At 51.3% G+C, this 114,394-nt stretch carries 118 protein-coding genes and 2 pseudogenes (2 of these 120 only partly in view); 48 read left to right on the top strand and 72 right to left on the bottom strand.

Annotation, left to right across the window (positions count from 1 at the left end):
* The 4 genes from OGY15_RS19610 to OGY15_RS19595 all read right to left on the bottom strand — a co-directional run.
* Positions 1-634 carry the 5' portion of a threo-3-hydroxy-L-aspartate ammonia-lyase gene (locus OGY15_RS19610; protein WP_151225405.1) on the bottom strand. The gene continues 335 nt to the left of window position 1, outside the view, so the window shows 634 of its 969 coding nt (coding positions 1-634); the start codon lies at positions 632-634; its stop codon lies beyond the left edge, outside the window.
* Positions 635-661: 27 nt separating this feature from the next.
* Positions 662-1,057, bottom strand: coding sequence for a RidA family protein (locus OGY15_RS19605; protein ID WP_151219076.1), 396 nt, complete (start codon positions 1,055-1,057; stop codon positions 662-664).
* Positions 1,058-1,300: 243 nt separating this feature from the next.
* Positions 1,301-1,609, bottom strand: a complete 309-nt coding sequence (locus OGY15_RS19600) for a monooxygenase (protein ID WP_151219077.1) — start codon at positions 1,607-1,609, stop codon at positions 1,301-1,303.
* A gap of 36 nt (positions 1,610-1,645) precedes the next feature.
* A complete protein-coding gene (locus OGY15_RS19595; RefSeq protein WP_187252505.1) occupies positions 1,646-2,437 on the bottom strand; it encodes a PhzF family phenazine biosynthesis protein in 792 nt (263 codons plus the stop codon).
* A gap of 119 nt (positions 2,438-2,556) precedes the next feature.
* Between OGY15_RS19595 and OGY15_RS19590 the strand changes: the two genes are divergently transcribed.
* Positions 2,557-3,255: an RluA family pseudouridine synthase gene (locus OGY15_RS19590; RefSeq protein ID WP_252838349.1), complete on the top strand. Its 699-nt coding sequence runs from the start codon at positions 2,557-2,559 to the stop codon at positions 3,253-3,255.
* Positions 3,256-3,291: 36 nt separating this feature from the next.
* Here the strand turns inward: OGY15_RS19590 and mdtK are convergent, their stop codons facing one another.
* A complete protein-coding gene (mdtK, locus tag OGY15_RS19585) occupies positions 3,292-4,665 on the bottom strand; it encodes a multidrug efflux MATE transporter MdtK (protein ID WP_151219079.1) in 1,374 nt (457 codons plus the stop codon).
* Positions 4,666-4,882: 217 nt separating this feature from the next.
* Between mdtK and OGY15_RS19580 the strand changes: the two genes are divergently transcribed.
* Entirely contained in the window at positions 4,883-5,530 is a 648-nt protein-coding gene (locus OGY15_RS19580) for a riboflavin synthase (RefSeq protein WP_016152982.1), read from the top strand.
* Positions 5,531-5,565: 35 nt separating this feature from the next.
* Here the strand turns inward: OGY15_RS19580 and cfa are convergent, their stop codons facing one another.
* Both cfa and punC read right to left on the bottom strand, forming a co-directional pair.
* Entirely contained in the window at positions 5,566-6,714 is a 1,149-nt protein-coding gene (gene cfa, locus OGY15_RS19575; protein ID WP_151219080.1) for a cyclopropane fatty acyl phospholipid synthase, read from the bottom strand.
* Positions 6,715-7,004: 290 nt separating this feature from the next.
* Complete coding sequence (gene punC, locus OGY15_RS19570; protein WP_151219113.1) at positions 7,005-8,210, bottom strand: purine nucleoside transporter PunC; 1,206 nt, start codon at positions 8,208-8,210, stop codon at positions 7,005-7,007.
* A 113-nt stretch (positions 8,211-8,323) separates the two neighbouring features.
* Between punC and punR the strand changes: the two genes are divergently transcribed.
* Entirely contained in the window at positions 8,324-9,256 is a 933-nt protein-coding gene (punR, locus tag OGY15_RS19565) for a DNA-binding transcriptional activator PunR (RefSeq protein WP_151219081.1), read from the top strand.
* On the opposite strand, the gene purR is transcribed toward punR, so the two are convergent.
* On the bottom strand, positions 9,253-10,278 hold the full coding sequence (purR, locus tag OGY15_RS19560; protein WP_151219082.1) for an HTH-type transcriptional repressor PurR: 1,026 nt from the start codon (positions 10,276-10,278) through the stop codon (positions 9,253-9,255). The two genes, punR and purR, sit on opposite strands and share 4 nt — an antisense overlap.
* A gap of 297 nt (positions 10,279-10,575) precedes the next feature.
* Between purR and cydH the strand changes: the two genes are divergently transcribed.
* The gene (gene cydH, locus OGY15_RS19555; RefSeq protein ID WP_003029209.1) at positions 10,576-10,665 is read left to right on the top strand and encodes a cytochrome bd-I accessory subunit CydH; all 90 of its coding nucleotides are present in this window, start codon (positions 10,576-10,578) and stop codon (positions 10,663-10,665) included.
* A gap of 175 nt (positions 10,666-10,840) precedes the next feature.
* Positions 10,841-12,010, top strand: a complete 1,170-nt coding sequence (locus OGY15_RS19550; protein ID WP_210905033.1) for an MFS transporter — start codon at positions 10,841-10,843, stop codon at positions 12,008-12,010.
* A gap of 39 nt (positions 12,011-12,049) precedes the next feature.
* Here the strand turns inward: OGY15_RS19550 and sodB are convergent, their stop codons facing one another.
* Together sodB and OGY15_RS19540 are read right to left on the bottom strand one after the other, a co-directional pair.
* A complete protein-coding gene (gene sodB, locus OGY15_RS19545; protein WP_151219085.1) occupies positions 12,050-12,631 on the bottom strand; it encodes a superoxide dismutase [Fe] in 582 nt (193 codons plus the stop codon).
* Positions 12,632-12,758: 127 nt separating this feature from the next.
* The gene (locus OGY15_RS19540; protein WP_187252502.1) at positions 12,759-13,589 is read right to left on the bottom strand and encodes a C40 family peptidase; all 831 of its coding nucleotides are present in this window, start codon (positions 13,587-13,589) and stop codon (positions 12,759-12,761) included.
* A gap of 334 nt (positions 13,590-13,923) precedes the next feature.
* On the opposite strand from OGY15_RS19540, the gene grxD reads away from it, so the two are divergent.
* Entirely contained in the window at positions 13,924-14,271 is a 348-nt protein-coding gene (grxD, locus tag OGY15_RS19535) for a monothiol glutaredoxin 4 (RefSeq protein ID WP_003832760.1), read from the top strand.
* Positions 14,272-14,324: 53 nt separating this feature from the next.
* On the opposite strand, the gene rnt is transcribed toward grxD, so the two are convergent.
* The 4 genes from rnt to OGY15_RS19515 form a co-directional block, all read right to left on the bottom strand.
* Positions 14,325-14,972 (bottom strand): ribonuclease T, encoded by a 648-nt coding sequence (gene rnt / locus OGY15_RS19530; protein ID WP_003029200.1) that lies wholly within the window; start codon positions 14,970-14,972, stop codon positions 14,325-14,327.
* 95 nt (positions 14,973-15,067) lie between these two features.
* Positions 15,068-15,475, bottom strand: a complete 408-nt coding sequence (gene gloA / locus OGY15_RS19525) for a lactoylglutathione lyase (protein ID WP_286540729.1) — start codon at positions 15,473-15,475, stop codon at positions 15,068-15,070.
* 97 nt (positions 15,476-15,572) lie between these two features.
* Positions 15,573-16,670, bottom strand: a complete 1,098-nt coding sequence (locus OGY15_RS19520) for an alkene reductase (protein WP_151225409.1) — start codon at positions 16,668-16,670, stop codon at positions 15,573-15,575.
* 54 nt (positions 16,671-16,724) lie between these two features.
* A complete protein-coding gene (locus OGY15_RS19515) occupies positions 16,725-17,324 on the bottom strand; it encodes a TetR/AcrR family transcriptional regulator (RefSeq protein ID WP_286540726.1) in 600 nt (199 codons plus the stop codon).
* Between the two features lie 102 nt (positions 17,325-17,426).
* Here OGY15_RS19515 and OGY15_RS19510 point away from each other — a divergent pair, with 102 nt between their 5' ends.
* From OGY15_RS19510 to sodC, 3 genes are all read left to right on the top strand, one after another.
* Positions 17,427-17,666: a DUF1289 domain-containing protein gene (locus tag OGY15_RS19510; RefSeq protein ID WP_151219088.1), complete on the top strand. Its 240-nt coding sequence runs from the start codon at positions 17,427-17,429 to the stop codon at positions 17,664-17,666.
* A 49-nt stretch (positions 17,667-17,715) separates the two neighbouring features.
* On the top strand, positions 17,716-18,612 hold the full coding sequence (locus OGY15_RS19505; protein ID WP_151219089.1) for an aldo/keto reductase: 897 nt from the start codon (positions 17,716-17,718) through the stop codon (positions 18,610-18,612).
* 81 nt (positions 18,613-18,693) lie between these two features.
* On the top strand, positions 18,694-19,218 hold the full coding sequence (gene sodC, locus OGY15_RS19500; RefSeq protein ID WP_151219090.1) for a superoxide dismutase [Cu-Zn] SodC: 525 nt from the start codon (positions 18,694-18,696) through the stop codon (positions 19,216-19,218).
* Here the strand turns inward: sodC and OGY15_RS19495 are convergent.
* The 3 genes and pseudogenes from OGY15_RS19495 to OGY15_RS19485 all read right to left on the bottom strand — a co-directional run bounded on the left by OGY15_RS19495 (position 19,194) and on the right by OGY15_RS19485 (position 22,333).
* Positions 19,194-21,234, bottom strand: a pseudogene (locus tag OGY15_RS19495) (FUSC family protein). The gene sodC and the pseudogene OGY15_RS19495 sit on opposite strands and share 25 nt — an antisense overlap.
* Positions 21,231-22,094: an efflux RND transporter periplasmic adaptor subunit gene (locus OGY15_RS19490; protein ID WP_210905035.1), complete on the bottom strand. Its 864-nt coding sequence runs from the start codon at positions 22,092-22,094 to the stop codon at positions 21,231-21,233. Before OGY15_RS19490 ends, OGY15_RS19495 begins: the two are co-directional and overlap by 4 nt.
* 2 nt (positions 22,095-22,096) lie before the next feature.
* Entirely contained in the window at positions 22,097-22,333 is a 237-nt protein-coding gene (locus OGY15_RS19485; RefSeq protein WP_103770040.1) for a DUF1656 domain-containing protein, read from the bottom strand.
* Between the two features lie 192 nt (positions 22,334-22,525).
* On the opposite strand from OGY15_RS19485, the gene slyA reads away from it, so the two are divergent.
* Complete coding sequence (gene slyA, locus OGY15_RS19480; protein WP_151219093.1) at positions 22,526-22,966, top strand: transcriptional regulator SlyA; 441 nt, start codon at positions 22,526-22,528, stop codon at positions 22,964-22,966.
* A 46-nt stretch (positions 22,967-23,012) separates the two neighbouring features.
* On the opposite strand, the gene slyB is transcribed toward slyA, so the two are convergent.
* Positions 23,013-23,480 carry an outer membrane lipoprotein SlyB gene (slyB, locus tag OGY15_RS19475; RefSeq protein ID WP_151219094.1) on the bottom strand — a complete coding sequence of 156 codons (468 nt, stop codon included), beginning with the start codon at positions 23,478-23,480 and terminating at the stop codon, positions 23,013-23,015.
* A 274-nt stretch (positions 23,481-23,754) separates the two neighbouring features.
* On the opposite strand from slyB, the gene anmK reads away from it, so the two are divergent.
* The 5 genes from anmK to pdxY all read left to right on the top strand — a co-directional run bounded on the left by anmK (position 23,755) and on the right by pdxY (position 28,334).
* Positions 23,755-24,876 carry an anhydro-N-acetylmuramic acid kinase gene (gene anmK, locus OGY15_RS19470; RefSeq protein ID WP_151219095.1) on the top strand — a complete coding sequence of 374 codons (1,122 nt, stop codon included), beginning with the start codon at positions 23,755-23,757 and terminating at the stop codon, positions 24,874-24,876.
* A gap of 87 nt (positions 24,877-24,963) precedes the next feature.
* The gene (mliC, locus tag OGY15_RS19465) at positions 24,964-25,293 is read left to right on the top strand and encodes a C-type lysozyme inhibitor (RefSeq protein ID WP_151219096.1); all 330 of its coding nucleotides are present in this window, start codon (positions 24,964-24,966) and stop codon (positions 25,291-25,293) included.
* 58 nt (positions 25,294-25,351) lie between these two features.
* Positions 25,352-26,008 (top strand): pyridoxamine 5'-phosphate oxidase, encoded by a 657-nt coding sequence (pdxH, locus tag OGY15_RS19460; RefSeq protein WP_087878779.1) that lies wholly within the window; start codon positions 25,352-25,354, stop codon positions 26,006-26,008.
* A gap of 126 nt (positions 26,009-26,134) precedes the next feature.
* Positions 26,135-27,409, top strand: a complete 1,275-nt coding sequence (tyrS, locus tag OGY15_RS19455; protein WP_003029168.1) for a tyrosine--tRNA ligase — start codon at positions 26,135-26,137, stop codon at positions 27,407-27,409.
* Positions 27,410-27,473: 64 nt separating this feature from the next.
* The gene (gene pdxY / locus OGY15_RS19450; RefSeq protein ID WP_151219097.1) at positions 27,474-28,334 is read left to right on the top strand and encodes a pyridoxal kinase PdxY; all 861 of its coding nucleotides are present in this window, start codon (positions 27,474-27,476) and stop codon (positions 28,332-28,334) included.
* Positions 28,335-28,417: 83 nt separating this feature from the next.
* Here pdxY and gstA read toward each other — a convergent pair whose 3' ends face one another.
* The 12 genes from gstA to blr form a co-directional block, all read right to left on the bottom strand.
* Positions 28,418-29,023 (bottom strand): glutathione transferase GstA, encoded by a 606-nt coding sequence (gstA, locus tag OGY15_RS19445; protein WP_151219098.1) that lies wholly within the window; start codon positions 29,021-29,023, stop codon positions 28,418-28,420.
* A gap of 104 nt (positions 29,024-29,127) precedes the next feature.
* Complete coding sequence (gene dtpA / locus OGY15_RS19440; protein ID WP_187252496.1) at positions 29,128-30,633, bottom strand: dipeptide/tripeptide permease DtpA; 1,506 nt, start codon at positions 30,631-30,633, stop codon at positions 29,128-29,130.
* 613 nt (positions 30,634-31,246) lie between these two features.
* Positions 31,247-31,882: an endonuclease III gene (nth, locus tag OGY15_RS19435; RefSeq protein ID WP_286540718.1), complete on the bottom strand. Its 636-nt coding sequence runs from the start codon at positions 31,880-31,882 to the stop codon at positions 31,247-31,249.
* Positions 31,879-32,574: an electron transport complex subunit E gene (locus OGY15_RS19430; RefSeq protein WP_151219099.1), complete on the bottom strand. Its 696-nt coding sequence runs from the start codon at positions 32,572-32,574 to the stop codon at positions 31,879-31,881. The genes nth and OGY15_RS19430 overlap by 4 nt, the downstream gene beginning before the upstream one ends.
* A 3-nt stretch (positions 32,575-32,577) precedes the next feature.
* Entirely contained in the window at positions 32,578-33,198 is a 621-nt protein-coding gene (gene rsxG / locus OGY15_RS19425) for an electron transport complex subunit RsxG (protein ID WP_151225413.1), read from the bottom strand.
* A 9-nt stretch (positions 33,199-33,207) separates the two neighbouring features.
* Complete coding sequence (gene rsxD / locus OGY15_RS19420; RefSeq protein ID WP_252838354.1) at positions 33,208-34,260, bottom strand: electron transport complex subunit RsxD; 1,053 nt, start codon at positions 34,258-34,260, stop codon at positions 33,208-33,210.
* Positions 34,261-36,285 carry an electron transport complex subunit RsxC gene (rsxC, locus tag OGY15_RS19415; RefSeq protein WP_286540716.1) on the bottom strand — a complete coding sequence of 675 codons (2,025 nt, stop codon included), beginning with the start codon at positions 36,283-36,285 and terminating at the stop codon, positions 34,261-34,263. It abuts the gene before it with no gap.
* On the bottom strand, positions 36,278-36,856 hold the full coding sequence (gene rsxB, locus OGY15_RS19410; protein ID WP_006684670.1) for an electron transport complex subunit RsxB: 579 nt from the start codon (positions 36,854-36,856) through the stop codon (positions 36,278-36,280). The genes rsxC and rsxB overlap by 8 nt, the downstream gene beginning before the upstream one ends.
* On the bottom strand, positions 36,856-37,437 hold the full coding sequence (rsxA, locus tag OGY15_RS19405; protein WP_003029144.1) for an electron transport complex subunit RsxA: 582 nt from the start codon (positions 37,435-37,437) through the stop codon (positions 36,856-36,858). Before rsxA ends, rsxB begins: the two co-directional genes overlap by 1 nt.
* Before the next feature lie 76 nt (positions 37,438-37,513).
* Positions 37,514-37,954 carry a DUF2569 domain-containing protein gene (locus OGY15_RS19400; protein WP_151219115.1) on the bottom strand — a complete coding sequence of 147 codons (441 nt, stop codon included), beginning with the start codon at positions 37,952-37,954 and terminating at the stop codon, positions 37,514-37,516.
* A gap of 91 nt (positions 37,955-38,045) precedes the next feature.
* On the bottom strand, positions 38,046-38,261 hold the full coding sequence (ydgT, locus tag OGY15_RS19395) for a transcription modulator YdgT (protein ID WP_151219116.1): 216 nt from the start codon (positions 38,259-38,261) through the stop codon (positions 38,046-38,048).
* A 293-nt stretch (positions 38,262-38,554) separates the two neighbouring features.
* Positions 38,555-38,680 carry a division septum protein Blr gene (blr, locus tag OGY15_RS19390; RefSeq protein ID WP_210905250.1) on the bottom strand — a complete coding sequence of 42 codons (126 nt, stop codon included), beginning with the start codon at positions 38,678-38,680 and terminating at the stop codon, positions 38,555-38,557.
* A 241-nt stretch (positions 38,681-38,921) separates the two neighbouring features.
* Here blr and OGY15_RS19385 point away from each other — a divergent pair, with 241 nt between their 5' ends.
* The gene (locus OGY15_RS19385) at positions 38,922-39,962 is read left to right on the top strand and encodes an oxidoreductase (RefSeq protein WP_151225417.1); all 1,041 of its coding nucleotides are present in this window, start codon (positions 38,922-38,924) and stop codon (positions 39,960-39,962) included.
* A 97-nt stretch (positions 39,963-40,059) separates the two neighbouring features.
* Here the strand turns inward: OGY15_RS19385 and add are convergent, their stop codons facing one another.
* From add to malX, 3 genes are all read right to left on the bottom strand, one after another.
* Positions 40,060-41,061: an adenosine deaminase gene (gene add, locus OGY15_RS19380; RefSeq protein WP_151219119.1), complete on the bottom strand. Its 1,002-nt coding sequence runs from the start codon at positions 41,059-41,061 to the stop codon at positions 40,060-40,062.
* 100 nt (positions 41,062-41,161) lie between these two features.
* The gene (locus OGY15_RS19375) at positions 41,162-42,334 is read right to left on the bottom strand and encodes a MalY/PatB family protein (protein ID WP_151225418.1); all 1,173 of its coding nucleotides are present in this window, start codon (positions 42,332-42,334) and stop codon (positions 41,162-41,164) included.
* Between the two features lie 10 nt (positions 42,335-42,344).
* Positions 42,345-43,937, bottom strand: a complete 1,593-nt coding sequence (gene malX / locus OGY15_RS19370) for a maltose/glucose-specific PTS transporter subunit IIBC (protein ID WP_286540712.1) — start codon at positions 43,935-43,937, stop codon at positions 42,345-42,347.
* A 169-nt stretch (positions 43,938-44,106) separates the two neighbouring features.
* Here malX and OGY15_RS19365 point away from each other — a divergent pair, with 169 nt between their 5' ends.
* Positions 44,107-45,135, top strand: coding sequence for a Mal regulon transcriptional regulator MalI (locus OGY15_RS19365; protein ID WP_286540709.1), 1,029 nt, complete (start codon positions 44,107-44,109; stop codon positions 45,133-45,135).
* 45 nt (positions 45,136-45,180) lie between these two features.
* Here OGY15_RS19365 and OGY15_RS19360 read toward each other — a convergent pair whose 3' ends face one another.
* Positions 45,181-46,689: a YdgA family protein gene (locus OGY15_RS19360; RefSeq protein WP_286540707.1), complete on the bottom strand. Its 1,509-nt coding sequence runs from the start codon at positions 46,687-46,689 to the stop codon at positions 45,181-45,183.
* A 106-nt stretch (positions 46,690-46,795) separates the two neighbouring features.
* Positions 46,796-47,971, bottom strand: a complete 1,176-nt coding sequence (gene manA, locus OGY15_RS19355) for a mannose-6-phosphate isomerase (RefSeq protein ID WP_286540706.1) — start codon at positions 47,969-47,971, stop codon at positions 46,796-46,798.
* Positions 47,972-48,233: 262 nt separating this feature from the next.
* On the opposite strand from manA, the gene fumB reads away from it, so the two are divergent.
* Both fumB and fumC read left to right on the top strand, forming a co-directional pair.
* Positions 48,234-49,880, top strand: a complete 1,647-nt coding sequence (gene fumB / locus OGY15_RS19350; protein WP_278237925.1) for a class I fumarate hydratase — start codon at positions 48,234-48,236, stop codon at positions 49,878-49,880.
* Positions 49,881-50,022: 142 nt separating this feature from the next.
* On the top strand, positions 50,023-51,426 hold the full coding sequence (gene fumC / locus OGY15_RS19345; protein ID WP_210905043.1) for a class II fumarate hydratase: 1,404 nt from the start codon (positions 50,023-50,025) through the stop codon (positions 51,424-51,426).
* Here the strand turns inward: fumC and tus are convergent.
* Positions 51,423-52,352, bottom strand: coding sequence for a DNA replication terminus site-binding protein (gene tus, locus OGY15_RS19340; protein ID WP_187252487.1), 930 nt, complete (start codon positions 52,350-52,352; stop codon positions 51,423-51,425). The genes fumC and tus overlap by 4 nt on opposite strands.
* 74 nt (positions 52,353-52,426) lie before the next feature.
* Entirely contained in the window at positions 52,427-53,728 is a 1,302-nt protein-coding gene (gene rstB / locus OGY15_RS19335) for a two-component system sensor histidine kinase RstB (protein ID WP_151225422.1), read from the bottom strand.
* A gap of 206 nt (positions 53,729-53,934) precedes the next feature.
* Between rstB and OGY15_RS19330 the strand changes: the two genes are divergently transcribed.
* From OGY15_RS19330 to OGY15_RS19315, 3 genes and pseudogenes are all read left to right on the top strand, one after another.
* Positions 53,935-54,279 (top strand): DUF1294 domain-containing protein, encoded by a 345-nt coding sequence (locus tag OGY15_RS19330; protein WP_151225423.1) that lies wholly within the window; start codon positions 53,935-53,937, stop codon positions 54,277-54,279.
* A 41-nt stretch (positions 54,280-54,320) separates the two neighbouring features.
* A complete protein-coding gene (locus tag OGY15_RS19325; protein WP_286540702.1) occupies positions 54,321-54,845 on the top strand; it encodes a hypothetical protein in 525 nt (174 codons plus the stop codon).
* Positions 54,846-55,177: 332 nt separating this feature from the next.
* Positions 55,178-55,369 (top strand): annotated as a pseudogene (locus OGY15_RS19315) (HoxN/HupN/NixA family nickel/cobalt transporter); the annotation flags it as partial.
* A 177-nt stretch (positions 55,370-55,546) separates the two neighbouring features.
* Here the strand turns inward: OGY15_RS19315 and rstA are convergent.
* Complete coding sequence (rstA, locus tag OGY15_RS19310) at positions 55,547-56,281, bottom strand: two-component system response regulator RstA (protein WP_151219130.1); 735 nt, start codon at positions 56,279-56,281, stop codon at positions 55,547-55,549.
* A gap of 126 nt (positions 56,282-56,407) precedes the next feature.
* On the opposite strand from rstA, the gene OGY15_RS19305 reads away from it, so the two are divergent.
* Positions 56,408-56,743, top strand: a complete 336-nt coding sequence (locus OGY15_RS19305; protein WP_043016398.1) for a GlpM family protein — start codon at positions 56,408-56,410, stop codon at positions 56,741-56,743.
* On the opposite strand, the gene folM is transcribed toward OGY15_RS19305, so the two are convergent.
* The 3 genes from folM to ydgH all read right to left on the bottom strand — a co-directional run bounded on the left by folM (position 56,740) and on the right by ydgH (position 60,012).
* Complete coding sequence (gene folM, locus OGY15_RS19300) at positions 56,740-57,462, bottom strand: dihydromonapterin reductase (RefSeq protein WP_210905045.1); 723 nt, start codon at positions 57,460-57,462, stop codon at positions 56,740-56,742. The genes OGY15_RS19305 and folM overlap by 4 nt on opposite strands.
* A gap of 36 nt (positions 57,463-57,498) precedes the next feature.
* A complete protein-coding gene (locus tag OGY15_RS19295; protein ID WP_210905046.1) occupies positions 57,499-58,881 on the bottom strand; it encodes an amino acid permease in 1,383 nt (460 codons plus the stop codon).
* 186 nt (positions 58,882-59,067) lie between these two features.
* Complete coding sequence (ydgH, locus tag OGY15_RS19290; protein ID WP_151219133.1) at positions 59,068-60,012, bottom strand: DUF1471 family protein YdgH; 945 nt, start codon at positions 60,010-60,012, stop codon at positions 59,068-59,070.
* 525 nt (positions 60,013-60,537) lie between these two features.
* On the opposite strand from ydgH, the gene pntA reads away from it, so the two are divergent.
* Both pntA and pntB read left to right on the top strand, forming a co-directional pair.
* On the top strand, positions 60,538-62,067 hold the full coding sequence (gene pntA / locus OGY15_RS19285; RefSeq protein WP_151219134.1) for a Re/Si-specific NAD(P)(+) transhydrogenase subunit alpha: 1,530 nt from the start codon (positions 60,538-60,540) through the stop codon (positions 62,065-62,067).
* Positions 62,068-62,077: 10 nt separating this feature from the next.
* Positions 62,078-63,466, top strand: a complete 1,389-nt coding sequence (gene pntB / locus OGY15_RS19280; RefSeq protein WP_151219135.1) for a Re/Si-specific NAD(P)(+) transhydrogenase subunit beta — start codon at positions 62,078-62,080, stop codon at positions 63,464-63,466.
* A gap of 45 nt (positions 63,467-63,511) precedes the next feature.
* Here pntB and OGY15_RS19275 read toward each other — a convergent pair whose 3' ends face one another.
* Positions 63,512-64,546 (bottom strand): AI-2E family transporter, encoded by a 1,035-nt coding sequence (locus tag OGY15_RS19275; protein ID WP_151219136.1) that lies wholly within the window; start codon positions 64,544-64,546, stop codon positions 63,512-63,514.
* 136 nt (positions 64,547-64,682) lie between these two features.
* Here OGY15_RS19275 and OGY15_RS24875 point away from each other — a divergent pair, with 136 nt between their 5' ends.
* The 3 genes from OGY15_RS24875 (at position 64,683) to mdtI (ending at position 65,643) form a co-directional block, all read left to right on the top strand.
* A complete protein-coding gene (locus tag OGY15_RS24875; protein ID WP_444505640.1) occupies positions 64,683-64,853 on the top strand; it encodes a protein YdgV in 171 nt (56 codons plus the stop codon).
* A gap of 108 nt (positions 64,854-64,961) precedes the next feature.
* The gene (mdtJ, locus tag OGY15_RS19270; protein ID WP_161799268.1) at positions 64,962-65,327 is read left to right on the top strand and encodes a multidrug/spermidine efflux SMR transporter subunit MdtJ; all 366 of its coding nucleotides are present in this window, start codon (positions 64,962-64,964) and stop codon (positions 65,325-65,327) included.
* Entirely contained in the window at positions 65,314-65,643 is a 330-nt protein-coding gene (gene mdtI, locus OGY15_RS19265; RefSeq protein WP_151219138.1) for a multidrug/spermidine efflux SMR transporter subunit MdtI, read from the top strand. Before mdtJ ends, mdtI begins: the two co-directional genes overlap by 14 nt.
* Positions 65,644-65,677: 34 nt before the next feature.
* On the opposite strand, the gene OGY15_RS19260 is transcribed toward mdtI, so the two are convergent.
* From OGY15_RS19260 to msrP, 6 genes are all read right to left on the bottom strand, one after another.
* A complete protein-coding gene (locus OGY15_RS19260) occupies positions 65,678-66,499 on the bottom strand; it encodes a trypsin-like serine peptidase (protein ID WP_151219139.1) in 822 nt (273 codons plus the stop codon).
* 100 nt (positions 66,500-66,599) lie between these two features.
* Positions 66,600-66,683 carry a small membrane protein YdgU gene (ydgU, locus tag OGY15_RS24870; RefSeq protein ID WP_458778573.1) on the bottom strand — a complete coding sequence of 28 codons (84 nt, stop codon included), beginning with the start codon at positions 66,681-66,683 and terminating at the stop codon, positions 66,600-66,602.
* 86 nt (positions 66,684-66,769) lie between these two features.
* Entirely contained in the window at positions 66,770-67,165 is a 396-nt protein-coding gene (asr, locus tag OGY15_RS19255; RefSeq protein ID WP_187252483.1) for an acid resistance repetitive basic protein Asr, read from the bottom strand.
* A gap of 137 nt (positions 67,166-67,302) precedes the next feature.
* Positions 67,303-68,790 (bottom strand): carboxypeptidase M32, encoded by a 1,488-nt coding sequence (locus OGY15_RS19250; protein WP_286540696.1) that lies wholly within the window; start codon positions 68,788-68,790, stop codon positions 67,303-67,305.
* Between the two features lie 47 nt (positions 68,791-68,837).
* Entirely contained in the window at positions 68,838-69,464 is a 627-nt protein-coding gene (gene msrQ / locus OGY15_RS19245) for a protein-methionine-sulfoxide reductase heme-binding subunit MsrQ (RefSeq protein WP_286540694.1), read from the bottom strand.
* Complete coding sequence (gene msrP / locus OGY15_RS19240) at positions 69,464-70,468, bottom strand: protein-methionine-sulfoxide reductase catalytic subunit MsrP (protein WP_286540691.1); 1,005 nt, start codon at positions 70,466-70,468, stop codon at positions 69,464-69,466. Before msrP ends, msrQ begins: the two co-directional genes overlap by 1 nt.
* A gap of 189 nt (positions 70,469-70,657) precedes the next feature.
* Between msrP and OGY15_RS19235 the strand changes: the two genes are divergently transcribed.
* Together OGY15_RS19235 and OGY15_RS19230 are read left to right on the top strand one after the other, a co-directional pair.
* On the top strand, positions 70,658-71,380 hold the full coding sequence (locus OGY15_RS19235; protein ID WP_151219495.1) for a winged helix-turn-helix domain-containing protein: 723 nt from the start codon (positions 70,658-70,660) through the stop codon (positions 71,378-71,380).
* Entirely contained in the window at positions 71,377-72,867 is a 1,491-nt protein-coding gene (locus tag OGY15_RS19230; protein ID WP_286540690.1) for a sensor histidine kinase, read from the top strand. The genes OGY15_RS19235 and OGY15_RS19230 overlap by 4 nt, the downstream gene beginning before the upstream one ends.
* A gap of 161 nt (positions 72,868-73,028) precedes the next feature.
* On the opposite strand, the gene ynfM is transcribed toward OGY15_RS19230, so the two are convergent.
* Positions 73,029-74,282, bottom strand: coding sequence for a multidrug efflux MFS transporter YnfM/SxtP(Kp) (gene ynfM, locus OGY15_RS19225; RefSeq protein ID WP_151219142.1), 1,254 nt, complete (start codon positions 74,280-74,282; stop codon positions 73,029-73,031).
* Between the two features lie 107 nt (positions 74,283-74,389).
* On the opposite strand from ynfM, the gene ynfL reads away from it, so the two are divergent.
* From ynfL to bioD, 3 genes are all read left to right on the top strand, one after another.
* Positions 74,390-75,298, top strand: a complete 909-nt coding sequence (gene ynfL, locus OGY15_RS19220; protein ID WP_151225432.1) for a multidrug efflux transcriptional activator YnfL/SxtR(Kp) — start codon at positions 74,390-74,392, stop codon at positions 75,296-75,298.
* 118 nt (positions 75,299-75,416) lie between these two features.
* Positions 75,417-76,637: a sugar metabolism global transcriptional regulator Mlc gene (gene mlc / locus OGY15_RS19215; protein WP_286540683.1), complete on the top strand. Its 1,221-nt coding sequence runs from the start codon at positions 75,417-75,419 to the stop codon at positions 76,635-76,637.
* A 125-nt stretch (positions 76,638-76,762) separates the two neighbouring features.
* Positions 76,763-77,458 (top strand): dethiobiotin synthase, encoded by a 696-nt coding sequence (gene bioD, locus OGY15_RS19210; protein ID WP_151219145.1) that lies wholly within the window; start codon positions 76,763-76,765, stop codon positions 77,456-77,458.
* On the opposite strand, the gene clcB is transcribed toward bioD, so the two are convergent.
* The 6 genes from clcB to OGY15_RS19180 all read right to left on the bottom strand — a co-directional run bounded on the left by clcB (position 77,414) and on the right by OGY15_RS19180 (position 83,859).
* On the bottom strand, positions 77,414-78,703 hold the full coding sequence (clcB, locus tag OGY15_RS19205) for a voltage-gated ClC-type chloride channel ClcB (RefSeq protein ID WP_286540681.1): 1,290 nt from the start codon (positions 78,701-78,703) through the stop codon (positions 77,414-77,416). The two genes, bioD and clcB, sit on opposite strands and share 45 nt — an antisense overlap.
* A 119-nt stretch (positions 78,704-78,822) precedes the next feature.
* Positions 78,823-79,437: a Tat proofreading chaperone DmsD gene (gene dmsD, locus OGY15_RS19200; protein ID WP_151219147.1), complete on the bottom strand. Its 615-nt coding sequence runs from the start codon at positions 79,435-79,437 to the stop codon at positions 78,823-78,825.
* A gap of 42 nt (positions 79,438-79,479) precedes the next feature.
* Positions 79,480-80,334 (bottom strand): dimethyl sulfoxide reductase anchor subunit family protein, encoded by an 855-nt coding sequence (locus OGY15_RS19195; RefSeq protein ID WP_252838363.1) that lies wholly within the window; start codon positions 80,332-80,334, stop codon positions 79,480-79,482.
* A 1-nt stretch (position 80,335) separates the two neighbouring features.
* Positions 80,336-80,953, bottom strand: a complete 618-nt coding sequence (locus OGY15_RS19190; RefSeq protein WP_286540678.1) for a DMSO/selenate family reductase complex B subunit — start codon at positions 80,951-80,953, stop codon at positions 80,336-80,338.
* Between the two features lie 10 nt (positions 80,954-80,963).
* On the bottom strand, positions 80,964-83,402 hold the full coding sequence (ynfE, locus tag OGY15_RS19185; RefSeq protein WP_286540676.1) for a selenate/tellurate reductase subunit YnfE: 2,439 nt from the start codon (positions 83,400-83,402) through the stop codon (positions 80,964-80,966).
* A 148-nt stretch (positions 83,403-83,550) separates the two neighbouring features.
* Positions 83,551-83,859, bottom strand: coding sequence for a DUF1161 domain-containing protein (locus OGY15_RS19180; RefSeq protein WP_151219149.1), 309 nt, complete (start codon positions 83,857-83,859; stop codon positions 83,551-83,553).
* 102 nt (positions 83,860-83,961) lie between these two features.
* Between OGY15_RS19180 and OGY15_RS19175 the strand changes: the two genes are divergently transcribed.
* On the top strand, positions 83,962-84,672 hold the full coding sequence (locus tag OGY15_RS19175; RefSeq protein WP_151219150.1) for a YnfC family lipoprotein: 711 nt from the start codon (positions 83,962-83,964) through the stop codon (positions 84,670-84,672).
* Between the two features lie 7 nt (positions 84,673-84,679).
* Here OGY15_RS19175 and speG read toward each other — a convergent pair whose 3' ends face one another.
* Positions 84,680-85,240: a spermidine N1-acetyltransferase gene (gene speG, locus OGY15_RS19170; protein WP_151219151.1), complete on the bottom strand. Its 561-nt coding sequence runs from the start codon at positions 85,238-85,240 to the stop codon at positions 84,680-84,682.
* 35 nt (positions 85,241-85,275) lie between these two features.
* Positions 85,276-85,617 (bottom strand): DUF1283 family protein, encoded by a 342-nt coding sequence (locus OGY15_RS19165; protein WP_151219152.1) that lies wholly within the window; start codon positions 85,615-85,617, stop codon positions 85,276-85,278.
* A 153-nt stretch (positions 85,618-85,770) separates the two neighbouring features.
* Here OGY15_RS19165 and OGY15_RS19160 point away from each other — a divergent pair, with 153 nt between their 5' ends.
* The 5 genes from OGY15_RS19160 to OGY15_RS19140 all read left to right on the top strand — a co-directional run bounded on the left by OGY15_RS19160 (position 85,771) and on the right by OGY15_RS19140 (position 91,517).
* Positions 85,771-86,097, top strand: a complete 327-nt coding sequence (locus OGY15_RS19160) for a YnfA family protein (protein ID WP_151219153.1) — start codon at positions 85,771-85,773, stop codon at positions 86,095-86,097.
* A 107-nt stretch (positions 86,098-86,204) separates the two neighbouring features.
* Positions 86,205-87,419, top strand: coding sequence for a starvation-sensing protein RspA (rspA, locus tag OGY15_RS19155; protein ID WP_151225436.1), 1,215 nt, complete (start codon positions 86,205-86,207; stop codon positions 87,417-87,419).
* Positions 87,420-87,432: 13 nt separating this feature from the next.
* Complete coding sequence (locus tag OGY15_RS19150; protein WP_210905057.1) at positions 87,433-88,452, top strand: Zn-dependent oxidoreductase; 1,020 nt, start codon at positions 87,433-87,435, stop codon at positions 88,450-88,452.
* Positions 88,453-88,505: 53 nt separating this feature from the next.
* Positions 88,506-89,885: an MFS transporter gene (locus OGY15_RS19145; RefSeq protein ID WP_210905058.1), complete on the top strand. Its 1,380-nt coding sequence runs from the start codon at positions 88,506-88,508 to the stop codon at positions 89,883-89,885.
* A 165-nt stretch (positions 89,886-90,050) separates the two neighbouring features.
* Positions 90,051-91,517: a mannitol dehydrogenase family protein gene (locus OGY15_RS19140; protein WP_151219156.1), complete on the top strand. Its 1,467-nt coding sequence runs from the start codon at positions 90,051-90,053 to the stop codon at positions 91,515-91,517.
* A 74-nt stretch (positions 91,518-91,591) separates the two neighbouring features.
* On the opposite strand, the gene ydfZ is transcribed toward OGY15_RS19140, so the two are convergent.
* From ydfZ to ydfG, 3 genes are all read right to left on the bottom strand, one after another.
* Positions 91,592-91,795: a putative selenium delivery protein YdfZ gene (ydfZ, locus tag OGY15_RS19135; protein WP_003032393.1), complete on the bottom strand. Its 204-nt coding sequence runs from the start codon at positions 91,793-91,795 to the stop codon at positions 91,592-91,594.
* 191 nt (positions 91,796-91,986) lie between these two features.
* A complete protein-coding gene (locus OGY15_RS19130) occupies positions 91,987-92,673 on the bottom strand; it encodes a GntR family transcriptional regulator (protein WP_151219157.1) in 687 nt (228 codons plus the stop codon).
* Between the two features lie 86 nt (positions 92,674-92,759).
* Positions 92,760-93,506, bottom strand: a complete 747-nt coding sequence (ydfG, locus tag OGY15_RS19125; protein ID WP_151219158.1) for a bifunctional NADP-dependent 3-hydroxy acid dehydrogenase/3-hydroxypropionate dehydrogenase YdfG — start codon at positions 93,504-93,506, stop codon at positions 92,760-92,762.
* A gap of 137 nt (positions 93,507-93,643) precedes the next feature.
* Here ydfG and dcp point away from each other — a divergent pair, with 137 nt between their 5' ends.
* Positions 93,644-95,689 (top strand): peptidyl-dipeptidase Dcp, encoded by a 2,046-nt coding sequence (dcp, locus tag OGY15_RS19120; protein WP_210905059.1) that lies wholly within the window; start codon positions 93,644-93,646, stop codon positions 95,687-95,689.
* A gap of 351 nt (positions 95,690-96,040) precedes the next feature.
* Here the strand turns inward: dcp and OGY15_RS19115 are convergent, their stop codons facing one another.
* Complete coding sequence (locus OGY15_RS19115; protein ID WP_151219159.1) at positions 96,041-96,697, bottom strand: class I SAM-dependent methyltransferase; 657 nt, start codon at positions 96,695-96,697, stop codon at positions 96,041-96,043.
* Positions 96,698-96,858: 161 nt separating this feature from the next.
* On the opposite strand from OGY15_RS19115, the gene OGY15_RS19110 reads away from it, so the two are divergent.
* A complete protein-coding gene (locus tag OGY15_RS19110; RefSeq protein ID WP_151219160.1) occupies positions 96,859-97,785 on the top strand; it encodes a diguanylate cyclase in 927 nt (308 codons plus the stop codon).
* A gap of 285 nt (positions 97,786-98,070) precedes the next feature.
* Here the strand turns inward: OGY15_RS19110 and mgtS are convergent, their stop codons facing one another.
* Entirely contained in the window at positions 98,071-98,166 is a 96-nt protein-coding gene (gene mgtS, locus OGY15_RS19105) for a protein MgtS (RefSeq protein WP_151219161.1), read from the bottom strand.
* A 485-nt stretch (positions 98,167-98,651) separates the two neighbouring features.
* Between mgtS and urtA the strand changes: the two genes are divergently transcribed.
* The 5 genes from urtA to urtE are packed head-to-tail and all read left to right on the top strand — an operon-like array spanning position 98,652 to position 104,119.
* Positions 98,652-99,923 (top strand): urea ABC transporter substrate-binding protein, encoded by a 1,272-nt coding sequence (urtA, locus tag OGY15_RS19100; protein WP_187252467.1) that lies wholly within the window; start codon positions 98,652-98,654, stop codon positions 99,921-99,923.
* Between the two features lie 43 nt (positions 99,924-99,966).
* The gene (gene urtB, locus OGY15_RS19095) at positions 99,967-101,541 is read left to right on the top strand and encodes an urea ABC transporter permease subunit UrtB (protein WP_286540663.1); all 1,575 of its coding nucleotides are present in this window, start codon (positions 99,967-99,969) and stop codon (positions 101,539-101,541) included.
* Entirely contained in the window at positions 101,541-102,614 is a 1,074-nt protein-coding gene (urtC, locus tag OGY15_RS19090; RefSeq protein ID WP_187252465.1) for an urea ABC transporter permease subunit UrtC, read from the top strand. Before urtB ends, urtC begins: the two co-directional genes overlap by 1 nt.
* Positions 102,614-103,411, top strand: coding sequence for an urea ABC transporter ATP-binding protein UrtD (urtD, locus tag OGY15_RS19085; RefSeq protein ID WP_286540758.1), 798 nt, complete (start codon positions 102,614-102,616; stop codon positions 103,409-103,411). Before urtC ends, urtD begins: the two co-directional genes overlap by 1 nt.
* 9 nt (positions 103,412-103,420) lie before the next feature.
* Positions 103,421-104,119, top strand: a complete 699-nt coding sequence (gene urtE, locus OGY15_RS19080) for an urea ABC transporter ATP-binding subunit UrtE (RefSeq protein WP_252838367.1) — start codon at positions 103,421-103,423, stop codon at positions 104,117-104,119.
* A gap of 40 nt (positions 104,120-104,159) precedes the next feature.
* Here urtE and ydeE read toward each other — a convergent pair whose 3' ends face one another.
* Positions 104,160-105,347 carry an efflux MFS transporter YdeE gene (gene ydeE, locus OGY15_RS19075; protein ID WP_151219165.1) on the bottom strand — a complete coding sequence of 396 codons (1,188 nt, stop codon included), beginning with the start codon at positions 105,345-105,347 and terminating at the stop codon, positions 104,160-104,162.
* Positions 105,348-105,545: 198 nt separating this feature from the next.
* Between ydeE and eamA the strand changes: the two genes are divergently transcribed.
* On the top strand, positions 105,546-106,445 hold the full coding sequence (gene eamA / locus OGY15_RS19070; RefSeq protein ID WP_252838368.1) for an O-acetylserine/cysteine exporter: 900 nt from the start codon (positions 105,546-105,548) through the stop codon (positions 106,443-106,445).
* A gap of 30 nt (positions 106,446-106,475) precedes the next feature.
* On the opposite strand, the gene marB is transcribed toward eamA, so the two are convergent.
* The 3 genes from marB to marR are packed head-to-tail and all read right to left on the bottom strand — an operon-like array spanning position 106,476 to position 107,564.
* Positions 106,476-106,697, bottom strand: coding sequence for a multiple antibiotic resistance protein MarB (gene marB, locus OGY15_RS19065; RefSeq protein ID WP_151225441.1), 222 nt, complete (start codon positions 106,695-106,697; stop codon positions 106,476-106,478).
* Between the two features lie 30 nt (positions 106,698-106,727).
* Complete coding sequence (marA, locus tag OGY15_RS19060; RefSeq protein ID WP_003032424.1) at positions 106,728-107,111, bottom strand: MDR efflux pump AcrAB transcriptional activator MarA; 384 nt, start codon at positions 107,109-107,111, stop codon at positions 106,728-106,730.
* Positions 107,112-107,129: 18 nt separating this feature from the next.
* Positions 107,130-107,564: a multiple antibiotic resistance transcriptional regulator MarR gene (marR, locus tag OGY15_RS19055; protein WP_040231108.1), complete on the bottom strand. Its 435-nt coding sequence runs from the start codon at positions 107,562-107,564 to the stop codon at positions 107,130-107,132.
* 257 nt (positions 107,565-107,821) lie between these two features.
* Between marR and OGY15_RS19050 the strand changes: the two genes are divergently transcribed.
* Positions 107,822-108,487 (top strand): MarC family NAAT transporter, encoded by a 666-nt coding sequence (locus OGY15_RS19050; RefSeq protein ID WP_151219169.1) that lies wholly within the window; start codon positions 107,822-107,824, stop codon positions 108,485-108,487.
* A 37-nt stretch (positions 108,488-108,524) separates the two neighbouring features.
* Here the strand turns inward: OGY15_RS19050 and OGY15_RS19045 are convergent, their stop codons facing one another.
* The 6 genes from OGY15_RS19045 to OGY15_RS19020 form a co-directional block, all read right to left on the bottom strand.
* Entirely contained in the window at positions 108,525-109,718 is a 1,194-nt protein-coding gene (locus OGY15_RS19045; protein ID WP_286540656.1) for a sugar transporter, read from the bottom strand.
* 196 nt (positions 109,719-109,914) lie between these two features.
* Positions 109,915-110,592, bottom strand: a complete 678-nt coding sequence (locus OGY15_RS19040) for an SDR family NAD(P)-dependent oxidoreductase (RefSeq protein ID WP_151219171.1) — start codon at positions 110,590-110,592, stop codon at positions 109,915-109,917.
* Complete coding sequence (locus OGY15_RS19035; protein WP_151219172.1) at positions 110,593-111,063, bottom strand: NanQ anomerase/TabA/YiaL family protein; 471 nt, start codon at positions 111,061-111,063, stop codon at positions 110,593-110,595.
* A complete protein-coding gene (locus OGY15_RS19030) occupies positions 111,063-112,232 on the bottom strand; it encodes a sialidase family protein (RefSeq protein ID WP_151219173.1) in 1,170 nt (389 codons plus the stop codon). The genes OGY15_RS19035 and OGY15_RS19030 overlap by 1 nt, the downstream gene beginning before the upstream one ends.
* Before the next feature lies 1 nt (position 112,233).
* Positions 112,234-113,646: a sodium:solute symporter family protein gene (locus OGY15_RS19025; protein ID WP_151219174.1), complete on the bottom strand. Its 1,413-nt coding sequence runs from the start codon at positions 113,644-113,646 to the stop codon at positions 112,234-112,236.
* Between the two features lie 76 nt (positions 113,647-113,722).
* Positions 113,723-114,394, bottom strand: the 3' portion of a protein-coding gene (locus tag OGY15_RS19020; RefSeq protein WP_151225443.1) for a dihydrodipicolinate synthase family protein. The gene runs 213 nt beyond the window's last position; the window shows 672 of its 885 coding nt (coding positions 214-885); the start codon falls outside the window, past its right edge — the gene reads right to left on this strand; the stop codon is at positions 113,723-113,725.

Below are 114,394 nucleotides of genomic sequence, written 5' to 3'. Positions count from 1 at the left end.
TTCCCGCTTCGGGTTCGACGCCATAGATGAGGCAGTCAGGGGAGAGATGTCGGGCTGCCAGTGCGGATCCTGAAAGCAGGCCGCCGCCACCCAGACACACGAACAGAACGTCCAATTGACCCACTTCTTCAATCAGCTCTTTTGCGGCAGTGCCCTGGCCCGCAATCACGTGCGGATGATCGTAAGGCGGGATTAGCGTCAAACCGTGTTTCTCTGCCAGCTCCCGGCCTATTTTCTCACGATCTTCGGTATAGCGATCGTAAATCACCACATTTCCACCATAGCCTTTTGTTGCCGCAACTTTAGCTGCCGGGGCATCGTGCGGCATGATAATCGTCGCCGGGATCCCCAACAACTTTGCCGACAGGGCAATGGCCTGCGCATGGTTGCCGGAAGAAAAGGTGACGACGCCTGCAGCGCGTTGTTCTGGTGTAAACTGGCGCAGCGCATTCATAGCTCCGCGAAATTTAAACGCGCCCATTCTCTGGAAGTTTTCGCATTTGAAGAAAACGTCAGCCGCAAATTCGTCATTAACCGTTCGGGAGGTCATCACCGGTGTTTTGTTGGCATACTCGGCGATGCGCTCTGCCGCAGCGGCAACATCGTTATAATCAGGCAGTGTCATTTCAGTCATTCTTGTTCACCTGTATGTCGTTAAACGTCACGCTTGTGGGGCCAAGGCAATAGCTTCGATTTCCAGCGCGAAACCATAATGAAGCTCTGCAACACCGGCTACTGCTCGAGATGGGCGGAAATCACCGATCCACTCGCCATAGATTTTGTTAAACGTTGGCCACTGGTTGATATCTGTCACATAGACGCGTACTGACACCAAATGCTGTCGGGAAATTCCAGCGCCAGCCAGGCAGGCATCAATATTCTGTAGCACCAGTCGCGTCTGCTCTTCAAAAGAAGCATTCGTTTTCTTTTCGCCATCAATAGTGACCGGCAACTGGCCGGAAATGAAGACGAACCCGCCAGCCGTTGTACTGTGCGAGTAATGACCAGCAGGTGGAAAGCCCCCTGCAGATGCGTTCAATGTAATCTCCACAGACATAAAGAATCTCCTGATGTTGATGATAATTCATTTTGTATAAAATAATACAGTTTGTATTATTTTATACGCTTTCATGCAACGTCAGGCTAGTGATAATTTTCACAGGTGCTGATTTTGTGAACTATTGCAAATGTGGTTAACGTAAAAGCTATGCTGAGTGGGAACAGGGAGGTTTCGGTTTTAACGAGGGGAAAGCAGTATCAGTGGTGAAACGCCCCGGGGAGGGGCGTCTGAAGCAAAAAATTAGCCAATATGACCGTGGTTAATTTTACTTAACGGCTCATTAATATCGAAGATTTTGAACGTCACGTCTTCCACTCCCAGATGCTTCAGACGGGCAGTGTGCTTTTTGATATAGGCTAGCGCGCTGACTTCATCCTGAAACAGGTAGATGCCACCGGCTTCGTGGTTTGCTTCGTTCTCGGTCCAGATTTTCCAGATGAACCCCGGCTCCTGGTTGATGGATTCGGCCAGTTCAACAAGCTGATTCGACATCTCAGCGCCAAACGGACCATGAAAATCAAAGTGTATCTGCACGAGTTTGTTCGCCATAAATCCTCCTTGGATTGGTTAATTCGGGGAGAGCTGCTAGCGCAACAGCACTTTCCCAGTTAGATAAGTGATTGCCTGTCCGCCGATATAAACACGCGTTCCTGCCAACTGGCAGCGTAAATCTCCGCCGCGCGCAGAGACCTGGCGCGCCAGCATCTGTGATTTATTGAGTTTTGCTGCCCAGTAAGGAATCAGCATGCTATGTGCCGAGCCCGTGACAGGGTCTTCCGCTACGGCTTCACCCGGACAGAAGAAACGGCTGACGAAGTCGTATTGCCCGTCACCCGGCGCGGTGATACAAACCATTTTCCGCAACGGAAGCATGGCGTGGATGTCCGGGCGTACAGCCTCAACCTGCTGTTGATTATCCAAAACAATCATATAATCGCGCGCGACACGCACTTCTTTGTATTCGGTGATGCCTAATGTTTCCAGCAGTAAGGCGGGCGGTTCGGTGGGCTCGCTTTGCCAGGCAGGAAAATCAAGCGTCAGCCATTCACCGCTGCGCGTGACCGTCAGTGGCCCCACGAATCGAGTGGCAAAATGGAGGGTCGTACCTGGGTAGTCCAGATGTTCAAAGATGACATGTGCGGCGGCAAGCGTGGCATGTCCACACAGATTGATTTCTCCCTGAGTGGTAAACCAGCGCAGCTCAAAGCCATTCTCGTTGACGACAAAAAAAGCGGTTTCTGACTGGTTATGCTGCTGCGACATTTTCAATAATGTTTCATCGGGCAACCAGTCTGGGAGCGGACATACTGCTGCGGCATTACCGCCAAACGTGGTGGTGGTAAAGGCATCTACCATATAGAAATCGATTTGTTGCACGGTGTAACCCTCTCATCGTACTCGGGATAACCCACACTCTATCATGCCTGTACGACTCAAATTCGCCAGTCTGGTGAAAATTGGATATGATCTGCTCCCACATTTCATTCTGGCCGCACATGTCTACGATCCTCGATACTTTTATTGCCCCGCCTTGTCATGACGAGATAGAGATCCTCTATCAGGACGAACATCTGGTGCTTATCAATAAACCTGCCGGGCTGCTAAGTTTGTCGGGGAAAAATCCGCAAAATCTCGATTCGGTACATCATCGGCTGGTACAGATTTATCCCGGTTGCACGCTGGTACATCGGCTCGATTTTGGAACTTCAGGGTTGATGGTAGTTGCCCGTAACAAAGCGATCAACGCCGCGCTTTGCCAGCAGTTCAGTCGACGTACGGTAAGCAAAATGTACAGCGCGCTGTTATGTGGGCATCTGAAAAATGATGAAGGGGTTATAGATGCAGCGATAGCTAAAGACCCGGCGTTGTTTCCACGGATGTCGATTTGCGCCTTCAACGGCAAACCCGCGCGCTCGCGCTATCAGGTTGTTGAGCGTTTTCATTATCGCCAGGAAAATGGGGCGTCACTCTGCCTGACCCGGGTACAACTGACGCCTGAAACCGGGCGTACCCATCAACTGCGGATCCACTGTCAGTTGTTAGGACATCCGATTTTAGGCTGTGATTTGTATGGAGGTTGTCTGCTGCCAGGCACTGAAAGGGCGCCGCGACTGATGCTGCATGCCAGTGAATTGCATTTCAGGCATCCCATCAGTCAGGAATGGATGAATGTCCAAAATGCCAGTCCGTTCTGAGGATGAAAAAAGCCGCCAACGGCGGCTATTTGGGTATTATCGTGCAGCTCGTTGCAATATAACCGCTGACGGTTGGCGTTGTAGAAAACGCATTCGCAGCATCATCAGCACCGCCGCAGAAGTCAGGCCGATAATAAAGCCCATCCAGAATCCTGCTGGCCCCATCCGGTCAACCACCAGATCGGTCAGCGCCAGAATATAGCCGCTCGGCAGACCCAGCACCCAGTAGGCCGTAAAGGTAATAAAGAAAATTGAACGGGTATCTTTATAACCACGCAGGATACCGCTGCCAATAACCTGGATAGAGTCAGATATTTGATACACCGCCGCCAGCAACATGAGCTGTGCTGCCAGAGCGACAACTTCCGGGTTATTGTTGTAGAGCAGGGCAATGTGTTCACGGAATGTCACGGTGAAAATCGCCGTTACCACGGCCATGCAGACACCGACGCCCAGACCCGTTCTGGCTGCGGTTTGGGCATCCAGCGTGGAACCCTGGCCCAGACGATAACCGACACGAATGGTGACGGCGGCAGCCAGAGACATCGGCAGAACGAACATTAACGAGCTGAAGTTCAACGCGATCTGGTGTCCGGCGACGTCAACAATCCCCAGTGGGGAAACCAGCAACGCGACTACTGCAAACAGCGTCACTTCGAAAAACAACGCCAGCGCGATAGGTAAACCCAATTGCACCAGACGCTTCATTACTGCGGTGTCCGGCTTCTGGAAACCACGCTCATTACGGATGTCGCGCATTGAGCGTGCGCGTTTAATGTAAGACAGCATCGCGATAAACATTACCCAGTAAACCGCTGCCGTAGCGACGCCACAACCCACGCCGCCCAGTTCCGGCATGCCTAAATGCCCATAAATGAAAACGTAGTTAACCGGAATGTTCACCAGCAGGCCGAGAAATCCCATCACCATCGCGGGTTTGGTCTTGGCCAGACCTTCGCACTGGTTACGGGCTACCTGGAAGAACAAATACCCCGGTGCGCCCCACAGCAGCGCGCGAAGATAGCCAACGGCTTTATCCGCCAGAGCCGGGTCGATGTTATGCATGGAGCGAATAATGTAGCCTGCGTTCCATAGCACGATCATAATCAGAACGGAGACGCTACCCGCCAACCAGAATCCCTGACGTATTTGATGGGCAATCCGATCGCGGCGTCCGGAACCATTGAGTTGCGCAATGACCGGCGTCAGAGCCAGTAACAGTCCATGGCCAAACAGAATAGCTGGCAGCCAGATGGACGTTCCAATAGCGACGGCAGCCATGTCCGTGGCGCTGTATCCACCCGCCATGACGGTATCAACGAATCCCATTGCAGTTTGAGCGATTTGCGCAAGAATCACCGGAATTGCCAGAGCTAATAACTGACGCGCTTCACTTACATACTTTTGCACGTGTACACCACTATATTGTTGTTATTTGAGAGACTAAAAAAGCCGCCTTATCTGGCAGCAAGGAGAAAAAGCTGGGGAAATTTCAGTCTATTGTAGCGAGGAATACGTAATTCTCCAGTGAAAAAACAGGCAGTAGCGGCGCATCGCTGGCAACCTGAATTTCCACCTGCTATTGTGCTGTGCAGAGATGTCTTAATTGAGTTCAGGAGTTAGAAGTATGTTTACGGGTATTGTGCAGGGCACCGCGAAATTGGTGTCTATTGATGAAAAACCAAATTTTCGTACGCATGTTGTGGAGTTACCTGAATATATGCTGGATGCGCTTGAGACCGGCGCATCGGTTGCCCACAATGGGTGCTGCCTGACGGTCACCGAAATCAACGGTAACCAGATAAGCTTTGATCTGATGAAAGAAACGTTGCGTATCACAAATCTGGGGGATCTGAAGGTCGGAGATTTGGTCAATGTTGAGCGCGCGGCAAAATTCAGTGATGAAATCGGCGGGCATTTAATGTCGGGCCATATTATGACTACTGCCGAAGTATCGAAAATTCTGACCTCAGAAAACAATCGCCAGGTGTGGTTTAAAGTTCAGGATCCGTCACTGATGAAATATATCCTGTACAAAGGATTTATCGGTATTGACGGCATCAGCCTGACGGTAGGCGAAGTCACACCGACACGCTTTTGCGTGCATTTGATTCCGGAAACCCTGGAGCGTACGACGCTTGGCAAGAAAAAACTGGGTGCGCGGGTCAATATCGAAATCGATCCGCAAACGCAGGCGGTGGTTGATACCGTTGAGCGTGTGCTGGCGGCGCGAGAAAGCGCTATCAGCAACGTCACAGGTGAAGCAGGAGCCTGAGAGTAAAGCCCCCGTTAGCACGGGGGCGATAATAATTAGCGGGGAACGCGTAGGCCGTGTTCAACTCCGCGGGAGAAAACCACCTGCCATAGCTGAATGTCGCGAGCGCGAAATGCGCCTGCGCAAGCGTTCAGGTAATAGCTGAACATCCGTTTAAAGCGCTCGGTGTAATTATCGGCGATTTCAGGCCAGGAACTCATGAAACGTTCGTGCCAGGCCATCAGGGTGGTATCGTAATCCGCACCAAAATTATGCCAGTCTTCCATCACAAAATGCGGCTCGCTGGCGTTGGCAATTTGGCGAACTGACGGTAAACAGCCGTTCGGGAAGATATATTTATTGATCCACGGGTCAACGTTATTGTCGGTTTTATTAGAACCGATGCTATGCAGCAAAAAGAGACCGTCCGGTTTTAAATTGCGATCGACTACGTCAAAATAGGTCGCGTAATTTTTCGGTCCTACATGTTCAAACATGCCGACGGAGACAATGCGATCAAATTTGTCGTTCAGGTCGCGATAATCCTGCAGCAAAATGGTGACATCCAGCCCCGCACAACGCGCTTGCGCCATTTTCTGTTGTTCTGCAGAAATGGTCACGCCTACCACGCTTACGCCATATTGTGATGCCAAAAACTGGGACAAGCCACCCCAGCCGCAGCCTATATCGAGTATCCGCATTCCTGGCTGCAACTGCAGTTTTTCGGCAATCATTTTCAGCTTCGCCTGCTGGGCAGATTCCAGGGTGTCGGCATCTTTCCAGTAGGCGCAGGAATACTGCATATAAGGGTCGAGCATGCGGGAAAAGAGATCGTTGCCTAAATCGTAATGTTCTTTGCCGACAACCCACGCACGTTTTTTGGTCTGCAAATTAAACAGGCGAGCCGCTGCAATTCGCAGTGTATCTTTGAAATGGCGGGGGAGTTGGTTTTCAAGACCGGCGCGCAGGGCTTTACTAAAAAACATGTCCAGCCGGTCGCATTCCCACCAGCCATCCATATAACTTTCACCCAAACCTAACGATCCTTCCTGCAATACGCGCTTGAAAAATCTAGGGTTGTTAACGCGAATATCTGCCGGTGCCGGACCATTAACGGCGATGCCTGCACGGCTTAACAATTCACTGGTGATGCGGTACCAGTTATCATCCGGTACGCTGATATCTTCTATACACGATGAACTCATAGCTTCTCCATCACTGGTCGGTGATCAGAACCTTAAAACAGCGTAGACGCTTTTTTGGGCTGTGTGAGAAATCTCACGAAATTAATCCGTGAATCTATAATCCGACGTAGAACAGAGGAAGGGAAGAACCCTTGCCGAAAAGACCATCCGTGGGAATACGAGAACGTTCTTGTTCCCGTTACCGCATAAAAATTATCGTTTTTTTAAAAACCGGAAATCAGTATAGGCCTGAATTTTTGATGATTCAACATATAATTGTTAGCGAGCTAATTAATAGCCCGCGGTAATTATTAATGAGACTCTCCGTGGACAATTTGCACACGGTCGTCTGTTTGAGGGGTGCCAGCTTTCTGTGATTGCATTTTGTACCCTACGGCCGCCAGTAGCACCGTAGTCAGCATCACGCTGGTAGTGGTGAGCAGCGGGGTGGCGATCAGCCAGGAAACCACAAGGCTTGCCAGGAAGCATAAACCCAACTGCAACGTATTCTGCAATGCGGCTGCTCGTCCGGTCGCCTGCGGGAACGGGCGTAATGCCTGAGCGACAACGATAGGGTAGATGGCACCGTTGGCAATCGCCATCACGCAGAATGGGATCAGGATTTCAGCGAGCGCAACATGGTGAATAAAGCCGGTAGCCCAGGTGGCAACGACACTAATCGCATATAGGATGAGTAACCATGGCAGCAGTTGACGACCTTGCCATTTTTGTAACGCAGCGCGACAGCCGTAACCGCCGACTAAGAAGGCGATGGTTTGCGGTACATAGCTCAGGCCAATCACTGCCGGGCTGTAGCCCATTTCGCTGAGGATGAACGGGGAGCCCGTCAGCCATGCGAAGAAGCTCGCGGAACAGGCGGCATAAATCAGTACGTTCCCGCGATAGGTTTTCGAGCGTAGCAGGGTGGCGAATGTCAGTTTATCCTGGCTGTCGTCGCGCGCTTTAGCCGTTGGTTTTAAGCGCAGGGCAGGAAGCATCAGAATTAGGGTTATGGCAAACAGGGTGGCGAAAATGGCCTGCCAGGAAAAATGTACAAGGATCCAACTGCCTAACAACGGCGCCAATGCCGGAGATAATCCGACCAGCGGCATAATGGTGGCAAAGATGCGATTTACTTTTTGTGACGGATAATAATCAGTGACCAGCGCCTGCCAGATTACCGATGCCGCACAGACACCAACGGCTTGAACAAAACGCAGCGCCAGCAGGCCTGTGGCGTTTTCAACCCACAGCATGCCCAGACTACCCAGAGCAAAGATAGATAAACCCAGCAACAAAATAGGTTTGCGGCCGTAGTGGTCGGAAAGTGGCCCCCACAGAAGCTGTGCCACGGCAAAACCGGCTAAGAACAAGCTAAGGCTGGCGCTGACGGCTGATGCAGGCGTTTGCAGATCGGACTGAATTGCGGCGAAGGCGGGCAGATACATATCCGTTGCCAGAAAGCCGAGCACGCTAAGACCCGCCAGCCAGACTAAAAACCCTTTCCCAGGTTGCATCATCATTTCTCTTTTTTTAGCAGTAGAACAATGCCGCTGAGTGTAGTGAGTGTAATTCTTGCTGTGAAACGCTAATATTTGCTTACTGATTTCAAATTTTTTGCAGGCAGAATATGTGGTCGGAATATTCACTTGAAGTGGTTGATGCGGTTGCGCGTAATGGCAGCTTTAGTTCGGCCGCGCAGGAGTTGCACCGTGTACCCTCAGCGGTAAGCTACACCGTACGTCAGCTGGAAGAGTGGCTGGCGGTGCCGCTTTTTGAGCGACGTCATCGGGATGTGGAGTTGACGCCTGCCGGTGCGTGGTTCCTCAAAGAAGGCCGCTCTGTTATCAAAAAAATGCAGATCACCCGCCAGCAATGTCAGCAAATTGCCAACGGCTGGCGCGGACAGCTGGCGATTGCGGTAGATAACATTGTTCGCCCGGATCGCACCCGACAGATGATCGTGGATTTCTATCGTCATTTTGATGATGTGGAACTGTTGGTTTTCCAGGAAGTGTTTAACGGCGTCTGGGATGCGCTGTCCGATGGCCGCGTTGAGCTGGCAATTGGCGCCACGCAGGCGATTCCGGTGGGGGGACGCTATACCTTTCGCGACATGGGAATGCTGAGCTGGAGTTGCGTGGTGGCCAGCCATCATCCGTTGGCGTCAATGCCTGGGCCGCTTAGCGACGACACGTTGCGCAACTGGCCGTCGCTGGTGCGTGAAGATACTTCCCGTACGCTGCCAAAACGCATTACCTGGCTGCTGGATAACCAAAAACGTGTCGTGGTGCCTGACTGGGAATCTTCCGCTACCTGCTTATCCGCAGGGTTGTGTGTTGGCATGGTACCGACGCATTTTGCCAAACCGTGGATCGATAGCGGCAAGTGGGTCGCGCTACAGCTGGAAAATCCATTTCCTGATGCCGCATGCTGTCTGACATGGCAACAGAACGATACGTCACCTGCATTGAGCTGGCTGTTGGACTATTTAGGGGATAGCGAAACGCTGAACAAAGAGTGGCTGCGGGAGCCAGATGAGGCTCCCGCACAACGGTCTTAACGACGGTAATCGCGGAACGGGCCGTCGGCAACGGAGCGACGCTCTACCAGACGCGGATGCACCTCGATAGATTGCGACTCTTCACGTTTATTCACGATACGGTCTAACAGCATATTGAAGGCCGTTTCACCGAGCGAATCTTTAGGCTGGTGAATGGTCGTCAGAGCCGGCGTGAAGAAACGGGCGTTGCGCACGTTGTCGTAGCCGATAAGCGAGATATCCTGCGGTACCCGCAGTCCCATCTCATCAGCGGCGCACAGCGCACCCATCGCCATGATATCGCCACCACAGAAGACGGCGGTCGGACGATGCGGCTGTGACAGAATTTGCTGCATGGCGCGATAGCCGGATTCAGGCTCAAAATCCCCCTGGACAATCCAGTTGTCCGGTACTTTTATCAGCGCTTCTTCCATCGCTTTCATAAAGCCAGCCAGACGCCCGGCTCCGGTGTTACGTTCCATTGGGCCTGGGATCACGCCAATCTCACGATGACCGCGTTCGACCAGATACCGACCCGCCATGTAACCACCTTCGAAGGCATTATCAATGACGGTATCGGTAAAGTCGGCTTTGGCCTCGCCCCAGTCCATGACGACCATCGGGATATGGCGGTATTCTTCGAGCATCGAAAGCAGCGACTCCGGATACTCAGAGCACATCACCAGCAGACCATCAACGCGCTTTTGCGCCATCATCGACAGATAAGCCTGCTGTTTTTCAAGGCTGTTCCATGCGTTACCCAGAATCAGGGTATAGCCTTTCTGGAAACAGTTTTTCTCAACGGCTTCGATAATTTCAGCGAAATAGGCCGCTTCACTGCTGGTGGCCAGCAAGCCAATAGACTTGGTGTGATTCACCTTCAGGCTGCGCGCAACTGCGCTCGGAGAATAGTGCAGCTCTTTGATTGCCGCCCAGACAGCATTACGCGTTTCTTCCGCGACAAAGCGCGTCTTGTTAATCACGTGTGATACGGTTGTAGTGGAAACGTTTGCTCGCTTCGCTACATCTTTAATTGTTGCCATTACATCTCACTCCAGACCATATCCTAAGCTCCTGAGAATACTCCAGGTAAACGTTTGCCTTCACACACCCTTAACGCAACGTAAGGGTTGCGGCACGCCGGGAAAACGACACGGAACGTCAGGAAGGGGTCAATGGCCGGTACGCTAATCAAGTAAGCGTGGAATTTTGTCTGATCTTAACGAAAAGGGGAAGAGTTAAAAGCAGTTATCAATATAAATCGTGAGAGATTTTTGCTTTCAAGTGTGTAAAAATGCGCAATATCACTTTTTGTGTGGGAATAAAAAGGAGAAAACTTGATGAGCACCGATCTGAAATTTTCGTTAGTGACTACCATTATTGTTCTGGGTTTGATCGTCGCGGGTGGCCTGACCGCAGCGCTGCATTAATTTCCTCGAGGGAGTTAGCTCTCCCTCACTCTTTCCGCTCGTCTATCTCTTCTATTGTTTGCGAATAAGCAAAAGTCTTTTGCAATTTTGTTAACTTTATTAATTTTGCGATCAATGTCATGCTTTTGACTCTTATTTTATGTCGCGCCACGGCTCGACGTTACGGAGTCGCAATATGAAACTCAATTATCCTTTACTGGCGCTGGCGATCGGAGCGTTTGGCATTGGCACCACCGAATTTTCGCCAATGGGATTATTGCCCGTCATAGCCAAAGGAGTGGATGTTTCGATTCCGGCCGCCGGCATGTTAATCAGCGCGTATGCGGTTGGCGTGATGGTGGGGGCTCCGCTGATGACATTATTATTGTCTCATCGTGCGCGACGTAATGCGTTGATTTTCCTGATGGCGATTTTCACGTTGGGTAATGTCCTCTCGGCGATTTCACCGGATTACTCCACGCTGATGTTATCGCGCATTTTGACCAGTCTTAATCACGGGGCATTTTTCGGCCTTGGCTCTGTGGTTGCTGCAAGTGTGGTGCCCAAACATAAACAGGCCAGTGCCGTGGCAACCATGTTTATGGGGTTAACCATTGCCAATATTGGCGGCGTTCCGGCGGCGACCTGGCTTGGTGAAAGCATCGGCTGGCGCATGTCGTTCATGGCAACGGCAGGGCTCGGCGTTATCGCCATGGTCAGTCTGTTCTTCTCATTACCCAAAGGCGGGGCGGGAGAGCGTCCGGATGTACGCAGCGAACTGGCGGTACTTATGCGTCCTCAGGTGCTGTCGGCTCTGCTGACGACCGTGCTGGGAGCAGGGGCGATGTTCACGCTTTATACCTACATCTCACCGGTGCTGCACACTATCACTCATGCCACACCAGCATTTGTGACCGGTATGCTGGTGCTGATTGGCGTGGGCTTCTCAATCGGTAACTATTTTGGCGGCAAGCTGGCTGACCGTTCAGTCAATGGTACGTTGAAAGGCTTTTTACTGCTGTTAATGGTTATTATGCTGGCCATTCCTTTCCTTGCGCGTAATGAGCCTGGCGCGGCGGTCAGTATGGTGGTCTGGGGTGCGGCGACATTTGCAGTGGTTCCACCGTTGCAGATGCGAGTGATGCGTGTTGCCAGTGAAGCGCCGGGTTTATCATCGTCAGTCAATATTGGCGCATTTAACCTGGGGAATGCACTGGGGGCCGCAGCCGGTGGGGCGGTGATATCCGGTGGCCTGGGTTACAGTTTTGTGCCTGTGATGGGGGCGATTGTGGCAGGGCTTGCGCTGCTGCTGGTGTACATTTCCGCAAGAAGACAGCCTGAAGAGGCTTGCACTACCGCGAATTAATGCAAAAACGCAGAAGGAAGCCCTTCTGCGTTATCTTTTTTATGCTGCGAAGTTCTTCGCAACAAACTCCCAATTCACCAGCGCCCAGAAATGTTCCAGGTAGCCAGGACGAGCATTGCGATAGTCGATGTAGTAGGCGTGTTCCCATACGTCAACGGTCATCAGTGGCGTCGCGTCGGTGGTCAGCGGCGTACCCGCGTTGGAGGTTGAAACGATAGCCAGTTTGCCATCCGTTCCTTTAACCAGCCACGTCCAGCCAGAACCGAAGTTTTTGATAGCGGCATCGGTGAACTGTGCTTTGAAATCTGCAAAGCTGCCAAAGGAGGCTGCAATGGCTTCGGCCAGTTTACCAGTCGGTTCGCCACCTGCGTTCGGTGCCAGGCAGTTCCAGTAGAAAGTGTGGTTCCAGACCTGGGCTGCGTTATTGAATACACCACCTTCAGAGCTACGAACGATCTCTTCCAGTGATTTACCTTCAAACGCCGTGCCTTTGATCAGGTTATTCAGGTTAGTAACGTAAGTCTGGTGATGTTTGCCATAGTGGTATTCCAGCGTTTCAGCAGAAATGTGCGGGACCAGAGCATCTTTGGCATACGGTAATGCAGGTAATTCGAACGACATTGCTTCTCTCCTTATTATTTATATTGAGTACACACAATAGCCTCATTGTGAGTAAGGATAGGGTAGCAAATTGAAAGGTTATGCAAAAGAAGAACTTACCCTACAGCATGTTCTGTAGGGTAAGTTTTTAGCGAATTGTTTTTGGCGTCATTACCCGGCGAGCGCCCACATAGTGGCGCTGCCAGTAATCTTCGCTCAGCGAGGTGATTTGAATTTCCCGGCCGCTGCGCGGGGACTGAATAAATTTTCCGTTGCCGACATACACACCAACGTGATCGGCTGTTCCGCGACCCTGAGTACGGAAAAAGACCAGATCGCCATTTTTCAGTTCGCCACGTTCAATCGGCGCGGCATCACGTAGATGGTACATTTCGTTCGCAGTACGGGGAATGCGGAATTTCACCAGATCTTTATAGGCATAATAGACCAGACCGCTGCAGTCAAATCCGGTTCTTGGCGATGTACCGCCCCAGCGATAAGGCTTGCCTATTTGATTCATCAGCGTGGACATGGCGGTTTTAGTGGCTTTCTGCACTTTGACCTTGTGTGCGTCAGCGAGCGTAGTCGGAGCCGTGGTTTTCACTTTTACACAGCGTGGCTTATGGCCTTTACGCGGCGTGCATTTTTCAGTCCAGGTCACGGCAGCGGTTTGTGCTGCGGCGGTTTTGCCTCGACGGTTTGCAGTTTTAGTCGACTTTGCCGGAGTGGCAGTGCGATTTTTAGAAGAGGAAGCGGTTTTGGTGCTGGTTTTACTGGAGGTCTTTGTCGCCGTTTTCTTGTTGGTCTTTGTTGTTTTTTGGCTGGTTGTTGCGCTTTTCTTTTTATCTACCGTTTTGATGGGGTGGGATTGGGTAGTTGTCGTCCTGGCCTGCTTGGAAGCATGAGCCATAGGCGTAAAGGGCAGTGTAGTAAAAAGTAAAGCACAGAGCGTGATCGAGATTCGGTTTATCCGCGCCACTGAGCAGTCCTCTGGTAAGGCAGGTCTATAGTGCCTGCGTGTGATTTTCAAAACTTGATGATTCTAATCTATAGAAAGAGGGAAAGTTAATAGCTTTTTTTGTTTAAAACTGTGTTTCGTAACCGACCGCAAAAAAAAACAGCAATTAACGTGGGAACAGGTGAAAGGACAATCAAATCCACAGGCTTCAAGGGGATAAATGAGATTATGAATGCAACTTTTAGCGTCAGGGGATAAAATAATAAGGCGTAATGAAAATGTTATTTTCCGTTGCCTGTCTGACCCGTTACAATGTCAGACTACTGCCGTAAAAGAAGTTTAAGGAAGCAAGATAATGAGCACCACTATCGAAAAAATCCAGCGCCAGATCGCTGAAAACCCGATTCTCCTGTACATGAAAGGTTCCCCTAAACTGCCAAGCTGCGGTTTCTCCGCTCAGGCTGTGCAGGCGTTGTCTGCCTGTGGTGAGCGTTTTGCTTACGTTGATATTCTGCAGAACCCGGATATTCGCGCCGAGCTGCCGAAATACGCAAACTGGCCGACTTTTCCGCAGCTGTGGGTTGATGGTGAGCTGGTTGGCGGCTGTGACATTTTGATCGAAATGTACCAGCGCGGTGAGTTACAGCAGCTGATTAAAGAAACAGCGGCGAAATACAAAACCGAAGAACCAGACGCTGAGTAATTTTAGCGGAAATAAAAAAGCGACCTGTGACGGTCGCTTTTTTTATCGATCCGTTATGCCTCTTCAGGCACGGGAAGAGGCCAACCGCCGAGGCGTTTCCAGCGGTTAACGATTTCGCAAAACAGTACGGCCGTCCGTTCGGTATCATACAGCGCCGAGTGCGCCTGATTCCCGTCAAACTCCATTCCAGCCGCCAGACATGCTTTTGACAACACCGTTTGCCCCAATGACAGACCGCTTAATGCCGCAGTATCAAAAGTGACAAATGGATGAAATGGATTTCGTTTGAGAGAGGCGCGCTCTGCTGCGGCCATCATGAAACTGTGATCGAAGGTAGCGTTATGCGCCACCATGATAGCCCGATTGCAGCCGCTGTCTTTAATCCCTTTGCGTACCATTTTGAAGATGGCATGCAGTGCGTCATATTCGCTGACCGCACCACGTAGCGGATTGTTAGGGTCAATACCGTTAAAGGCGAGGGCTTCCGGCTGTAAATTCGCGCCTTCAAATGGCTCTACGTGGAAATGTAACGTCGTGTCCGGCATCAGCCAGCCTTGTTCATCCATTTTCAGTGTGATGGCGGCGATCTCAAGCAGCGCATCGGTTTTGGCATTGAACCCTGCGGTTTCGACATCAATGACGACAGGATAAAAACCACGAAAACGGTCACACAGACCGGAAAGTTGAGCGTTATCGGACATCTGGGTCTCTTAATACGGGAAAATTGCAGCACGTATTATGGCAAAATGATGAGTATAAAACTACGGGCACAGACGATCTGCGCCCGAGGGGGAAGTTAGTCGCCCAGACCGCGCCCGGCGTCTTTCTCTTCGATCAGCTCAATTTTGTAACCGTCCGGATCTTCAACGAACGCGATCACTGTTGTGCCGCCTTTTACCGGACCCGCTTCACGCGTTACGTTGCCGCCATTCTGACGAATACGTTCACAGGCTTCGGCCGCATTGTCTACACTCAGGGCGATATGGCCGTAGGCTGTGCCCAGCTCATACTTATCGACACCCCAGTTATAGGTCAGTTCGATCACCGCTTCACTGGTTTCCGGGCCGTAGCCGACAAAGGCCAGAGAGTACTTATATTCAGGGTTCTCGCTGGTACGCAGCATCTTCATGCCCAGCACGTTGGTGTAAAACTCGATGGAACGCTGCAGGTCACCCACGCGCAGCATGGTATGAAGTAAACGCATCTTTTTCCCCTTCGAAAATGGCTAATACATTCAAAATGTTGTTTTAGTATAGCGGCGTTGTTACACCGCTATCAATGGCAGAACTGAGTTTGTGACGTTAGAGGGTAGGATAATCGGTGTAACCTTCAGCGCCGCCGCCGTAGAAGCTTTCGGCACGCTGTGGATTCAGCTCCGCTTTACGCTGCAGACGCGCGACCAGATCCGGGTTAGCGATATAAGCGCGACCAAAAGCAACGGCGTCGATCAGACCTTTTTCGATCAGCGATTCTGCTTTTTCTGGTGTGTAGGCGCCCGCGCCAATGATCGGACCGTGAAAACGCGCGCGAACTTTTTCGCGAAACGCATCGGAATACGGCTCGCCACCGGCCCAGTCAGGTTCCGACATATGCAGGTAAGCGATGCCGCGTTTGCCCAGTTGTTCAATCAGATAAAGCGCATCGGCTTCTTCGTTCGGACCGTTGTCAACGTTCTGGAAAGAGCCAATCGGGGAGATGCGAATACCAATGCGATCGGCACCCCATTCTTTAATACCTGCATCGACAACGTCCAGTACCAGACGCGCACGATTTTCGACGCTACCACCGTATTGATCGGTACGCTGGTTAGACGTTGGTGACAGGAACTGGTGCAGCAGGTAGCCGTGAGCGGAGTGCAGTTCTACCATGTCGAAACCTGCTTCGCGTGCGTTGGCTATAGCCTGACGGAAGTCATTTACAATGCCTGGAATTTCTTCGGTTTCCAGAGCGCGCGGCATGGAGGTATCGACGCGTGTTGCCAGGCCGTTTTCATCACGCAATGAGGTGCGGGTACCTGCGATAATTGCAGAAGGTGCAACCGGTGCCTGTCCATTTGGCTGCAGACTGGCGTGAGAAATGCGCCCGGTGTGCCACAACTGAACGGCAATATGACCTTGCTCAGCGTGTACAGCCGCAGTGATTTTTTTCCAGGCGACGATTTGTGCTTCGCTGTGTAAGCCGGGGGCTCCAGCATACCCTTTTGCCTGGGCGGAAATCTGCGTGGCTTCGCTGATAATAAGGCCTGCGCTGGCGCGTTGACGGTAATACTCGACCATCAGCGGAGTAGGGATGTCGCCAGGCTCGATGCTGCGCAGACGCGTCAGTGGCGCCATGAATACGCGGTTAGCTGCCGTGATGGCACCCACTTTCAGTGGGGAAAACAGTTTTTCAGATGACATGTGGCACTCCTGAATAGACCGGTCGTCTAGTAATAAAGTAAATAAAAACGCCTGTTAAACGGCAGGCGTTGTGATGATGTTTTTAACGTGCGCCAGCGCATTTTCCAGCGGGGTGGCGCTACGAGAAATCTTGGCCTGCAGGTTGGCACCAAGCCAGAGTGCATACAGGACCTGCGCTTGCTGTAACGGCTCGCCAACAAAGGACAGACATTGGTTGGCCCGACCTTTCTCCAGCGCCTGCGCTAACAGCGCAATAATGTGTCGCGCGCCTTTATCCATCGCTGTGCGCATATCTTCTGACAGATCGCATACTTCAGCAGAAAGTTTTACAGTTAAACAGCCGCTAATAATCCCGTGCTGGCTAAACTGGTTCAGGGTTTCCTGATAGTAGGCCAGTATTCGGTCGCGGTAATTCCCCGCCCCTGTATTAAAATGCGTAGCCAGTCGCTGATGATAGGCCGCATAGTGGCGTTCCAGCATCGCGACACCGAATGCTTCTTTAGAGCGAAAATAGTGATAAAACGAACCCTTAGGAACTTCAGCAGTTTTCAGTAGTTCGCTTAAACCCATGCCGGTGAAGCCGCGCTGCATACACAGCTGTTCGCCAGTCGCCAGCAGATGTTCGCGTGTATCGTATTCAGTGACTTTGTTCATGAGATGGAGTGTAATAGACCAGTCGGTCTAATGCAATAGCCCCTTGCGAGAAATTCAGTTAACGTCTTCAATAAGTATATCAATTTTACTAAAGGAGGGGATGTGGCGGAACAGCTGGAGTTTTTCCCCGTCCAGAGCCCATGCCGTGGAATATGTCAGTCTGACGAGCGCGGCTTTTGCCGTGGCTGTTTTCGTAGTCGGGATGAGCGTTTTAACTGGCAAAAGATGAGCGATGCCGAAAAGCAGGAAGTGCTGCGGCTTTGTCGTCAGCGTCTGATGCGTAAATTACGCGCAAACAAACCCAATCCTTCGGAAGAACCGCAACAACCTTCACTCTTTTAAAAGTGTAATTGCGTATACTCGATGCACATTCACTCATAAGGAAGCTGCTATGGTTCAGCGTATTACTATTGCGCCACAAGGTCCTGAATTTTCTCGCTTTGTGATGGGGTATTGGCGCCTGATGGACTGGAATATGTCCGCGCGCCAGTTAGTCAGCTTTATTGAAGAGCATCTGGATCTGGGGGTTACCACCGTCGATCACGCCGATATTTACGGTGGATACCAGTGTGAGGCGGCGTTTGGCGAGGCAATGAAGCTGGCCCCGCATCTGCGTGAAAAAATGCAGATTGTGACTAAATGTGGGATCGCGACGACAGCACGCGCGGAAAATGTGCTGGGCCATTACATTACCGATAGTGCGCATATTATTGCCAGTGCGGAACAGTCGTTGAAATTACTGGCGACCGATCATATTGACCTGCTGCTGATCCACCGTCCTGACCCGCTTATGGATGCAGACGACGTAGCAGACGCTTTTAAAAAATTACACCATAGCGGCAAAGTACGTCACTTTGGCGTTTCTAATTTCACTCCCGCACAGTTTTCACTGCTGCAATCGCGTCTACCGTTTACGCTGGCAACCAACCAGGTTGAGATCTCTCCGGTACATCAGCCGCTCCTGCTGGATGGTACTTTAGATCAACTGCAGCAACTGCGTATTCGTCCAATGGCCTGGTCCTGCCTTGGTGGCGGTCGCTTGTTTAATGACGATGCGTTCCAGCCATTACGCAATGAACTTGCCGCGATCGCAGAAGAGTTAAACGCGCAGTCTATTGAGCAGGTGGTGTACGCCTGGATTTTACGCCTGCCGTCCCAGCCGCTGCCAATTATTGGCTCAGGTAAGATAGAACGTGTCCGCGCCGCCATTGAGTCTGAGTCACTGGACATGTCTCGCCAGCAGTGGTTCCGTATTCGTAAAGCCGCCCTGGGTTACGACGTACCTTAATCGCGTTTTCAGCGCTTTACCGTTCAAATTAGCGTCACTGGTTTACACTTATCAATCAGACACCCTTTGGACGGAGTTCTTATGAAGCGTTTGAGTTTGGCCATTATCACATTACTCGCCTGTGCAAGTGCACAGGCTGCCAGTGAAGAAAAGGTGACGATGAATCTGGTAACGTCGCAAGGCGTCGGCCAGGCGATTGGTACGGTCACTATTGCTGAAACCGCGAAAGGACTGGAGTTTACGCCCGATCTTAGAGCGCTGCCGCCAGGTGAACATGGCTTCCATGTGCATGCGAATGGCAGCTGTCAACCGGCTATTAAGGAAGGAAAAGCTTCAGCCGCAGAATCGGCCGGAGGCCATTATGATCCACACAAAACTGGCAAACACGAAGGGCCGGAAGGCGCAGGTCACATGGGCGACCTGCCGCTGTTACTGGTAAATAACGACGGGAACGCCACAACACCAGTTTTTGCACCGCGGCTGAAAACGCTCGACGAGGTGAAAGGTAAGGCGCTGATGATCCATGTGGGCGGCGATAATATGTCCGATCAACCGAAACCGCTGGGCGGTGGCGGAGCGCGCTACGCTTGTGGCGTTATTAAATAATCAACTGCTTAGTGTACCCGGCGGCGGCGCTTGTTCGAGTTGCGAAAGCGAACAGTGTAGCCGCCAGACAAGCGCAGACAGTTCCTGCGCGGCAGGTTGATGATGGTGGGCAAGCGTATCGCAGATGCGCTGTAACTGATTTAGCGTGGCATTCAGCGGTCGTTGCTGGACGCCACGTTCACTCATCACGTCACGGAGCAGTAAGATACATACGTCCCTGACGCGAGCGAGTGGATCTGAACGCGCCTCCCATGTGCGAAGCTGCCACACCACGTGTGAGCAGTTCAACAAAACTACTCCCCAACGCAATAACCAGCGTCTCGCCAGCGCGTCCTGACTGTTGCTAAGCTGGCTGACGTGGTGATAGGTCAGCGACTCAAATTCGTTTTCACTGAGTGAGGGACGTCGACTCAGCTGATCGACAAAATACCTACGCAGGGCACGAATATGACGCCGACTTTTCCGCGCATCTGAACCTGGACGCAGAATAGCGAAGGCCAGCCAGGACAGCGCCACGCCGATGATTTTCGCCATATTGTCATTCAGGAAATCAGCGAAATCATAAACCGGCGGATTGGTTACCGCGATAAACGATCCCATAAACACGATCAGCTGTCCCCACAGGCCCGCCAGCGCAGGCATTTGTAGCTTCAGGAGTTGCATGGTGGCGAGAAGCGGGAAGAGAAAAAGAATGAATTGCCAGAGATCGGAAATTTGCACCATCAGGCCAAACTTAACCACGAAGCTAAACAGCGACAGCAGAACCAGCGTGCGCATCAGCAGCGAAAGTGACTTGAATGGTGTAGCGACGGTAGAATACAGAACGCTGCTGATGGCTGCGAGCGTGAGCGCGCCAGATCCTGATTCCCATTGTGCGCCAATGCTCCATGCGCCGATAAGCATCAACGTGCAGAATGTACGCAACCCGCTCCAGATGGCTTCCGCATTATCAGTGTGGCGCGCAAGACCTGGCGTACGGTCAACATTAATCTGTTCCGCAGTGACCCCATTTTCAAGTAAATGCAGGTAATGGCTACTGCGCAGGTAAATTCGGCAAAAATAGCGTAACCGTTGCCAGAAAGCGACGTGTCGGTAGTCGCGCGCATCGGTTGGGCGAAGAGGGGCAATAATACGCGCAACGGTGTAGCTGTCGGTATTGGATTTGACCAGCGCGCTGAGCAACTGCTCGATGACCTCCCGGGTATTGACCGGGGGATTAGGCCAGTTCAGCAACATCCTGCGCAGACTGGAAATCACGCTGGTCATACGCAACTGCTGGTGCAACAGCGAATTGAGCAACGCATTTTGACGGCGAAAGCGGTAGTGGCTCCAGAACGCCTGTATACGCAGCAGGTTCATGGTCAGGATCTGCCCGATGACACTTTCATGAGCCGTACGAATGGCGTCCGTTGTCTCCGGTTGCCAGAGTAAGCTGGCATGTTCCAGTAAACGAGAATGCATGTTTTTCAGCGCGGTAAGTAACGTGGTGCCATCGGAGGTGCTGGGCAGGATCATCATCATCATCCCACCGCACAGGATACCCACGATAACCTCGCACACGCGGGCCTGCGCGATATTCCACAACTGCGTAATCTCAATGGTATTAACCATGGGAAACGCAATGATTGCCGCGGTGTAGCCCGCCAATTGAAAGGCGTAAGCGACGTTATTGGTAAAATGGGCACAGGCCCAGGTACAAAAACCAATCCACAGCGACATGCAGAGCAAAAACAACCACGGCTCATTGAGAGCATGTCCGGCAATAATTAAGGCGGCGGTGGCACCAAGCAAGCTACCCGCAACGCGACCGAGGCTTTTACTGATAACCCCACCAACAGTAGGAAAGCTGACCACCGCCGCCGAGGTCATCGCCCAGTAGGGTTCATCCAGATTCAGGTAATAGGCGAACGTTAACGCCAGACACATCGCAATGGTGTTTCGCAGTGCATAGCGCCACTGCGCCGCCGTGGCTTTAAACCACGGCAAATTGCCAGGTGTCAGATGGGGCAGTTTCATTTACGCTGACCGATAGACACGCTGCAGGTCGTACCTGAAACCAGCGTGATACCCTGCACTGGCTCGTCGAATTCGATGCGCACCGGAACACGTTGCGCCAGGCGCACCCACGGCACGTTAGGTTTAATATCGGGGATCAGGCCGGAGTCACTTTCCACACTTTGGTCGTAGATGGCACGACCAATACTGGATACGTGACCCTGTAACTTTATATTGCCACTGTAGAGGGTGATCAGCGCAGGCGCACCTTCGCGAATATGGCGCAATTTGGTTTCTTCAAAATACCCCATTACATAAAAAGATTGACTGTCGACAAGGGCAAACAGGGGTTTACCGGTTGAGGCGTAGTCTCCGGTACGGATTGAAAGGTTGGTGACCCAGCCTGCCACGGGGGCTTTGACCACCGTTTGTGTCAGTTGCCACTGTGCCTGGCGCAGACTGGCCTCTGCTGCTTTAACGCTCGCCTGCATGGCTTTCACGTTGAGGTTGGCGGTATCCAGGTCTTCGGCAGAGATATAATTTTGCGATAAGTGACGGCGGCGGTTGGCCTCGTTATTGGCTTTTGCCAGATCGGACTGTGCTTTAGCCAACTGGGCTTGTGCATTCAGTTCAGCAATGTGAAATGGCGTCTTGTCGATAACAAACAGGACATCGCCTTCATTCACAAACTGGTTATCTTTTATGTTGAGTTCGCTGATACTGCCCGAAACCTGCGGCGTGATGCTGACCTGCTCAGCGCGCACTTTGCCGTCACGGGTCCAGGGCGATTGCATATAGTAATTCCACATCCACCATCCTGCGAAAACTGCGATTGCAGCGACTATAATCGTGGAGAAGTATTTAACGGTTTTAAGCGACATAATCACCACACAATCAGCATGACAAAGGCCAGACATACGCATAGCGTAAAGAGGGACAGATCCATTAACAGGGGATGCCAGATTTCGCCGGAATAAATCCAGTCGCGAAGCAGGCGATGAACAACCAGCCAGAGAAGGAATCCTGCTACAAATGCCTTGAAAACAGGCGGGAAGTAGACAGATGCGCCGATCATTAAATCTTGTAGGGGCAATCCTGTTGCATTAAACATAAACTTCACGGGCAAAATCCTTGGCGGAAGAGAGCATCGCTATAGGTTTAGCAAAAAAGAGACAACGAGTCTCTGTAACGCATAATGTCTGAAAAAATGTCTGCCGGTAAGCAAATTTGGCAATACATTTGTTTTGGCAATACAAATGCTGCACACTATTCTAAAATCAGCACAATAACTTAGCAAGCTAATTATAAGGAGATGAAATTGGAATCGCCATTAGGTTCTGATCTGGCACGGTTGGTGCGCATTTGGCGTGCTCTGATTGACCATCGCCTGAAACCTCTGGAGTTGACGCAGACCCATTGGGTTACGCTGCACAACATTCATCAATTGCCGCCCGATCAATCGCAGATTCAGTTGGCGAAAGCGATTGGCATCGAACAGCCTTCGCTAGTACGTACGCTTGACCAACTGGAAGAAAAGGGACTCATTTCACGCCAGACTTGCGCCAGCGATCGCCGGGCAAAGAGAATTAGACTGACAGAAAAAGCAGAGCCGCTGATCGCGGATATGGAAGCGGTTATCAACAAAACACGTGGAGAAATTTTGGAAGGGATTTCAGCTGAGGAAATTGATCTGCTGATTAAACTGGTCGCCAGACTGGAACATAATATTATTGAGCTACAGTCACAAGGCTGATACAGAAGATAGCGTGTGGCCAGAGTCTGACCACACGTAAATTCGATTAGCGTGGAGACACGGTAACCTGGCTGCCGTTGTTTGCCATAACAACGCGTTGACCGGCTGAAAACTTGGTCGCACCCTGTTTCTGAACCACCATAATGGTATTACCGTCGTCCTTACGGATTTCCAGTTCCACACCCTGGGTTTTATTCATCGCACCTTGTACGCTTTGACCCGCTACGCCGCCGGCAACGGCGCCTGCAGCAGTCGCTAATGAACGACCCGTACCGCCGCCAACGGTGTTACCGAGGAACCCGCCGAGTACCGCACCGCCAATAGCGCCAATCACGTTTGCGTCATCACCACCCTGGATTTGCACCGGACGAACATGAACAATCGTACCGTAGGTCACGTTCTGAACTTGTTTCGCTTCGGATGCGGTATATACGTCGCCCGAAAGGCTATCATTGTTAACGCAGCCCGCTAAAGATACGCCCATTAATGAAACAATCAGCACACGTTTAATCATTTACAAATCTCCTTTGTCGCCACGAAATGCTCAATAAGCACCCTTCATGACTAAATTATATGGCATTTGTGAACCCAAGTTCACATGTTCTACTGGAACAATATGAAAATCTTAACTGAAATCGGATATACCGAGTATAAACGAATCATTCATATAATTGATGTAATAAAGCATCCATTGTAATGATTAGCCATCAAAAATCATTAAGGAAGCATGGCATTACTCGGCACTTTATGGTTGAGTGTCAAGGCTAATTTGCTTAAAAGGATGACATATGAAATCGGGCCGTTTTATCGGTGTAATGTCTGGAACCAGCCTTGATGGCGTCGATGTTGTGCTGGCGACAATAGATGAAACGATGGTTGCGCAACAGGCGAGTCTGAGCTGGCCTATTCCTGGTCATGTAAAACAAGCGATTCTGGATATCTGTCAGGGTCAGCAGCTTACGCTTTCTCAGTTTGGGCAACTGGATGCACAGCTCGGTTATCTGTTTGCTGAGGCGGTGAATGCCCTGCTGGCGCAGGAAAAGATGAAACCGCAGGACATTGTTGCGATCGGTTGTCATGGGCAAACCGTGTGGCATGAACCGACAGGCCCCGCGCCGCACACGCTGCAAATTGGCGACAATAATCAGATTGTGGCACGCACAGGGATAACCGTAGTAGGCGATTTTCGCCGCCGCGATATCGCCCTCGGCGGGCAGGGGGCACCGTTGGTTCCGGCTTTTCATCAGGCGCTGCTGGCTCATCCAACGGAGCGGCGGATGGTGCTAAACATCGGCGGAATTGCCAATTTGTCTCTGCTTATTCCCCAGCAACCCGTTCGCGGCTACGATACCGGACCTGGCAATATGCTGATGGATGCCTGGATCTGGCGGCAATGTGGTCAACCCTACGACAAAGATGCGCAGTGGGCCAGTTCAGGAACGGTGATCCTGCCTTTACTGCAAAATATGCTTAGCGATCCTTATTTTTCTGCGCCTTCACCCAAAAGCACCGGTCGTGAGTATTTCAATTATGGCTGGATAGAACGTCATCTGTCGCAGTTCCCGGGTATAAGTCCGCGGGATGTACAGGCGACGCTTGCCGAACTGACCGCGGTGACTATTTCAGAGCAGGTCTTGCTCAGCGGCGGCTGTGAACGACTCATGGTCTGCGGGGGAGGAAGCCGTAATCCGCTGTTGATGATGCGTCTGGCGGCATTATTGCCGGGTACAGAGGTCACCTCAACCGATGAAGCCGGGATTAGCGGCGACGATATGGAAGCGTTAGCCTTTGCCTGGCTGGCGTGGCGAACGCTGGCAGGGTTACCGGGAAATCTGCCTTCAGTCACCGGCGCATCAGAGCCGAGCGTTTTAGGGGCGATTTATCCAGCTAACCCACGAACTCAGAGTTAACTGAAATTATTCAGCGCCATATGCCGGTAAACTAGGAATAATAGGGAGGGTGCCATTACCCTCCAGGACCAGGAAAGTCTTCAGGATATGGCTATGAAAAAACTGTTGTTAGTGTGTCTGCCGGTATTGCTTAGCGGGTGTAGTGTGTACAACCAATTTGTCGAGCGTATGCAAACGGATACGCTGGAATATCGTTGTGACGAAAAACCGCTTACCGTGAAGTTGAACAATACCCGTCAGATGGCAAGCTTTGTATATGATAATCAGCTACTGAACCTCAAACAGGGCGTGTCGGCATCAGGTGCGCGCTATACCGATGGTATCTACGTCTTCTGGTCTAAAGGCAACGAGGCAACGGTCTATAAACGAGACAGAATTGTGCTAAATAACTGTCAGTTACAGAACCCGAAGCGTTGAGATTTTCACCTGGGCGGCGCACAATAGCGTCACCCACTGACAATCCGTAGCCAACATCATGTCTGATAACGACGAATTGCAGCAAATAGCGCATCTGCGCCGTGAATACACGAAAGGCGGTCTTCGCCGCCGCGATCTTCCCGCCGACCCCCTTGCACTGTTTGAGCGCTGGCTGGGGCAAGCCTGTGATGCCAAACTCGCCGATCCCACCGCGATGGTCGTTGCGACCGTCGATGAAAATGGTCAGCCGTATCAGCGTATCGTGTTGCTCAAACATTATGATGATAAAGGGCTGGTGTTCTATACCAACCTCGGTAGCCGTAAGGCGCATCAGATCGAGAAAAACCCACGCATTAGCCTCTTGTTCCCCTGGCACACGCTGGAACGGCAGGTGATGGTTATCGGTAAGGCTGAGCGTCTTTCCACACTCGAAGTGGTCAAATACTTCCACAGTCGCCCACGCGACAGCCAGATTGGCGCCTGGGTATCTAAACAATCCAGTCGGATCTCCGCTCGCGGTATTCTCGAAAGCAAATTCCTCGAACTGAAACAGAAGTTTCAGCAAGGGGAAGTGCCTCTGCCCAGTTTCTGGGGCGGCTTTCGTGTGAGTATTGAACAAATGGAGTTCTGGCAGGGTGGTGAAAACCGCTTACACGATCGTTTTTTATACCAACGCGAAGATAACGCGTGGAAAATTGATCGCCTGGCTCCCTAAAGATGCAAATTTCTTGTTTTAAGCGCTGGTGCTGAACAATCCGGCGCTTTATTCTATGTTTCTTTCGCATCAGGCGAAAAGTCGTGTACCGGCAAAGGTGCAGTCGTTTTATACATGGAGATTTTGATGGCAAGCAGTAACTTGATTAAACAATTGCAAGAGCGGGGGCTGGTGGCCCAGGTGACGGACGAGGAAGCGTTAGCAGAGCGACTGGCGCAAGGCCCGATCGCGCTCTATTGCGGCTTCGATCCTACCGCTGACAGCTTGCATTTGGGGCATCTGGTTCCATTGTTATGCCTGAAACGCTTCCAGCAGGCAGGCCATAAACCTGTCGCACTGGTAGGTGGCGCAACCGGTCTGATTGGTGACCCGAGCTTTAAAGCCGCCGAGCGTAAACTGAATACCGAAGACACCGTGCAGGAGTGGGTGGACAAAATCCGCAAACAGGTTGCGCCGTTCCTCGATTTCGACTGTGGCGACAACTCGGCGATTGCTGCGAATAACTACGACTGGTTTGGCGGTATGAACGTACTGACCTTCCTGCGTGATATCGGCAAACACTTCTCTGTTAACCAGATGATCAACAAAGAAGCGGTGAAGCAGCGTCTGAACCGCGACGATCAAGGGATCTCCTTTACCGAGTTTTCTTACAATCTGCTGCAGGGTTATGACTTTGCCTGTCTGAATAAACTGCACGGCGTGGCGCTGCAGATTGGTGGTTCAGACCAGTGGGGTAACATTACTTCAGGTATCGATTTGACCCGTCGTCTGCATCAGAATCAGGTATTTGGTCTGACCGTTCCGCTGATCACTAAAGCTGACGGCACCAAATTCGGTAAGACTGAAGGCGGCGCTGTGTGGCTGGATCCGAAGAAAACCAGCCCTTATAAATTCTACCAGTTCTGGATCAACACCGCCGATGCGGACGTTTATCGCTTCCTGAAATTCTTCACTTTCATGGACATTGAAGAGATCAATGCGCTGGAAGAAGAAGATAAAAACAGCGGTAAAGCACCGCGTGCCCAGTATGTACTGGCCGAACAGGTCACGCGTCTGGTTCACGGTGAAGAAGGTCTGGTTGCGGCAAAACGCATTACCGAAAGTTTGTTCAACGGTAATTTGAGCGATTTGAGCGAAGCTGATTTCGAACAGCTGGCGCAGGATGGTGTGCCGATGATCGAAATGGATAAGGGTGCCGATCTGATGCAGGCGCTGGTGGACTCCGAACTGCAGCCTTCTCGCGGTCAGGCACGTAAGACCATCGCGTCAAACGCGGTGACCATCAATGGTGAGAAGCAATCTGATCCGGAATATTTCTTCCAGGAGAGTGATATCCTGTTCGGGCGCTACACCTTACTGCGCCGTGGTAAGAAGAATTATTGTCTGATTTGCTGGAAGTAAGATTTAGTTAGCAGGGGCGTGGGAAACTACGCCCCTTTATTTTTTCAGGGTTGTGGTAAGCAAAATGAAGAATATCCTCGCCATCCAGTCCCACGTTGTTTTTGGTCATGCGGGCAATAGTGCAGCAGAGTTTCCAATGCGTCGTCTTGGCGCAAATGTCTGGCCGCTGAATACCGTTCAGTTTTCTAACCATACACAATACGGTAAATGGACCGGTTGCGTTATGCCGCCGAGCCACCTGACCGAAATCGTTCAGGGTATTGCCGATATTGATAAACTTCAGACCTGTGACGCAGTCCTGAGCGGTTATCTTGGTTCAGCAGAGCAGGGCGAGCATATTCTGGATATTGTACGCCAGGTGAAAGCGGCCAATCCGCAGGCGAAATACTTCTGCGACCCGGTGATGGGGCATCCGGAGAAAGGGTGTATCGTTGCACCCGGCGTCGCTGAGTTTCACGTGCGCCATTCGTTGCCGGCCAGCGACATTATCGCCCCGAATCTGGTTGAACTCGAAATTTTGTGCGAACACGCGGTTAACAGCGTCAATGAGGCAGTGGCAGCCGCACGTGAGCTCATTGCGCAAGGACCGGCAATTGTGCTGGTGAAGCATCTGGCTCGTGCAGGTATTAGCTCAGATCGTTTCGAGATGTTGTTGGTCACAGCCGACCAGGCGTGGCACATCAGCCGACCGTTAGTTGATTTTGGCGCTCGTCAGCCCGTTGGCGTCGGTGATGTCACCAGTGGCTTGTTGCTGGTTAAACTGTTGCAGGGGGCGTCTTTACAGCAGGCGCTTGAGCATGTGACAGCGGCGGTGTATGAAGTGATGATCGCCACCAAAGAGATGCACGAGTATGAGTTGCAGGTGGTGGCCGCGCAGGATTCTATCGCCAGGCCTGAACATTACTTCAGCGCGACGCAGCTGTAATCAATGCCCGATGGCGCTCTCGCTTATCGGGCATTGGTTTGACTATAGGCCGGGTAAGCGCCAGCGCTACCCGGCAACAGCAGTTAATTTAACCCTTCAGCTTTCAACGCCGCTGCAACCGCCGGGCGTTCAGCCATCCGCGCCATATACGCGTCTATATTGCTTAAACCGGCCATATTCAGCTTCACCGCATAGGCCCAGCGCAGCACGGTGAACAGATAAGCGTCCGCAATGCTGAAGCGCGAGCCACAGATCCATGGGTTATCTTTCAGCGAGTCATTCACATACTGCATTTTTTTCTCCAGCAGCGCGCGAACGGTTGGCTTGAAGTCCTCCGGCGTATCGGGACGGAAAAGTGGTGTAAAGCCTTTATGCAGCTCTGTCGCAATGTAGTTAAGCCATTCGATGGTTTTGTAACGGGAGAGGCTGCTTGTAGGGGCCAGGAGCTGACGGTCTGGCACGCTGTCTGCCAGGTATTGCATGATGGCGACGCCTTCGGTCAGTAGCGTTCCGTCATCCAGCAGCAGCGCGGGGACTTGACCTTTTGGGTTTACCGCGAAAAAATCATCGCCGTTTTCCAGACGTTTCTTCATCAGATCAACACCATCCAGCGTGAAATCTTTACCGCTCTCACGAAGCGTGATGTGGGAAGCGAGAGAACAAGCGCCCGGTTTGTAGAACAGTTTCATCGGTAACTCCTTTTGGCTGAGGTATACCGTATGGTAGTGCTACCTCAGGCAAAAAAAAAGCCGCTAACATCAGTTAGCGGCCGGAAAGAAAGTTTCCCTGAGAATTACGCTGTTGCGGCCTTAGCGGCTTTCTCATCGGCTTCGTCGTCCTGAGTCATACGATTCAGTTTCGGTGCCGTCAGCAGCATCAGAACAGCGATAACCGCCGTTGCAACACCAATCTGCAGGAACACGCGACCGTAGACTTCCAGAGACATCAGCGGGTCAGTCACATTCTCTGGGACCGCCATCATGTTAGCCACGTAACCACCGATGATATTGGCACCGGCAGTGGTCAGGAACCAGCTACCCATGATGAAGCCCATCAGGCGTTGCGGAACCAGCTGTGCCACCATTGCCAGACCCAGACCGGAGATCATCAGCTCACCGATACTTTGCAGGCCGTAGCAGATGATCAACCAGTTAACGGAAACGATGCCCGCGTCGGTAGCGAATTTCGCACCCAGCGGCAGGATCAGGAACGCACCGGAACACAGCACCATACCAATCGCAAACTTGGTTGGCATCGGCAGCGTATCGCCCATCTTGTTATAGATAGCGGCGAGGATTGGGCTACCAATGATGATCCAGAACGGGTTCAATGCCTGGTATTGTTCAGGTTCAAAAGCAATACCAAGAATAGAGTGCTCAACGTTACGAATCGCGAAGAAGTTCAGCGAGGTCGGCATCTGGCTGTACAGCACGAAGAAGATAATCGCTTCCAGCATCAGAATGAAGGCAACGATCATTTTACGACGGGCAGCACCTTTCATGGTGAAGGCTTCTTTACCGAAGATAAACACGATACCAATGGCAATCACACCCAGAACCATACGTGCGATCTGCTGGTTATGCAGCAGCCAGGTTGCAATCGCGATCAGCACCACAACGCCAACGATGGTCAGCAGCAGGTTACGGAAGTTGATTGGCTCAAAGTCAGGCTTAGAACCGTACTGTTTAACCCAGCGCTGGCAGAATGCGAAGTTAACCACGGTAATCAGCATACCCACGACGCTCAGTGCGAACGCGGTGCTCCAGCCGTAACGCGCAGCCAGCCACGGCGTTGCCAGCATAGAGAAGAATGAACCGATGTTGACGGACATATAGTACATGGTAAATGCACCATCAAGACGCGGGTCATCTTTGGCATAGCAGGTAGAGAGCAGGGATGATGGGTTTGCTTTAAACAGACCGTTACCGACAGCGATGGCCGCCATACCCATATAAACGATACCCGCATCGTGACCGGACCATGCTACCAGCGCATAACCAATCGCCAGCACAACGGCACCCAGCATAATGACGCGTTTTGTACCCAGAACTTTATCACCTAACCAACCGCCAATCGCAACCAGGCCATATACCAGGGCGCTAAAGGAGGAGAAAAGGGTGATGGAATCCGCTTCTGACATGCCCAGTTGTTTAACCAGGTAGACGGCCATAATTCCTTGCAGGCCGTAATAACCAAAACGTTCCCACAGCTCAATTGAGAAAATGAGATAGAACGCTTTTGGTTGTTTGAAGGCGTTTAAACTCACGCCTTCTGTTGGTTTATTGTTTGCAGTAGACACTTTTACCTCTTTTTTTACATCCCATATCAACGGGGGTGTTCAGGTACGTGATGAGTCAAGTTCATCCGTCCGATTGTTATAGTGGGAGGGGAAACGGCAAGTAATGTTCACTATCTTGACCCTTCAGACAAGTGGTTTGTAATAATCTGTTACATATATCATGACTGGTGAAATCGTCGGGGCGCTGAAATGTTATCTAGCGTTAAATTTCTTCATTTAGAAAATGGCAGATTTTTACACTGTTTAATTACGGTGAAAACCGCAATGTGGCGATATGTTCTGCTATTTGCGGTTGAATCCAGTGATATAGGCCAATATCTGAAAAATAGCTAGTGTAATGTTTTGTTTATAAACTGTTCACTTAGGTCATCTGATTGTCACTTTAACTAAAAAATAAATATTTTTTAACATTGTGTTAGCTGCGTGATCCTGATCACGTATAGATAGAAATTTCTAGTACTAAAAAAACGATTAACCTGCTCAGGCGCTAATTCACAAGAATATTACATTAGAGATGGGTAATTGAATGGCATCATTGTCGGGAAAACTATTGCGAGGGAGTGCATAACTAATCGTTATGTATGCGAGGGGCAAAGAGGATGCCCCGGCAGCATCAGATATCAACTTTATCTTTGAATTCACAGAGATCTTCGATGATGCAGGAACCACAACGAGGCTTCCTGGCTATACAGGTGTAGCGGCCATGAAGAATTAACCAGTGATGGCAATCGACTTTAAATTCACTGGGTACGACTTTCAGTAGCTTCTCTTCTACCTGTTCGACGTTTTTACCAGGGGCAAATTGTGTCCGGTTACATACCCGGAAAATATGGGTATCTACAGCAATAGTCGGCCAGCCAAAGGCAGTATTTAACACCACATTCGCCGTCTTGCGCCCAACGCCAGGCAGGGCTTCTAATGCGGCTCTGTCTTCCGGAACCTCGCCATTGTGTTGTTCCAGTAAAATGCGGCAGGTTTTAATCACGTTCTCCGCTTTGCTGTTAAACAAACCGATTGTTTTAATGTAGGACTTAACGCCTTCGACGCCTAGCTCCAGCATCGCGGCGGGCGTATTAGCGACGGGGTAAAGCTTGGCCGTTGCTTTATTGACGCTGACATCGGTGGCCTGAGCGGAAAGCAAGACCGAAATCAGCAGTTCGAAAGGTGATGTAAAATTAAGCTCGGTTGTTGGATGCGGATTGTTATCACGCAGGCGAGTGAGAATTTCCAGCCGTTTAGCTTTGTTCATGACACATTCCCTGTTTCACCAGCCGGACTGTCCACGACAGCCGCCTCGGCACGACGTTTCTTCATTTTCTCATCAATAAGATACTTAACTGCCAGCATCAAGCCCAGACCAATAAACGCGCCTGGTGGCAGCATGGCCAGCAGAAACGGCGTATCAGTATGGAAGATCTCAACGCGCAATACTTTAGCCCAGCTACCCAACAAACCGTCGGCGCCATCAAATAGTGTACCGTTACCAATTATTTCACGCAGTGAGCCCAGAACAAACATGGCGCCGGTAGCCCCCATACCGATGGAGAAACCATCGAGCGCGGATAATGCTGGGCCTTTTTTGGCGGCGAAGGCTTCAGCACGACCAACAACAATACAGTTGGTCACAATCAGCGGGATAAAGATGCCCAGAGACTGATACAGGCCAAAGGCGTAGGCATTAATCAGCATCTGCACTGCACTCACCACAGAGGCGATGATCATGACATAAATTGGAATACGGATTTCAGGCGGTGTCCAGCGACGAAGGGCCGAAATCGTCAGATTGGTCAGCGTCAGGACGAGCGTCGTCGCGAGCCCCAGCCCCAGCGCGTTAGTGGCGGTAGAGGTAACAGCCAACAACGGACACATCCCGAGTAACTGCACAAGCGCGGAGTTATTTTTCCATAACCCCTGGACAATAACGTCTTTAATTTCGCTCATGGTTTATTCTCCACAGGCGCTAAGTTGAGGAAGCTGTGCGGGTAGCGTTTGCGCATACAAACCGGCGCGTTTTACTGCATTCACTACCGCCCGCGGCGTAATGGTTGCGCCAGTAAACTGGTCAAAGTCACCGCCGTCTTTTTTTACCGCCCAGTGGGCGTCGTTACCCGCAGCGATTGTTTTGCCACTAAAGTGGGTGATCCAGTCAGAAAGCCGCAGTTCGATTTTGTCGCCCAGTCCCGGCGTTTCATGATGCTCGGTTACCCGCGTACCCAACACAGTACCCGTAAAATCGACACCGACCAGCAGTTGAATAGCCCCGGAATAACCATCTGGCGCTGTAGCTTCAAGAATTGCTGCCACGGGATGGTCGTCCTGGCGCGCAATATACACACGGTGAGTACCTTTACCTAACGCCTGCGCATTAACCAGATAACAGCTCTCAGACAAGTTATTATTGTAGCGGTCGCCTGGCAGAACCTGATCGAACAGTGCTTTTTGCTGCAATGCGGCCTGTTCATCAATGGTGGACTTGGTTAATTGATTGATTGCCGCGGTTAATCCCGTTGAGCCCGCAGCAAACAGTGCCAGCGTAATACCGTGTTTACGAATCGTTTTCAGCATTGGAATTCCTTAGCGATGTCCGTACACGCGAGGGCGGGTGTAATAATCAATCAAGGGAACCGTGATATTTGCCAGTAATACGGCAAAGGCCACACCGTCAGGATAACCGCCAAAACTGCGAATCAACCACACTAACAGACCTGCAAGTGCGCCAAAAACCAGGCGGCCACGGTTAGTTGTCGAGGCTGTAACGGGGTCGGTAAGAATAAAGAATGCACCCAGCATGGTCGCGCCTGAAAGCAGGTGTAACTGAGGTGATGCGAGTGACTCCGGTGAGATCCACCATCCCAGGGTGGCGCAAACGGCGAGAGACAGAAGAAAGCTAACCGGGATATGCCAGCGAATCGCCTTCTGCCATAACAGAACGATCCCGCCTGCCAGCCAGGCAAGATTAACCCACTGCCAGCCTGCACCTGCCAGCACACCGCTATAGATCGGGTATTGCATCACCTGTTCAACAGTACGCCCTGCATGCAATGACGTCTTAAAGGTGTCAAGAGGCGTTGCCTGGCTGATACCATCAATGCCCATTCGCAGCGTATTCATATCCCCGCCGCTGACAGTGTGGCCGCTAAGGATAACGTTCAGTGCGTCAAAGAACCCAGGCACGGTAGCCGCAATTTCGTGCGGCGGCAGCCAGCTGGTCATCTGTACCGGAAATGAGATTAGCAGCACGACGTAACCAATCATGGCAGGGTTAAACGGGTTCTGACCGAGACCGCCATACAACTGTTTAGCAATAATAACCGCGAATACCGTGCCTAATACCACCATCCACCAGGGGGAGAGCGGAGGAATACTCACGGCCAGCAACAACCCGGTGAGTAAGGCGGAGTTGTCTTTTAAAATTGGCACGATGGGTTGTTTCCTCAGTCTAAGCACGCCCGCTTCGGCGGCGATAGCGCTGATGGCGGCCAGAACTATCTGGAACAACGTACCCCAGCCAAAGAACCACAGCTGCGCGGCGATCCCTGGCAACGCCGCAAGTAACACCAACATCATGATTCGTGATGTCTGGCGCTGGTTATGGGTATAAGGGGAGCTTGCTATTCTGAATACCATTTATTCCTCGTTAACAACCTGCTGCTGCGCGGCTTTCTTTGCCTGAGCGCGTGCGATAGCGGCCGCGACGGCGGCTTTACGTGGATCAACCGACTCGGCTGTTGCCGTTGCTGTCTGCTGCTCAAGCTTGCGGGCTTTTGCACGAGCGATTGCCGCTTCCACGGCGGCTTTGCGGGGATCAACCGGTTCGGCTGTTTCAGTTGCTGTCTGCTGCTCAAGCTTGCGGGCTTTGGCACGAGCGATTGCCGCTTCCACGGCGGCTTTGCGGGGATCAACCGGCTCGGCTGTTTCCGTTGTTGTCTGCTGCTCAAGCTTGCGGGCTTTGGCGCGTGCGATTGCCGCTTCCACGGCGGCTTTACGTGGGTCACTACCTGTGCTGTTCTCTTCAACCTGGGCCTGATTTTCCGTTCGGGCCACGCGAGCCTGCGCCTTACGCGCCTCGCGTGCGGCTATCACGGCGCTATTGTCAGGTTTTTCGCCTGGTTGAATCACCACGGGCTGCAGCGCCTGAGCCTGTTTTTCTTTTACGCGAGCCAGCGCGGCGGCGATGGCATCATGATCTTTCGCTGCAGGCTGAACGGCTGCGTTTTTGTGACGTTCAAGACGGGCAGCTTTTTCACGTTCAAGGCGCGCCTGTCGGGCTTCAAATCGCGCTTTTGCTTCAGCTGCACGTTTTTCTTCCTGACTAATGGCGTAAATCTCGGCTTTTTCCTGACGGAAATACTGCACCAATGGAATGTTGCTTGGGCATACCCAGGCGCAGGCACCGCATTCAATGCAGTCGGCGATATTGTGGGCCGTGGCTTTGTCGTGCTGTTGCCCTTTACTGAACCAATAGAGCTGCTGTGGCAGGAGATCGGCCGGGCAGGCATCGGCGCAAGCGCTACAGCGAATACAGCCTTTCTCTTCTGGCGTTTCACCCATTTCACTAGCAGAAGGTGCCAGAAGACAGTTGGTTATCTTGACCACCGGTACATCCAGCCATGGCAGCGTAAAGCCCATCAGCGGTCCACCCATAATCACCATCTGGTCGGCGGAAGGACAAAAGCCCGCGTCGTTGAGCAGATGACGAACTGGCGTACCTAAACGCGCCCAGACGTTGCCTGGACGACTGACGGCTTCCCCGGTAAGCGTCACGACACGCTCGGTGATCGGTTCTCCGTCAATTACCGCACGTTTGATCGCATAGGCGGTTCCGACGTTTTGCATCAGCACGCCAATATCGGATGAGCGTCCACCATGGGGAACCTGCTTGCCAGTCAGAATTTGCGTTAACTGTTTGGCCCCGCCGGACGGATACTTAGTAGGGATCACGCGCAAGCTGATATCGTGTGAATCAGCCAGCACCGCGCGCAGCATGGAAATTGCCTGCGGTTTGTTATCTTCGATGCCCAACAGAATTTCACGTGGCTGAAGAATGTGGGCCAGGATGCGGATACCTTCGACGACCTGCGCCGCGCAGTCCTGCATCAGGCGGTCATCAGCTGTAATATACGGCTCGCATTCAGCGGCGTTGATGATCAGTGTTTCAATTTTATCACCGCCGCCCTGCAGTTTTACACCGGTGGGAAAACCTGCGCCGCCCAGTCCGGCGACGCCAAACTGATGAATACGCGCGATCAGTTCTTCTCGGCTGCGGGAGCGGTAATCGGCCCAGCCGTCGCGCTCAATCCAGCGGTCTTCGCCATCAGCGTCAATGATAACGCTCAGCTCAGCTAACGCCGATGGATGCGCGGTAGAGTGCGGGGCAATGGCCACCACGGTGCCTGACGTTGGCGCATGTACCGGAAGCATTTTGCCACGCCCTATGGTTAGCGCCTGACCTCGCAACACAGTGTCGCCCACGCTGATGCACAGTTCACCCTCCGCGCCAATATGTTGTTTCAGCGGAATAACAAAACGTGGCGCCAGCGGAACCTGCCGCAGCGGCGTACCGTTTGACTGAGTCTTCATTTCTGGTGGATGAATGCCGCCATCAAAGTCCCAGATTTTATTTTTTCTGAATGCAGAGAATAACTTAAACATGTTGTTCCACGGGAATGATGCGCACAGGAATGGTGTTTAAATCCCATTTCCAGCTGTCTGGTGTCTCGGCTACCGGACGTAACTCGATGCACTGCGTCGGGCACGGATCAACGCACAGGTTGCAGCCGGTGCAGAGATCGCTCATCACCGTGTGCATGGCGCGCGTCGCGCCCACGATCGCATCGACGGGGCAGGCCTGAATGCACTTTGTGCAACCGATACAGTTATTTTCATCAATGACCGCCAGCATACGTACGGGCGTAACATCATGTTCATCACCATCAATCGGCTGCGGGTCGACGTTCAGCAGGGCGGCAATTTTTAACATCACAGCTTCACCACCGGGTGCGCAACGGTTAATTTTTTCACCCTGAGAGCCGATCGCTTCTGCATAAGGATGGCAGCCCGGATAACCGCATTGTCCACATTGGCTTTGTGGTAGAATTTCATCAATTTTCTCCACCACCGGATCATCCTCGACGGCAAAGCGTCGTGAGGCGTAACCCAAAATAGCGCCGAACGCCAGACCCAGTAGACTCACTGCGGCAACGGCAATCCAGATAGCATTCATTACAACTTCACCAAACCACTAAAGCCCATAAAGGCCAATGACATTAGACCGGCGGTAATTAGAGCAATTGCGTTACCGCGAAACGGAGCCGGGACATCTGCCACAGCAAGGCGTTCGCGAATAGCAGCGAACAGTACCATCACCAGCGAGAAGCCGACAGCGGCGGAAAAACCGTACAGTGCCGACTGTAAAAAGTTATGGCCGAGGTTGATATTCAGAAGCGCCACACCCAACACCGCGCAGTTTGTGGTGATCAGCGGCAGGAAGATCCCCAGCAGACGGTAAAGTGCAGGGCTGGTTTTGCGTACAACCATCTCAGTAAACTGCACAACGACAGCGATAACCAGAATAAATGCCAACGTGCGCAGATAGATGAGATTGAGCGGGATTAGAATCCAGGTATCAATCAGCCATGCGCAGATGGATGCCAGCGTCATGACAAACGTCGTGGCAAGGCCCATACCCATTGCGGTTTCCAGTTTTTTGGAAACGCCCATGAATGGACAAAGGCCCAGAAACTTAACCAGTACAAAGTTATTGACCAGTACAGTTCCGACAAACAGCAGCAGGTAATCAGTCATTTTTCGGCCTGAAATAAAAAAGCCGCCTATTATCTGACAATCCAGAACAGGCGACAACAGGTTAACTGTAGGGTTATTACGGGTTCACAAACGTTGTTTTTACGCGCTGCGAGCGTTTAAAGTAGGGTACCAACAGTGCTGCCGCTAACAATGGGAACAACAGTTGGCGCACGGCAAAGGCGTCCGGGACCGGTGAAAAAGCAAACGCTTTAATCGCCAGTAGCACGGAAATCAACAACCACAGAATATAGTGCTTGGGCACACAGGCTCTGCGCTTGAAAAATGCAATCGTCAGCCACAGTGTGTAATACCACATGGCGATTGCGGTAATAAAGGAGACGCCCCATAGCAACAAATTGGCCGTACTTTGTTCACCCAGGGTTTGGAAGGTTTGCGGTGTAGCCAGCGCAGTGACGTAAAGTAGTAACGCCAGCGAAGCGCTCAGCAATGCGACTAACAGCCAGGCCAGTGGCCCAAGTAGCCAGCCTCCGATACGTTGTGCCGGTGTGGTAGTCATCTCTTCTCCAGGTTTACGCGCGCGATCAAGCATGCCTTTTATTTTGGGGCAATTATTATAAAGCTTTTAACGTTAAGCGCTACTTTCTTATTTATTGCACGTAATGCCAGACTGATTTAGGGATCTGACCAACATCAAACAGGCGGCCTCCCGAAGTTAGCTCTGCACGGCGGTGGTCTGCCGCACGGTACATATTGATAATGTCGCCGTCGTCGGTGAGCGTGTAGTTAAGATGGTCGAACAGTTTTTCCAGGCTTTCGAGTGAACTGATTTTGCGGAATTTTAATAAGTAATCCTGAACAGTCATAAATGAAGATCCATATTAATAAAATAATACCAACGGAGTAGATAATATAAAAAATAAACAACGTGCACAGGTAAAAGCGGATTTACGCGCAAATGTAAGAAGAGAGTTCATACCTGTGGAAAAGTAGGCGTTATGCACACCTGCAGCAAGGGTAACGCGCTTCGCTACCACAGGCAATATGCTGCGGAGAAGGATGCGGCATAATTCGCTTTTTTTGACAGAATTCGATCTTTTGTAGCCATATGACGCAACTAACACATGTTAATTGCCGGGCGCAAAAGTGCTGCAGATGCTTATTTCTTCTGCACGGTAGCAACGGGCTCCGGCGGCTGGTAATTGTCAATATGATTGGCAACACCCAGCAGGATCACGGAGACGGTGAGAACAATCCAACCTGTTAATTCAATAAGACGATTCATTACTGATGACATTTGCTTTGATTTATCCATAAACACAGGCTGCAAATGTTACTAATCTCTCAATAATACAGCAAGATAATTGGGAACGATTTCTCCCTCTTTTTCGCGGTAAGTTAAGCATAAGTGGCATATGTTTGACTTAAGTTAAGAAACAACCTTTGTAGCGTAAAGGTTATTAAACTATTGAGACGTTGCAGGGTATGGTGTGAAATAGGTCAGTCCTGAATTGAGAGGCAATAACATGAGCGACAACATCCGCGTTGGGCTAATTGGCTATGGTTACGCCAGCAAAACTTTCCATGCCCCGCTGATCGTGGGCACACCGGGCCTGGAATTGGTTGCAGTTTCCAGTAGTGATGAAGCAAAAGTGAAGGCAGACTGGCCGCAGGTCGCGGTTGTTGCTGAGCCTAAGCATCTTTTTAACGATCCGAATATCGACCTGATTGTGATCCCCACGCCTAATGATACGCACTTCCCGTTAGCAAAGGCTGCGCTGGAAGCGGGCAAACATGTGGTTGTTGATAAGCCTTTCACTGTGACACTGTCACAAGCTCGCGAACTGGATGCGTTAGCGCGTAGCCTCGGGCGTGTGCTGTCTGTTTTCCATAATCGGCGCTGGGACAGTGATTTTCTGACGCTCAAAGCTCTGCTGGCGGATGGTGTGCTGGGGGAAGTCGCGTATTTCGAATCTCATTTCGATCGTTTCCGTCCGCAGGTTCGTGACCGTTGGCGTGAACAGGGCGGCCCGGGAAGCGGTATCTGGTATGATCTAGCACCGCACCTTTTGGATCAGGCGATTAACCTGTTTGGTTTACCCGTCAGCTTGACGGTTGATCTGGCTCAACTTCGCCCGGGGGCGCAAGCAACGGACTACTTCCATGCCATTCTGACGTATCCGCAGCGTCGTGTGATTCTGCACGGTACCATGCTCGCAGCCGCAGAATCGGCCCGTTATATTGTACACGGTTCGCGCGGTAGCTATGTGAAGTATGGTCTTGACCCACAGGAAGAGCGCCTGAAAAATGGCGAGCGACTGCCTCAGGAGGATTGGGGTTATGACATGCGCGATGGCGTATTGACGCGAATTGAAGGTGAAGAGCAGGTTGAAGAGACCTGGCTTACCGTACCGGGCAACTATCCTGCGTATTATGCTGGCATTCGTGATGCGTTAAATGGTCACGGTGAAAACCCGGTACCGGCGAGACAAGCGATCCAAATCATGGAACTGATTGAGCTTGGTATTGAATCAGCTAAGCATCGTTCGACATTGTGCCTTGCCTGATTACGCCAATGCCGGATAACTGTGCCCGGGCACAGTTATCCGGCCTACAAAAACCCAACGTAGGCCGGATAATCATTAGCGACCTGCGATACTGCTATTACGCTGCGGCAACTTTCTCACGCAGCGCACGTTTCTCTTCGTTACTCAGAAATGCCATTTCCAGTCCGTTGATTTGCGCCTGGCGGATCTGTTCTCGCGTTAACCCCGCAGCGGGTGCGGCAATGGTGTACTCATGAATAATATCCACCCCTTGCACCGCCGGATCGTCCGTATTTAAACTGGCTACCACGCCGTGCTCGAGGAATGTCTTCAGCGGATGGGTCGCCAGGGAGGCGACGGTGCTGGTCTGAATGTTCGATGTCAGGCAGGATTCGATGCCGATCCGGTGCTCAGCGAGATAATCCATCAACGCACGATCTTCAACGGCTTTAACGCCGTGACCAATACGCTCAGCGCCCAGCTCTTTAATGGCCTGCCAGATGCTTTCTGGTCCCGCGGCTTCACCTGCATGCACGGTAATACGCCATCCCGCGTCACGCGCCTGGTTGAAATGCGACAGGAACAGACTACCCGGGAAGCCCAGCTCGTCGCCGGCCAGATCCAGGGCGGTAATCTGGTCCCGGTGTGCTAACAGCGCATCCAGCTCCTGCAGGCAGGCGGCTTCACCGAAGGTACGACTCATAATGCCAATTAAGCGTGCCTCGACGCCAAAGGTCTTGCAGCCTTCGCGAACGCCGGCAATGACGGCTTCAACTACGCCAGCAACGGGAAGTTGATGCGCCATCGCCATATAGCCTGGGGAAAAACGTAATTCTACATAGTGCAGGCCGTTACGTGCGGCATCCTCAATATTCTCAAATGCCACACGGCGACAGGCATCCAGCGAGGCCAGTACCTTCACGCCCCAATCGAGCTTGGATAAAAAGCTCACTAAATCCGGCTCAGTAGATGTGATTTGTACATGAGGGATCAGTGTTTCAAGTGTTTGCGCCGGAAGCGTCAAATTGAACTGACGACCCAGATCGAGGATCGTTTGCGCACGGATGTTACCATCAAGATGGCGATGGACGTCGGTTAGTGGGAGGGAAGTATCAATCATGGTCGCACTCGTGTATTTAGGTAAAGTGCGTCGTATTATATGAAAAAATCGGGATAAAAATCTATGTTGCGCAATGAATAATTTCATTGCGCAAACTGAGTTAGCGTACCGAATGGATGGCGTTAATCAATCCCTGAACGCCTTTTTCAAGCTTGGATCGTGGACATCCGGCGTTGAGACGCACAAAACCTCGACCTTCTTCTCCGTAGGTATATCCCGGCATGATGGCGACTCTCTGCTGGTTGATGAGAGCATCCTGCAAGGCATGGTCATCAATATTCAGCGGGCGCAGGTCAATCCATGCCAGATAAGTGGATTGCGGAACCTGCCAGTTAAGTTCGGGGAAGGCCGCATTTAGCTCTTGGGCTACGTAATGCAGATTACTGGCAAGATAGTCGCGCAGCGAATCAAGCCAGCTTGCGCCTTGTTGATAAGCGGCAATATGCGCGCTAAGCGCCAGCACCGCAGGCGAGGAAAGACCATCACGACCCTTCAACGCGCTGAGGTAATCATTGCGGCTTTGCGCATCCTCAATGATTCCATAAGCCCCGGTTAATGCCGGAATATTAAAACTCTTTGAGCCGGAGGTGAGCAGAGCCCAGTTTTCGCGCGCGACGTTACTCCACGGAATGTGCGGTTGTTCTCCCCATACCATATCCATATGGATCTCATCGGAAATAACCTTAACGCCGTGGCGTTCGCACAGTTCCGCCATGGTTTCCAGTTCATTGCGAGTCCACACTTTGCCCGTCGGATTTTGTGGGCTGCAAAGCAGAAGAATTTTACTTTCTGGTCGAGAAAGCGCTTTCTCCAGGGCAACCATGTCGCAATACCAGCCGTCAGTGCGCTTTTCCAGTTCGACAGCGCGCACCACGCGCTGATTACCTTCAATTGCTTTGTAAAACGCGTCGTACGCCGGCGTATGAATCACCACCGCATCACCCGCAGAAGACCACTGGCGGATCAGCTCCGAGACCATATAGATGACCGAGGGGCCATACACCAGCGACTGAGGATCGATTTGCGTATTATGACGCGTATGAAACCAGTGGCTAATCGCTGCCAGAAACTCATCATTTTTCCAGCGACTGTAGCCGAGCACGCCATGTGACAGGCGCTGAGTCAGCGCCTCCAGAATACAAGGTGCGGTGGCAAAATCCATATCGGAGATGGTGAACGGCAGCAGGTCGGCTGAACCAAAACGGTCGGCAACGTAATCCCACTGAGTACACCAGGTACCGTGCCTGTCCACTACCTTTGAAAAATCATACATAGTGTTGTCCTTAAGCCTGTACGGTGTTCATCAGAACCGCGATCTCGTCTTTTACTGACTGGACCTGCGGACCAATAACGACCTGAAGGTTATGCTGATTGAGCTGTACTACGCCAATGGCACGATTGTCCTTCAGAGCCTGTACGTTAACAAGCGACATATCTTTTACTGACAAACGCAGACGGGTAATACAGTTATCCAGGCTGACAATGTTTTCCGCACCGCCCAGCGCTGCCAGAATAGCAGGAACGTTGTAACCCGATTTACCAGGCGCTCCAGCCATGACTTTCTCGATATTGTTGGCAAGTTCTACTTCACGACCCGGCGTCTTCAAATTGAAGCGTGTGATGGCGAAGCGGAAGATCACGTAGTACACCGCAAACCAGATCGCCGCTACAACAGGGACCAGATACCACTTGGTGGACAGCCCGTGCAGAATGCCAAACACCACGAAGTCAATCAGGTTACCGTCAGTATTACCGATGGTGACGCCAAGTACCGCCATTACGGTGAAGCCAAGCCCGGTCAACAGGGCGTGGATCACATACAGAACCGGGGCGACGAACAGGAATAAGAACTCGAGGGGTTCGGTAGTGCCACCAATAACGCAGGCAATCAGACCAGAAATTAATAACCCTTTAATTTTATGACGATTTTCAGGACGCGCGCAGTGGTACATCGCTAATGCCGCACCCGGTAAACCACCGAGGAACGCTGGCATTTTACCCTGGGACAGGAAGCGAGTTGCGCTTTCAGAGAAACCTTGCGTTGTCGGGCAGCTCAATTGAGCCTGGAAAATAGTCAGTGCGCCGCTCACACTATGACCGCAGACTTCCTGAGTACCACCGGCCTCCGTGAAGCGAATTAATGCCACCAGAATATGATGCAGGCCAAAAGGTAGCAGCAGACGTTCACCGGTACCAAACAGCATCGGACCAAATTCGCCTGCGCTGTTGATGATGTGGCCGAGCCCGGTAATACCCATGGCGAAAACCGGCCAAATCAGGGGAATAACCAACCCGACCAGCCCCATCACCACCGAGGAAATGATAGGCACAAAGCGGGTTCCGCCGAAGAATGCCAGCGCATCCGGCAGGCGAATATTGTGGAAGCGTTCATGTAGCATCCAGACAATGATCCCGGCAATTACTGCGCCGAGGATCCCTGTATCGATCGACTGGATCCCCAAAATATTTTGCACGTTGTTGGCTTTCAGGATCGCCGCGTCAGTTGTGGGTAAGATACCTTTGGTGGTTAACCAGAAGTTGACGGCAAGGTTCATGACCGCATACCCGACAAAACCGGCAAAAGCCGCCACGCCTTTGTTCTCGCGCGCCAGACCAAGAGGAATGGCGATACAGAACATCACTGGCAGGAAGCTAAACGCAAATGAGCCAACTTTACTCATCCAGGTAAAGATGGCCTGTAGCAGCGGATTTCCCAACGCCGGGATCAGCGTCAGGACATCATGGCTGCTTAACGAGCTGCCGATCCCCAACATGATCCCACAAAATGAGAGCAATGCGACGGGCAGCATGAAGGTCTTGCCCAACTGCTGAAAAAATTCCCATAACGTTATTTTTGGTGTGGTTCTCGTCGTCATCAAACGACTCCTTGTAAAAGCTGGCTGACTAATGATGGCGAGAAGATAAAACGTTTTACCTAATTTTAGTGCGGTACATATCACATTATCGAACGATAATAGAGCGTATAAATATAAGTGATTGATAAAACGTTTTATCCATCACGTTATCAGGGAGTTTTCTGTTTTTATGGCTATAGCCAAAAAAATAACCATCCATGATGTTGCGCTGGCTGCAGGGGTTTCGGTCAGTACTGTCTCATTGGTGCTTAGTGGAAAAGGGCGAATTTCATCAGCAACCGGCGAACGGGTGAATGCTGCTATTGAGCAACTGGGATTTGTACGTAACCGGCAAGCATCTGCATTGCGCGGTGGGCAGAGCGGTGTTATTGGTTTGATTGTGCGCGATCTTTCTGCGCCATTTTACGCCGAATTGACGGCGGGCCTGACGGAAGCGTTAGAAGCACAGGGGCGCATGGTGTTCTTACTGCACGGCGGGAAAGATGGTGACCAGCTGGCCCAGCGTTTCGCGATGTTACTCAATCAAGGGGTAGATGGCGTGGTGATCGCGGGGGTAGCTGGCAGCAGTGACACACTGCAACAGCTGGCTGCTGACAAAGGGATCCCAGTGGTTTTTGCATCACGAGCCAGCTATATGGACGATGTTGACACCGTCAGGCCCGATAACATGCAGGCTGCACAGTTACTGGTTGAACATCTGATCCGCCACGGACACCAACGAATTGCCTGGCTGGGTGGCAAGAGTTCTTCATTGACCCGCGCAGAGCGCGTCGGCGGCTATTGTGCTACGTTGCTAAAATATGGTTTACCGTTTCATAGCGAGTGGGTGCTGGAATGTTCATCCAGTCAGAAGCAGGCCGCAGAAGAGGTGACGGCGCTATTACGTCGCAATCCAACGATCAGTGCGGTGTTATGCTACAACGAAATCATTGCCGTAGGTGCCTGGTTTGGCCTGATGAGAGCGGGGCGTCAGAGTGGTGAAATTGGCGTAGATCGCTATTTCGAACAGCAAATTTCGCTGGCCGGATTCGCCGATGTGGCAGAAAACGCGCTGGACGATATTCCCATTATCTGGGCATGCACGCCTGCGCGTGAAATGGGATACACCCTTGCTGAACGCATGTTACAACGCATTGGCCACGATGAAAGTCATTCACGCAATCTGACGCTTTCCGCTCGTCTGGTGGCAGCGAAATAAAAAAGCCCGACAAACAACGTTATCGGGCCTGTCATCGAGACGTGATTACTGTTGAGGGATGGCTGGAGCATCCGGTTCTGCCAGAGAAGGCATACCGAACATACCAACAAACTCATCCAGTGGCATTTTTTGCCCGTTCAGCGTTACCTGGCCGTTAGCGTATTGCAGGCTGGAGCCGATAACGTTGTCCTGCAGCGTCGTAATACGGAACATCTGGCCCATTGCCGCCAGGCCATTAACCTGTTGCTTCGCCAGATCCGCCGCTTCTTCCTGCTGATATCCTTCCAGTTTGGCAATCTTCGTCATGAACTCGGTCGCCATATCGACAGGGATTGTCAGCTTCGCATCCAGTGATTTGACTGAACGGTCCACTTCCTGAGTCAGCGTTTGCGGCTCCACGGTATTTGTGGTCGGATCTTTTAGCAGCAGGGACAGGTTAAATGCGGTTTCACCCTTTGCATTCTTCCAGCTCAGTGGGGCAATGGTGATAACCGGTTCGCCTTTCATCAGAATCGGCAGCGCATTAAAGAAGGCTTCAGTGACTTTCTGTTGATAGAGCTCAGGGTTCTGTACCACATCAATCTGCGCCATCAGCGCTTTGGTTTGGGCGCTGTATTGCTGACTAAACTGATGCAGTGCTTCCCCGTCAATCTGGCCAACTTTCAGCGTCAGCTTACCGCTCCCCATATCCTGACCCTGCAATTTCAGGCTATTCAGGGTGTAATCCAACTGGCTGTTGACGGTTTTGCCATCGTTGATCAGATCGGATTTACTATCGATGCCCATGCCTTCCAGAACCGCTAACTCTTTGCCTTCGACTGAAATCGACAGTTTTTCGAGTGACAGTTTCTGGTCGCCAATGCGTTCACCAAAGCTGGCGATACTGCTGGAACCTTCAGTTTTCAGGTTATTGAACGTAATTTGTACTTTCTGATCATACTCATTAACCGCATTAACCAGACCACTCTGCGCATCGCCAGTTAACGACACAGCATTACCGTCTTTGTCAGCGGTAAACTGGAACTCACCGCCGCTAAAGGCGACTTTTTCATCGCCTTTCTCGTAGTTCAGTGGTTTGAGAGTAAGATCGGAACGGGTATCCCCGCTGTAGCCAATGCGCGAATTAATGACGAATGGCGTCTCGCCTTTGGCAATATCAAACAGTGGTTTGGTAACGTCGTTATTCACCAGCGTCGTTTTCACGGAGGCCATCGCTGGAACCAGATTCAGTGACTTCAGTTGGGCCAGCGGGAAAGGACCGTGATCCACCGTTTCATTCAGGACAATACTTTGCCCCGGTTTCAGCCAGGAATCTGCCTGTCCGGCAATAGGTTTTACCACCAACTGCAGTTGGCTATTGAACACGCCGCGCTGGTAGTTCTGATAACTCAGTTCAATGCCAGCCTCGGGAGAGTAGCGTTTTAACTGATCGTTTGCCTGCGTCACCATCTCGGCGAGATGCGTTTCGAGTTTTTTTCCTGTGTACCAGGCACCGCCCGTCCAGACGATACCCAGTGCAACCACCACACCCGCAGCTACCAGCGATTTTTTCATTTTGATATCCATATAATAAAACCAGACGCTTGAAGACGCCTGGAGGAGTGACATGTCTCTAACCTACTACAGCTTAGCAAGAGATGTTAAAAATATCAGTATCTTGCTACAGCTTGTTATAAACCCGAGCTAAACGACCCGTGCCGCTGACGTTTATCGGTGATTCATCCGCACTAATAAAGGCCGACTCACCCGGCTGCAACACCAGACGCTGCTCGCCTTTGCTCAGCACGGCTTCACCCTCAATGCAGAACAAAATGGCCGCACTTTGCTGGTTGATATCTGCGCCATCGGCGGTCAGTTCATGCAGAGAAAATGCGAAATCGTCTACCGGAATGGGGAAGTCCAGCTCGCTATTAGTTTTTATCGGTGTCGTCAGCAATTGGTTCGCAGGCTTGGCGACGAACTTAACGTTGGCGACCAGCTCGGGAATATCAATATATTTTGGCGTCAGTCCGGCGCGCAGCACGTTGTCTGAGTTGGCCATTACCTCAAGCGCCACACCTTGCAGGTAGGCGTGTGGAGTTTCAGCAAATAAGAACATCGCTTCTCCAGGATTAAGTTTCACCACATTCAGTAACAGTGGGGAGAAGAGCCCGCTGTCGTTCGGGTAGAAGTCAACGATCTGGCGAATGGTTTGCCAGGGTTCACCCTGTTGGCTGTTCAGCGCGGATTTCAGGATCGCCAGCGCATGGGATTTCTCCTCATCCTGCATATTCAGCAAACTGGCGAAAAGATAGCTCAGACGTTCGGCATTCGGTTCCTGCAGGAAATGTGCAATAGCCGGATGCGCTGCGGAAACCGGTTGTAACAATGCAACAATGTCTGAGAACTCGCGAAATGCATTCATCGCCAGGAAAGGGGTTAAAGCAAAAACCAGTTCCGGCTTGTGGTTAGGGTCTTTGTAGTTACGCTCGGCGGCATCCATCGGGATCCCCGCCGCGTTTTCTTTAGCAAAACCGATTTCAGAGTTGTGTTTGTTAGGATGGACCTGAATCGAAAGAGGTTGCGCGGCGCAGAGTACTTTAAACAGGAAAGGCAGTTCACCAAAGCGTTTCGCAACGGCATCGCCTAACAGTGCGGATTTGTCATTCTCGATGACGTCGCGCAACGCGATCGTCTGGCCGTTAGCGCCCATAACCTGCGAACTGCTTTTCGGATGTGCGCCCATCCACAGCTCAGCCATCGGCTGCTGAGTGGGATTGGCAATCCCATAAAGTTCCGTTAACGCAGTTTTACTTCCCCAGGCATAGTTCTGCACTGAGTTGATGAGTTTTTGCATGCTCAAGCCCTGTTTCAATGTGGAATTTTCTACGGCTATTAAAGCAAGAAACCCGTGGGGAAGTAACCTGCACATGTAAAAAGTCGTCCTTGTCTCAGTTTTTGTTAAAAAATTGTGTAGGATATGGTGACTCGCTTTTAATACCCTGAGTAATTCCGGTTGCGGAAAGCCCTTCCTTCTGCAACCCGACCTGCGGCAGGGAAGCAGGGCAATGGAACATCTGCCCAGAGAATAACCAGACCGAGCAGTAAGTGAGAGCACAATGTCAAACAAACCCTTTCATTATCAACATCCTTTTCCCCTCAAAAAGGATGATACCGAATACTATCTGCTGACCAGCGACCATGTCTCCGTTGCCGAATTTGAAGGGCAGGAGATTGTCAAAGTTGCGCCGCAAGCATTAACTTTGCTGGCTCGTCAGGCGTTCCATGACGCATCGTTTATGCTGCGTCCTGCGCATCAACAGCAGGTAGCCGATATTCTGCGTGACCCTGAGGCCAGCGAAAACGACAAATATGTGGCACTGCAATTCCTGCGTAACTCTGACATTGCGGCAAAAGGTATTTTGCCGACCTGCCAGGACACTGGCACCGCGATTATTGTGGGTAAAAAAGGCCAGCACGTCTGGACCGGCGGCGGTGATGAAGCGGCGCTGGCCCGCGGTGTGTATGACACCTACATCGAAGATAACCTGCGCTATTCACAAAACGCCGCGCTGGATATGTATAAAGAGGTGAACACCGGTACCAACCTGCCAGCACAAATAGATTTGTATACTGTCGACGGCGATGAATACAAATTCCTGTGCATTGCTAAAGGCGGTGGTTCGGCGAATAAGACCTATCTGTACCAGGAAACCAAAGCACTGCTCACGCCAGGAAAATTAAAAAATTACCTGGTTGAGAAGATGCGAACGCTGGGAACAGCGGCCTGCCCGCCGTACCATATTGCGTTTGTAATCGGTGGAACATCAGCGGAAGCCACGCTGAAAACGGTGAAACTGGCGTCTGCTAAATACTACGATGAGCTGCCGACCGAAGGTAACGAACATGGCCAGGCATTCCGCGATGTGGAGCTGGAAAAAGAGTTGCTGATTGAGGCGCAAAATTTGGGGCTGGGCGCCCAGTTTGGCGGGAAGTACTTTGCTCATGATATCCGCGTAATCCGCCTGCCGCGTCACGGCGCGTCGTGTCCGGTCGGAATGGGAGTCTCTTGCTCTGCTGACCGTAATATCAAAGCTAAAATCAACCGCGAAGGTATCTGGATCGAAAAACTGGAACATAATCCAGGCAAGTACATTCCAGAAGAGTTGCGTCAGGCTGGAGAGGGGGAAGCGGTGCGCGTTGATCTCAATCGTCCGATGAAAGAGATCCTGGCTCAGCTGTCGCAGTATCCGGTTTCTACGCGACTGTCGCTCAATGGTACAATCATCGTTGGCCGAGACATTGCTCATGCGAAACTGAAAGAACGTCTGGATAACGGTGAAAGTTTGCCGCAGTATGTTAAAGATCACCCGATCTATTACGCCGGTCCGGCAAAAACGCCAGAGGGCTACGCCTCTGGTTCGCTTGGTCCGACCACGGCCGGGCGTATGGACTCGTATGTTGACCAGCTTCAGGCCGCTGGTGGGAGCATGATCATGCTGGCGAAAGGCAACCGCAGCCAGCAGGTTACCGATGCCTGTCATAAGCACGGCGGTTTCTACTTAGGCAGTATTGGCGGTCCTGCGGCTGTACTGGCGCAGGGCAGTATCAAGAGTCTGGAGTGTGTGGAATACCCTGAATTGGGGATGGAAGCCATCTGGAAAATTGAAGTGGAAGATTTCCCGGCGTTTATCCTGGTGGATGACAAAGGCAATGATTTCTTCCAGCAGATTCAGACGTCGCAGTGCGCACGCTGCGTTAAGTAACGTCAGCCGCCCTACGGGGCGGTTTTTTTTTACCGCACGAACCACCAAACGACAGTTTTATCCTCGTTAATACTCATAAGACCAACGCAAGTGGGCAATGTCGAAACATAACCTAATCAATTGTTAATGTGAGGAGCAGGTAATGGTAACGGTACGCCGCGAAAATGATTCAATGGGGGCGATTGATGTCCCGGCTGATAAGCTTTGGGGCGCGCAAACCCAACGATCGCTGGAGCATTTTCGTATCTCTACGGAGAAAATGCCGGTCTCGCTGATCCACGCGCTTGCGCTGACGAAACGCGCCGCAGCAAAGGTTAACCAGGATCTCGGACTGCTGGCGGAGGATAAAGCCCGCGCAATTATGCAGGCGGCAGATGAGGTGTTGGCGGATAAGCACGTTGATGAGTTTCCGCTGGCCATCTGGCAGACCGGGTCTGGTACGCAAAGCAATATGAACATGAACGAGGTGCTGGCAAATCGGGCCAGCGAATTGCTGGGCGGCGTGCGGGGGATGGAGCGTAAAGTACACCCCAATGACGATGTCAATAAAAGCCAAAGTTCAAACGATGTTTTCCCGACTGCAATGCACGTTGCCGCGCTGCTGGCTCTGCGCAAATCGCTGATCCCGCAATTGCAGGTGTTAACCAAAACGTTAAGCGATAAATCCCACGCGTTTGCGAATATTGTCAAAATTGGTCGTACGCATCTGCAGGATGCCACACCGTTGACGCTGGGCCAGGAGATTTCCGGCTGGGTGGCAATGCTCGAACATAGCCTGAAGCACATTGAAAACAGCTTGCCGCATGTGGCGGAACTGGCGCTTGGTGGAACAGCGGTAGGGACCGGACTCAACACCCATCCGGAGTATGCCCGGCGGGTCGCGGATGAACTGCGAGTCATCACCTGTGCGCCGTTCACTACCGCACCGAATAAGTTTGAAGCGCTCGCCACCTGTGACGCGCTAGTTCATGCCCACGGCGCGCTAAAAGGGCTGGCGGCGTCGCTGATGAAAATTGCCAACGATGTGCGCTGGCTGGCATCCGGTCCGCGTTGTGGCATTGGTGAGATTTCGATTCCGGAAAATGAACCGGGCAGCTCGATCATGCCGGGCAAGGTCAATCCTACCCAGTGTGAAGCGCTAACCATGCTTTGCTGTCAGGTGATGGGCAACGATGTCGCGATCAACATGGGGGGGGCGTCGGGTAATTTTGAGCTCAACGTTTACCGACCAATGGTCATCCACAACTTCCTGCAGTCGGTACGGCTGTTGGCAGACGGTATGGAAAGCTTTAACGAGCACTGCGCAACGGGGATTGAGCCCAACCGTGAAAGAATCGATCAGCTGCTTAACGAGTCGCTAATGTTGGTGACCGCGCTCAATACCCATATCGGTTACGATAAAGCGGCTGAAATTGCCAAAAAAGCGCATAAAGAAGGGCTGACCTTAAAAGCCTCCGCCCTGGCACTGGGGTATTTGACCGAAGCGGAGTTTGACAACTGGGTACGCCCGGAGTTGATGGTGGGTAGCATGCGGCCTGGCAGTTAATCAGCAACGTACAGGTGCAGCCGGGGAATAATCAATCTCAACGGCTGCGCCTGAGGTTTAAAACGATGCTGGACATTGTCGGCATCGTAATTCAGTAACTCGCCGATATCCGGTACGGTCATACCGTTTTCATTGTTGATCAGCGCGATCAATGGCGTCGGACAGGCGTATTGTACCTGCTTTTGTGCTCCTTTGTACCAGACGCGGGCGATCGGCTGCACTTTTACCGGTCGTTTAATCTTCAGGCGCGCATGCTGCCCCAGAGCGGCAATATCCTGATATTCACGTTCAAGTTTTGCCTGCCACTCTTCACGCGTCCAGGGATGTACGCTACGCGGTGACGTCAGGCTTTTTTCCAGTTGCTGCAACACTTCATCGCGCTTCAGATTTTTAATAATGTGTTTGTTGGCCCAACCAAATCGCAGAGTCGCCGGTTCTCTGACAAGGGTAAGTGTACGGTAGGCATTCAGCGTAATCAGCCCGGGCAGGTGGCGATGCACCCATTCAAAACGGGCTGCCGGTGCGAGCCCGGATTCCACTGTGACAATGCGCTCAAAGGTGGTTTTGAGCTGATTAATACGCTGTATTTGCGCTTCCAGATCACGTTGAGTCGCATTATCCACCTGATAACACAGCACGCCAGGTAGGCGGACAGCTGCTTTACTGCTACGATTCTCTGATTGTTGCTGGATAAACAAATGACGATAGTGGCGCAGCGCCAGTGTTTCTGCTTCTTTACCTAAATGCTGTTTAACATCAATGCTCGGTAGCGGGGCGTGTTCTGCTTCTTTAACCACTTCCGGTAACGAGAATACGCGTGCAATCAGCAGCGTCTGCTGCAACAGATTTTCATTCAGAAGCGCCAACTCTTGTTCCATCTGGCGGAAGGTGCCGTTCAGGCGGTCGACGAGATCGTAACGGGTCATTGGGGTTACCATTTTAGTTACAACATACTTTTTTATAGCATAACATCTGCCACCTGACTACCGAGCAGAACGGGTCAGGCAGGTGAAATTTCAGGAATGTCATGCCAGACGGGCCAACTGAAGCAAAAGCGGGCGCCGCCGAGCTCACTTTCATCGCAGACGACCGTGCCGCCCATTGCCAGTGCGATTGAATGTACGATAGCTAAACCAAGCCCGCAACCACCGGTCGCCCGGTCGCGGCTGGGATCAAGGCGTACAAACGGTTCAAAAATCTGTGCGCGGGCATCAGGTGCAATACCGGGTCCGTCGTCTTCCACAACCAGCGTCGCCTGATTTCCGTTTAATAGCAGGCTTGCTTGTACCGTAGACTGGCAATAGCGCAGGGCGTTATTCAGGAGATTATCCAGGACACGCTCCATCAGGCGCATATCCAGCGCACCATAGTCGCCGCTCTTTAGATGGCGTAAGCGCACCGCTCGATCAGGGTTTACGCTTTGCACATCCTCCAGATGGGTTGTCAGCCAAACGGGCAGGTCCGGTACCGTGAGCTTTAATTCGTTTTGTGGGCGGTCCAGCCGGGCATAGGTCAGTAACTCCTCGATTAACGCTTCCAGTTGACCAATATCACGATTCAGGGCCAGCGATTCCTGCTCGGTGAGGTTATCGCTCATTTCCAGCCGGTAGCGTAAGCGTACCAGTGGGGTCCGAAGCTCATGGGCAATGCCATCGATAAGCTGTTTTTTACTGGCGATTAAGGCATTGATATTATCCGCCATCTGATTAAACGCCACGCCCAATCGCTCAAAGCTGGAACCACTGTCAAAATGGAGGCGCTCACCCAGATGCCCTTCGCCAAAACGCTGTGCAGCGGCTTCCAGTCGGAGCATTTCCTGCCAGTGCGGACGCATCCAGATAAGCACCGGGAAGGCCAGAGAAATAGCAATAAATGCCATCAGCGCGATGTCCAGCAAGCGCATTTGATGGAGAAAATAGAGATACGGGACCGGGCCAACGGCCAGTACATAGTGACTGCGAGGGATCCGTTGAATAAAGGTGTACTGATCGTCAAGCGCGACGATATCGCCTTCGCGCAAACGCAGCATGGTTGGCGCGTCCAGTGTGTATTTATTTAGCGGCTCAACACGCAGGTCAAAAGAGAGGTTCAAATCCATCTCTTTTAGCGTCTTACCCCAGTCACGTGGCGGGATTTCGCGTAACTCACTACGCATCAGGTATAGCGAGCTTTTCATCAAATCGTCGAGCGACTGCCGGCCTGCGCGTTCTGCGGTGAATTTGTATACCAGACCGACCAGTAGTGTCATCACCAGAAAGCAGACAAACAGCAGGAGATAAAACTGCACAAACAGCTTCTTCATCAAAATCACCAGACGCTCAAAGGGTTAGCTAATCTCATCGAAAATGTGCGGGTGCGGATAACTCTCCGAATGCCATTAAGCACACTCAGTGGAGCAGATTACACTGTATCGACTATTTCTGCATTGCCATGCTCCGCTCGGCGCTTTGGCATGTATGACGTATAATGCGGCTTTGATGCATTCTGAGCTATTCCACGACTAATAAAATGACTCTCAATCGTTTCTGTTACTTGCTACTGATTTTGGCCGCGTCAGGCAGTATGTTCACCTCACATCCCTTTGTCATGTGGTGTCTGCTTGCTAATGTTTTGACGCTGGTCATTTACGGCGCAGATAAAATGGCGGCGCGCAGGGCCTGGCGCAGAGTGCCTGAATCCACTTTGCTGGTGTTTGGCGTGGTGGGCGGGTGGCCTGGCGCGATTGTGGGCCAACAACTCTTTCATCATAAAACACAGAAACAGCCATTCAAAACTTATTTCATTATCAGTATCTTATTGAGTGTTTCAACGATGGCAGCTGTTTATTGGCTCTTTCCACTTTCATTTTCCTGAGCATCAATCACAAGCATTATAAACAGCGGAGACAGGATGATATGAAGATCTATATTATTGACCAGAATGGCGATTTAACCTTACAAAACGGTCGCAGTATTGTTGTTGAGTTTGCTGATGGCAAATCGTTTGAACTGGCTGGTAGCCCACAACCTTTACCAGAGGGAATTCCTGAAGGGCTTCATATTTGGGGGGGCAGAATTCCGTATCAGACGTCAGAAGAAGTGAACACCTCGCAACTGGATTTTAAACCGGTAGCGGCCAATGGCATGATTGTTTCACCACTGCCGATTAAAGAAGCTGATTCCGGTGTTACAGGAATGTTTATTGCTGATGATGACGGTTCTTTGCAACCGGTAAAACAAAACAGGGTGGTTATCGCGCTTGATAATGGCAAAACTCTGGAGTTCATGGAGCATTATGCCAAAAGTGGGCTGCTGGTCTGGGGGGGACGCGAGCCCGATCCGCAACTTCCTTTTGAAGAAGTTAAGCAAAGAACCGAGAGCCTTGGATTGTATCTACTGGCAGGCAACGTTGTTCATGTATTTCCCTATAAAGTAGAGTAACAGTATGCTTTTTCGCCTCAAGGCTCAATCAAATAAAGGGCCGCATTGGATAAATCGGTAGTCAATGGCTGGCTCTGCCGATGGGGGCTCGTTCCTGATGGCGAACAGATAGAACGGCAACGTTTGCTGATGTGGATTATTGCCTGGTGTGGACTATCGTCCGCCTGGTTTATGCAAGACGGGTGCAGAGCGACAGTCCCCCTGTGCGTAGCGGAGTTAGCGACTGCGGAACTTGCTTCAGGTGGCCATCAACTTTGTTCTACGACACTGGGTTGGTAATTCTTAAAAGTTATCATTAGCACGGTAAACGTTTTAATAATCAATCAGTGAACGGCGGTGTGGAGGCGCTGGGACTTCTTTCGCAGGCGTTTTCACTGCAGGGAGGATTGTGGGATGCCGTCAGTGATTTGAGTGACCATATGGGGAATGTCGGGTTTGCCATTATTGGCGTCTTTATCGGTTGCTGGATTATTTCTGCACTAAACTACCGTTGGAAAAAATACGACGGACTGACGTTTAGTTGAGACAAAAAGACGGTTTTAAAATAGTGGGAACGAAATATAGGGAGCGAGAAGGTGAGCGGCCATTCAAAAATGTAGAATGGAGCTGGAGGGCGTTTGTATGCCTGTTATGCAGTCGAGTTTGTGTGACAGTGTAACGCAAAGGGTGGGTTTGCCGATCAATATGACCGGCTCGGTGGATTACTTCTGAGGCCCGACATCCCAGGCATGCGGCGCGAACAGATAACCTTTGTTGCGTATCGTTTTGATTCGGTAGGGTTCCGTCGCGTTATCGAGCAGTTTTTTGCGTAACCGGGAAATTGCGACATCGACACTGCGATCCATGCCGTCATAACTTACACCGCGCAGATTTTTCAGCAACGCATCGCGGTCCATAATTTGCCCGGCATGAGTTGCCAGTTCCCACAGTAATTCGAAATCGGCGGTGGAAAGAGATACCTGCTCGCCGCCAAGCAGCACGGAACGATTGGTTGGGTCGATGGCGAGTGTGCCAAAGCGCAGCGTGGCGTGTGGTGTGATTGTTGCCGCCTGAATGCCTTTAGACTGCGCAGAGTGTTCATTCTGGCGCAGATGCAGGCGCAGGCGGGCCAGCAGCACCGCTGGTGGCGTTGTTTTCAGAATATAATCGCAGGCCCCCATTTCCAGCGCCAGAATATGGTTCATGTCGCTGTCCAGCGAGGTAAGCAGGACAATCGGACCCTGCCAGCGCCCACGCAAATCGCGGCAGATAGTCATCCCATCTTTGCCCGGCAGCATGATATCTAATAACACCAGGTCGGGTTGAACTTGCAGGATTTTCTCCTCGGCTAAATCGCCACGAGGTTCCACGATAACCTCAATATCATGCCGAGCCAGATAGGCCGCGATCAGCGAACCCACTTCGGGATCATCTTCAACAAATACGATGGTATTCATATCATTAATTTTGAATATAAAACGTCAACATACACCGCCCTCGTTTTTCCTTCCATTAATCTTTTCTAAACAAGAATGCTTCCGTTATGCTAGAGGCTGATGTTATTGATGTGTTAAGGCAGAGTGATGGGACTCGTTATAAAAGCGGCGCTCGGTGCGCTGGTGGTGGTGTTGATTGGTTTGCTGGCGAAAACAAAGAATTACTATATTGCCGGATTAATTCCGTTGTTCCCAACCTTTGCGTTGATTGCCCACTACATCGTGGCCAGTGAACGTGGGATCGAGGCGCTGCGTACAACCATTGTATTCAGCATGTGGTCGATTATTCCTTATTTTGTCTACCTCGTTTCGCTGTGGTATTTCACTGGATTTATGCGTTTGCCTGTCGCGCTCGGCAGTTCAGTGGTGTGCTGGGGCCTGAGCGCGTGGTTGCTGATTTTCTGTTGGATTAAACTGCATTAACGCAGATGACGTCCACCATCAAGGGCAAAACTACGTCCGGTGACAAAACAGCTGGTTAGCAGATAGTCAATTAAATCAATGACCTCTTTTTCACCTGGCGCTGTTTTCATCAGGGATTTATTTAATGCCTGCTGGCGATACTCTGCATCGTCACCCTCGTTAAACAGGATTAGCGAAGGGGCAATGGCGTTCACTTTCACTTCCGGCGCCAGTTTACGCGCGAACGAGCGGGTCATATTATCCAGCGCCGCTTTACTGGCAGCATAGGCAATGTGCTTATCGCTGCCGCGCTCCACCACATAATCCGTAAAATGGATAATATCGCTGGCTGCGTGTCCATGACCGCGCAGCAATCCTTCAAGCGCATGGTTAAGCAGGTAGGGCGTATTGACGTGAATTTGCATCATACCTGACAGCACGTCGGTCAGCGGAGTGCCGGGTTTTTCTGCAAGCCAGGCACTGGCATTATGCACAATGGCGCGCAGGCCATTGGTATGAGCCTTAACTTCATCAGCAAAGGCCAGCACGCCTTCATCGCTGGAGAAATCAGCCTGGATACACAGCGCGCCCGCACCCCGTAGGCCATCAATGGCGGGGTAATGCGTACGGTAGCTGACGATAACCGGCTGTTTTTGATTCAGAAAATGCCATGCAACGGCGAGGCCGATGCGACGGCCTCCACCGGTGATAAGAATTGGCAATGGGGGTTTTTGACCCATCGTAATCTCCATGTGTCGCGAACGATGGGGATTACGTTACCCCATCAGCATCCAGGTCGCCGGAACAGAAGCTACAAGCAGCAGGCCGATCAGCGCAATCTCCTGGCGGTTTAATACTTTTTCATGCTCGTGTGTTTTTCGGGCATACAGGAAAACCAGCAGTCCCGGCGCATACAACACCACGGACAGCAGCAGGTGCATCGGACCTGATGCATACAATAACCATATACCATAAATACTGGCGCCGACACCGACAGCCCTATGAAGCGGACGAGAGGCGATTTTCACCAGGAAGGCACCGACCAGGAAATAGGGCACCAGAATCATTTCTGAGGCGATGGTCAGTAACGTATTGTAGTCCGAACCTGTAAGCCAGATCAGTACCAGACAGAACTGGACGGAAATGTTGGTCAGCCACAGCGATGCGGAAGGTGCGCCTTGTGCATTCTGGCGGGCAAAGATGCGCGGGAAGGCTTTGTGTGTGGCGGCGAGGAACGGTACTTCCGCCGCCATAATCGTCCAGCTTAAATAGGCGCCGCACACTGAGACAATCAGACCTGCAGCAATAATTATTTCGCCCCATGGCCCCATCATTTTAACCATCAGACCGGCCATTGATGGGTTACGGATTTCCGCCAGTTCGGGACGCGCGACAACGCCCAGAGACAGCAAAGTGACCAGCAGGTATACGCCCAGCGCGGCGAGTACCGCCAGCAGCGTAGCACGCCCGACATCGCGTTTGTTTTTGGCTCTGGCAGAAACCACTACCGCACCTTCCACACCGATGAATACCCACAGGGTAATGAGCATGGTGTTTTTAACCTGCTCCCAGACGGGAACGCCCAATGCAACGCCGGTAAAATCAAGGGTAAAGGTGTCTAGCTTAAACAGCATGAAAGCCAGCACGATAAACAGACCCAGCGGCAGTAACTTCGCCAGCGTGGCGACCAGGTTAATACTGGCTGCGGTTTGCACACCGCGGAGCACAAGAAAGTGTACGACCCACAGTAGCACCGATGCGCCAACGATCGCCTGCCAGGTATTACCGTCGCCAAACAGACGTAACTCTGGCGTATCGGTAAAGAAGCTGAGTGCAGAGAAAACGATGACCAGATAAGAAACGTTAGCGATAACGGCACACAGCCAGTATCCCCACGCGGAGCAGAAGCCAATCAGTTCGCCGAAACCTTCCCGCGCATAGCTAAAGATGCCGCCGTCCAGTTCAGGACGGATACGCGTGAGGATCAGCATGGCAAAGGCGAGCAACAGGATACCCGCGCCGGTAATTGCCCAACCAATCAGTAATGCGGCCGGACTGGCTACTGCCGCCATATTTTGTGGCAGGCTAAACACGCCAGCGCCAAGCATTGAGCTTAAAACCAGCGCTGTCAGCGCGCTCAGACCCAATTTCTTTTCCATTTCTATCCAGTTACAAAAACGAGAGTGAGAGAATAATTATTTTGGCAAACCGCATAAAAATGGTGAAAGCCACTAAGGCGCGGGATTTTACGGAGAGAAGAGATTGCATGCAATGGGGATAGGCAGATTTGTGACTAAAAATGCTAAAGGCGGCATAAAGCCGCCTTTTAATGTTACTAATGACGATTACTTGTACAGGTCAGCGCTGATCGTAATGTTGTTACCACGTTCAGACCACTGGCGAGTGATGTGATAGTATTTCGCGCCTTTCTTCGCAGCGCGTTTGGCCACCTGGTACGAGATTTCGGTCATGTTGCCATAGTTACCGGTGAACTTGATGCTGTCGAACGGAACCATCATGGCGGCAGTCGCTTTGTTCAGTTCTTCAACTTTCGTTCCATCCGGCAGCGTGACAGTGTAACGCCCACCTTTGGTGGATTGCGTTTCGAAGAAGCGACCCACTTCAGCGCTCGGAGACGCGGTAGTCGCAACGCCCGGGATCTCAACTTTCTTCGCGGCTTCCCCGCCTGCTGCTAATGCGGCGCGACCGGCATCAGAGTCTGCTGGGATCGCATCAGGGCTTTGCACAACGCGTTTTTTCGCATCAGCTTTGTAGATAAATGCAGTAATACGTTGGTTGCCGCCCTGGTTGGCATCGACCTGGCGCACGATATAGAAGGAGTAAGCACCTTTCTCTTTCGCCGCTTTGGTGATGGCATCGTTCACTTCAGGTTGGCTGCGGTAGAAACCCTGCACCGTAACGGTATCATAAGGTTCTATCAAAACGGCCTGATCTTTGGGTAATTCCATTACACCGTTAATGATACGGTTTTTGGATGCTTCCGCTTTTTCAGCGTCGGCTTTGTAAACGTCAGCGACAACGCGCCAGTTACCGCCGCTGCCAAAATCTGAGGTATCAACAACATAAAAGGAGGCTGCACCGTCTTTATCTGCACGGCGTGATACGGCAGTCACCGCATCACCGATCGCATTAAAACGACCGGTAACCACAATGCGGTCATAGGGTTTAAGGGCAGCAGCTTGCTCCGGCGTCAATTCTGTCGCTGCATTTACAGAAAAAGCAGTCGCAGAAATAAGTGCGGACGCCAGGAAAGTGTTCTTAAGCTTCATAAAAATAATCCTTCGCCTTGCGCAAACCAGGTACTGGTATTGTTATTGACTAGAAACGTCGCTGATTATTGCATTTAAATTGTGTCAGTGTCTGCGTCATTTTTCACTCATCGTGCCACCTGACGTAACAACATCGATAATATTTTGTGATATGTCGAAAATTTCGGCGTTTGGTGACGAAAACTGATAAAGCAGTTGAATTTCATAAGTTAATTTAATGTTAATTAATTGTTTTTGACAGGTACGTAATCATGTTTTGCCGCTTCGCTTGAGCGAATTATCGGTCTTTGTGGGCTATTTTTAGGGCATTTTATCTGTCTGAGGTTCGAATCATCTCTATTTTGCAAATTTCATAATAAATACTGTTTTTTGGCGCTAGATCACAGGCGTCATTTTCAGTAGGTTATACAGAGTTTGTTACTGTTTTATTCTATTGAGGTAACACTGACCTCTTTCGAGAGTGCGCGCATGCCTCGTGCGAACATTGATAAACCATCATCATAAATACAGATGGAAGGGAACATTATGCGAATTGGCATACCAAGAGAACGGTTAACCAATGAAACCCGTGTTGCTGCCACGCCGAAGACGGTTGAACAGCTGCTTAAATTGGGTTTCAGCGTCGCGGTTGAAAGCGGCGCAGGTCAACTTGCAAGTTTTGACGATAAGGCGTTTGTACAAGCAGGCGCAGAAATTGTTGACGGAAATGCGGTCTGGCAGTCAGAGATTATCTTGAAAGTCAATGCGCCGGAGGCGGCGGAAATTCCGTTACTCAACCCGGGCACGACGCTGGTGAGTTTTCTTTGGCCCGCGCAAAACCCTGAGCTGCTGCAAAAGCTTGCAGAGCGCAACGTGACGGTTATGGCGATGGACTCCGTGCCGCGTATTTCGCGTGCGCAGTCGCTGGATGCCTTAAGCTCGATGGCAAATATCGCCGGGTATCGCGCCATTGTTGAAGCTGCACATGAATTTGGTCGCTTCTTCACCGGGCAAATCACCGCCGCAGGTAAGGTTCCACCTGCCAAGGTTATGGTGATTGGTGCGGGTGTGGCTGGTCTGGCGGCGATCGGTGCTGCAAACAGTCTGGGCGCTATTGTGCGTGCATTTGACACCCGCCCGGAAGTGAAAGAACAAGTTCAGAGTATGGGCGCCGAGTTCCTCGAACTGGACTTTAAAGAAGAGGCGGGCAGCGGCGACGGTTACGCTAAGGTAATGTCCGAAGCGTTCATCAAAGCCGAAATGGAACTCTTCGCCGCGCAGGCGAAAGACGTCGATATTATTGTCACCACCGCGCTGATCCCGGGCAAACCTGCCCCGAAACTGATCACCCGCGAGATGGTCGATTCGATGAAAGCGGGTAGCGTGATTGTCGATCTCGCCGCACAAAACGGCGGTAACTGCGAATACACCGTGCCTAACCAGGTGACCACCACCGAGAACGGAGTGAAGGTTATCGGCTATACCGACCTGCCGGGACGTTTGCCAACGCAATCTTCCCAGCTGTATGGCACTAACCTCGTCAACCTGCTCAAACTTTTGTGCAAAGAGAAGGACGGCAATATCACCGTCGATTTTGACGACGTGGTAGTGCGCGGTGTCACGGTCGTTCGTGAGGGGGAAATCACCTGGCCTGCGCCGCCAATTCAGGTTTCTGCTCAGCCGCAGGCTGCGGCAAAAGCCGCGCCCGCGCCAAAAGAAGAGAAAAAACCTGCCTCACCGTGGCGCAAATATGCGCTGATGGCGTTGGTGATCATTCTGTTTGGCTGGCTCGCCGACGTTGCTCCGAAAGAGTTCCTGGGTCACTTTACGGTGTTCGCGCTTTCCTGCGTGGTGGGTTACTACGTGGTCTGGAATGTGTCGCACGCGCTGCACACTCCGCTGATGTCCGTGACCAACGCCATCTCCGGCATCATCGTTGTCGGGGCGTTATTGCAAATTGGCCAGGGTGGCTGGGTGAGTTTCCTGAGCTTTATCGCGGTGCTTATTGCCAGCATTAATATTTTCGGTGGCTTCACCGTGACTCAGCGCATGCTGAAAATGTTCCGGAAAAACTAAGGGGTAACATATGTCTGGAGGATTAGTTACAGCTGCATACATTGTTGCCGCGATCCTGTTTATTTTCAGTCTGGCGGGGCTTTCGAAACACGAAACCTCACAGCAGGGTAACAACTACGGTATCGCCGGGATGGCGATTGCGCTGATTGCCACGATTTTTGGCCCGGATACCGGCAACGTTGCGTGGATTCTGGTGGCGATGATCATCGGCGGCGCGATTGGTATTCGTCTGGCGAAGAAAGTCGAGATGACCGAGATGCCGGAGCTGGTGGCGATTCTACACAGTTTCGTCGGTCTGGCTGCGGTACTGGTGGGTTTCAACAGCTATCTGTATCACGACACGGGCCTGGAACCGATTCTGGTGAACATTCACCTGACGGAAGTCTTCCTGGGTATCTTCATCGGTGCGGTGACCTTTACCGGTTCCGTGGTGGCGTTTGGCAAGCTACGCGGCAAGATCTCTTCTAAACCGCTAATGCTGCCGAATCGTCACAAAATGAACCTGGCAGCGCTGGTAGTTTCTTTCCTGTTGCTGGTGGTGTTTGTTCGTACAGAAAGCGTGGGCCTGCAGGTTCTGGCGCTGTTGGTGATGACCATTATTGCCCTGGCCTTTGGCTGGCATCTGGTGGCCTCCATCGGCGGTGCGGATATGCCGGTAGTCGTTTCAATGCTCAACTCTTATTCAGGATGGGCGGCGGCGGCGGCGGGCTTTATGCTGAGCAACGATCTGCTGATCGTCACTGGTGCGCTGGTCGGTTCTTCAGGTGCGATCCTGTCTTACATCATGTGCAAGGCGATGAATCGGTCATTCTTCAGCGTTATTGCGGGCGGCTTTGGTTCCGATGGTTCTTCTACTGGTTCTGATGAAGAAGTGGGCGAGCACCGTGAGATTAATGCAGAAGATACGGCAGAAATGCTGAAGAACTCGCACTCTGTGATTATCACCCCGGGCTACGGTATGGCAGTCGCTCAGGCGCAGTATCCGGTAGCGGAAATCACCGAGAAGCTGCGCGCGCGCGGCATTAAAGTGCGTTTCGGTATTCACCCGGTAGCAGGGCGTTTGCCAGGTCATATGAACGTACTGCTGGCGGAAGCCAAAGTACCTTATGACATTGTGCTGGAAATGGATGAGATCAACGATGATTTCGCCGATACCGATACCGTGCTGGTGATTGGTGCCAACGATACGGTGAACCCGGCGGCGCAGGATGACCCGAACAGCCCTATCGCCGGTATGCCGGTGCTGGAAGTGTGGAAAGCGCAGAACGTCATTGTGTTCAAACGGTCGATGAACACGGGCTATGCTGGTGTGCAGAATCCGCTGTTCTTCAAAGAAAACACCCAAATGCTGTTTGGCGATGCCAAAGCCAGCGTGGATGCGATCCTGAAAGCGCTGTAATCGTCAGCGAAAACTGAAACGGCCTCTGCGGAGGCCGTTTTTATTTTACTCTTTATTGAGATCGCTCAGTAACACGGCAATGCTTTGACCGCCATTGGTTTGCTCAAGCGCGATTTTCACAATGATGGTTAGCGGAACAGAAAGCAGCATCCCGACAGGGCCGAGCAGCCAACCCCAGAAGATTAACGACAAAAATACCACCAGTGTAGACAGTCCAAGTCCACGCCCCATGATCCGCGGCTCAAGGATATTCCCAAACACCAGGTTAATGACCAGGTAGCCAGCCAAAACAACGAGAGCGTCATAAAGGCCGCTAAATACCAGAACCTGAGCAATAGGGGGAATGGCTGCCAGCACCGAACCGATATTAGGAATATAGTTGAGGGCAAACGCCAGCAATCCCCAGACAAAGGCGAAGCGTACGTCCAGCGCGGCGAGCATGCTCCAGGCCACCAGCCCGGTGACAATGCTGATCGCCGTTTTTAGCACCAGATAGTGGGATACGCTGTCGATGGCGCGTTGAATCGCTGCCATTCCCTCAATAGGGCGGCTCATCATTTGTTTTAGCTTATTGGGCAATTGCGGTACTTCCAGCAGCATAAAAACCACCGTCAGCAGCAGTAAAAATATCGATGACATGGCATTCGAAAGCTGTGCCAGCAAATTGGTCACCAGCGTCATTGCCGCGTTTGGATCGATATATTTAACAAGTTCATCCACGGAAACGCCGATTCCTGCGCGTTGTAGCCACGGCTCAAGATTTTTTAGCGGGACTACCAGTGAAGATCGATACTGTGGCAGCGTACGCGCAAGTTCATTTAAGGATGTACCTAAATACGCTAATAGCAGCACCATTAGCATCACAATAATTACGATGAGCAATGACACCGCGACTACACGCGGGATGCGAAGTTTGACCAACCACTGCACCACGGGGTTAAGCACAACGGCAATAAATAACGCCAAAATAAAGGGAACGATGATATCTGCGGCAAAGCGGATGCCGCTCAGGATGATCACCAACATGCCCAGCATAATGACTATTTTAAGACCGTTAAGCGTGATGATCGGTTTTGTCATGTGTATTCCTTCGTTTTTATTTTGAACCTGAATAATAATGTGACTTGCGTCGAGTCGTTATAATAAAAATCAAACGCACTGAGTAAAGAAGTGAAAAGGTTTTGAGTTCGTATTGAAGCTATGATACAAATCACCTGTGTTTAACTACCGAGGACAATTATCATCCGCGATGATGAGAAGCAACACTGCGGATAATTGTAATATTATGGACAATATGTTCAGGATGTTTTTGCGTTTACCTACACTTCTTCGTACTTCTCCCTCTTTCCTGCTTGCGGGTGAGCAACACTGGCGCAACGCGCTATAGTCCCTTCTTCTGCCTGAGCTGGCGCTGCGCGCTGAGCTAACTCACTTTATTTTTTTGGTTTACTGCATGCAGTAGGCTCAAAGGACTATATTCTCACGCAGGAGAAGCATCATGTTTTACTGGATATTATTAGGTCTGGCCATCGCGGCTGAAATTACCGGTACGCTTTCAATGAAATGGGCAAGCGTCGGTCATGGTAATTCGGGCTTTATTTTAATGCTGGTAATGATCGCCTTATCGTATATTTTTCTCAGTTTTGCCGTTAAAAAAATTGCCCTTGGTGTGGCCTATGCCCTGTGGGAAGGGATCGGTATTTTATTTATTACGCTATTTAGCGTGCTGTTATTTGACGAAACCTTGTCCACACTGAAGGTGGCAGGACTGGCTTCGCTGGTGGTCGGCATTGTGCTGATCAAATCCGGCACCCGAAAGCCTGTTAAACCGGGCAAAGAGGTGACTCATGCAACAGTTTGAATGGGTTCACGGTGCCTGGCTGGGTATGGCCATCGTGTTAGAAATCGTCGCTAACGTCTTTTTGAAATTTTCCGATGGTTTTCGCCGCAAGATTTATGGCGTGCTGTCGTTGGCTGCTGTATTAGCGGCCTTTAGCGCGCTGTCGCAAGCGGTAAAAGGTATCGATCTTTCTGTGGCTTATGCCTTGTGGGGCGGATTCGGTATTGCCGCAACGTTAGCGGCTGGTTGGGTGCTGTTTGGTCAGCGCCTGAATAATAAGGGCTGGATCGGTGTGGTACTGCTGCTGGCCGGAATGATAATGATAAAACTTGCCTGATATCCGTGCTGCCCGGTAATGCGGGCAGCACATGTTAATCCTTCGCCAACTCTTCCAGCTTATCGCGAAAACCGGTCACGGATATGGCGCGATTATCTGCCCGCCAGCGATCTTTGGCAGCCGGAGCGGAGCTTTGCACACCAATCAACTGCCAGCCAGACTCGGTCTGCAGCATCAATGGCGAACCGCTGTCACCCGGGAGCGTGTCGCACTGGTGTGACAAGACGGTATTCTGTGCCCAGCCGGTCACGACACAATCCTGATGCGTGTACAGGTCGTCCAGATGATCTTCTGGATAGCCCGACTGGGTGACTTTACGATCTGCAGTTTTTAGCGCTGCGGTTAACGCGTCTTTGTCGCCGTTAAACAGTGGCAGCGGTGTGATGCCGGAAGGCGGATTACGCAGTACCACCAGACCAAAATCCCACGGGGCTGCGGCAGGCGGCACTATCCAGCCATCACCATCGGCTTTTAAACGTTTGGCAAGTGAGGGCGCAACCCGTCCTTCAATGTCGTGGATTTCATAGCGCCATAGACCCTTTTTAGACACGAAGCGCAATGCGACGGCCTTGTCCGGTTTGCCTTTCGGGGGCGTGAGTAAGCAGTGTCCGGCTGTCAGGGCCAGATGTGGCGAAATAAGCGTGGCGGTACACAGGTTACCGCTGGCGGTTTCCAGTTGCCCGATAGCGTCCCACGGCGATTGTGTCGGGTCAGTCACCTTTATGCGATCGTCATGACCAAAAAACAGCGTTTTTATATTTTCTGCTTCAGCGCTGTCCGTTGCAGGCTTGTCCGCATGTGCAACGACAGGAAGTAAACAAAGTGAACCCAGTAATACAGCAATGGTTTTAGGCATATCACGCTCTGGTGGGGAATTATGATTTTTAACAGCAAACCCTCAGTTAATACTATAGACGGGACGACGAGAAAGTGGGAGTAAAATCAGATAACTACATTCAGGAAAGATAAAAACGCATGGCGATGATGGCGCAAATTATCAGGGTAATAAGAATGAACTCAAAGCGGTAATGTGACACCATTTTACCCTCCGAATGGCGGCGCTAAATCCGGTTGATTTAGCGCCGTTTGCTATGGCGCGGGGGACGCCACAGTGACTACAAAGACGTTATGCTGCAGGCTGAGCAGCCGGTTTAGCGGTGTCGTGTTTTACCGCTTTTTTGGTGTGTTTTTTAGCGGCCTGAGCTTTTTGCTCCGGCGCTTTCTGTTCTGCTACTGGTTTGGTTGCCGCTTTTTTGGTGTGTTTTTTAGCGGCCTGCGCTTTTTGCTCCGGCGCTTTCTGTTCTACTGCCGGCTTGGTTGTCGTTTTTTTAGTGTGTTTTTTGGCTGCCTGCGCTTTTTGCGGCGCTGCTTTGTGCTGTTTTTTGTGGTGAGTGGTTTTCGCCGGGGCTGCTTTGGTAGTTGCAGCAGCAGCCGGAGTGGTGGTAGCAGTTGTTTCAGCAGCAAATGCAGCAGAAGACAGACCCATAGCAGCGGCAACAACCAGAGCTAATACTTTTTTCATTCTCATACCCTCGATTTGGTTTTTCATTCAACCCCACTGCGGGGCCGTTGAAATAACTATATCGCTGTAATCACAGGGCTTCCGTGAGTCATTGGTTTCGGCGTGTAACGATATGTACAATGACTCACGGTATGAGATTACAAATAGCGGGCTTCCAGGTGAGCGCGGAAATAACGGCTGCTAAGCGGCTCCCCGGTGGCCTGGGTAATAAGCTGTTCAGTTGTAAAACGGCTGCCGTGCTGCCAGATATTCTGACGTAACCAGTCAAATAATGCGCCAAACTCGCCTTGCGCAATAGACTGATTTAAATTCGGCAACGCACGGTTAGCGGCACTGAATAACTGCGCTGCGTACATGGCACCTAAGGTATAAGAAGGGAAGTAGCCAAAGCCGCCGTCGGTCCAGTGAATATCCTGCATACAACCGTTACGATAGTTGCCGATCGTTGACAGTCCCAGCCAGGCCTGCATTTTCTCATTCCACAATGCCGGGATATCATCCACTTCAATATCGCCATTAATGAGCTCACGTTCGATTTCATAACGCAGGATCACGTGAGCGGGGTAGCTTACCTCATCGGCATCAACACGGATAAATCCGGGTTTAACCTGCTGATTCCAGGCAATGAAATTGCTTTCTTCAAACGCAGCCTGATCGCCAAAATACCGCCTCACCGCCGGAATTAACCGCGTCAGGAAGGCTTCACTACGGCCCAGTTGCATCTCGAAAAACAAACTCTGGGATTCATGAATGGCGGTTGAGCGTGCCAAAGCGATAGGTTGACCTGACCAGTTGCGCGGCAGATTTTGCTCGTAGCGGGCGTGACCGGTTTCATGGATCACACCAAACAGCGCGCTGAGCAATTCGTTTTCATCATAGCGGGTGGTGATACGAACATCTTCCGGTACACCGCCACAGAAGGGATGTGCGCTGATATCCAGTCGGCCAGCCGTAAAATCGAATCCCAACTGAGCCATTGTTTCCAGACCCAGCTCACGCTGGAGAGCGGTTGGGAAGGGACCAACCGGGGCAATGAGCGACTGCTGAGACTGCTTCGCCACAACGTTGTTGAGCAGGTCAGGAAGCCAGCTCTTAACGTCAGTAAACAGGACATCCAACTGGGCGCTGGTCATTCCTGGTTCAAAAATGTCCAGTAGCGCGTCATAAGGCGTACAGCCTTTAGCCTCTGCGCGCAGTCGGGCTTCTTCTCGGCTGTACTTCACGACTTCTTTCAGGTTGTCGGAAAATCCTTCCCAGTCATTCGCGGGGCGCTGGCTGCGCCAGGCGTGTTCACAACGACTTCCCGCGAGTGATTTCGCTTCTACCAGCGATTCAGGCAACAACGATGCCTGGTGATGCAGACGCGACATTTCGCGCAGGTTGGCCTGCTCAACATCGTTGAGGTCTTCCTGTTGGGCCGCGGCGATCCACATTGCCACCTTCGGATCGGTTAACAGCTGGTGCTCGAGCACGCTCAACTCGGCCAGCGCTTCACCGCGTGCTTTACTGCCGCCGGATGGCATCATGGTAAACATGTCCCAACTGGCGATTGCCGAGAGGTGGGAGAAGCGAGAGAGCCGCTGGAACGTGCGGGTGAGCTGATGGTAATTATCATTGTTACTCATTTTTTGTTCTCGTTCTGTTTAGGTGTGGTTAAGAAGTTTACCGTGATTCACTCACTTTTCATAAACACACCTTTATACCTGGTTTTTCGTAAAAGTTTTTTATAGCGAAAAGCCAACAGAACCACAAAACAGATGCCGTAGATAATAGGGAGCGGTGATAACACTTTTACCGACCATATGTAATGCAGCGGTAGCAAAATGGCGGCCAGGTAGACGTAGTTGTGCAATGTTTGCCAGCGTTTGCCCATTTTACGCTGCGCGGCTTGCGTGGACGTTAGCGTCAGCAACAGTAAGATTATCCAACCTATTATGCCCAGCGTCAGCCATGGGCGTGAAACCAGTTCACGTCCCAATAGTCCCAGATTTTGTATACCCAACTCCAGCAGAGCATAGCTGGCCATATGCAGTGTGGCCCATGCAAAACACCATAAACCTAACAACCGCCGGGTACGAAACAACAAAGGCTGCTTTGCATAACGTGCAAGCGGGGATACCAGCAAAGTAGCAAGCAAAAACTTTAGCGCGGTAATGCCCGTAAAGTGCTGGATATCTTTTCCCGGGTCGGCACCCAACCCGCCATGCTGAGCGGCCCAAAAGAGCCATAGCAGGGGTAAAAAACCGGCGAGATGCAGTAGCACTTTCAGGCCGGTTATCTGTTTTGCGGTCAATCTCACTAAAAATACTCCCGAAGATCCATACCCCGATATAACGATGCCACCTCATCGGCATAACCATTAAAAGGTAACGTGGGCTGTCGCTGCACATCAAGAATGCCACCCGAACCGATAAACCGTTCAGTAGCCTGAGACCAACGAGGGTGATCGACCTGCGGATTTACGTTGGCGAAAAAACCGTATTCGTTTGGCGCCGACATATTCCAGGTTGTCGGTGGCTGCTCTCGCGTTAGCTTAATACTGACTATCGATTTAATACCCTTGAAGCCGTACTTCCAGGGGACCGTCAGGCGTATTGGCGCCCCGTTTTGTGGCGGCAACGCTTTGCCATACACGCCCACGGTCAGAAGTGTGAGCGGGTGCATGGCCTCATCCAAACGCAGACCTTCGACATAGGGATATTTCAGTCCTCCACCAATGAAGCGATCTTTCTGGCCGGGCATTTCATCAGGGGCGTAGCGAGTTTCAAAAGCGACGTATTTGGCATGGCTGGTTGGCTCAACCAACGCCAATAATTTATGCAAGGGAAAGCCAACCCATGGCACGACCATTGACCAGGCCTCGACGCAACGCATCCGGTAAATGCGTTCTTCTAACGGAAAACGCGTGGTCAGTGCATCATGATCCAGCGTCAAAGGCTTGTTTACTTCACCGCTGATAGTTAACGTCCAGGGATCGGTTTTCAAGCTACCGGCATTCGCGGCAGGATCGGCTTTATCCAGACCAAATTCGTAGAAGTTGTTGTAGCCCGTCACCTTGTCTTCCGGCGTCAGGGGCAGATTGCTTTGCCAGCGCTCGGGTTTTGCGAATTCGAGCGTTTTGCCCGCCGGAACAGGTGGACGATCGTTACCTTTAAACCAATTCAACAAATTGGCCTGTGTCGGGGAAGACAACGATGCCGCAGCCGCGCCTATCCCAAGAGCTTTAAGGATCTGTCGTCGTTGCATAAAAAAAACTGACTCGGCTGTTACATCAGCTTCCCGAAGTAGGCGTTTTTTCTGCATAACTTTTCCTTTTTGTTGTCATATTGAGGAAAACAAAGCGACGTTTCGCTTTGAATGCCTGACGTGTCTATATCGACATACTGGGCGCAGGGGTATCCCCTGATCCTCACGAAAAGTTAAAAATTTTGTGATAACTTCCGCCCCTTGCCTGAGGTAAGCTTTCAGTATGACGAGAGGGGGATGACACTGATGACTGGCGCAAAAAAGATATTTCTGGTGGAAGATGACAGTGATATTGCCTCACTTTTGCAACTGAGTCTGAAGGATGAGGGGTACGAAATTATACATGAAGCAAATGGTGCGCGTGCGCTTGAGCAACTCGAGAAGCACGTCTGGGATGCCGTTATCCTCGATTTGATGCTGCCAGGAGTGGACGGCTTGGAGATTTGTCGTCGCATTCGTCAAATGAGTTTCTATCTACCCGTCATCATTATCAGCGCCCGTACCAGTGAAACGCACCGTGTTCTGGGGCTGGAAATGGGCGCCGATGATTATTTAGCTAAACCTTTCTCCGTGCTGGAGTTAATGGCTCGGGTGAAGGCGTTATTTCGCCGTCAGGAGGCAATGAGTCAGAACCTGCGTATGGAGGCCGGGATTATCACCGTTCATGGCGTAGAGATTGATCCATTAGCCCGGGAGGTCCGCCTGCAAGGTAAAACCCTCGATTTGACGCCGCGGGAGTTCGATTTGCTCTATTTTTTCGCCCGTCATCCAGGAGAGGTTTTTTCGCGTCAGGCACTGTTAGATCAGGTGTGGGGCTACCAGCATGAAGGGTATGAACATACGGTGAACAGCCATATCAATCGTCTGCGGACCAAAATTGAAAAAGATGCGGCTGAGCCGGAAATTATTCTCACCGTTTGGGGAAGAGGCTATAAGCTTGCTGCGGTTAACGCGGAGCATCAGTCATGATTTATCGCCTGTCGCTGAGCCAGCGACTGACCCTGGTCTTTACCGCCATTATGCTGATTTGCGCGGTTGCCGTCAGCGCTGTTCAGATCCGCAGCAGTAAACAGTATGGTGATGCGATGGTGCAAAGGCTCTCGTTGGCGTTGGCGAGTAAGATTGTTGAAAGTGAGCCACTTATTGACTCCAGCGGGCAAGTTAATCGCCAGACCTTAAAAGGACTTTTCAATCACCTGATGACGCTCAACCCAAGCGTGGAGCTGTATCTGGTTTCACCGTCCGGTGAATTACTCGCTGATGCTGCCCCGCCTGGGCATCTGCAGCAACAGAAAATTAGCGTACAACCAATTAAAGCGTTCCTTAATTCGAACGAGTTGCCTGTATATGGCAACGATCCGCGCAGTAGTCAGCAAAAGGTTTTTAGCGCCGCGCCAGTGTTATTCAACGGTGAGCTGCACGGCTATTTGTACATCATTCTCCAGGGCGAAGACCTGAATATGCTGGCAAATAACGCCTGGCAAAAAACGCTTTGGAACACCGTGGCCGGGACGTTAATTCTGGTTTTATTCGCTGGTGCAATCGCGGGGTTCCTGGTGTGGCGATGGGTGACGAATCCGGTGAAAAGGCTGACCGGTCAGGTGGTCAAACTGGAACAGGACAGCATTAGCGTTATTAAACAGCTGGCACAAAAAAATCCTGATCCGGCTCCGGCGAATGAGATTGCCTTACTGAACAACGCGTTTATCGAGTTAGCGCAGAAAATCGCACAGCAGTGGGATTTATTGGCTGACAGCGATCGTCAGCGCAGAGAATTTATTGCCAATATCTCACACGATTTACGCACGCCGCTTACATCGCTGCTGGGGTACCTGGAAATGCTGTCGCTGAAAGCGGATACGATGACGCCGGATGAAAACCGGCATTATCTGAGTATCGCGTTACGCCAGGGGCATAAGGTTCGTCATCTGTCGAAACAGTTGTTTGAGCTGGCGCGACTGGAGCATGGTGGTATAAAACCGCAGCGCGAGCGTTTTGCAATTGGCGAGCTTATCCAGGATGTGGCGCAGAAATTTGATCTCCCCGTTGCCATGCGTCATTTGCAGTTGCACCTTGAAGTAATGGGGCCGTTGCCATTGGTGAATGCCGATTTATCAATGATGGAAAGAGTGGTGACGAATTTGCTGGATAATGCTATCCGTCATACGCCTGACGGGGGCGATGTATGGTTGAAAGTCTGGTGTGATGCAGACCGCCTATTAGCGGAAGTGCAGGACAGCGGACCTGGGGTGGAGGACGCTGTACGAGAAGTCTTATTTCAGCGACCGACCGCGTTAATTCCCCGTGAGCAGCGGGCTGAACGTGGTGGTCTGGGCTTACTGATTGTGCGAAGAATGCTCGAGCTGCATGGGGGGGATATAAGCCTGGTTAATTCATCGGCAGGGGCCTGCTTCCGTTTTACGTTGCCGCTGGCGGATTCTCCACTGAGTAGCTGACGATGATATTCCTGAGTAAAGAGAGGCTATAACACTTCCTGGCATTGATGCCGATTATGCTGCATATAGTGATGAATTGAACGGTTATTGCCCTGCAAATGGCGGCTCAGATGTTACTGTCAGGTTCATGAAGATGATGCCCGGAGGCCGGGCATCGAGGATTACACGTGCAGACGATGGTGTAAACGTGTGCCGACCAGCAACGCCAGCACCAGCATCAGGGCGATAAATCCGCCTACGCCGTTCCAGCCATAGCTGTGCCAGAATACACCGCCCAGCGTGCCAGCAATGCTGGATCCCAGATAATAACTGAACAGATATAAGGAAGAGGCCTGGCCTTTAGCGCGTTTTGCCCGTGGCCCAATCCAACTGCTTGCCACGGAGTGCGCGGCAAAGAATCCAGCTGAAAAGAGCAGCATCCCGGCGAAAATTAGCCATAGCGATGTAAAAAGGGTCATCAACAGCCCAACCAGCATCACGCCGGTTGAAAACAACATTACCGGGCCGCGTCCGTAGCGGGTGGTCATCGAACCTGCTTTCGGCGAACTCCAGGTCCCGGTCAAATACGCCACTGACAGCAGGCCGACAACAGCCTGGCTGAGTTCCCACGGGGAGAGCATCAGACGGTAGCCGATGTAGTTAAACAACGTCACAAAAGATCCCATTAACAAGAAACCTTCGGCGAACAGCAGCGGCAACCCTCTGTCGCGCCAGTGCAAACGAAAGTTAATAAATAACGTCTTCGGGCGCAGCGACGTCGGTCTGAAATGACGAGATTCCGGCAAGATTTTCCAGAACATCAGCGCGGAGGCAAGGGCAAAACACCCGATCGCCGCCAACGCGATACGCCAGTTAAAGAAGTCGGTAAACACGCCGCTGATCAAACGACCACTCATACCACCAATCGAGTTACCGCTGATATATAAACCCATTGAAAAGGCGACGAAGCTGGGATGAATTTCCTCACTCAGGTAGGTCATACCCACTGCCGCCACGCCGCTCAGCGAAAGGCCTATCAGTGCGCGCATGATTAAAATACCGTGCCAGCTGGTCATCATCGTGGAAAGCAACGTACAGCAGGACGCGAGCAGGAGTGCCGTTACCATTACCGGCTTGCGACCTATCGCATCAGAAAGTGGGCCGGTAAACAATAAACCAATGGCGAGCATCGCCGTTGAGATGGAAAGCGAAATACTGCTGCTGGCGGGAGAGACCCCAAACTCGTGTGAGAGCACGGGCAGAATGGGTTGCACACAATAGAGGAGAGCAAAAGTTGCCAGTCCGGCAGAAAACAGCGCCAGCGTGACGCGCATAAATGGGGATGTGCCACGTTTGATAAAACCATCCGGCGTGGTAACTCTCTGCGCATCAACATCGCTTGCCGGCGCGGTATCGACAGTTGTTGTACGGCTCACTTGAAATCCTTGCTCAATCAATTACCTCTACAGGTCTAGCCTTAAGAGTATGAAACTCACAATATTCTGTCTAATATATTAATAATCTCAAATAATATTTTAAAAATATGAATATCGAATTGCGTCATTTACGTTACTTTGTGGCGGTTGCCGAAGAGCTGCATTTTGGTCGAGCTGCGGCTCGACTGAATATTTCGCAACCGCCACTTAGCCAGCAAATCCAGATCCTGGAACAGCAGGTCGGTGCCCGACTTCTGGCGCGCACTAACCGTAGCGTGGCGCTGACGTCTGCCGGCAAGCAGTTTCTGGCGGACAGCCGACAGATCCTTAGTCTGGTTAATGAAGCTGCTGCCAGGGCTGAGCGTTTGCATCTGGGAGAAGCAGGGGAGTTGCGTATCGGCTTTACATCATCGGCGCCGTTTATCAAAGCAGTTTCTGATACGTTATCCCTGTTCCGCCAGAGCTACCCTGCAGTCCATATGCAAACCCGGGAAATGAATACGCGCGAGCAAATTGCCCCGCTTAACGAAGGAACGTTGGATTTAGGACTACTACGCAACACGCATCTTCCGGAAACGCTGGAGCGTGAAATTATTCTGCATGAGCCCTTGATGGCGATGATCCCGCGCGCGCATCCGCTGGCGCAAAAGCCGGTAGTTACGCTGGCAGAGCTGGCCAACGAACCCTTTGTCTTTTTTGATCCACACGTGGGGACGGGGTTGTATGACGATATTCTTGGTCTGATGCGTCGCTATGGACTGAAGCCTACTATCGCTCAGGAGGTTGGTGAGGCGATGACTATCATTGGGCTGGTGGCTGCAGGATTAGGTGTTTCCATTCTTCCCGCGTCCTTTAAACGGGTGCAATTGTATGAAATGTGTTGGCTCCCGATAGCGGAAGAAGATGCCGTCTCAGAAATGTGGTTAGTGTGGCCTAAGCATCATGAACAAAGTCACGCCGCACAGCGCTTTCGCGAGCAACTGCTGGCGGTTGTTCATACGATTAATTTAGTTTAAAAATGGGCGAAAATGTGCAGTAAATCACACGGCTAAGTAAAAATTTGACGGGAGCCATTGAAGTGCTTCACCATAGTCTACAGATTATTTCGGAGCGCGAAAATAAAGGGAGTAAGTGGTGGTTGCTGATAGTCAGCCTGGGCATATCGATCAAATTAAGCAGACCAATGCGGGCGCGGTTTATCGCCTGATTGATCAGCTGGGTCCGGTATCGCGTATTGATCTCTCTCGCCTGGCACAATTGGCGCCTGCCAGCATTACTAAAATTGTCCGCGAAATGCTCGAGGCGCACCTGGTACAAGAGCTGGAAATCAAGGAGGCGGGAAGCCGTGGGCGTCCGGCCGTTGGGCTGGTTGTTGAAACGGAAGCCTGGCACTACTTATCTATTCGTATCAGTCGCGGAGAGATTTTTTTGGCGTTGCGCGATCTGAGCAGCAAGCTGGTGGTTGAAGATTGTCTTGAGATGGCGCTGGTCAGTAAAACCCCGTTGCTGGAACGTGTTATTACCCAGGTCGATCAGTTTTTCATCCGCCACCAGCAAAAGCTGGAGCGCTTAACCTCCATCGCCATCACCTTACCCGGTATTATTGATACTGAAAACGGTATCGTCCATCGCATGCCGTTTTACGAAGATGTCAAAGAGATGCCGCTTGGGCAGGCTCTTGAAAATCATACTGGTGTACCGGTGTATATTCAGCACGATATCAGCGCCTGGACCATGGCCGAGGCACTTTTTGATGCATCGCGTGGCGCGCGCGATGTCATTCAGGTGGTGATCGATCATAACGTGGGTGCAGGGGTGATCACCGACGGTCATTTACTGCATGCTGGCAGCAGTAGTCTGGTTGAAATTGGGCATACGCAGGTGGATCCCTATGGTAAACGCTGCTATTGCGGCAACCATGGTTGCCTGGAAACGATTGCCAGCGTCGACAGCGTGCTGGAACTCGCACAGGTGCGATTGAAACAGTCAATGAGTTCTTCTCTACACGGGCAACCGTTAACGGTAGACGCACTGTGTCTGGCGGCCATACAGGGAGATTTGTTGGCGAAGGATATCATTAGCGGCGTCGGAACCCATGTAGGCAGAATTCTTGCCATCATGGTGAATTTGTTCAACCCGCAAAAGATATTGATTGGTTCTCCGTTCAGCAAAGCGGCGGATATTTTGTTTCCCACTATTGCTGACAGCATCCGTCAGCAGGCGCTTCCGGCCTACAGTCAGCATATTGTCGTCGAAAGTACGCAGTTCACCAATCAAGGAACGATGGCCGGTGCGGCGCTCGTTAAGGACGCGATGTATAACGGTTCTTTGTTGATTCGTCTATTACAGGGTTAACATTTTTTAACTGTTGTACGAAAAATTGCGCTATCTCAAGCCGATTCTTATCGCCATACCTTAGACTTTCTCCACTGTTTTATTTTCCTGATTTATATTTTCAAAGCATAACGGTGGAGTTAGTGATGCTGAAGCGTTTCTTTATTACAGGTACAGACACTTCTGTTGGGAAGACCGTGGTTTCCCGCGCATTACTACAAGCGTTAGCGTCAGGAGGTAAAAGTGTTGTGGGTTACAAGCCCGTAGCCAAAGGAAGCAAAGAAACGCCTGAAGGCCTGCGCAACAAAGACGCGCTGGTGCTACAAAGCGTGTCGACAATCGAGCTGCCCTACGAGGCGGTCAACCCGATTGCACTCAGTGAAGACGAAAGTAGCGTAGCGCATAGTGGGCCGGTCAATTACACCCTGCTCTCTAACGGCCTCGCAAGCCTCAGTGAAAAAGTCGATCACGTTGTCGTGGAAGGCACAGGAGGCTGGCGGAGCCTGATGAACGATCTGCGTCCGTTATCTGAGTGGGTGGTACAGGAACAATTGCCGGTGTTGCTGGTGGTAGGTATCCAGGAAGGCTGTATTAATCATGCCATCCTTACTGCGCAGGCGATTGCCAGCGACGGACTGCCGTTAATCGGCTGGGTCGCGAACCGTATCAATCCAGGGCTGGCGCATTATGCGGAAATCATTGATGTGCTGAGCAAAAAATTACCCGCGCCGCTTATCGGCGAACTGCCTTATCTGCCTCGCGCAGAGCAGCGCGAGCTGTCTCAGTTCATCCGCCTGTCAATGCTCGGCAGCGTGTTGTCGGTAGATCGAGTCGTGGCGTAACGTTCGCGATAGCACCGACGCCACCACACAGGCAATCAGCAACCCGGGGAGCAGACGGTACTCCCCGGTCATTTCACAAACCATCAGTGTCGACATTATTGGCGCATGTGTAGTTGCTGCCAGCAGCGTGGCCATACCCGTTAATCCCAGCAAAATAGCAATCTCATCCGGCCCCGGTAACCACAATCCCCACATCCGTCCCAGTAGCATGCCCACCGACAGACCGACAAACAGCGTTGGCGTAAACACACCGCCTGGCGCGCCGGAACCACTGCTGGCTAATACTGCCAGTATTTTGCAGATAAAGATCCCGCTCACCACGGCAAGTAACGGAGGGGCGGTCAAATATGACTGCACTACGCTGTAGCCATTGCCCCAGACCGCAGGCGTGAGCAGCGACAGCAGGCCAACGATCAGTCCGCCGAGTGCCAGTTGCCACGGAGGGGAGAGTTTTAAGCGCAAAAAACCATTATGGCTGGCGGTCATCAACCACATAAACAGCGGCCCGCAAACGCCGGCTGCCAGACCGGTACTGACGATCATGACATATTCCAGCATATGTAGCTCGCGCGTGAATCGTACGGCATACAGGAGCGCATTGCTATCGCTCAGTACATTGGTGGTGAGCAAGGCCACGACGGCAGACACCACCACTGGTCCCAGCGATGCGAGGATCAGCGTGCCAAACAATACTTCAGCAATAAATAAACTGCCCGCCAGTGGAGCATGGTACGCTCCAGCCATACCGGCAGCGGCTCCACAGGCAATCCATAACTTCCATTCCGTACGCGGGGTGAAGCGTTTAGCAAAGCAGGAGGCCGCCAGCGCCGCCAGTAAAATCATGGCGCCTTCGCGCCCGATGGCGCTCCCGCTGGCGACAACCAGTAATGAGGCGAGTGATTTAACCAGGCTTGCACTGACGTCAAATTGACCGTCGGTTTGCAGGGCTTCCATATAATCGGTAGGGGCCTGTGGGCGTAAACGGTTAAACTTTTGCCATCCCCAAAGCAGTAAACCTGCCGCCAGACCACCTAATGCAGGCGTCAGCGCACGTCTTAGAGGCGAAAGACTTGTTGCCGCATTGACCAGACTCCCGGTGTCGTTGCTCAGGAACAACCATTCAAGCAAGAACATGGCATGACGAAATCCTGCAACGGCTAACGCGGCAAGAATACCAATCAGCGCTGCAATCATCAGACGGCGGAACATGGCGCGCAGATCAGGATAAGCATGTAAATGGTGCATGAGTGTCCAGAAAGGAAGTTGCAGACGCTTCATTTTGCGGTTATTTGGCAACAGAAGCAAAAGCTTAGCGTGCGCAACAGGATGTCCCACAGGCAGGATGCATTCTGCCTGTGAGGAAATTAGCGAAACAGAGGTTTTTTGGCTATCGGGATCAGTAACTGCGATTGCCATTTAGCCAGTGTCAGACGGGCCAGCTCACCGAGCGCCTGATAGAACGGGTGGTCGGCTTTGTCGATAAATACGTCAAGGAAGCGGGATGACCACGGGAACAAATGCCACGCCAGCAACTGCTCGCATTCGGTATGGCGTTCGTTCTCAGCAAGCCAGGCCGTAAGCAACAGCAACGAACCAAAGTGATCTTCCGGCTCATTTTGCTGCATGGCGAACTGGATGCCGTTTTCCCGCATCCATTGGCGTAATGCCAGAGTGGAATCGCCAAACAACACGTTTTCACGATCCAGCCAGACGGATCCCCAGGGCGGAGAAGGTAGTGCATACGGACCGACAAACAGACGCTGCCAGGCCTGCGGCAGAGGCTCATCGGCCTCGACTTGCAGTTTTTCTGCCAGCGGAGAAAGCGTTGCCTGATCAAGCGGCCACTGGACCTGCCAGCCTTCGGTTCTTAACGCATTGACTAATGCAGAGGTTTCTGCGCTTTCAGGTGCATAATAAAATAGCGCACCCAGCACACGCGCTGCGGTAGAGAAGTTGTCACGTTGTGAAAAATGGGTCATGCATACAATCCTGAACAGTGCGGGTTGCCCCGCACCCGAGAGTTAACCTGCGACAGCCATTCCGACTGTCATATGTAATCCGTAAAACAAACCGCGGCCAATGATTTCACCGGCGAGGACTGAAACCAGGCCCAACGCCAGTCCGCCAACGGACGGTTCTTTGCGACGGACAAGCGGACATATCCAGCACCCCAGACCCGCAGCCAGCAGGAGGATACGCCAGACCTGTAAACTTGCGTAGTCGGGCACCAGCGCGCTGGCGTTTTGTACCGAACTGTGGATCTCACCGAGCGCCAGTCCCTGCAGAACGATAACCGCCACGGTCACCAGCAGGGCCAGAACGCTTACGCCGGCGAATCTGGCAGGGCTACAGGAAACACCTGCAGCCCGCAGCAGCAGGGTGGCAAACAGCGGCCCGCTGAGCAGCATCGTCATAAAAAATGCCAGCGTCGTATAGCCATTATACCAGGTCGGGACGGTGTCTATCAGATAGACGCGGGTCATCGCCAGCACAAATACCAGACCCAGCACCATGCCTGCCAGCAGCCAGATTTTACCTAAAGCTGCAGGCATTTTACCGAGAAACGCCACCAGCCACCACAGGCCACCGACGGCGAAAAACAGCGACCCGCTGGCGATTTCGTTACTCAGCGCCGATGCGCCGACTCTGTTCAGCGAGTTAAAGGCGCGCAGCGGCGAACCCAGATGCATCACCGAGGCGAGAAAGGCGATGCCCATCACCAGCCACAGAAAAAACATGTTGCGCACGATACGCTGTTTTACCGCATCGTCTTTAGCGGTCAGCCAGCCGTAACCACTCACCAGCAGCGCCCCGGCCACGCACTGGCCGAGCACCGTAAACAGAACCAGCGGCCATTCATGCCATCCATTACCCATGTCACACCTCCTTCGGGTTGGCCAGATAACCCGTGGTGTCCCCGGTCGGGCGGCTATTGGCGTTGGGTTTGATTACAATACTCGGTTTGGTGAAGTGCGGGCCCGGCAGCGGAGCAACCGCCGCCAGCTCACCGTGTTTTTTGCGCAGCTCATCAATGGGACCAAAGTCCAGCGCGCGCAGCGGACAGGATTCGACACAGACGGGCTTTTTGCCGTCGGCGACGCGATCGTGGCAGCCGTCGCACTTGGTCATATGCCCTTTGGCGGCATTGTACTGTGGTGCGCCGTACGGGCAGGCCATGTGGCAGTAACGACAGCCAATACACACGTCTTCATCCACCACCACAAAACCATCTTCACGTTTATGCATAGCCTCGCTGGGGCAAACCTTGGTGCAGGCCGGATCTTCGCAGTGGTTACAGGCAATGGAGAGGTAGTAGGCGAAAACGTTCTGTCGCCAGACGCCGTTGTCTTCCTGCCAGTCTCCCCCGGCGTATTCATAAATCCGGCGGAAACTGACGTCGGGCGTGAGATCCTTGTAGTCTTTGCAGGCCAGTTCGCAGGTTTTGCAGCCGGTGCAACGACTGGAATCAATAAAAAATCCATACTGAGTTGTCATGGGTTAGTCCTTAAACCTTCTCGATCTCGACCAGGTTAGTGTGCTGTGGATTGCCTTTTGCCAACGGCGACGGACGCTGAGTTGTCAGCGTGTTGACGCAGGCGCCGTGATCAATTTTATCGCCAGCCATATCGGCATCATGCCATGCGCCCTGGCCCATTGCGCTTACGCCGGGTAGGATTCGTGGCGTTACTTTTGCCGGGATACGTACTTCACCGCGATCGTTAAAGACTCGAACCATATCGCCATTTGCAATGCCTCGTTTTTGGGCATCGACGGGGTTGATCCACACTTCCTGACGGCAAGATGTCTGGAGAACATCGATATTGCCGTAGCTGGAGTGCGTACGGGATTTGTAGTGGAAACCAAACAGCTGGAGCGGAAATGAACTGCGTTTCGGATCATCCCACCCTTCAAAGGTGGACGCGTAAATGGGAAGCGGACTGATCACTTCATCCTTTTGCAGTTCCCAGGTGTTGGCAATTTTCGCCAGTCGGCTGGAATATATTTCAATCTTTCCGGACGGTGTTTTGAGCGGATTGGCCTGTGGATCGTCGCGGAATTTTTTATAGGCGACAAAGTGGCCATTAGGATCTTTACGTTTATAGATCCCCATTTTTTTAAGCGCGTCATAAGAAGGGAGGGCAGGATCTTTGGCCAGCATTTTGGCATACAGATACTGGAGCCACTGTTCCTGAGTACGGCCTTCGGTAAAACGTTGATAGACATCATCTCCAAGACGTTTTGCCACTTCACTCATGATCCAGTAGATCGGTTTGCGCTCGAACTTAGGTGAGGTTGCTGGCTGAATGAAAATGAGGTATCCCATATTGCCCGCATAGTCGTTAGGAATGATGTCTTCCTGCTCCACAGTCATTAAATCAGGCAGCAGGATATCGGCATATTTGGCCGAGGATGTCATGAAGTTCTCAATGACCACTATCATTTCGCACTTTGTATCGTCCTGCAGGATAGCATGCGTTTTATTGATATCTGAGTGCTGATTGGTGATGGTGTTTCCCGCATAGTTCCAGATAAATTTAATCGGCACATCGAGCTTTTCTTTCCCACGCACGCCATCGCGGGTAGCGGTCATTTCCGGACCCCGGGCGATGGCGTCAGTCCAGCTAAAGCAGGATATCTGGGTCTTAATGGGATTATCTGGCAGCGGCATACGCTCAATTGTGATGGTATAGGTTGATTCTCGTGCACCGCTATTGCCGCCATTGATGCCGACGTTGCCAGTCAGGATAGGCAACATCGCGATCGCGCGTGAGGTCAGTTCGCCGTTAGCCTGACGTTGCGGCCCCCAACCCTGACAAATATATGCCGGTTTCGTGCTGCCGATTTCCCGAGCCAGTTTGATAATGCGATCGGCTGGGATTCCGGTGACTTGGGATGCCCATTGGGGGGTTTTGGCGATGCCGTCATCGCCATCCCCCAGAATATAAGCTTTGTAATGTCCGTTTGCTGGCGCATCGGAGGGCAGGGTTTTCTCATCATAACCGACGCAGTATTTGTCAAGGAACGGCTGGTCGATAAGATTTTCGTTAATCATAACCCAGGCAAGTCCCGCTACGAGTGCGGCATCGGTTCCCGGTCGGATAGGGATCCACTCATCTTCGCGACCCGCTGCGGTATCGGTATAGCGCGGATCGATGACGATCATCCGGGCATTAGAGCGTTCCCGGGCCTGTTCAAGGAAGTACGTTATTCCGCCGCCGCTCATGCGCGTTTCGGCAGGGTTGTTGCCGAACATTACCACCAGTTTGGTGTTTTCGATGTCGGACGTGCTGTTGCCGTCATTTGAGCCGTAGGTATAGGGCATTGCCGCCGCGATTTGGGCGGTGCTGTAAGTACCATAATGGCTCAGAAATCCGCCATAGCAGTTCATCAGGCGAGCGACCAGCGAGGCATAAGGAGAGGAGCGCGTAATGTTGCCGCCTACAATGCCTGAGGTGTAGTTAATATAAACAGCTTCATTACCGTATTTCTCCACGGTATTTTTTAAACTGTCACTGATGGTATCCAGCGCTTCCTGCCAGGTTATACGTTCGAATTTTCCCTCACCGCGTTTTCCCACCCGCTTCATTGGGTAATTCAGGCGATCCGGATGATTGATCCGTCGGCGGATTGATCGTCCACGCAAACAGGCACGAACCTGATGCTGACCATAAATATCGTCTCCGGTTGTATCGGATTCCACCCATACAACCTCGTCATCTTTGACATGGAGTTGCAGGGCACAACGACTACCGCAGTTCACGGAACACGCGCCCCAAACCACTTTTTCTTCAGCTGGTTGAATAGCTTGTTGTACCGCAGCGGCGGCGGTGCGTATTCCGAAAGGTAATGACAGCCCGCCAGCGGCAAGCGCCAGCGAACCGATAGCCGTGGATTTCACTAACGCCCTGCGGCTGATGCCTCCATATTGCTCAGTTTCAGACATAACTCACTCCATTATTGTTATCGTTATATAATAATTTCTATAACGCAATTAATAGCATGCTAATAATAGAGAGAGTTTACCCACTTGTAGGTAGAGCATATTAATGCATATCAAACTGGAGTGACCCTCCGCGCACGGAGGGCGTGATTTATTGCGGTTCGGCGGCGTGTCCGTCTTGAGAAGATGTGCTATTCGCGGGGGCGTTGCCACTGTTAGTCCGGGTATAGAGAATTTTGTGCGTATCGTTTGCACAATGTCCGACTACCAGTGAGTCAGGCTGATCTGCCTGATCGTTGGGGACAATATTCAGCGTGAAGCTGGATTCAGCCACACCATTATTGATGATACGCTGTTCGATATCGCTTTTTACGCGTTCACATGACGCCGGGGCAGCCAGAACCTGCGGGGAAGCGACTACCAATATGATCGCGGCAATTCCTGGTATGTTTTTCATCATCAGCTCCTTTATGATCAACTTAAACTAAGATTAGCATTTCTGGTGTAAATAACTGTATTTGCTAATATGATTGAGAATTATCTTCTTATCCCGGTGAAAAATGTGAAGAAACAGACCTTGTTAGGTTTCCTGTGCCTCTTGCTGGTTGGATGTGATAACGCCAAAGGGCTGATTTCCTTTACGCCGGAAATGGCCAGTTTTTCAAATGAATTTGATTTCGACCCGCTGCGCGGACCGGTGAAAGATTTCAGCCAGACGTTGCTCAATGACAAAGGTGAGGTTACTAAACGCGTTGTTGGTACGCTCTCACAGGAAGGGTGCTTCGATACGCTTGAATTGCACGATATTGAAAATAATAGCGGCATGGCGCTGGTCCTGGATGCTAACTATTACCGGGATGCCGAAACGCTGGAAAAACGGATCCGCTTACAGGGTAAATGTCAGTTGGCAGAGCTGCCTGCTGCGGGTGTGGTTTGGGATACCGATGATAACGGTTTTGTCGTTTCCGCTACGGGCAAAGAGATGAAAGTGCAATATCGCTATGATGCGGAAGGCTACCCGCTGGGTAAAACAACCGTCAATAACGATAACACCTTGCAAGTTGATGCCAAACCCTCGGTTGATCCGTTGAAGAAGCTGGATTACACCGCGGTGAGTCTGCTTAACAATCGTCCTGTAGGCAACGTCAAACAAACGTGCAAGTACGATGACTATGCTAATCCGGTCAACTGCCAGCTTGTTATCGTTGACGAGAGCGTGAAGCCGGCAGTTGAACATCATTACTCAATTGAAAACACCATCGAGTACTATTAGTCAGTCTTTACTGAGCGGTAGGTTGCAGCAAATTAGGACCTGACGTTTTATGTTCTGCCAGATACTGCTGCTGGAAGATACACATGCGGATAGTGTTGCGGTATTGTCCGTTGATAAAGAATTCATGAATTAGTTCGCCTTCGACCATAAAGCCGAGTTTACGGTAGATGTGGATAGCTTTTTCGTTCTCTTTATCAACGATCAGATACAGCTTATACAAATTGAGTACGGTAAAGCCGTAATCCATCGCCAGTTTAGCCGCACGCGTTGCCAGACCTTTACCCTGATAATCAGGGGAGATAATGATCTGGAATTCCGCCCGGCGGTGCACATGGTTAATTTCAACCAGTTCTACCAGCCCGGCTTTTTCACCGTTGCATTCCACAACAAAGCGACGTTCGCTTTGGTCGTGGATATGCTTGTCATAAAGATCTGACAGCTCAACAAACGCTTCGTAAGGTTCTTCAAACCAGTAACGCATTACGCTGGCGTTGTTATCAAGCTGATGGACGAATCGTAAATCTTCACGCTCCAGCGGGCGCAACTTAACACTGAGGGCGCTAGTCATATCGTATCCTTTCAATATCCTTCAAAGTGCAATGTTTATGGGGCAACGGTGCGGCCTGTGCGGCGGTCAAGGCAGCGCAGGGTGTTGGGTTCCCAGTACGCATTAATATTAGCGCTTTGTTCGCACTTATCACGGCTATCGAAGGCGGCGTCGGTTTTGTCCCACTCTTTCTCTACACGTTTATTGACTTTCTGGCGTAGCTGACGCGTATCGTTCCATTGTTCCTTTTCCATTGCAGCCTGTTGACGACTCTGCGCACTGTCCCCGGACTCAATGACCAGTTTACTGGTTTCAGCAAATGCGGAAGAGGTGTACACAGCCGCCGCCAGCGTCAGCATAGCCGTCAGGCACAGGCGTTTGGTCAGTGTAATATTCATGGCGAATTCCTTTTATGGGAAAGGGGATAAATCGTAAAACAGGGTTAAATTCTACACTATTACGTTTCGTGGGCATACCCACTCAGCGGATATGGATACGCTGATGATATTCTGTCGTATCATGGTTAAACCGAAGGTAACTGAATAACATCAATGCTTAAGACCACATTGCTTTTCTTCGTCACCGCGCTATGCGAAATCATTGGCTGCTTTTTACCCTGGCTCTGGCTTAAGCGAGGCGCTACGGCCTGGCTGCTGATCCCCGCAGGGGGGGCACTGGCATTATTCGTCTGGTTTCTGACGCTGCACCCGGCAGCAAGCGGGCGTGTCTATGCAGCCTATGGCGGGGTTTACGTGGTAACCGCGCTGCTATGGCTACGCATCGTCGACGGCGTAAAACTCAGCCTGTACGACTGGTCGGGGGCGCTTGTGGCGTTGTGCGGCATGCTGATCATTGTGGCTGGATGGGGGCGCGCATAGCGCCTTTTTTGTGATCAAGAAGCGCTTTTTTGATCGTTATACTTGTATGGTAGTAGCTCAGTTGGGTAAATTTCCTGCATCTCAAGAACAGATGTAAGGAACAAGAAATGAAGATTGTCGGGGCTGAAGTTTTTGTCACCTGTCCGGGGCGTAATTTCGTGACGTTAAAAATTACGACAGAAGATGGGATCACCGGGCTGGGTGATGCCACATTAAACGGACGCGAGTTATCCGTGGCGTCCTACCTGAAAGATCATGTGTGCCCGCAGTTGATTGGTCGCGACGCGCATCGAATTGAGGACATCTGGCAGTTTTTCTACAAAGGTGCGTACTGGCGTCGTGGTCCAGTCACCATGTCGGCGATTTCCGCAGTGGATATGGCATTGTGGGATATCAAAGCGAAAGCGGCCAATATGCCGTTGTACCAGCTACTCGGCGGCGCGTCGCGTGAAGGGGTCATGGTTTATTGTCACACCACAGGCCATACCGTCGATGAGGTACTGGAAGATTATGCGCGTCATAAAGAGATGGGCTTTAAAGCGATTCGTGTGCAGTGCGGCGTACCTGGCATGAAAACCACTTACGGGATGTCGAAAGGTAAAGGACTGGCCTATGAACCCGCGACCAAAGGGCAATGGCCGGAAGAACAGTTATGGTCAACGGAGAAATATCTCGATTTCACGCCAAAACTGTTTGAAGCGGTGCGCGATAAATTCGGCTTCAACGAACATCTTCTGCACGACATGCATCACCGTCTGACGCCAATTGAAGCGGCCCGTTTTGGCAAAAGCATTGAGCAGTATCGTTTGTTTTGGATGGAAGATCCAACCCCAGCTGAAAACCAGGAGTGCTTCCGCCTGATCCGCCAGCATACGGTCACGCCGATTGCGGTCGGGGAAGTGTTTAATAGCATCTGGGACTGCAAACAGCTTATCGAAGAACAATTGATCGACTACATCCGCACCACCATCACCCATGCGGGGGGGATCACCGGTATGCGTCGGATTGCCGATTTTGCTTCGCTGTATCAGGTTCGCACAGGCTCGCATGGACCTTCCGATCTGTCACCCGTGTGCATGGCCGCCGCGTTGCACTTTGATCTGTGGGTGCCTAACTTCGGTGTACAGGAATATATGGGGTATTCGGAACAGATGCTGGAAGTGTTCCCGCATAACTGGACCTTTGATAACGGCTACATGCATCCGGGAGACAAACCGGGACTTGGGATCGAGTTTGACGAAAAACTGGCGGCGAAATATCCGTATGACCCTGCATATTTGCCTGTAGCCCGCCTGGAAGATGGCACGCTGTGGAACTGGTAAGGAGTGATTTGCGATGAAAAGTATTGTGATTGAAAAACCGAATACGCTGAATATTGCTGAGCGAACTATACCTGAACCCTCAGCAGGCGAAGTCCGGGTAAAGGTAAAACTGGCGGGAATTTGTGGTTCCGATAGCCATATTTATCGCGGACACAATCCCTTTGCACAATACCCGCGCGTGATTGGCCACGAGTTTTTTGGTGTGATTGATGCGGTAGGCGACGGTGTTGAGCGTTCGCGAATGGGTGAGCGGGTATCCGTTGATCCGGTCATCAGTTGTGGACATTGTTATCCCTGTTCGGTTGGTAAACCTAACGTTTGCACATCGCTGGTGGTGCTGGGCGTTCATCGAGATGGTGGTTTCAGCGAGTACGCTGTCGTGCCGGCGAAAAATGCCTGGACCATCCCCGATATCGTGTCCGATGAGCATGCCGTTATGGTTGAACCTTTTACCATTGCCGCAAACGTAACCGGGCAAATCAATCCGACAGAAAACGATACGGCTCTGATTTATGGCGCAGGCCCTATGGGGCTGACTACCGTACAGGCGCTTAAACGTGTCTATAACGTTAAAACCGTAGTGATCGCCGACAGAATCGATGAGCGCCTGAGCATGGCGAAGCAGTGCGGTGCAGACTGGGCAGTCAATAATAGTCAGCAATCGTTGCAAGATTTCCTCGCAGTAAAAGGGCTAAAACCGACCATCATCGTGGATGCCGCTTGTCATCCATCCATTTTACAGGAGGCTATAACGCTGGCATCGCCTGCCGCGCGGATTGTTTTAATGGGATTCTCCAGCGATCCTTGTCAGATTGTTCAACAAGGCATTACCGGGAAAGAACTTTCAATCTATTCCTCAAGATTAAATGCAAACAAATTTCCGGTTGTTATTGATTGGTTGGTCAATGAACTCATCGATCCTAATCAACTTATTACCCATACTTTTGACTATCACCACGTTACCGACGCAATTGAATTGTTTGAGAAAGATCAGCAGCACTGCTGCAAAGTTTTACTCACATTCACTGAATAATATAAATAACTGCGAGTAAGTGGTACGCATCTTACCTCTTAGAGATAGCCAATATGAATCAAGAAAAACACGAAAGATCAACGAAGGACCTGGTCAGAGCAGCCGTATCCGGATGGTTGGGCACTGCGCTCGAATTTATGGATTTCCAGTTATATTCTTTGGGGGCCGCGCTGGTATTCCATGAGATATTTTTCCCGGAACAGTCTGCAGCGATGGCGCTCATTTTAGCAATGGGTACCTACGGCGCGGGATATATTGCTCGTATCATTGGAGCATTTATATTTGGCAAAATGGGCGACAGCATTGGACGTAAAAAGGTGCTGTTTATTACCATCACTATGATGGGTATCTGTACAACATTAATAGGTGTACTGCCAACGTATGCGCAAATCGGTATCTTTGCGCCCGTATTACTGGTGACACTGCGTATTATACAAGGATTGGGTGCGGGAGCTGAAATCTCGGGTGCAGGTACTATGCTTGCCGAGTATGCACCAAAAGGCAAACGCGGCATCATTTCTTCACTTGTTGCCATGGGAACCAACTGTGGCACGCTGAGTGCAACGGCCATCTGGGCAGTGATGTTCTTCGCTCTCGACCGGGAAGAACTGTTAGCCTGGGGTTGGCGAATTCCATTCCTGGCAAGTGTCGTGGTGATGATTTTTGCCATCTGGTTACGTATGAACCTCAAAGAAAGCCCGGTATTTGAGAAAGTTAACGACGAGGAAAATTTACCAGCATTAAATAATTCGCCGGAAAACACGCTGGGGGCGATGTTTACCAGTAAATCTTTTTGGCTGGCAACTGGTTTACGCTTTGGGCAGGCGGGCAACTCTGGGTTAATCCAAACCTTCCTTGCCGGTTATTTAGTTCAGACGTTGTTATTTGATAAATCAATACCTACCGATGCGTTAATGATTAGTTCGATACTTGGATTTATTACCATACCGCTACTCGGTTGGCTTTCTGATAAGTTTGGCCGTCGCTTGCCTTATATTATCCTGAATATTTCTGCAATTCTTTTGGCTTACCCGATGCTGTCAATCGTCGTGGATAAAACATATAGTCCTGGCATTATTATGACGGCACTGATTGTTATTCATAACTTTGCCGTATTGGGATTATTTGCGCTAGAAAATATTACCATGGCTGAAATGTTCGGTGCGCGTAACCGATTCACTCGCATGGCAATCTCAAAAGAGGCGGGCGGGTTGGTTGCCGTTGGTTTCGGTCCGGTGCTGGCCGGTATTTTCTGCAACATGACCAATTCCTGGTGGCCAATTCTGGTGATGGTTATTGCCTACTCACTGATAGGTCTTATTTCCGCGTTGTTGATGCCAGAAGTGAAAGACCGCGATCTTAGTGTGCTAGAGGATGCAGCAGAGGTGGGTCAGTCGAATAAAGTTCGTTGCTCGGCGACTCAGACAAGCTGATGTTAAATAACGGCATGGACGGAGGTGCTCGTGCTCCGTTCATCCTGGTATATATCTTCTAATGATGTCATACCAATCAAGAAAAGCTTAATGCAAGTCAAAACATACAACCCTACAGGCGTTACTCTGAAACAATCCTGAGTTCATAAATAAATAGGCCATACCATGCAAAACAAGCTCCTGGCAGCGAAGGCTGCGCTTCCCGACTACGATCGTACAAAACTGGTTCCGCGTATTGTTCATCTGGGATTTGGCGCGTTTCATCGCGCACATCAGGGTGTTTACGCTGACATTCTGGCTGCAGATCACGACAGTGACTGGGGCTATTGTGAAGTGAACCTGATTGGCGGTGAGCAGCAAATTGCCGATCTGAAACAGCAAGATAACCTGTATACCGTTGCGGAAATGTCAGCGGATGCCTGGACTGCAAGAGTCGTGGGCGTGGTGAAAAAAGCGCTGCATGCACAGGTTGATGGTCTGGAAAGCGTACTGGCTGCGATGTGTGAACCGCAGGTCGCGATCGTTTCCCTGACCATAACGGAGAAAGGATACTGCCATTCTCCGGCGACCGGTCAACTGATGTTCGACAATCCAATGATTGCCGCCGATCTGCAAAACCCAAAACAGCCAAAAACTGCGCCAGGCGTAGTGGTTGAGGCTTTGGCACGTCGCAAAGCGGCAGGTTTAGGCGCCTTTACCGTGATGTCTTGCGACAACATGCCAGAAAACGGTCACGTAATGCGCAATGTTGTCACAGCGTATGCGAGGGCGGTGAATGAAGAACTGGCGGCGTGGATCGAGCAACATGTGACGTTCCCGTCGACTATGGTTGACCGGATTGTCCCAGCGGTTACCCCAGAAACGCTGGACAAAATTGAACACATCACTGGCGTACGCGACCCGGCAGGCGTGGCATGTGAGCCATTCCGTCAGTGGGTCATCGAAGATAACTTTGTCGCCGGTCGCCCTGAGTGGGAGAAAGCAGGAGCGGAGCTGGTGGCAGATGTCATCCCATTTGAAGAAATGAAGCTGCGCATGCTCAACGGCAGCCACTCTTTTCTGGCTTATCTTGGTTATCTGGGGGGATATCAGCACATTAACGACTGCATGGGCGATGAAAATTATCGTCTTGCCGCTCGCGCGCTAATGTTGCAGGAGCAAGCGCCTACGTTAAAAGTTAAAGGTGTGGATCTACAGCACTATGCCGATCTGTTAATTGAGCGCTACAGCAACCCGGCACTGCGTCATCGAACCTGGCAGATCGCTATGGACGGCAGTCAAAAATTGCCTCAGCGTATGCTTGATTCCGTTCGTTGGCACATTGTAAACGGCAGTCACTTTGATCTACTGGCGCTGGGTGTGGCTGGCTGGATGCGCTACGTCGGCGGTGTTGATGAGCAGGGCCAGGCGATTGAAATTAGCGATCCGTTGTTGCCAGTGATCCAGAATGCGGTGCGTAGTAGTAACGAGGGCGAAGATCGTGTTCGGGCGCTGCTGGCGATCGATGCTATTTTTGGTCGTGAACTGCCGCAGGTCGAATTATTCAAAAACAAGGTTACACAAGCATATCTTGCTTTAGTGGCTGAAGGGGCAAAGACAACAGTTGCGAAGTATGTTGCAAAACTGAAGTAACGAAAAGCATCGATTTAGCTCGCCATCTGGCTGTAAACGGGCCAGATGGCGCATTGTTTTGGCATTCACACCAATTAGTTCATGCCCAAACGAATCAGTTCGAGGGGGGCATATTTACCTTCACACCCTTCGATTTCCACTGTTTTACCGCGACGAATTTGCTCAGCGGTCAGGCCATCGGTATCTATCGCTGTAATGCGGCCTGTGAGTCCGGTGTCGCTAATCATGACGCGGCTGCCAGTGGTGATTGCGTTACGGTTACGATCGTATGTTTTCATGGTGTTTTCTCCTTTCCAACTTACCGTCAAAGCCCGTGGGCTTTTAGTCCCACGTAACGGGCGCAATATAAATACGCTTCTCGTTAATGATTTTTTTTGTTTTCGATCAAAATCACAGCTTTTTTTATGCAGATGTGCAGGAGAGTGGGGGATGCAGAATAAACTCACCTCTGCGCGAGGTGAGCGTAATATTAATCTTCGCTGAACCAGTCGCTATTTTCCTGACGAATAAGCTGAACGGACTCACCTATTTCCTGAAGATGCAGCATCATTGCGCGCTCAACGGCATCGCCATCATGCTTCTCAAGTGCGGCAAAGATGTCGTGATGCTGGCGCAGCAGCATTTCTGGCGGAGAGATATGATCCAGACTCATATAGCGAACGCGGTCAATCGTGGCCTTTATATTTTCGACGGTATCCCAGGCGAGCTGACACTCGGCGATTAAAGCCAGTTTCTGATGAAATTCGTCATCGAGCTGAAAGAAATCATTAATTTGTTTTCGGTCAATCGCAATACGTTGCTGATGCAGATTCTGTTCGAGCTGATAGCTCTGTTTATCGGTGATCAATGCTGCGGCGCGGCGAACTACGGCACATTCAATTGCCTGGCGTACAAAACAGCCATTTTGTACTTGCGACAGCGAAATTTTGTTCACGTAACTGCCACGCTGCGGGCGAATTTGAATCAGGCCGTTTTCTGCCAGTTTGATGAATGCTTCTCGTACCGGCTGGCGGGACACATTAAAGCGTACGGAAACCTCTTTCTCCGACAACGGTGTACCGGGTGCAATCAGACAGTGCACGATATCGCGACGAAGAATACGGTAGATCTGTTGATTTACCGGCTGTGTAGGGTTGAGCTGCGTTTCTTCGGTCATTCATTATTACTTTTTAGAGAGTTAACCCAGAGATCTTATCACTTATTTCAGGCTATCTATACCCGGCACAAGGCCGGGCAGTGAAATTAGCTCCGATGAATACTCAGTCCTGCAAATGACTGTGTGACAGGCATCATTTCAAGGGTGTTAATGTTGACATGAGCAGGTAAGGACGCCACCCACCATACCGCTTCTGTGACATCTTGCGGGGTCAGCGCGGTCGTATTTTCGTAAGCTTTTTCAGCTTTGGCGTCATCGCCTTTGAAACGCACATTCGAGAATTCCGTACCGCCAACCAGGCCTGGCTCAATGTCGGTAACGCGAATCGCGGTGCCGTGTAAGTCAGTACGTAAATTCAGGCTAAACTGGCGAACAAACGCTTTGGTCGCGCCGTACACGTTACCACCAGCGTATGGCCAACTGCCCGCGGTAGAACCGATATTGATAATGTGACCGCGGTTACGCTCAACCATGCCTGGCAAAACGGCACGGGTCATATAAACCAGACCTTTATTATTGGTGTCGATCATATTTTCCCAGTCTTCAATGCTGGCCTTATGGGCTGGCTCAAGACCCAGCGCCAGACCCGCGTTGTTGACCAGTACATCAATATTGCGCCACTCAGCAGGTAGGGCGTCGAGCATCCCTTCTATTGATGCACGATTACGTACGTCCAGCTGTGCGGTATAGAGGCGGTCACCCAGCTCGTCTTTGAGCTCCTGCAGGCGCTCCTGGCGGCGTCCGGTGGCAATAACTTTATGCCCATTCTCAATAAAACGACGCGTAATGCACTCACCAAAACCTGCCGTTGCTCCGGTTACTAAAACGATCATCTCACTGTTCCTCAACGCTTTTTATGTAGCACTACCATAGCACGTCATTTCCGTTCAGAGCTATTCCTGCTTAACGCGATTGCGGTAGATTACAGGGAAGTCTACTCTGGTAAACAAATCGTTTTCAGGAGTGAAAGATGTCGTTAACGAATCCTTTTTTACACCACAGCACATTGCCGTATCAGGCACCGCAATTTGATCTGATAGACGTGCAGCATTATCGTCCTGCTTTCGAGGAAGGCGTGCGGCAAAAACGCGCAGAGATCGAAGTGATTGTGCAAAACCCACAGATCCCTGATTTTGCAAATACTTTGCTGGCACTTGAACAAAGCGGCGCGCTGCTCACACGCGTGACCAACGTTTTCTTCGCGATGACGGCGGCTCACACTAATGATGAAATACAGCGCCTCGACGAAATGTTTTCCGCAGAGCTTGCCGCGCTGGCCAATGACATTTACCTCAATGACGCGCTTTTTGCGCGCGTCGAAGCCGTATGGCAACGGCGCAGTACGTCAGGTCTGGATAGCGAGTCATTACGCCTGTTGGAGGTCGTCCACCAGCGTTTTGTACTGGCTGGTGCCCGTCTGAATGAGGCGGATAAAGCCAGCCTGAAAGCGCTCAACACGGAATCCGCCACCCTGACCAGTCAGTTTAATCAACGGCTGTTGGCAGCGAACAAGTCCGGTGCTTTGGTGGTGGACGATGTCCGGCATCTGGACGGGTTCAGCGCTGACGAAATTACCGTTGCCGCCGAAGCAGCAAGGGAAAAAGGGCTTGAAGCGCATTGGGTTATTCCGCTCCTAAACACGACTCAGCAACCGGCGCTTGCGATGTTACGCGATCGCCAGACCCGTGAAAACCTGTTCACCCGCGCATGGACACGGGCCGAAAATAATGACGCCAACGACACGCGGGCGATCATTCAGCGGCTGGTTGATATTCGGATGCAGCAGGCAAAACTCCTCGGTTTTGCCAATTACGCCGCCTGGAAAATTGCCGATCAAATGGCAAAAACGCCGGAAGCGGCACTAAATTTCATGCGGGCGATTGTTCCTGCCGCGCGAGCGCGGGCGTTGGATGAGCAGGCTGAAATCCAGAAGGTTATCTCTAAAGAAAACGGGCAATTTAGCCCAGAGGCCTGGGACTGGTCATTCTATGCCGAACAGGTCCGCCGTGAGAAATATGCGCTTGATGAGCTGCAGCTCAAACCTTATTTTGCTCTGGATACGGTGCTGAACGAGGGGGTTTTCTGGACGGCTAATCAACTGTTTGGCATCAAGTTTATCGAGCGTTTCGACATTCCGGTTTATCACCCCGATGTACGGGTATGGGAAATATTCGATCATGATGGCGTAGGACTGGCGTTATTTTATGGTGATTTCTTTGCCCGGGAATCAAAAAGCGGCGGTGCCTGGATGGGCAATTTTGTTGAGCAATCGCGGCTAAACGAAACCAGACCGGTGATTTACAACGTCTGCAACTATCAGAAACCCGCTCAGGGCCAACCCGCCTTGCTGCTGTGGGATGATGTTATTACGTTATTTCATGAGTTTGGACATACGTTGCACGGCCTTTTCGCCACTCAGCGTTATGCCACGCTCTCAGGGACTAACACTCCGCGTGATTTTGTCGAGTTTCCATCGCAGATTAACGAACACTGGGCGAGTCATCCGCAGGTCTTTGCCCGTTTTGCGCGTCATGTTGATACCGGGGAGCAAATGCCACCGGTATTACGGGATAAAATGCAACAGGCCAGCTTGTTTAACAAAGGTTACGACATGACTGAACTGCTCAGCGCCGCATTGCTGGATATGCGCTGGCACTCCCTGGATGTGAGTGACTCATCTCGCTCGGTCGATCAATTTGAACAGCAGGCACTGGCGGCGGAAGATTTGGACCTTAAAGCCGTGCCACCGCGTTATCGCAGCAGTTACTTTGCCCATATCTTCGGCGGGGGTTATGCCGCAGGTTATTACGCCTATTTGTGGACGCAAATGCTGGCCGATGACGGCTATCAGTGGTTTGTGGAGCAGGGCGGATTAACGCGTGAAAATGGGCAGAAATTCCGCGAAGCGATTTTATCTTGCGGGAACAGTAGTGATTTAGCTGAGCTTTATCGCCAGTGGAGCGGGCGCGACCCACGAATGGCTCCAATGCTGGAACATCGTGGTTTGAGCGCGTAGGATTTGTTCAGATAGTGAGAGTAACCGGGTGTAATGCCCGGTTTTTGCGTATTTAAATATCTGATTCTGAAAAGCCATCAGCGAACGTTGTCTGGCGTCATGAATAATTTTATCTTCCCAATGGTGGTGAATCCCCCTGAGCGGTGGGGCGTCCAGCCATACCTCCTTTGCCTGGTATGCAACGCGAAACTAACCGGCTGGGGCTGTTTCACCGGGAGGCACCCGGCACCACAGGTATAATAAATGTTATCAACATTATCCACCCCATTAGCCTGTCATGAATGACAGGCTTTTTTTATTGTCTTTCCCTAATGGTAATGCTCCAGGCTGTCAGTTAATAATGTCAGGGCGCTATTTTTTACCTGATGCTGAAAATATCGCTACAGTACCGGTTACTTGCGTATTAACATGTTCAAAATGCGCTGACAGAATCTGTTTCAGTCCCTCTTCAGAATCATTAGCGTTTGAGAAAATACCTTTCTTATTGTAGATGCTCATGAGTTTATTTCCGAAAGTGTTGTGTATAACACCATCGCCAAGAATAGTTGCGCCATACAGCGTACCCGTGTCTGTTAAAGCCCGTGCGGCATTTGCTATCACACTGGCTTTCGCTGATATATTGCCAGGCAAGCAGTGCAGGAGATAAAACATGGAAATGGAATCGAACTCATTGTGCAAATCCGTAGGGTAAGATTCGAACACGTCATGCTTAATTTTGCGCTGAATTTTCGCTTCCCCGATTCTTGATGCAGCAGCGTCCAGACTGGCTTCATTCAAATCCATTAGCGATATTACACAGCCGTCAGGAGCGTGATAGGGGTAAAATCCGGTTCCAACGCCAATATCCAGATGTGTTTTACTCATATGCTGGAGAAAATGGGGAAGAAGGTGTTCCCTGGTCGGACACTTCCAGGCATATTGATTTGATACTCCTAGCACCCACCAGTCATAAAGTTTTAGCGTCATTGGTGTGTAAATTTTAGCGCCATCGTCAGTCATTTTATTCATTAGTTTCTATCTGTTATTGTTTTGGCTGGGAATTAAATCAATAATCGCGATAAATGGCAAGTGCTATGACACCATTGATTTCTATAACTAAATTTACATAAATTTTCTTTTTTATGGTTAAAATCCCGGTTCAAAGTGTTCATTCAGGGAAGGAAACCGTGATGATGAAAAACACAGCGGAAATAGATGCAATCATAAATGAGTTGAACAACTCAATTGATGCCCACTACAAATGGCTGGTAAAAATGTTCCGCTGCGCTGTGTCCTCAGATGTTACTCATCCCGATATTACGGGTGACAACGCTCATTTTGTTTGTCGATTTGGAAAATGGATAAATGATCAATCGCTGAACAATGAGGATGATAGTAGTTATGTGAGCAAGATTTATTCTGTTCATGAAAAAATGCATGTAATAGGAAAGGAGTTGCTATTGGCAATAGTGGAGAATCGTAGCCATACATGGCATTTCGACAGCTTCCAGGACGCGCTATTGGCATTTACGTCTGCTGTAATGGACTACAAGATATATTTATTGAACATCCGCAGTAATATCGATGTATTAACGGGTTTACCCGGGAGAAGAATGCTTGATGAGTCATTTGATCAACAACTACTCGACGCCGAACCGCTAAATCTTTATATATTGTTATTGGATATCGACCGTTTTAAACACGTTAATGATACTTATGGTCACCTGGTGGGGGATGTAGTGTTGCGTGCTATGGCCTCAAATTTGTTGGCATGGACGCGATATGACGAGGTAGCGTACCGCTACGGCGGTGAAGAGTTTATCATCATCATCCGGACTAAAACTGACGAACAGGTCTGCCTGGCGGGATTGCGGCTTTGTCAGCTTATTGGCCAGAAAAAAATACCCTATGCTGATGGCGAAATTGGTATAACGGTAACGGCTGGAATAACCCGGGTTCAACAGGGTGAAACGCTGGATACCGCACTGGATCGCGCTGACAGAGCGATGTATCAAGGGAAGCAGAACGGCAGGAATCGCTGTATGTTTATGGATGAATACGAGCGGATCACTCAGGTTGACACTAATCGTGTGATCTCATACCCCCTTAGCGCATGAGATTTGCGAACACCGTTTCGAAGTAGTTACGTTTCGTTTAGCTTTCATTGGGGTTGCCAGTGATAGGTTAGCTGACTATCCGTTATCTTCGCAGGGAATTGCCAGATAGCGTATAAAAGCAAAACACAAATCTATCCATGCAAGCATTTACCGCTGGTTTAACCGGCGGTTTTTTTTATCTGCTAATCAGGGACAAGATGCGGAAGGGCGATGCAGGTAAAAAAAATGGCCCCTTGTGCAGCTACGCAACAAGGGGCCGGGTCGGTTCAGGACTATCTCCGTTCATCAATCATCCCATCTGTGGCTAAGATACGCGGCCAGGAAACCGGAAAATAAAATAATTCCCAGAACAGCCATAAAAATATTCATATTACCCAGCATAGTAAATGCTCCTTTATCTGTGAGTTTCCTCTCTTACCTTAAGTTCACCTCGCTTATGACTATAGTAGCAATTCAATCTTAAACAAAGGCTGAACTGTCTGAATATTTCGGCTAAAAAGTAAAGTTTTGACGCGATAACGTCGGGAAAAATAAATAATAGTGACGAGGATCGTTTATCTGCGCACAAATAGCCCTGATTTTATACCGGGACACGTTGTCATGATGCTGTAATACGGACACAAATTGTTGCACGCTTATAATGCAGCGTTGTCTCATCGTGGTTCAATTGATCGTGCAATTATTCCTTGTAGCAGAAAATTTTAATGCCCCTCTTCGTAAATTAATTATAATTCATTGATTTTATATGATTTTTTAATATCTGGCATTGTTTTTGCCTTATCACTTCTGAACACCCTTATTTTGCACCGTTTTATCTGCCCGGCTGCACCGGAGCTTTCAACAAGTCTAATTTCAGGAGTGAAACTATGCAGCGTCGTAAATTTTTAAAAATTTTTGCACTTTCCACCTCTGTAGTCGCGATGGGAATGAGTTTTAGCGTTCAGGCGGCCGATACCATTAAGGTCGGCATCATGCATTCGTTATCCGGCACGATGGCCATTTCCGAAACGCCGTTAAAAGATATGGCGTTGATGACTATTGATGAAATCAATGCGAAGGGCGGGGTGTTAGGAAAAAAGCTGGAGCCAGTGGTCGTTGACCCAGCCTCGAACTGGCCCTTATTTGCTGAAAAAGCCCGCCAGTTGTTGAGCCAGGACAAAGTGGCGGCGGTCTTCGGCTGTTGGACATCGGTTTCACGTAAATCAGTTTTACCGGTATTTGAAGAGCTAAACGGTCTGCTGTTTTACCCGGTGCAATATGAAGGTGAAGAGATGTCGCCTAACGTCTTCTATACCGGAGCTGCGCCAAATCAGCAGGCGATCCCGGCGGTTGAGTATCTGATGAGTGAAGACGGCGGCAGTGCTAAGCGCTTCTTCCTGTTGGGCACGGATTATGTTTATCCGCGTACAACGAACAAAATTTTACGCGCCTTTTTACATTCGAAGGGCGTTGCTGATAAAGATATCGAAGAGGTGTACACCCCATTCGGACACAGCGATTACCAGACCATCGTCGCCAGTATCAAGAAATTTGCTGCAGGAGGAAAAATGGCGGTGGTGTCGACCATCAACGGCGATTCTAACGTTCCATTCTATAAAGAGTTGGCGAACCAGGGCCTGAAAGCCACCGATGTTCCGGTGGTGGCATTCTCCGTGGGGGAGGAGGAGTTACGCGGTATTGATACCAAACCGCTGGTGGGCAACCTTGCCGCGTGGAACTACTTTGAGTCCGTAGATAACGCGACCAACAAGAAATTCGTTGCGGATTACCGGGCGTATGCCAAAGCGCACAAACTGCCAAATGCTGATTCGGTGGTAACCAATGACCCCATGGAAGCCACTTATGTTGGTTTGCATATGTGGGCGCAGGCGGTAGAAAAAGCCGGAACGACTGATGTGGATAAAGTCCGCGTAGCGATGGCAGGACAATCATTTGCTGCACCATCAGGGTTTACCCTGACCATGGATGCCACCAATCATCACCTGCATAAACCCGTCATGATTGGCGAGATTGAAGGCAACGGCCAGTTTAACGTGGTGTGGCAATCCGATGAACCGGTCCGCGCCCAGCCGTGGAGTCCCTACATCGCCGGTAATGACAAAAAATCTGCACAGCCCGTTAAAACTGCCAGCAATTGATCGTGTGCCCTCCTGCGGGCGGGCAACGCTTTGGAGAACGCTCATGAAAGCTATGCGCTTTATTCGTGGTGTGTTGTTGCTGACGTGGTTTTTGCCGTGGATAGCGCAGGCATCAGATGCCGATACCTTTACAGCCGCAAATCGAACTCAGCAGGCTGCCTTGCTCGAACAATGGTCGATCAATCCCGACGTTCAGCGTTTGCCGATGCTCAACGCGTTGCGTGAAGAGCAATTGCTGACCGATAACGCAAGAAACGCGTTCATCATAAGCGGCTCGCACGTACAGCCGTTAGGAACGGCGAAAGGCCCGAACGGCGAGTTAAAAAAAGTCCGGCTGACTAACCGACTGCGTAATCTGGTTGCCGGAACGTTGGCCGTCCATCAACTTTTTAGTGACAGTGTCACTAAAAGAGCTGAGGCAGCGCGCACGTTACAACGAGAGGCATTGCCAGGCATGCTGCCATTTTTGCAGCAACGAATGGCACAGGAGCCCGATGCTGAAGTGAAATCCGCGCTGGCTATTGCGCTGGCAAACCTGCAGTTAACCAGCAGCTCGCCTGAGGTCAGACGGCAGGCCATTGTGCTTATAGGGGCTTCAAACGATCCTGAAACCCAGGCGCGCCTGCAACCTTTCACCCTTGCTGAACATGAGGCTGATGCCAGCGTGCGTGCTGCCGCCAGCGACAGTCTGAGTTCCATCGCGTATCGCATGAAGATTGGCGATCTTCTTGGACAGGCCTTTATGGGGTTGTCGCTGGGTTCTGTTTTGCTGCTGGCGGCATTGGGTCTGGCCATTACCTACGGGCTACTCGGCGTTATTAATATGGCGCATGGCGAGATGTTAATGCTCGGGGCTTACTGTACCTGGATTGTGCAACAGCTGATGGGCCAGTTTTTCCCGCAATGGTTAGCCTGGTATCCGGCTATTGCGCTGCCGGTTGCCTTTTTATTTACCGCGGCGGTAGGAATGCTGCTTGAGCGCGGAGTGATCCGCCATTTATACGGGCGTCCTCTCGAAACGCTGCTGGCGACCTGGGGGATTAGTCTGATGCTCATCCAACTGGTGCGTATGACCTTCGGCGCGCAGAACCTTGAAGTTGCCAATCCGGCATGGCTTTCCGGGGGGATTCAGGTTTATGCCAATCTGATTTTACCGTGGAACCGAATTGTGGTGCTTGGCTTTGCCATTCTGGTGCTGTTTTTCACCTGGCTATTGTTGAATAAAACGCGCCTTGGGCTGCGCGTACGTGCGGTGACGCAGAATCGAAATATGGCGGCATGCTGCGGCGTACCTACTGGACGCGTCGATATGCTGGCCTTTGGCCTTGGTTCAGGTATTGCCGGATTGGGGGGCGTCGCGCTCTCACAATTGGGCAACGTAGGACCGGAATTGGGACAAAGCTACATTATCGATTCCTTTCTGGTGGTGGTGCTGGGCGGCGTGGGACAACTTGCCGGGAGTGTGGCTGCTGCGTTTGGGCTGGGGATCTTCAACAAAATTCTTGAGCCTCAGATAGGGGCGGTACTCGGCAAAATTATGATTCTGATGCTGATTATACTGTTCATTCAGAGGCGTCCGCAGGGGCTGTTCGCGCTAAAAGGGAGGGTTATTGACTGATGACGATGCCAATGACATTAACGCTGGCGCGTAAAGCGCCACGCGTGACACGTGTGCTGGGCCTGGGGTTACTGTTGGCGTTGATTATTCTGCCGTTTCTTGCGCTGCTACCTGCGGACCATCCGCTGGCTATATCGGTGTGGACGCTGACGCTTGCCGGGAAAATTCTCTGCTATGCCATTGTGGCGGTCGCGCTGGATCTGGTGTGGGGCTATGCAGGAATGCTCTCCCTGGGCCACGGTATTTTCTTTGCGCTGGGAGGGTATGCGATGGGAATGTACCTGATGCGCCAGGCCTCTGGAGAAGGATTGCCGCCCTTCATGTCATTCTTGTCGTGGACCGAGCTGCCCTGGTTTTGGTGGGGAACGCAACATTTTATCTGGGCGCTACTGTTGGTCGTTCTGGTTCCTGGCCTGCTGGCGCTGGTATTTGGTTGGTTTGCCTTTCGGTCAAAAATCAAAGGGGTCTATTTCTCCATCATGACCCAGGCCCTGACTTTCGCCGGAATGCTGCTGTTCTTTCGCAACGAAACGGGTTTTGGGGGGAATAACGGTTTTACCGGCTTTACCACTATTCTGGGATTCCCGGTAGCCGCCACCTCAACCCGTATCGCGCTGTTTCTGGCGACGGTCATGCTGCTGGTACTGGCATTATGGTTGGGACTGGCGCTGGCCCGCAGTAAGTTCGGTCGTATTCTGACTGCCGTGCGTGATGCCGAAAACCGTCTGATGTTCTGTGGTTACGATCCGAAAGGTTTCAAACTGCTGGTTTGGACGCTTTCAGCGGTGCTGTGTGGCCTGGCAGGGGCGCTGTATGTTCCGCAGGTGGGGATCATTAACCCCAGCGAAATGTCGCCGACCAACTCGATTGAAGCGGCGATTTGGGTTGCCCTCGGTGGGCGAGGAACCCTTATCGGCCCGGTATTCGGCGCCGTGTTAGTGAATGGCGCTAAAAGCCTGTTTACCGTGATTATGCCTGAATACTGGCAGCTGTTTCTTGGCCTGATCTTTATTGGTGTTACGCTGTTTTTACCCCGAGGTGTAATGGGTCTGTTTCGCAAGGGAGACAAATGATGCAGCCAGATGAAGGGCTATTTACTCGCCAGATGCCGGGAGATCGGTTTCGCAACCAGACTGACCCGGTGCTACAGCTGGAAAAAATTAACGTTAACTTCGATGGATTTCAGGCACTGACCGATCTCTCGCTCAATATTGGCGTTGGGGAACTTCGTTGCATCATTGGCCCCAACGGTGCCGGAAAAACGACGTTAATGGATGTCATTACCGGCAAAACCAGGCCGCAAAGTGGTCGTGCGATATACGATCAGTCGACCGACTTGACCATGCTGGATCCCATTGCTATTGCGCACCAGGGTATCGGGCGGAAATTCCAGAAGCCCACGGTATTTGAAGAGTTAACGGTGGAGGAGAATCTGGAACTGGCGCTGAAAAGCGATAAATCTGTTTGGGGCGTTTTACGGGCGCGTCTTTCAGGCGAACAGCGGGATCGCATTGATGAAATACTGGCACTGTTGCGACTGGGCAATGAGCGCGCCCGCTCCGCTGGGCTGCTATCTCACGGGCAAAAACAATTTCTTGAAATTGGCATGCTGCTGGTACAGGAACCGCATCTGTTGCTGCTGGATGAGCCTGCGGCGGGTATGACGGATGCGGAGACGGAATACACAGCGGAGCTGTTTCGCCAGCTTGCCGGGAAGCATTCTTTGATGGTTGTTGAGCATGATATGGGATTTGTCGAAACCATCGCCGATCGCGTCACGGTATTACACCAGGGGCAAGTATTGGCTCAGGGGAGTCTGCGTGAAGTGCAGGCCAACGAGCAGGTTATTGAAGTTTATCTCGGGCGTTAAGGAGTGCAGATGCTGCAGGTGAAAGAACTGAATCAATATTATAGTGGCAGCCATATTCTGCGAGGCGTGACCTTCGAAGCGCATATCGGCGAAGTGACATGTCTGCTGGGACGTAACGGCGTGGGTAAAACGACGCTTCTGAAGTGTCTGATGGGGCTGATTCCCGCCCGCAGCGGAAACGTGTTCTGGCAGGAGAAAAATGTTACTCACTGGAAGCCGTATCAGCGGGTCAGGGCCGGTGTGGCGTATGTCCCACAAGGGCGCGATATATTTCCGCGTCTGACGGTAGAAGAGAATCTTTTGCTCGGTCTTTCCCGATTTTCCACGCAGGAGGCCCGAGGCGTTCCGGATGATATTTACGCGCTTTTTCCGGTGCTACAGGAGATGAAACATCGGCGGGGCGGCGATTTGTCCGGCGGGCAACAGCAGCAGCTGGCGATTGGACGGGCGCTGGCAAGTCGCCCGCAGTTGTTGATCCTTGATGAGCCCACCGAGGGGATCCAGCCGTCGGTGATTAAAGAGATTGGTCAGGTGATTTCCCAGCTGGCGCGCCGTGGAGACATGGCCATTTTGCTGGTGGAGCAGTTCTATGATTTTGCCGAGCAGCTGGCCGATAAGTACCTGCTTATGTCGCGGGGCAGCATAATTCAAAGCGGTGAGGGTAAAAATATGGAGTCCGAGGGCGTTCGGGGTCTGGTCGCCATCTGAGATACGCGACAGAGTGACTGTGGCTCTGTCGCGAACATAACTAGCAGACCGCCGTCTGGCCCCAGGGTTTGGCGCGCATGCCTTTTATCATCAGCGCCCAAGCAAGTACGATTGCCACCATCAACGCCACAAACAGCGACCATGGCGGCAATGTGGTTAGAATGACGCCGCTAACTAATGGGTTTACCGCTGCCCCCAGCCAGCCTAACGACTGGGCGGAAAAATAACTGGCTTTCATGCCAGCAGGTGCGATGTTGTCGATGAGCATGTATTCACCTGGTGCGTAGATGACCTCACCAATAGTGAAAAAAGCAGCAGAAAGTCCCCATAACAGCAGACTGTTACCGGAGAAGGTGAAGCCCACCAGGCCGACCACAAAGAACAGTGTGCCCACTGTCATTAGCGGGCGGATATTGGTGGCGGTGAGCCTGCGCCCGAGGGCGTATTGCAGTGATACCACAATGGCGGCGTTGACGGGCAGGACGACTGCCACCACTTTCTCGGCAAAATCGCCGTCTGCAACCACCATAACGTATTGCGAAATACAGGACGCAAAGGCGCCGCCAACGAATGACGCCAAAAAGGCTGACAGCGTAAACCAGAATAATGCTCTGTCACGCAGCAGTACTGAAGGGGACCAAACCGCGGTGTTTACACCGTCTGCGGCTGCCGGTGAACGTTTTACCCACGTCTGGATAAACACCAGAGGTAGCGCAGAACATGCAGCAGCCAGCCAGAATGGCAGGTTAATGCTTTGCATGACCAGCAGCGTGCCCAGCGGTGGACCAACGGTCCAGCCGATGTTCAGCACGGTATAGTTAAGTGAGAAAATTTTCGTTTTATTGGTTGCAGACAAGTTATCGGCAAACCAGGCTTTCAGCACCGTGGCGAAGACGGAGTAGGCGCAGTTGATCAGGGCAAAGAGCAAAACCACTATCACGACGTTATGCACCAGCGGAATAGCGATAAAGCCGGAGGCAAAGCCGCAGATAGCCAGCAGCATATAGCGTTTTTTATCGAACTTGTCGGCCAGAATACCAAAGCCAAGGCTGAACACCACGCCAATGGTCAGCGCGACCGTCATCGCATAACCGATTAGATCGACACTCAGGTTGTACTGCCGGCTGAGATAGATCGTCATAAAAGGCAGCGTGGCGCCACGACCAATGGTTAATAACAAAGATGACGCGAGTAAAGCGAGAGTGGACCTTCTCAGAGAGATATTCATTTTCCTGCCCGACAATGCATGTTGTTATGTTTTTTTTAGATATCAGAAACAAATAGCATGCTAAAAGTGTGATGTACACCCAATAAGTTGTCCGAAAATGCCCTGTATGGCCTACCTGAATTAATGATCTGTTACGGTACAACGATTTCCGTTACTTTAACTTGTTTACAAAAATTTAATATTTGCAGGGGCGGTGGTATGTCGCGTAAAGACGGGTTATTGGCGTTACTGGTCGTCGTAGTTTGGGGGCTGAACTTTGTTGTCATTAAGGTGGGTTTGCACAATATGCCGCCATTGATGTTGGCAGGGTTACGTTTTTTGCTGGTGGCGTTCCCGTCTATATTCTTTGTTGCCCGGCCGAAAATTCCGCTTTCGCTTTTACTCGGCTATGGCCTGACCATTAGTTTTGGGCAGTTCGCGTTTCTCTTCAGCGCCATCAAATTCGGTATGCCCGCCGGGTTAGCTTCTCTGGTATTACAGGCCCAGGCGTTTTTCACCATCATTCTGGGGGCATTCGCCTTTGGCGAACGTCTGCAGGGCAAACAGTTAGTAGGAATTGCGCTGGCCGTTTTTGGCGTACTGGTGCTGATTGAGGCCAGTCTGAACGGACAGCATGTCGGTATGCTCGGTTTTATGTTGACGCTGGCGGCAGCGCTAAGCTGGGCCTGCGGCAATATCTTTAACAAAAAAATCATGCAGCATACGTCGCGCCCGGCCGTGATGTCGTTAGTGGTATGGAGTGCATTAATCCCGATAGTTCCATTTTTCCTGGCCTCATTACTTCTTGATGGCCCAACGCAAATAGCCCAAAGTCTGGTGGCGATAGATTTGACGACCATCCTGTCGCTGGTTTATCTGGCGTTTGTGGCGACCATTGTGGGTTATGGCATCTGGGGATCATTACTCGGACGTTATGAGACCTGGCGTGTCGCACCGCTGTCGCTGTTGGTACCCGTTGTTGGTCTGGCGAGTGCGGCCGTACTGCTGGACGAAACGCTAAGCGGATTACAGCTGCTTGGTGCATTACTGATAATGGCTGGACTGTATATCAATGTGTTTGGCTTTCGTTGGCGTAAGATTGCCCAGGCGAGAGAGTAAAAAAAGCCCCGCAGTGACGGGGCAATAAAATTAAAGGTTGCGCAGATTGTAATAAGGCACGCCTAATTCATCGGACTTGTCGCTACCTGCGCCCATATGATTAAAATCAAACGGGGACTGATCGTGTGCTGAGGGCATAATCATCGCGTCGCGATTGTTTTGTGCGGCAGCAGGTTGCGCGGTTTGTTCCGCCATGCTCTGGCCCGAAAAAGCAAACATCAGGGCCAGCATTGCATATGACAGAAGTTTCATGATTTCCTCGGTTACGTCGTTAACTGGCGATTAGCAATTACATTGATTGAGTGGCAGCAAATAACGTGATTCGCCGTGCATATTCGTCATACGGTATTTATGCGGCGGAACATCAAAATAGTTTTTGAATGTTCGGGTCAGCGTCTGCTGTGATTCAAAGCCGTAACGCTCCGCCAGATACAGGATCGGTTCGTTACTCTCTTTTAATTTTTGCGCTATTTCAGTCATTTTACGGCTGCGGATGTATTGACCAAGTGAATGACCGGTTTCTTTTTTAAACATCCGTTGCAGGTGCCATTTGGAGTAACCTGAACGCTCTGACACTTTTTCCAGCGAGAGCGGCGATTCAAGGTTATTTTCGATCCAGTCCAAAATGCTATGAATAGTGATTGTGTCAGTATTGCGTCTGGACATCGTCATACCTCTTTCTGTTTACGGCAGGACTTTCTTAAGCAAATGCTCAAGCGTGGTGACTTCATCCGCCGTTAAGTTTTTTGTTAGTTCCTGGTGCAGGTCTTGCCCTACTAATTGATGACACTGCTCGCAAATTGCTGCGCCATGCTCGGTGAGTTTCACCAGCACGCCTCGCTTGTCATGTGGATTCGGAAGCCTTTCAATCCAGCCTTTACAGGCCAGTCTGTCCAGCATCCGCGTCAGGGCGCCGAGATCGACAGACAGCACTTTTTTCAATTCGACAGGGGTGATGCACACCGCGCAACGGATGGAGCAGAGCACCTTGAACTGCGATGCCGTGATATCCAGCGGTGACAGATAGTCGTTTAGTAAACGATCTTTTTTCTGATTAACCATATAGATCAAACGACCCAGTGGGATGATTTCGTTAAACAGATCACTGGTGCTTTTCACAATGGTTGCCCTGGCAAGTAGTTAGTCACGGCTGATATTATTGCTTAGGCAAATATAAGTCAAATGAATGGGTCAGCAAATGCCACGTTTTGCTAAAACATCAGGAGCACGCCAGGCAGAGCGTGTTTTTAACATTCTGAGCCGTTGGGTTTATGCGAAAAAAGAGCTAATGAATCCTTACATCGACAACATGGCTTAACCCTTGAGTTTGCCCTTATACTTGCCGTTGACGAAAAACGCACAGGAAAGATGACATTATGATGGACTTGTTTAAAGCAATAGGACTGGGGCTGGTAGTCCTGTTACCGTTGGCAAACCCGTTAACCACCGTGGCGCTGTTTCTCGGCCTTGCAGGCAACATGAATAGCGCCGAGCGTAACCGTCAGTCACTCATGGCATCTGTCTATGTTTTTGCCATTATGATGGTGGCCTACTACGCCGGGCAGGTGGTAATGAATACGTTCGGGATTTCTATTCCCGGATTACGTATTGCAGGTGGATTAATCGTTGCGTTTATCGGCTTTCGCATGTTGTTCCCACAGCAGAAGGCGCATGATTCTCCGGAAGCGAGAAGCAAGTCAGAAGAGCTGGAGGACGAACCAACGGCCAATATTGCTTTCGTCCCGCTGGCAATGCCAAGCACTGCAGGCCCGGGTACGATTGCGATGATCATCAGTTCGGCCTCCACCGTGCGTCATGGCTCCGAATTTCCAGAGTGGGTGATCATGGTTGCGCCACCGATTATCTTTGCGGTGGTTGGGGTTATTCTGTGGGGCTGTTTACGCAGTTCCGGGGGGATCATGCGCCTGGTCGGCAAAGGGGGGATCGAAGCGATTTCCCGTCTGATGGGCTTCCTGCTGGTGTGTATGGGCGTGCAGTTTATTATAAACGGCGTGCTGGAAATTATTAAGACTTACGCGTAAAGCAAGGTGCCCGGTATGGTCTACCGGGCACTTTTTATCAATGCTGGGGCTGTTCTTCCAGCGATACCGGCCATTTACGAAAGATAATCACTGACCATATCAACGCTACAACGGCAGGCACTGCGCCTACGTAACCAATCGTAGACATTGACCAGTGCAGACTCACCTGATTGCCCACCAGGGCGCCAGCGCCAATACCGATATTGAAGATTCCGGAGAACAATGCCATAGCGACGTCGGTGGCATCCGGGGCCAGCGCCAGCACTTTTACCTGCATGCCCAGACCTATCAACATAATGGCGATGCCCCAGAAAATACTCAGGACAGCCAGATGCATTTCGCTGGCAGCGGCGGGCAGTAATAGCACCAGACATATCGTCAGCAGGGCAATGGCGCTGCTAATCAGTACGGAGGCATGTTGATTACCCAACTTGCCGAATATGACGCTCCCGACAATACCCGCACCACCCAGAACCAGCAACAGTACGGTAGCAAAGTTTGCGCTCAGCCCGGCGACAGTCTGCACAAACGGTTCGATATAGCTATAGGCCGTGTAATGCGCGGTGACCACAATCACCGTTAGTACATACAGACTCATCAACGCCGGACGGCGGAATAACACCGGCAGACTTTTTAATGAACCGGAATGCTCACTGGGTAATGTTGGCAGGAGCTTAATCAGGCAAAGCAGAGTAATTAGCGCCCCCATACCAATGGCGAAGAAGGTAGTGCGCCAGCCAAAATACTGGCCGACGATGCGTCCGATAGGCAGCCCCAGCACCATCGCCAGCGCGGTGCCGGTCGCAATCAGACTGAGTGCCTGCGCGCGTTTCCCGGCCGGAGCAAGGCGGATCGCCAGCGATGCGGTAATCGACCAGAAAATGGCGTGTGCGAAAGCTATACCAATACGACTAATCAACAACACGGTAAAATTCCATGCCAGGAAAGAGAGTACGTGGCTGGCAATAAACACGACAAACAGGCAGATCAGCAGCTTGCGGCGTTCTACCTGGCTGGTGAGCAGCATGAAGGGTAGCGACATCAAGGCCACAACCCAGGCGTAGATCGTCAGCATGATCCCGACCTGAGCGGTCTGCATATTAAAGCTTTGTGCGATGTCGGAAAGCAAACCGACAGGGACAAACTCGGTGGTATTAAAAATAAAACCGGCAATAGCAAGCGTAACTACCCGTAGCCACGCGACCTTGCGGGAAACAGTGTCTGTTGTCATATCTAATAGGTGGATTAGCTGCGAAAAGGTAAGGGCACGATCTTAAAACGTTTGCTGGCGAAAATACAATCATTTTGTGATTCAGATCGCATTTCATTGACTGGATGACATAATTTGCTGCCGAACATTCTGCGTATTTTTAACTATTTCATTATTAATGAAATTCCGGGCGAGGGTATCTCGCCCGGATGGGGATTTAGCGCAACGATGCCCCGCCGCATATGACTAACTCCTGCCCGGTTACCGCAGCGGCATTTTCTGATACCAGCCAGGCGACCAGCGAAGCGACTTCCTGAGGTTTAATCAGGCGGCCAATGGGTGGCACGTTGGGAGGAGAACTTTCACGGCCAGGCATCTTCAGCATTGGCGTTTGCGTAGCGCCTGGGGCGACCACATTCACTGTAATCCCTTTTGGTGCAAGTTCTGCGGCCCAGCTTCTGATCATTCCCACCAACGCGGCTTTGGTTGCCGCATACTGTGAACGACCAGCCGCACCACGAGAGGTTCGACTTCCGATGGCCACCACCCGCCCGCCAGCGACCATCCGGGGAGCAAAGTAATTGACCAGCGTTTCGACGGCCTCAATATGTAAATGCCATAATCGCTGGCTGATGTCGGCGTTCAATTCCCCCAGCGGTGCCGCAGCCATAATACCTGCGGCATGAATAATAGCGTCAGGTGTGGCGAGCGTTGGCATTATCTCCCATAAAGATGAGTTGTCGCTCAGATCCACATTCACGCAGCAAAACGCAGGATCGCTGCGTGCGACGGAGGAGCGGCACAAACCTGTTACTTGCCAGCCGTCATTGAGCAACTGAGTGACAATGGCCTCGCCGATCCCGGAGCTGGCTCCGGTGACAATCGCGTGACGCATTTAAACCTCCGGAGATGACAGGGGAACTTTGAACACGGCTTTGCGGACTGTTCCTGGCTGGCTGACCGCACATAATGCCTGATGCGCTTCACCAGGCATAAAGACGGCAAAATCTCCTGCTCGTAACGTTATCGTGACATTCAGTTCAGCCTGTGTAGAAATAAAAAGGTCGGGTTTGCGTTCTTCATCACCGTTGAAAAAAGCAGATTTTCCCCCCGCGTTGATACGCTCTTCTCCTGTCAAAACCACCTGTATATCGGCCCACTGGCGATGGTATTCAGTATGACGCTGCGAGGCTTGCTGGGTTTGCGCTGGGCCAAGAGTACAAAACCAGTCGACATTATCAGGCTGCCATCGGCCATCTTCTCGTGCCTGTAAGGCCGCGAGATGGCAGCGGGGATCGCGCAGTATATCCTGCAGACAGAAGGGTAACCCTGCCAGATCGAGAACGTTAAGATTACCGATAATCATCAGTGATCCTCCTGAATCCATTCCGGAGTGAGGCGAACGTATTTAATGGCCTGACGAAAATACGTATAAGCAATGTGCAATTGACCATCAGCACCCTGTTTAATACTGGGATAGGAAAACTCACGGTTGAGTTTTTCTTGTGAATTGTTGGTCATGCAATAACCGTCGCCTTCATCAAGATTACGCTGCCAGGGCCACGTTTTACCCCCATCGGCAGAGAGGGCGACGGTCATCGGTGCGCGTGGTGCGCCCCAGAAAGCCGAACGGCCTGATGTCACTACCGGCTGGATGCGGTCATCATCGCCATCGTCAATTTCATCATACAGTGATGTGCGGCGCTCACTGGCTCCGGTCGCGTTCATCGCGTTGAATACCAGCGCGAGCCTGCCATCATCCAGCGTAGTAACCTGAATTGAGGAATTATTATTGGGTAATGTCGTTGGTTGTGGTGCCGACCAGCTTTCACCCATATCGGTGGACGTGCTGTACCAGATATTGTCGGCCCAACGGCTGCGGTACAGGGCGATAAGTGAGCCGTCCAGCAGCGGTGTAATATTCATATGAACGCAGCCAAGACTTTGCGGAACTTCCACATCACGCCAGGTTTTACCGCGATCGGATGAAATTTTGACTGCGCTAATATCATCATTACCGACCCATTTTTCGCCCGTACGTGTGCGGCAATAGAAAACCGGAAGCAACCAGTTGCCATTGTCCATCACCATAATTGGCTGGCGGATAAAGGTGCCTGGTTTATCCAGCAGGGTACCTGTCTCGCCCCAACTCTCCCCAAGGTCATGTGATTGACGATAACGCACAATAGCCGTGTCCTGATTGCCAGAGATCTGGGCGGTCCAAAGCAGCCATAAGACGTTATCTGGCGCGAGGAACAGCACAGGGTTTTGCTCTGAGCGACCCGGATCATCAGACAGTTTAACAGCCTGGCTCCAGCGCTCGCTTCCTGGGCGCAGACGTGAGCTCCAGATTGAGATGTCTGCGATGCCTTCCTGAGTACCGCCGAACCAGACGCACATCAGTGAGCCATCGGGCAGAGGCATAATATTGGCGGCATGATTCTGCGGGCATTCTGAAGGCAGCATGGCAATAACCACACGCTCATCTTGTTCGAGTTTTCGCAGCATGCCATCGCGATTTACGGTTACGGTCATTTTAGACTCCATTATTTTCGACAGGTTTGGGAGTAGCTTGCTGGGATTTGTTAGGGATTAGACGGTCGAGAATCATAATCACCGCAGGCGTCAGCAAGGCGATGTACATATTATTGATACCGAACGGGTCACCCAGCAGATACCAAACGGATGTCACCACGCAGGCTCCCAGCAGGGCACAGTTTGCACCGCGAGTGCTTTTAAAGAACGGCGCATAGAAGGCGATAATGGCGACGACGGTAATGGAGAGTCGGATCGCACGGGTAAAGAAGGAGAGCTTTAATACTTCCGGTACCAGCAGGACGAAAATCAGCGGCAGGAAGCCAATGAACAAGGAGATCCAGCGAGTCGCTTTAAACTCCTGTTCCTTGGTAGGGTTACGCATTGGCACATAAAAATCTTTCACCACCAGTGAGGCGATAGCCAGAGCAACGGTACTGACACTAACAAAAATAGAGGCTACAAGTGACGTTGTCACAAGCCCGGCCAGCCATGGGTCCATATCCTGCAGAAAAATGGGCATTGCATACAGGCTGTTAATTTCTGGGTGAAGAAACTTCGCCGCCACACCGATAATGGCGATAGCAAAAGCAATTGGTAAACAAAAGAAGAAGGCGATCCATGTTGATCGTTGGGCGGATTTGACATCTTTAGTTGATGAAATCGCCTGGATCACAAACTGTGTACAGAAAATAGAACCAATGGTACCGATGAGCCATGCGACGATAGTACCCGCGCCGATGTTGCCATCCCAGGTCCAGTAAAAGTCTGGCATTTGTTCAATCATCGGTGAGAAACCGCCGGTTCTTGAGAGAGCAAACCCCATAATGATCAACAGACCAATGTACTTTAGGGCACTGTGCAGCATCGTTACCCAGGCAACGCCTTTCATGCCGCCAAAGGCAAAATAGAAGGTGCTCACAATGGCGGTTATAAAGGCGGCAACAGGTAAATTGACCTGCAGTACTGTCGAAATCGCCGCGGCGCCGCTGACGTAGTTTCCGACGTTTACCAGCAGCAGGGCGTAAATCATGATGATAGAGATAATGTTTTTTGTGCTGTTGCCATATTTCTCGGCAATGGCACCCGATATAGTGATTTTCCCTGTATTGTAGATACGTTTAACCAGTATCAGACCGAACAGAGGAAAACCTATAGCGGCACCGAGAACAGACCAGGATGCGGCTATTCCGCCTTCAAATGCTGCCTGAGCGGTACCAATGGTAGATTTGGCGCCGATATATTCGGACATAAGGAGAATACCGACGATGAAGGCAGGCATGGCACGCGAGCCTTCCATAAAATCGCCAGCATTTTTACTGCGTAGGCGGAAAGTGAGCCAGGTTGTAAAAATAATATAGGCAATCACGATCCCTACAATGATCAGAGTGTCTGAAGAGGTAAATGAGTTCATCTTAGCCGCCCTCCAGGGCGTACGAATCCAGGGGGCGCCAGGCTCCCGGGTATTCTTGTGACGATTGAGAAATCCTTTAGTGGGCGAGATGCGACACTATCTGGCGGATAGTATTTTCCTGTTGCTCACTAAACGTGACGGCGTAACGACTTGCGCCTACCTCATGTCCCATGATTTGCAATGCTTTTTTGACTGCGGCGGGCGAGAACGCAACGTTATAGAGCTCGGTTCGCAAACCCGTGACGCTTTCCTGCGCTTCACGCGATCCGACAACATCACCGGCCTTGAATCGCGTCCAGATAGCGTTAATTTCTTTTGGCGCTACGTTCGCCAAACCGGAAATACAGGCTGAACAACCGTCAACGAATCCTTGATGAATCAGCGAGTCCGGCCCATTTAGCACATCAAAACCTTCGATATCTTTGACGGCGTTGAGGAAACCTTCGAGGCTTTCATAGCTCCCGGCGCTGTCTTTGATACCAATGATGTTGGGATGCGCCGCCAGTACGCTTGCGGTTTCTGGTTCAATGGTGTTACCCGTACGTGCCGGAATGTTATAGAGAAATACCGGCACCGATAGCGCGTCGGCAATCGCGGTATAATGAGCAATCAGTTCCTGCTGTTTGAGCGGAACAAAATACGGGGTAATCACCGATACGGCATCGACGCCCATTTTTTCAATTTGCTTGCCCAGACGAATGGTTTCACGGGTTGAGATTTCACCGATATGCGCCACCACATTTGCCCG

It is taken from the genome of Citrobacter sp. Cu231 (genome assembly GCF_030332265.1).
In the GTDB taxonomy this organism is placed as follows: Bacteria; Pseudomonadota; Gammaproteobacteria; order Enterobacterales; family Enterobacteriaceae; genus Citrobacter; species Citrobacter meridianamericanus.
Note: the sequence above shows the minus strand (reverse complement) of the source record. Positions and strands in the feature narration are given on the sequence as shown.

Coding starts and splice junctions, on each gene's coding strand:
- OGY15_RS19605 (WP_151219076.1), bottom strand. CDS start 1,057: ATGTCTGTGGAGATTACATTGAACGCATCTGCAGGGGGCTTTCCACCT.
- OGY15_RS19600 (WP_151219077.1), bottom strand. CDS start 1,609: ATGGCGAACAAACTCGTGCAGATACACTTTGATTTTCATGGTCCGTTT.
- OGY15_RS19590 (WP_252838349.1), top strand. CDS start 2,557: ATGTCTACGATCCTCGATACTTTTATTGCCCCGCCTTGTCATGACGAG.
- OGY15_RS19580 (WP_016152982.1), top strand. CDS start 4,883: ATGTTTACGGGTATTGTGCAGGGCACCGCGAAATTGGTGTCTATTGAT.
- cfa (WP_151219080.1), bottom strand. CDS start 6,714: ATGAGTTCATCGTGTATAGAAGATATCAGCGTACCGGATGATAACTGG.
- punC (WP_151219113.1), bottom strand. CDS start 8,210: ATGCAACCTGGGAAAGGGTTTTTAGTCTGGCTGGCGGGTCTTAGCGTG.
- punR (WP_151219081.1), top strand. CDS start 8,324: ATGTGGTCGGAATATTCACTTGAAGTGGTTGATGCGGTTGCGCGTAAT.
- purR (WP_151219082.1), bottom strand. CDS start 10,278: ATGGCAACAATTAAAGATGTAGCGAAGCGAGCAAACGTTTCCACTACA.
- cydH (WP_003029209.1), top strand. CDS start 10,576: ATGAGCACCGATCTGAAATTTTCGTTAGTGACTACCATTATTGTTCTG.
- OGY15_RS19550 (WP_210905033.1), top strand. CDS start 10,841: ATGAAACTCAATTATCCTTTACTGGCGCTGGCGATCGGAGCGTTTGGC.
- sodB (WP_151219085.1), bottom strand. CDS start 12,631: ATGTCGTTCGAATTACCTGCATTACCGTATGCCAAAGATGCTCTGGTC.
- grxD (WP_003832760.1), top strand. CDS start 13,924: ATGAGCACCACTATCGAAAAAATCCAGCGCCAGATCGCTGAAAACCCG.
- rnt (WP_003029200.1), bottom strand. CDS start 14,972: ATGTCCGATAACGCTCAACTTTCCGGTCTGTGTGACCGTTTTCGTGGT.
- gloA (WP_286540729.1), bottom strand. CDS start 15,475: ATGCGTTTACTTCATACCATGCTGCGCGTGGGTGACCTGCAGCGTTCC.
- OGY15_RS19520 (WP_151225409.1), bottom strand. CDS start 16,670: ATGTCATCTGAAAAACTGTTTTCCCCACTGAAAGTGGGTGCCATCACG.
- OGY15_RS19515 (WP_286540726.1), bottom strand. CDS start 17,324: ATGAACAAAGTCACTGAATACGATACACGCGAACATCTGCTGGCGACT.
- OGY15_RS19505 (WP_151219089.1), top strand. CDS start 17,716: ATGGTTCAGCGTATTACTATTGCGCCACAAGGTCCTGAATTTTCTCGC.
- sodC (WP_151219090.1), top strand. CDS start 18,694: ATGAAGCGTTTGAGTTTGGCCATTATCACATTACTCGCCTGTGCAAGT.
- OGY15_RS19490 (WP_210905035.1), bottom strand. CDS start 22,094: ATGTCGCTTAAAACCGTTAAATACTTCTCCACGATTATAGTCGCTGCA.
- slyA (WP_151219093.1), top strand. CDS start 22,526: ATGAAATTGGAATCGCCATTAGGTTCTGATCTGGCACGGTTGGTGCGC.
- slyB (WP_151219094.1), bottom strand. CDS start 23,480: ATGATTAAACGTGTGCTGATTGTTTCATTAATGGGCGTATCTTTAGCG.
- anmK (WP_151219095.1), top strand. CDS start 23,755: ATGAAATCGGGCCGTTTTATCGGTGTAATGTCTGGAACCAGCCTTGAT.
- mliC (WP_151219096.1), top strand. CDS start 24,964: ATGGCTATGAAAAAACTGTTGTTAGTGTGTCTGCCGGTATTGCTTAGC.
- pdxH (WP_087878779.1), top strand. CDS start 25,352: ATGTCTGATAACGACGAATTGCAGCAAATAGCGCATCTGCGCCGTGAA.
- tyrS (WP_003029168.1), top strand. CDS start 26,135: ATGGCAAGCAGTAACTTGATTAAACAATTGCAAGAGCGGGGGCTGGTG.
- pdxY (WP_151219097.1), top strand. CDS start 27,474: ATGAAGAATATCCTCGCCATCCAGTCCCACGTTGTTTTTGGTCATGCG.
- gstA (WP_151219098.1), bottom strand. CDS start 29,023: ATGAAACTGTTCTACAAACCGGGCGCTTGTTCTCTCGCTTCCCACATC.
- nth (WP_286540718.1), bottom strand. CDS start 31,882: ATGAACAAAGCTAAACGGCTGGAAATTCTCACTCGCCTGCGTGATAAC.
- OGY15_RS19430 (WP_151219099.1), bottom strand. CDS start 32,574: ATGAGCGAAATTAAAGACGTTATTGTCCAGGGGTTATGGAAAAATAAC.
- rsxG (WP_151225413.1), bottom strand. CDS start 33,198: ATGCTGAAAACGATTCGTAAACACGGTATTACGCTGGCACTGTTTGCT.
- rsxD (WP_252838354.1), bottom strand. CDS start 34,260: ATGGTATTCAGAATAGCAAGCTCCCCTTATACCCATAACCAGCGCCAG.
- rsxC (WP_286540716.1), bottom strand. CDS start 36,285: ATGTTTAAGTTATTCTCTGCATTCAGAAAAAATAAAATCTGGGACTTT.
- rsxB (WP_006684670.1), bottom strand. CDS start 36,856: ATGAATGCTATCTGGATTGCCGTTGCCGCAGTGAGTCTACTGGGTCTG.
- rsxA (WP_003029144.1), bottom strand. CDS start 37,437: ATGACTGATTACCTGCTGCTGTTTGTCGGAACTGTACTGGTCAATAAC.
- OGY15_RS19400 (WP_151219115.1), bottom strand. CDS start 37,954: ATGACTACCACACCGGCACAACGTATCGGAGGCTGGCTACTTGGGCCA.
- ydgT (WP_151219116.1), bottom strand. CDS start 38,261: ATGACTGTTCAGGATTACTTATTAAAATTCCGCAAAATCAGTTCACTC.
- blr (WP_210905250.1), bottom strand. CDS start 38,680: ATGAATCGTCTTATTGAATTAACAGGTTGGATTGTTCTCACCGTCTCC.
- OGY15_RS19385 (WP_151225417.1), top strand. CDS start 38,922: ATGAGCGACAACATCCGCGTTGGGCTAATTGGCTATGGTTACGCCAGC.
- add (WP_151219119.1), bottom strand. CDS start 41,061: ATGATTGATACTTCCCTCCCACTAACCGACGTCCATCGCCATCTTGAT.
- OGY15_RS19375 (WP_151225418.1), bottom strand. CDS start 42,334: ATGTATGATTTTTCAAAGGTAGTGGACAGGCACGGTACCTGGTGTACT.
- malX (WP_286540712.1), bottom strand. CDS start 43,937: ATGACGACGAGAACCACACCAAAAATAACGTTATGGGAATTTTTTCAG.
- OGY15_RS19365 (WP_286540709.1), top strand. CDS start 44,107: ATGGCTATAGCCAAAAAAATAACCATCCATGATGTTGCGCTGGCTGCA.
- OGY15_RS19360 (WP_286540707.1), bottom strand. CDS start 46,689: ATGAAAAAATCGCTGGTAGCTGCGGGTGTGGTGGTTGCACTGGGTATC.
- manA (WP_286540706.1), bottom strand. CDS start 47,971: ATGCAAAAACTCATCAACTCAGTGCAGAACTATGCCTGGGGAAGTAAA.
- fumB (WP_278237925.1), top strand. CDS start 48,234: ATGTCAAACAAACCCTTTCATTATCAACATCCTTTTCCCCTCAAAAAG.
- fumC (WP_210905043.1), top strand. CDS start 50,023: ATGGTAACGGTACGCCGCGAAAATGATTCAATGGGGGCGATTGATGTC.
- tus (WP_187252487.1), bottom strand. CDS start 52,352: ATGACCCGTTACGATCTCGTCGACCGCCTGAACGGCACCTTCCGCCAG.
- rstB (WP_151225422.1), bottom strand. CDS start 53,728: ATGAAGAAGCTGTTTGTGCAGTTTTATCTCCTGCTGTTTGTCTGCTTT.
- OGY15_RS19330 (WP_151225423.1), top strand. CDS start 53,935: ATGACTCTCAATCGTTTCTGTTACTTGCTACTGATTTTGGCCGCGTCA.
- OGY15_RS19325 (WP_286540702.1), top strand. CDS start 54,321: ATGAAGATCTATATTATTGACCAGAATGGCGATTTAACCTTACAAAAC.
- rstA (WP_151219130.1), bottom strand. CDS start 56,281: ATGAATACCATCGTATTTGTTGAAGATGATCCCGAAGTGGGTTCGCTG.
- OGY15_RS19305 (WP_043016398.1), top strand. CDS start 56,408: ATGGGACTCGTTATAAAAGCGGCGCTCGGTGCGCTGGTGGTGGTGTTG.
- folM (WP_210905045.1), bottom strand. CDS start 57,462: ATGGGTCAAAAACCCCCATTGCCAATTCTTATCACCGGTGGAGGCCGT.
- OGY15_RS19295 (WP_210905046.1), bottom strand. CDS start 58,881: ATGGAAAAGAAATTGGGTCTGAGCGCGCTGACAGCGCTGGTTTTAAGC.
- ydgH (WP_151219133.1), bottom strand. CDS start 60,012: ATGAAGCTTAAGAACACTTTCCTGGCGTCCGCACTTATTTCTGCGACT.
- pntA (WP_151219134.1), top strand. CDS start 60,538: ATGCGAATTGGCATACCAAGAGAACGGTTAACCAATGAAACCCGTGTT.
- pntB (WP_151219135.1), top strand. CDS start 62,078: ATGTCTGGAGGATTAGTTACAGCTGCATACATTGTTGCCGCGATCCTG.
- OGY15_RS19275 (WP_151219136.1), bottom strand. CDS start 64,546: ATGACAAAACCGATCATCACGCTTAACGGTCTTAAAATAGTCATTATG.
- mdtI (WP_151219138.1), top strand. CDS start 65,314: ATGCAACAGTTTGAATGGGTTCACGGTGCCTGGCTGGGTATGGCCATC.
- OGY15_RS19260 (WP_151219139.1), bottom strand. CDS start 66,499: ATGCCTAAAACCATTGCTGTATTACTGGGTTCACTTTGTTTACTTCCT.
- ydgU (WP_458778573.1), bottom strand. CDS start 66,683: ATGGTGTCACATTACCGCTTTGAGTTCATTCTTATTACCCTGATAATT.
- asr (WP_187252483.1), bottom strand. CDS start 67,165: ATGAAAAAAGTATTAGCTCTGGTTGTTGCCGCTGCTATGGGTCTGTCT.
- OGY15_RS19250 (WP_286540696.1), bottom strand. CDS start 68,790: ATGAGTAACAATGATAATTACCATCAGCTCACCCGCACGTTCCAGCGG.
- msrP (WP_286540691.1), bottom strand. CDS start 70,468: ATGCAGAAAAAACGCCTACTTCGGGAAGCTGATGTAACAGCCGAGTCA.
- OGY15_RS19235 (WP_151219495.1), top strand. CDS start 70,658: ATGACTGGCGCAAAAAAGATATTTCTGGTGGAAGATGACAGTGATATT.
- OGY15_RS19230 (WP_286540690.1), top strand. CDS start 71,377: ATGATTTATCGCCTGTCGCTGAGCCAGCGACTGACCCTGGTCTTTACC.
- ynfL (WP_151225432.1), top strand. CDS start 74,390: ATGAATATCGAATTGCGTCATTTACGTTACTTTGTGGCGGTTGCCGAA.
- bioD (WP_151219145.1), top strand. CDS start 76,763: ATGCTGAAGCGTTTCTTTATTACAGGTACAGACACTTCTGTTGGGAAG.
- clcB (WP_286540681.1), bottom strand. CDS start 78,703: ATGCACCATTTACATGCTTATCCTGATCTGCGCGCCATGTTCCGCCGT.
- dmsD (WP_151219147.1), bottom strand. CDS start 79,437: ATGACCCATTTTTCACAACGTGACAACTTCTCTACCGCAGCGCGTGTG.
- OGY15_RS19195 (WP_252838363.1), bottom strand. CDS start 80,334: ATGGGTAATGGATGGCATGAATGGCCGCTGGTTCTGTTTACGGTGCTC.
- OGY15_RS19190 (WP_286540678.1), bottom strand. CDS start 80,953: ATGACAACTCAGTATGGATTTTTTATTGATTCCAGTCGTTGCACCGGC.
- ynfE (WP_286540676.1), bottom strand. CDS start 83,402: ATGTCTGAAACTGAGCAATATGGAGGCATCAGCCGCAGGGCGTTAGTG.
- OGY15_RS19180 (WP_151219149.1), bottom strand. CDS start 83,859: ATGATGAAAAACATACCAGGAATTGCCGCGATCATATTGGTAGTCGCT.
- speG (WP_151219151.1), bottom strand. CDS start 85,240: ATGACTAGCGCCCTCAGTGTTAAGTTGCGCCCGCTGGAGCGTGAAGAT.
- OGY15_RS19165 (WP_151219152.1), bottom strand. CDS start 85,617: ATGAATATTACACTGACCAAACGCCTGTGCCTGACGGCTATGCTGACG.
- OGY15_RS19160 (WP_151219153.1), top strand. CDS start 85,771: ATGCTTAAGACCACATTGCTTTTCTTCGTCACCGCGCTATGCGAAATC.
- rspA (WP_151225436.1), top strand. CDS start 86,205: ATGAAGATTGTCGGGGCTGAAGTTTTTGTCACCTGTCCGGGGCGTAAT.
- OGY15_RS19150 (WP_210905057.1), top strand. CDS start 87,433: ATGAAAAGTATTGTGATTGAAAAACCGAATACGCTGAATATTGCTGAG.
- OGY15_RS19145 (WP_210905058.1), top strand. CDS start 88,506: ATGAATCAAGAAAAACACGAAAGATCAACGAAGGACCTGGTCAGAGCA.
- OGY15_RS19140 (WP_151219156.1), top strand. CDS start 90,051: ATGCAAAACAAGCTCCTGGCAGCGAAGGCTGCGCTTCCCGACTACGAT.
- ydfZ (WP_003032393.1), bottom strand. CDS start 91,795: ATGAAAACATACGATCGTAACCGTAACGCAATCACCACTGGCAGCCGC.
- OGY15_RS19130 (WP_151219157.1), bottom strand. CDS start 92,673: ATGACCGAAGAAACGCAGCTCAACCCTACACAGCCGGTAAATCAACAG.
- ydfG (WP_151219158.1), bottom strand. CDS start 93,506: ATGATCGTTTTAGTAACCGGAGCAACGGCAGGTTTTGGTGAGTGCATT.
- dcp (WP_210905059.1), top strand. CDS start 93,644: ATGTCGTTAACGAATCCTTTTTTACACCACAGCACATTGCCGTATCAG.
- OGY15_RS19115 (WP_151219159.1), bottom strand. CDS start 96,697: ATGAATAAAATGACTGACGATGGCGCTAAAATTTACACACCAATGACG.
- OGY15_RS19110 (WP_151219160.1), top strand. CDS start 96,859: ATGATGAAAAACACAGCGGAAATAGATGCAATCATAAATGAGTTGAAC.
- mgtS (WP_151219161.1), bottom strand. CDS start 98,166: ATGCTGGGTAATATGAATATTTTTATGGCTGTTCTGGGAATTATTTTA.
- urtA (WP_187252467.1), top strand. CDS start 98,652: ATGCAGCGTCGTAAATTTTTAAAAATTTTTGCACTTTCCACCTCTGTA.
- urtB (WP_286540663.1), top strand. CDS start 99,967: ATGAAAGCTATGCGCTTTATTCGTGGTGTGTTGTTGCTGACGTGGTTT.
- urtC (WP_187252465.1), top strand. CDS start 101,541: ATGACGATGCCAATGACATTAACGCTGGCGCGTAAAGCGCCACGCGTG.
- urtD (WP_286540758.1), top strand. CDS start 102,614: ATGCAGCCAGATGAAGGGCTATTTACTCGCCAGATGCCGGGAGATCGG.
- urtE (WP_252838367.1), top strand. CDS start 103,421: ATGCTGCAGGTGAAAGAACTGAATCAATATTATAGTGGCAGCCATATT.
- ydeE (WP_151219165.1), bottom strand. CDS start 105,347: ATGAATATCTCTCTGAGAAGGTCCACTCTCGCTTTACTCGCGTCATCT.
- eamA (WP_252838368.1), top strand. CDS start 105,546: ATGTCGCGTAAAGACGGGTTATTGGCGTTACTGGTCGTCGTAGTTTGG.
- marB (WP_151225441.1), bottom strand. CDS start 106,697: ATGAAACTTCTGTCATATGCAATGCTGGCCCTGATGTTTGCTTTTTCG.
- marA (WP_003032424.1), bottom strand. CDS start 107,111: ATGTCCAGACGCAATACTGACACAATCACTATTCATAGCATTTTGGAC.
- OGY15_RS19050 (WP_151219169.1), top strand. CDS start 107,822: ATGATGGACTTGTTTAAAGCAATAGGACTGGGGCTGGTAGTCCTGTTA.
- OGY15_RS19045 (WP_286540656.1), bottom strand. CDS start 109,718: ATGACAACAGACACTGTTTCCCGCAAGGTCGCGTGGCTACGGGTAGTT.
- OGY15_RS19040 (WP_151219171.1), bottom strand. CDS start 110,592: ATGCGTCACGCGATTGTCACCGGAGCCAGCTCCGGGATCGGCGAGGCC.
- OGY15_RS19035 (WP_151219172.1), bottom strand. CDS start 111,063: ATGATTATCGGTAATCTTAACGTTCTCGATCTGGCAGGGTTACCCTTC.
- OGY15_RS19030 (WP_151219173.1), bottom strand. CDS start 112,232: ATGACCGTAACCGTAAATCGCGATGGCATGCTGCGAAAACTCGAACAA.
- OGY15_RS19025 (WP_151219174.1), bottom strand. CDS start 113,646: ATGAACTCATTTACCTCTTCAGACACTCTGATCATTGTAGGGATCGTG.